The organism is Pseudocitrobacter vendiensis, assembly GCF_943590815.1.
Classification (GTDB): domain Bacteria; phylum Pseudomonadota; class Gammaproteobacteria; order Enterobacterales; family Enterobacteriaceae; genus Pseudocitrobacter; species Pseudocitrobacter vendiensis.
Genome location: NZ_CALSBS010000007.1, coordinates 57,672 through 173,014, shown reverse-complemented (window position 1 = coordinate 173,014; position 115,343 = coordinate 57,672). Strand labels below are relative to the sequence as shown.

The 115,343-nt window shown below is 53.2% G+C and carries 102 protein-coding genes, 1 tRNA gene and 1 other RNA gene (2 of these 104 cut by a window edge); 52 read left to right on the top strand and 52 right to left on the bottom strand.

Features of this window, described 5'->3' with window-relative positions; translation table 11 throughout:
* A protein-coding gene (tkt, locus tag NMC31_RS10250; protein ID WP_149463271.1) for a transketolase crosses the window boundary here: on the top strand, positions 1-1,493 show its 3' portion. It extends 499 nt beyond the left edge of the window; the window shows 1,493 of its 1,992 coding nt (coding positions 500-1,992); the start codon falls outside the window, past its left edge; its stop codon occupies positions 1,491-1,493.
* A 44-nt stretch (positions 1,494-1,537) separates the two neighbouring features.
* Here tkt and NMC31_RS10245 read toward each other — a convergent pair whose 3' ends face one another.
* The 5 genes from NMC31_RS10245 to NMC31_RS10225 form a co-directional block, all read right to left on the bottom strand.
* On the bottom strand, positions 1,538-2,413 hold the full coding sequence (locus NMC31_RS10245) for a prohibitin family protein (protein ID WP_253897850.1): 876 nt from the start codon (positions 2,411-2,413) through the stop codon (positions 1,538-1,540).
* 127 nt (positions 2,414-2,540) lie between these two features.
* Positions 2,541-5,114, bottom strand: a complete 2,574-nt coding sequence (locus NMC31_RS10240) for a glycoside hydrolase family 38 N-terminal domain-containing protein (RefSeq protein ID WP_253897849.1) — start codon at positions 5,112-5,114, stop codon at positions 2,541-2,543.
* Positions 5,111-7,099, bottom strand: a complete 1,989-nt coding sequence (locus NMC31_RS10235; RefSeq protein WP_253897848.1) for a DUF5054 domain-containing protein — start codon at positions 7,097-7,099, stop codon at positions 5,111-5,113. Before NMC31_RS10235 ends, NMC31_RS10240 begins: the two co-directional genes overlap by 4 nt.
* 3 nt (positions 7,100-7,102) lie before the next feature.
* A complete protein-coding gene (locus NMC31_RS10230; protein WP_253897847.1) occupies positions 7,103-8,311 on the bottom strand; it encodes a CehA/McbA family metallohydrolase in 1,209 nt (402 codons plus the stop codon).
* Positions 8,311-9,942, bottom strand: coding sequence for a PTS transporter subunit EIIC (locus NMC31_RS10225; protein ID WP_253897846.1), 1,632 nt, complete (start codon positions 9,940-9,942; stop codon positions 8,311-8,313). The genes NMC31_RS10230 and NMC31_RS10225 overlap by 1 nt, the downstream gene beginning before the upstream one ends.
* Positions 9,943-10,935: 993 nt before the next feature.
* Between NMC31_RS10225 and epd the strand changes: the two genes are divergently transcribed.
* The 3 genes from epd to fbaA all read left to right on the top strand — a co-directional run bounded on the left by epd (position 10,936) and on the right by fbaA (position 14,343).
* Entirely contained in the window at positions 10,936-11,955 is a 1,020-nt protein-coding gene (gene epd / locus NMC31_RS10220) for an erythrose-4-phosphate dehydrogenase (protein ID WP_253897845.1), read from the top strand.
* 48 nt (positions 11,956-12,003) lie between these two features.
* On the top strand, positions 12,004-13,167 hold the full coding sequence (gene pgk, locus NMC31_RS10215; RefSeq protein WP_149463277.1) for a phosphoglycerate kinase: 1,164 nt from the start codon (positions 12,004-12,006) through the stop codon (positions 13,165-13,167).
* A 96-nt stretch (positions 13,168-13,263) separates the two neighbouring features.
* Positions 13,264-14,343, top strand: a complete 1,080-nt coding sequence (fbaA, locus tag NMC31_RS10210; RefSeq protein ID WP_149463278.1) for a class II fructose-bisphosphate aldolase — start codon at positions 13,264-13,266, stop codon at positions 14,341-14,343.
* Between the two features lie 66 nt (positions 14,344-14,409).
* On the opposite strand, the gene NMC31_RS10205 is transcribed toward fbaA, so the two are convergent.
* On the bottom strand, positions 14,410-15,312 hold the full coding sequence (locus tag NMC31_RS10205; RefSeq protein ID WP_253897844.1) for a carbamate kinase: 903 nt from the start codon (positions 15,310-15,312) through the stop codon (positions 14,410-14,412).
* A 322-nt stretch (positions 15,313-15,634) separates the two neighbouring features.
* Between NMC31_RS10205 and NMC31_RS10200 the strand changes: the two genes are divergently transcribed.
* The 8 genes from NMC31_RS10200 (at position 15,635) to NMC31_RS10165 (ending at position 24,161) form a co-directional block, all read left to right on the top strand.
* Entirely contained in the window at positions 15,635-16,858 is a 1,224-nt protein-coding gene (locus tag NMC31_RS10200) for an MFS transporter (protein WP_149463280.1), read from the top strand.
* Positions 16,859-16,870: 12 nt separating this feature from the next.
* Positions 16,871-18,532, top strand: coding sequence for an acyl-CoA synthetase FdrA (locus NMC31_RS10195; protein ID WP_253897843.1), 1,662 nt, complete (start codon positions 16,871-16,873; stop codon positions 18,530-18,532).
* Between the two features lie 15 nt (positions 18,533-18,547).
* Complete coding sequence (locus NMC31_RS10190) at positions 18,548-19,810, top strand: YlbE family protein (protein ID WP_253897842.1); 1,263 nt, start codon at positions 18,548-18,550, stop codon at positions 19,808-19,810.
* A 39-nt stretch (positions 19,811-19,849) separates the two neighbouring features.
* Entirely contained in the window at positions 19,850-20,683 is an 834-nt protein-coding gene (locus NMC31_RS10185; RefSeq protein ID WP_253897841.1) for an oxamate carbamoyltransferase subunit AllH family protein, read from the top strand.
* Positions 20,640-21,572, top strand: a complete 933-nt coding sequence (gene allS / locus NMC31_RS10180) for an HTH-type transcriptional activator AllS (RefSeq protein WP_149463284.1) — start codon at positions 20,640-20,642, stop codon at positions 21,570-21,572. The genes NMC31_RS10185 and allS overlap by 44 nt, the downstream gene beginning before the upstream one ends.
* Positions 21,573-21,695: 123 nt before the next feature.
* Entirely contained in the window at positions 21,696-22,553 is an 858-nt protein-coding gene (locus NMC31_RS10175) for a small-conductance mechanosensitive channel MscS (protein ID WP_149463285.1), read from the top strand.
* Positions 22,554-22,687: 134 nt separating this feature from the next.
* Positions 22,688-23,323 carry an arginine exporter ArgO gene (gene argO / locus NMC31_RS10170; protein ID WP_015963107.1) on the top strand — a complete coding sequence of 212 codons (636 nt, stop codon included), beginning with the start codon at positions 22,688-22,690 and terminating at the stop codon, positions 23,321-23,323.
* Between the two features lie 91 nt (positions 23,324-23,414).
* The gene (locus NMC31_RS10165; RefSeq protein ID WP_113857766.1) at positions 23,415-24,161 is read left to right on the top strand and encodes an oxidative stress defense protein; all 747 of its coding nucleotides are present in this window, start codon (positions 23,415-23,417) and stop codon (positions 24,159-24,161) included.
* Between the two features lie 43 nt (positions 24,162-24,204).
* On the opposite strand, the gene argP is transcribed toward NMC31_RS10165, so the two are convergent.
* A complete protein-coding gene (gene argP / locus NMC31_RS10160; protein ID WP_015963109.1) occupies positions 24,205-25,098 on the bottom strand; it encodes a DNA-binding transcriptional regulator ArgP in 894 nt (297 codons plus the stop codon).
* Between the two features lie 148 nt (positions 25,099-25,246).
* Here argP and rpiA point away from each other — a divergent pair, with 148 nt between their 5' ends.
* The 3 genes from rpiA to NMC31_RS26175 all read left to right on the top strand — a co-directional run bounded on the left by rpiA (position 25,247) and on the right by NMC31_RS26175 (position 27,689).
* On the top strand, positions 25,247-25,906 hold the full coding sequence (gene rpiA, locus NMC31_RS10155; RefSeq protein ID WP_108475851.1) for a ribose-5-phosphate isomerase RpiA: 660 nt from the start codon (positions 25,247-25,249) through the stop codon (positions 25,904-25,906).
* A 262-nt stretch (positions 25,907-26,168) separates the two neighbouring features.
* Entirely contained in the window at positions 26,169-27,401 is a 1,233-nt protein-coding gene (gene serA / locus NMC31_RS10150) for a phosphoglycerate dehydrogenase (RefSeq protein ID WP_253897840.1), read from the top strand.
* Positions 27,402-27,629: 228 nt separating this feature from the next.
* Positions 27,630-27,689 carry a type I toxin-antitoxin system Ibs family toxin gene (locus NMC31_RS26175; protein WP_149463453.1) on the top strand — a complete coding sequence of 20 codons (60 nt, stop codon included), beginning with the start codon at positions 27,630-27,632 and terminating at the stop codon, positions 27,687-27,689.
* Positions 27,690-27,789: 100 nt separating this feature from the next.
* Here NMC31_RS26175 and NMC31_RS10145 read toward each other — a convergent pair whose 3' ends face one another.
* The 3 genes from NMC31_RS10145 to zapA form a co-directional block, all read right to left on the bottom strand.
* Positions 27,790-28,386, bottom strand: a complete 597-nt coding sequence (locus tag NMC31_RS10145) for a 5-formyltetrahydrofolate cyclo-ligase (protein ID WP_253897839.1) — start codon at positions 28,384-28,386, stop codon at positions 27,790-27,792.
* Between the two features lie 22 nt (positions 28,387-28,408).
* Positions 28,409-28,592, bottom strand: a non-coding RNA gene (ssrS, locus tag NMC31_RS10140) — 6S RNA.
* A gap of 41 nt (positions 28,593-28,633) precedes the next feature.
* Entirely contained in the window at positions 28,634-28,963 is a 330-nt protein-coding gene (gene zapA, locus NMC31_RS10135) for a cell division protein ZapA (RefSeq protein WP_015963113.1), read from the bottom strand.
* Positions 28,964-29,123: 160 nt separating this feature from the next.
* Here zapA and NMC31_RS10130 point away from each other — a divergent pair, with 160 nt between their 5' ends.
* The 8 genes from NMC31_RS10130 to NMC31_RS10095 all read left to right on the top strand — a co-directional run bounded on the left by NMC31_RS10130 (position 29,124) and on the right by NMC31_RS10095 (position 39,274).
* Positions 29,124-29,702 (top strand): YecA/YgfB family protein, encoded by a 579-nt coding sequence (locus NMC31_RS10130; protein ID WP_149463289.1) that lies wholly within the window; start codon positions 29,124-29,126, stop codon positions 29,700-29,702.
* 151 nt (positions 29,703-29,853) lie between these two features.
* Positions 29,854-31,170 carry a Xaa-Pro aminopeptidase gene (pepP, locus tag NMC31_RS10125; protein ID WP_253897838.1) on the top strand — a complete coding sequence of 439 codons (1,317 nt, stop codon included), beginning with the start codon at positions 29,854-29,856 and terminating at the stop codon, positions 31,168-31,170.
* Entirely contained in the window at positions 31,167-32,345 is a 1,179-nt protein-coding gene (gene ubiH, locus NMC31_RS10120; protein ID WP_253897837.1) for a 2-octaprenyl-6-methoxyphenyl hydroxylase, read from the top strand. The genes pepP and ubiH overlap by 4 nt, the downstream gene beginning before the upstream one ends.
* Positions 32,346-32,354: 9 nt before the next feature.
* The gene (gene ubiI / locus NMC31_RS10115) at positions 32,355-33,557 is read left to right on the top strand and encodes an FAD-dependent 2-octaprenylphenol hydroxylase (protein WP_253897836.1); all 1,203 of its coding nucleotides are present in this window, start codon (positions 32,355-32,357) and stop codon (positions 33,555-33,557) included.
* Between the two features lie 408 nt (positions 33,558-33,965).
* Positions 33,966-35,060 carry a glycine cleavage system aminomethyltransferase GcvT gene (gene gcvT, locus NMC31_RS10110; RefSeq protein WP_253897835.1) on the top strand — a complete coding sequence of 365 codons (1,095 nt, stop codon included), beginning with the start codon at positions 33,966-33,968 and terminating at the stop codon, positions 35,058-35,060.
* Positions 35,061-35,085: 25 nt separating this feature from the next.
* A complete protein-coding gene (gene gcvH / locus NMC31_RS10105; RefSeq protein ID WP_108475859.1) occupies positions 35,086-35,475 on the top strand; it encodes a glycine cleavage system protein GcvH in 390 nt (129 codons plus the stop codon).
* Between the two features lie 125 nt (positions 35,476-35,600).
* Positions 35,601-38,474, top strand: coding sequence for an aminomethyl-transferring glycine dehydrogenase (gene gcvP, locus NMC31_RS10100; RefSeq protein ID WP_253897834.1), 2,874 nt, complete (start codon positions 35,601-35,603; stop codon positions 38,472-38,474).
* Between the two features lie 56 nt (positions 38,475-38,530).
* A complete protein-coding gene (locus tag NMC31_RS10095) occupies positions 38,531-39,274 on the top strand; it encodes an SDR family oxidoreductase (protein ID WP_253897833.1) in 744 nt (247 codons plus the stop codon).
* Between the two features lie 184 nt (positions 39,275-39,458).
* On the opposite strand, the gene bglA is transcribed toward NMC31_RS10095, so the two are convergent.
* Both bglA and NMC31_RS10085 read right to left on the bottom strand, forming a co-directional pair.
* A complete protein-coding gene (gene bglA / locus NMC31_RS10090) occupies positions 39,459-40,892 on the bottom strand; it encodes a 6-phospho-beta-glucosidase BglA (RefSeq protein ID WP_253897832.1) in 1,434 nt (477 codons plus the stop codon).
* A 119-nt stretch (positions 40,893-41,011) separates the two neighbouring features.
* Entirely contained in the window at positions 41,012-41,740 is a 729-nt protein-coding gene (locus NMC31_RS10085) for a MurR/RpiR family transcriptional regulator (RefSeq protein WP_149463454.1), read from the bottom strand.
* 51 nt (positions 41,741-41,791) lie between these two features.
* On the opposite strand from NMC31_RS10085, the gene yqfB reads away from it, so the two are divergent.
* Together yqfB and trhA are read left to right on the top strand one after the other, a co-directional pair.
* Positions 41,792-42,124 carry a N(4)-acetylcytidine aminohydrolase gene (yqfB, locus tag NMC31_RS10080; protein WP_149463297.1) on the top strand — a complete coding sequence of 111 codons (333 nt, stop codon included), beginning with the start codon at positions 41,792-41,794 and terminating at the stop codon, positions 42,122-42,124.
* Between the two features lie 142 nt (positions 42,125-42,266).
* A complete protein-coding gene (trhA, locus tag NMC31_RS10075) occupies positions 42,267-42,926 on the top strand; it encodes a PAQR family membrane homeostasis protein TrhA (RefSeq protein WP_149463298.1) in 660 nt (219 codons plus the stop codon).
* A gap of 96 nt (positions 42,927-43,022) precedes the next feature.
* On the opposite strand, the gene ygfZ is transcribed toward trhA, so the two are convergent.
* Complete coding sequence (gene ygfZ, locus NMC31_RS10070) at positions 43,023-44,003, bottom strand: tRNA-modifying protein YgfZ (protein WP_253897831.1); 981 nt, start codon at positions 44,001-44,003, stop codon at positions 43,023-43,025.
* A gap of 247 nt (positions 44,004-44,250) precedes the next feature.
* On the opposite strand from ygfZ, the gene sdhE reads away from it, so the two are divergent.
* Together sdhE and NMC31_RS10060 are read left to right on the top strand one after the other, a co-directional pair.
* Positions 44,251-44,517, top strand: a complete 267-nt coding sequence (gene sdhE / locus NMC31_RS10065) for an FAD assembly factor SdhE (protein ID WP_149463300.1) — start codon at positions 44,251-44,253, stop codon at positions 44,515-44,517.
* A complete protein-coding gene (locus NMC31_RS10060; protein WP_149463301.1) occupies positions 44,498-44,914 on the top strand; it encodes a protein YgfX in 417 nt (138 codons plus the stop codon). The genes sdhE and NMC31_RS10060 overlap by 20 nt, the downstream gene beginning before the upstream one ends.
* Here the strand turns inward: NMC31_RS10060 and fldB are convergent.
* Positions 44,911-45,432: a flavodoxin FldB gene (gene fldB / locus NMC31_RS10055; protein ID WP_231826316.1), complete on the bottom strand. Its 522-nt coding sequence runs from the start codon at positions 45,430-45,432 to the stop codon at positions 44,911-44,913. The two genes, NMC31_RS10060 and fldB, sit on opposite strands and share 4 nt — an antisense overlap.
* Positions 45,433-45,534: 102 nt before the next feature.
* Between fldB and xerD the strand changes: the two genes are divergently transcribed.
* The 5 genes from xerD to lysS all read left to right on the top strand — a co-directional run bounded on the left by xerD (position 45,535) and on the right by lysS (position 51,624).
* A complete protein-coding gene (gene xerD, locus NMC31_RS10050) occupies positions 45,535-46,431 on the top strand; it encodes a site-specific tyrosine recombinase XerD (RefSeq protein WP_253897830.1) in 897 nt (298 codons plus the stop codon).
* A 23-nt stretch (positions 46,432-46,454) separates the two neighbouring features.
* Complete coding sequence (gene dsbC, locus NMC31_RS10045) at positions 46,455-47,168, top strand: bifunctional protein-disulfide isomerase/oxidoreductase DsbC (RefSeq protein WP_253897829.1); 714 nt, start codon at positions 46,455-46,457, stop codon at positions 47,166-47,168.
* A gap of 5 nt (positions 47,169-47,173) precedes the next feature.
* Positions 47,174-48,907: a single-stranded-DNA-specific exonuclease RecJ gene (recJ, locus tag NMC31_RS10040; protein WP_253897828.1), complete on the top strand. Its 1,734-nt coding sequence runs from the start codon at positions 47,174-47,176 to the stop codon at positions 48,905-48,907.
* 91 nt (positions 48,908-48,998) lie between these two features.
* Positions 48,999-50,097 (top strand): peptide chain release factor 2 gene (prfB, locus tag NMC31_RS10035; RefSeq protein ID WP_015963134.1). Its coding sequence is split into 2 segments (ribosomal slippage): positions 48,999-49,073 and positions 49,075-50,097, totalling 1,098 coding nucleotides; the frame shifts between segments, so codons are not numbered across the junction.
* 9 nt (positions 50,098-50,106) lie between these two features.
* Positions 50,107-51,624, top strand: a complete 1,518-nt coding sequence (gene lysS / locus NMC31_RS10030) for a lysine--tRNA ligase (RefSeq protein ID WP_253897827.1) — start codon at positions 50,107-50,109, stop codon at positions 51,622-51,624.
* Positions 51,625-51,771: 147 nt separating this feature from the next.
* Here lysS and idi read toward each other — a convergent pair whose 3' ends face one another.
* Entirely contained in the window at positions 51,772-52,323 is a 552-nt protein-coding gene (gene idi, locus NMC31_RS10025; protein ID WP_253897826.1) for an isopentenyl-diphosphate Delta-isomerase, read from the bottom strand.
* Between the two features lie 291 nt (positions 52,324-52,614).
* Between idi and actS the strand changes: the two genes are divergently transcribed.
* The 8 genes from actS to NMC31_RS09990 all read left to right on the top strand — a co-directional run bounded on the left by actS (position 52,615) and on the right by NMC31_RS09990 (position 61,295).
* Positions 52,615-53,319 (top strand): amidase activator ActS, encoded by a 705-nt coding sequence (actS, locus tag NMC31_RS10020; RefSeq protein WP_436650011.1) that lies wholly within the window; start codon positions 52,615-52,617, stop codon positions 53,317-53,319.
* A gap of 82 nt (positions 53,320-53,401) precedes the next feature.
* Positions 53,402-53,475, top strand: a tRNA-Gly gene (locus NMC31_RS10015).
* Positions 53,476-54,412: 937 nt separating this feature from the next.
* Positions 54,413-55,078, top strand: coding sequence for a helix-turn-helix transcriptional regulator (locus NMC31_RS26270; RefSeq protein ID WP_436650009.1), 666 nt, complete (start codon positions 54,413-54,415; stop codon positions 55,076-55,078).
* Positions 55,079-55,137: 59 nt separating this feature from the next.
* The gene (ecpA, locus tag NMC31_RS10010; RefSeq protein ID WP_149463310.1) at positions 55,138-55,716 is read left to right on the top strand and encodes a common pilus major fimbrillin subunit EcpA; all 579 of its coding nucleotides are present in this window, start codon (positions 55,138-55,140) and stop codon (positions 55,714-55,716) included.
* Between the two features lie 60 nt (positions 55,717-55,776).
* Complete coding sequence (locus NMC31_RS10005) at positions 55,777-56,454, top strand: EcpB family pilus assembly chaperone (RefSeq protein WP_253897824.1); 678 nt, start codon at positions 55,777-55,779, stop codon at positions 56,452-56,454.
* A gap of 8 nt (positions 56,455-56,462) precedes the next feature.
* Complete coding sequence (locus tag NMC31_RS10000; RefSeq protein ID WP_253897823.1) at positions 56,463-59,000, top strand: TcfC E-set like domain-containing protein; 2,538 nt, start codon at positions 56,463-56,465, stop codon at positions 58,998-59,000.
* On the top strand, positions 58,990-60,603 hold the full coding sequence (locus NMC31_RS09995) for a fimbrial adhesin EcpD family protein (protein WP_253897822.1): 1,614 nt from the start codon (positions 58,990-58,992) through the stop codon (positions 60,601-60,603). Before NMC31_RS10000 ends, NMC31_RS09995 begins: the two co-directional genes overlap by 11 nt.
* An 8-nt stretch (positions 60,604-60,611) precedes the next feature.
* Positions 60,612-61,295, top strand: a complete 684-nt coding sequence (locus NMC31_RS09990; protein ID WP_253897821.1) for a molecular chaperone — start codon at positions 60,612-60,614, stop codon at positions 61,293-61,295.
* Positions 61,296-61,298: 3 nt separating this feature from the next.
* Here NMC31_RS09990 and NMC31_RS09985 read toward each other — a convergent pair whose 3' ends face one another.
* The 4 genes from NMC31_RS09985 to NMC31_RS09970 all read right to left on the bottom strand — a co-directional run bounded on the left by NMC31_RS09985 (position 61,299) and on the right by NMC31_RS09970 (position 67,275).
* Positions 61,299-61,910, bottom strand: a complete 612-nt coding sequence (locus NMC31_RS09985) for a helix-turn-helix transcriptional regulator (RefSeq protein ID WP_253897820.1) — start codon at positions 61,908-61,910, stop codon at positions 61,299-61,301.
* Positions 61,911-62,299: 389 nt separating this feature from the next.
* A complete protein-coding gene (locus NMC31_RS09980) occupies positions 62,300-63,868 on the bottom strand; it encodes an FAD-NAD(P)-binding protein (RefSeq protein WP_253897819.1) in 1,569 nt (522 codons plus the stop codon).
* Between the two features lie 118 nt (positions 63,869-63,986).
* Positions 63,987-66,191 carry a ferric-rhodotorulic acid/ferric-coprogen receptor FhuE gene (gene fhuE, locus NMC31_RS09975; RefSeq protein ID WP_253897818.1) on the bottom strand — a complete coding sequence of 735 codons (2,205 nt, stop codon included), beginning with the start codon at positions 66,189-66,191 and terminating at the stop codon, positions 63,987-63,989.
* Positions 66,192-66,381: 190 nt separating this feature from the next.
* Positions 66,382-67,275, bottom strand: coding sequence for a LysR family transcriptional regulator (locus tag NMC31_RS09970; RefSeq protein ID WP_253897817.1), 894 nt, complete (start codon positions 67,273-67,275; stop codon positions 66,382-66,384).
* Between the two features lie 188 nt (positions 67,276-67,463).
* On the opposite strand from NMC31_RS09970, the gene NMC31_RS09965 reads away from it, so the two are divergent.
* Both NMC31_RS09965 and NMC31_RS09960 read left to right on the top strand, forming a co-directional pair.
* Positions 67,464-68,633: an MFS transporter gene (locus tag NMC31_RS09965; RefSeq protein ID WP_253897816.1), complete on the top strand. Its 1,170-nt coding sequence runs from the start codon at positions 67,464-67,466 to the stop codon at positions 68,631-68,633.
* A gap of 3 nt (positions 68,634-68,636) precedes the next feature.
* Positions 68,637-69,665, top strand: a complete 1,029-nt coding sequence (locus NMC31_RS09960; protein WP_253897815.1) for an alpha/beta hydrolase — start codon at positions 68,637-68,639, stop codon at positions 69,663-69,665.
* 257 nt (positions 69,666-69,922) lie between these two features.
* Here the strand turns inward: NMC31_RS09960 and NMC31_RS09955 are convergent, their stop codons facing one another.
* The 20 genes from NMC31_RS09955 to NMC31_RS09860 form a co-directional block, all read right to left on the bottom strand.
* Positions 69,923-70,390 (bottom strand): DUF1398 family protein, encoded by a 468-nt coding sequence (locus tag NMC31_RS09955; protein ID WP_253897814.1) that lies wholly within the window; start codon positions 70,388-70,390, stop codon positions 69,923-69,925.
* A gap of 263 nt (positions 70,391-70,653) precedes the next feature.
* Positions 70,654-71,178 carry a 4'-phosphopantetheinyl transferase AcpT gene (acpT, locus tag NMC31_RS09950; RefSeq protein WP_253897813.1) on the bottom strand — a complete coding sequence of 175 codons (525 nt, stop codon included), beginning with the start codon at positions 71,176-71,178 and terminating at the stop codon, positions 70,654-70,656.
* Positions 71,179-71,180: 2 nt separating this feature from the next.
* A complete protein-coding gene (locus NMC31_RS09945; RefSeq protein WP_253897812.1) occupies positions 71,181-72,410 on the bottom strand; it encodes a beta-ketoacyl-ACP synthase in 1,230 nt (409 codons plus the stop codon).
* Entirely contained in the window at positions 72,407-73,138 is a 732-nt protein-coding gene (locus NMC31_RS09940) for a 3-ketoacyl-ACP reductase FabG2 (RefSeq protein WP_253897811.1), read from the bottom strand. Before NMC31_RS09940 ends, NMC31_RS09945 begins: the two co-directional genes overlap by 4 nt.
* Positions 73,135-73,611, bottom strand: coding sequence for a hotdog family protein (locus NMC31_RS09935; RefSeq protein ID WP_253897810.1), 477 nt, complete (start codon positions 73,609-73,611; stop codon positions 73,135-73,137). The genes NMC31_RS09940 and NMC31_RS09935 overlap by 4 nt, the downstream gene beginning before the upstream one ends.
* The gene (locus NMC31_RS09930) at positions 73,608-74,762 is read right to left on the bottom strand and encodes a beta-ketoacyl-[acyl-carrier-protein] synthase family protein (protein WP_253897809.1); all 1,155 of its coding nucleotides are present in this window, start codon (positions 74,760-74,762) and stop codon (positions 73,608-73,610) included. The genes NMC31_RS09935 and NMC31_RS09930 overlap by 4 nt, the downstream gene beginning before the upstream one ends.
* 1 nt (position 74,763) lies before the next feature.
* Positions 74,764-75,339, bottom strand: a complete 576-nt coding sequence (locus tag NMC31_RS09925) for a DUF3261 domain-containing protein (RefSeq protein WP_253897876.1) — start codon at positions 75,337-75,339, stop codon at positions 74,764-74,766.
* A complete protein-coding gene (locus NMC31_RS09920) occupies positions 75,339-77,660 on the bottom strand; it encodes an MMPL family transporter (RefSeq protein WP_253897808.1) in 2,322 nt (773 codons plus the stop codon). The genes NMC31_RS09925 and NMC31_RS09920 overlap by 1 nt, the downstream gene beginning before the upstream one ends.
* The gene (locus NMC31_RS09915) at positions 77,629-78,234 is read right to left on the bottom strand and encodes an outer membrane lipoprotein carrier protein LolA (protein ID WP_253897807.1); all 606 of its coding nucleotides are present in this window, start codon (positions 78,232-78,234) and stop codon (positions 77,629-77,631) included. The genes NMC31_RS09920 and NMC31_RS09915 overlap by 32 nt, the downstream gene beginning before the upstream one ends.
* Complete coding sequence (locus tag NMC31_RS09910; RefSeq protein WP_253897806.1) at positions 78,231-78,653, bottom strand: acyl-CoA thioesterase; 423 nt, start codon at positions 78,651-78,653, stop codon at positions 78,231-78,233. Before NMC31_RS09910 ends, NMC31_RS09915 begins: the two co-directional genes overlap by 4 nt.
* Before the next feature lie 3 nt (positions 78,654-78,656).
* Positions 78,657-80,333, bottom strand: a complete 1,677-nt coding sequence (locus tag NMC31_RS09905; protein WP_253897805.1) for a glycosyltransferase family 2 protein — start codon at positions 80,331-80,333, stop codon at positions 78,657-78,659.
* Positions 80,324-80,677 (bottom strand): ApeI family dehydratase, encoded by a 354-nt coding sequence (locus NMC31_RS09900; protein ID WP_253897875.1) that lies wholly within the window; start codon positions 80,675-80,677, stop codon positions 80,324-80,326. The genes NMC31_RS09905 and NMC31_RS09900 overlap by 10 nt, the downstream gene beginning before the upstream one ends.
* Positions 80,664-82,022, bottom strand: coding sequence for an AMP-binding protein (locus NMC31_RS09895; RefSeq protein WP_253897874.1), 1,359 nt, complete (start codon positions 82,020-82,022; stop codon positions 80,664-80,666). Before NMC31_RS09895 ends, NMC31_RS09900 begins: the two co-directional genes overlap by 14 nt.
* Entirely contained in the window at positions 82,019-82,588 is a 570-nt protein-coding gene (locus tag NMC31_RS09890; protein WP_253897804.1) for a COG4648 family protein, read from the bottom strand. The genes NMC31_RS09895 and NMC31_RS09890 overlap by 4 nt, the downstream gene beginning before the upstream one ends.
* A gap of 6 nt (positions 82,589-82,594) precedes the next feature.
* Entirely contained in the window at positions 82,595-82,846 is a 252-nt protein-coding gene (locus NMC31_RS09885; protein WP_015963162.1) for an acyl carrier protein, read from the bottom strand.
* A 12-nt stretch (positions 82,847-82,858) separates the two neighbouring features.
* On the bottom strand, positions 82,859-83,116 hold the full coding sequence (locus NMC31_RS09880) for a phosphopantetheine-binding protein (protein WP_015963163.1): 258 nt from the start codon (positions 83,114-83,116) through the stop codon (positions 82,859-82,861).
* A 24-nt stretch (positions 83,117-83,140) separates the two neighbouring features.
* A complete protein-coding gene (locus tag NMC31_RS09875; protein ID WP_253897803.1) occupies positions 83,141-83,911 on the bottom strand; it encodes a lysophospholipid acyltransferase family protein in 771 nt (256 codons plus the stop codon).
* On the bottom strand, positions 83,908-84,630 hold the full coding sequence (locus tag NMC31_RS09870; RefSeq protein ID WP_253897802.1) for a beta-ketoacyl synthase chain length factor: 723 nt from the start codon (positions 84,628-84,630) through the stop codon (positions 83,908-83,910). Before NMC31_RS09870 ends, NMC31_RS09875 begins: the two co-directional genes overlap by 4 nt.
* 221 nt (positions 84,631-84,851) lie before the next feature.
* Positions 84,852-86,081, bottom strand: a complete 1,230-nt coding sequence (locus tag NMC31_RS09865) for an amino acid permease (RefSeq protein WP_253897801.1) — start codon at positions 86,079-86,081, stop codon at positions 84,852-84,854.
* Positions 86,082-86,270: 189 nt separating this feature from the next.
* Positions 86,271-86,735, bottom strand: a complete 465-nt coding sequence (locus NMC31_RS09860) for a multidrug/biocide efflux PACE transporter (protein ID WP_149463336.1) — start codon at positions 86,733-86,735, stop codon at positions 86,271-86,273.
* 95 nt (positions 86,736-86,830) lie between these two features.
* On the opposite strand from NMC31_RS09860, the gene NMC31_RS09855 reads away from it, so the two are divergent.
* The 3 genes from NMC31_RS09855 to NMC31_RS09845 all read left to right on the top strand — a co-directional run bounded on the left by NMC31_RS09855 (position 86,831) and on the right by NMC31_RS09845 (position 90,174).
* Positions 86,831-87,700: a LysR family transcriptional regulator gene (locus NMC31_RS09855; protein ID WP_149463337.1), complete on the top strand. Its 870-nt coding sequence runs from the start codon at positions 86,831-86,833 to the stop codon at positions 87,698-87,700.
* A 100-nt stretch (positions 87,701-87,800) separates the two neighbouring features.
* Positions 87,801-88,994, top strand: coding sequence for an acetyl-CoA C-acetyltransferase (locus tag NMC31_RS09850; RefSeq protein ID WP_149463338.1), 1,194 nt, complete (start codon positions 87,801-87,803; stop codon positions 88,992-88,994).
* Positions 88,995-89,478: 484 nt separating this feature from the next.
* Complete coding sequence (locus tag NMC31_RS09845) at positions 89,479-90,174, top strand: oligogalacturonate-specific porin KdgM family protein (RefSeq protein WP_253897800.1); 696 nt, start codon at positions 89,479-89,481, stop codon at positions 90,172-90,174.
* A gap of 168 nt (positions 90,175-90,342) precedes the next feature.
* Here the strand turns inward: NMC31_RS09845 and NMC31_RS09840 are convergent, their stop codons facing one another.
* The gene (locus NMC31_RS09840; RefSeq protein WP_253897799.1) at positions 90,343-91,518 is read right to left on the bottom strand and encodes an oligogalacturonate lyase family protein; all 1,176 of its coding nucleotides are present in this window, start codon (positions 91,516-91,518) and stop codon (positions 90,343-90,345) included.
* A 461-nt stretch (positions 91,519-91,979) separates the two neighbouring features.
* On the opposite strand from NMC31_RS09840, the gene kduI reads away from it, so the two are divergent.
* The 3 genes from kduI to araE all read left to right on the top strand — a co-directional run bounded on the left by kduI (position 91,980) and on the right by araE (position 95,371).
* Entirely contained in the window at positions 91,980-92,816 is an 837-nt protein-coding gene (kduI, locus tag NMC31_RS09835; protein WP_253897798.1) for a 5-dehydro-4-deoxy-D-glucuronate isomerase, read from the top strand.
* Positions 92,817-92,878: 62 nt separating this feature from the next.
* On the top strand, positions 92,879-93,640 hold the full coding sequence (kduD, locus tag NMC31_RS09830) for a 2-dehydro-3-deoxy-D-gluconate 5-dehydrogenase KduD (protein ID WP_253897797.1): 762 nt from the start codon (positions 92,879-92,881) through the stop codon (positions 93,638-93,640).
* A 312-nt stretch (positions 93,641-93,952) separates the two neighbouring features.
* Entirely contained in the window at positions 93,953-95,371 is a 1,419-nt protein-coding gene (gene araE, locus NMC31_RS09825) for an arabinose-proton symporter AraE (RefSeq protein WP_149463343.1), read from the top strand.
* Between the two features lie 291 nt (positions 95,372-95,662).
* On the opposite strand, the gene NMC31_RS09820 is transcribed toward araE, so the two are convergent.
* The 6 genes from NMC31_RS09820 to NMC31_RS09795 all read right to left on the bottom strand — a co-directional run bounded on the left by NMC31_RS09820 (position 95,663) and on the right by NMC31_RS09795 (position 101,872).
* Complete coding sequence (locus tag NMC31_RS09820; RefSeq protein ID WP_253897796.1) at positions 95,663-96,778, bottom strand: oligogalacturonate lyase family protein; 1,116 nt, start codon at positions 96,776-96,778, stop codon at positions 95,663-95,665.
* 67 nt (positions 96,779-96,845) lie between these two features.
* Entirely contained in the window at positions 96,846-98,132 is a 1,287-nt protein-coding gene (locus NMC31_RS09815) for an ABC transporter substrate-binding protein (RefSeq protein ID WP_149463345.1), read from the bottom strand.
* A gap of 12 nt (positions 98,133-98,144) precedes the next feature.
* Complete coding sequence (locus NMC31_RS09810) at positions 98,145-99,272, bottom strand: ABC transporter ATP-binding protein (protein ID WP_253897795.1); 1,128 nt, start codon at positions 99,270-99,272, stop codon at positions 98,145-98,147.
* A gap of 12 nt (positions 99,273-99,284) precedes the next feature.
* Positions 99,285-100,187 (bottom strand): carbohydrate ABC transporter permease, encoded by a 903-nt coding sequence (locus NMC31_RS09805; RefSeq protein WP_149463347.1) that lies wholly within the window; start codon positions 100,185-100,187, stop codon positions 99,285-99,287.
* A complete protein-coding gene (locus NMC31_RS09800; protein ID WP_108475941.1) occupies positions 100,180-101,070 on the bottom strand; it encodes a carbohydrate ABC transporter permease in 891 nt (296 codons plus the stop codon). The genes NMC31_RS09805 and NMC31_RS09800 overlap by 8 nt, the downstream gene beginning before the upstream one ends.
* A 475-nt stretch (positions 101,071-101,545) precedes the next feature.
* Positions 101,546-101,872: a cupin domain-containing protein gene (locus NMC31_RS09795; protein WP_253897794.1), complete on the bottom strand. Its 327-nt coding sequence runs from the start codon at positions 101,870-101,872 to the stop codon at positions 101,546-101,548.
* Between the two features lie 141 nt (positions 101,873-102,013).
* Here NMC31_RS09795 and NMC31_RS09790 point away from each other — a divergent pair, with 141 nt between their 5' ends.
* Positions 102,014-102,706 carry an aspartate/glutamate racemase gene (locus NMC31_RS09790; RefSeq protein WP_149463349.1) on the top strand — a complete coding sequence of 231 codons (693 nt, stop codon included), beginning with the start codon at positions 102,014-102,016 and terminating at the stop codon, positions 102,704-102,706.
* A 204-nt stretch (positions 102,707-102,910) separates the two neighbouring features.
* Here NMC31_RS09790 and NMC31_RS09785 read toward each other — a convergent pair whose 3' ends face one another.
* Positions 102,911-103,834 carry a LysR family transcriptional regulator gene (locus tag NMC31_RS09785; RefSeq protein WP_253897793.1) on the bottom strand — a complete coding sequence of 308 codons (924 nt, stop codon included), beginning with the start codon at positions 103,832-103,834 and terminating at the stop codon, positions 102,911-102,913.
* A gap of 245 nt (positions 103,835-104,079) precedes the next feature.
* On the opposite strand from NMC31_RS09785, the gene lysA reads away from it, so the two are divergent.
* Positions 104,080-105,342, top strand: coding sequence for a diaminopimelate decarboxylase (gene lysA / locus NMC31_RS09780; protein ID WP_253897792.1), 1,263 nt, complete (start codon positions 104,080-104,082; stop codon positions 105,340-105,342).
* On the opposite strand, the gene NMC31_RS09775 is transcribed toward lysA, so the two are convergent.
* From NMC31_RS09775 to galR, 3 genes are all read right to left on the bottom strand, one after another.
* Positions 105,312-106,343, bottom strand: a complete 1,032-nt coding sequence (locus NMC31_RS09775) for a LacI family DNA-binding transcriptional regulator (RefSeq protein ID WP_149463352.1) — start codon at positions 106,341-106,343, stop codon at positions 105,312-105,314. The genes lysA and NMC31_RS09775 overlap by 31 nt on opposite strands.
* A gap of 148 nt (positions 106,344-106,491) precedes the next feature.
* Complete coding sequence (locus tag NMC31_RS09770) at positions 106,492-106,908, bottom strand: DUF1240 domain-containing protein (RefSeq protein WP_253897791.1); 417 nt, start codon at positions 106,906-106,908, stop codon at positions 106,492-106,494.
* Between the two features lie 913 nt (positions 106,909-107,821).
* A complete protein-coding gene (gene galR / locus NMC31_RS09765) occupies positions 107,822-108,838 on the bottom strand; it encodes an HTH-type transcriptional regulator GalR (protein ID WP_253897790.1) in 1,017 nt (338 codons plus the stop codon).
* A 398-nt stretch (positions 108,839-109,236) separates the two neighbouring features.
* On the opposite strand from galR, the gene aas reads away from it, so the two are divergent.
* Positions 109,237-111,396, top strand: coding sequence for a bifunctional acyl-ACP--phospholipid O-acyltransferase/long-chain-fatty-acid--ACP ligase (gene aas, locus NMC31_RS09760; RefSeq protein ID WP_149463357.1), 2,160 nt, complete (start codon positions 109,237-109,239; stop codon positions 111,394-111,396).
* The gene (gene lplT / locus NMC31_RS09755) at positions 111,389-112,582 is read left to right on the top strand and encodes a lysophospholipid transporter LplT (RefSeq protein WP_253897789.1); all 1,194 of its coding nucleotides are present in this window, start codon (positions 111,389-111,391) and stop codon (positions 112,580-112,582) included. Before aas ends, lplT begins: the two co-directional genes overlap by 8 nt.
* A gap of 37 nt (positions 112,583-112,619) precedes the next feature.
* Here lplT and NMC31_RS09750 read toward each other — a convergent pair whose 3' ends face one another.
* On the bottom strand, positions 112,620-114,308 hold the full coding sequence (locus NMC31_RS09750; RefSeq protein WP_253897788.1) for a DUF4139 domain-containing protein: 1,689 nt from the start codon (positions 114,306-114,308) through the stop codon (positions 112,620-112,622).
* 144 nt (positions 114,309-114,452) lie between these two features.
* On the bottom strand, positions 114,453-115,343 hold the 3' portion of the coding sequence (locus tag NMC31_RS09745) for an NADP(H)-dependent aldo-keto reductase (RefSeq protein WP_253897787.1). It continues 150 nt past the right edge of the window; 891 of the gene's 1,041 nt are visible here — the last part of the coding sequence; its start codon lies off the right edge, out of view — the gene reads right to left on this strand; it ends in the stop codon at positions 114,453-114,455.

Sequence of the window (115,343 nt, the reverse complement as noted above, 5' to 3'; positions counted from 1 at the left end):
GTTCTCTGGCAGGTACCCTGAAACTGGGCAAACTGGTTGCGTTCTACGATGACAACGGTATCTCAATCGATGGTCACGTTGAAGGCTGGTTCACCGACGATACCGCAAAACGTTTTGAAGCTTACGGCTGGCACGTTGTTCGCGGTGTTGATGGCCACGATGCTGATTCCATCAAACGCGCAGTAGAAGAAGCGCGCGCAGTGACTGACAAACCGTCCCTGCTGATGTGCAAAACCATTATCGGTTTCGGTTCGCCGAACAAAGCCGGTACCCATGACTCCCATGGTGCGCCGCTGGGCGACGCTGAAATCGCGCTGACCCGCGAAAAACTGGGCTGGAAATACGCGCCGTTCGAAATCCCGTCTGAAATTTACGCGCAGTGGGATGCGAAAGAAGCAGGTCAGGCGAAAGAATCTGCCTGGAATGATAAATTCGCTGCCTACGCGAAAGCCTTCCCGCAGGAAGCTGCTGAATTCACCCGTCGTATGAAAGGCGAAATGCCGTCTGACTTCGATGCGAAAGCCAACGAATTCATCGCAAAACTGCAGGCTAACCCGGCGAAAATCGCCAGCCGTAAAGCGTCTCAGAATGCTATCGAAGCGTTCGGCCCGCTGCTGCCGGAATTCCTCGGCGGCTCCGCTGACCTGGCTCCGTCTAACCTGACCCTGTGGTCTGGTTCTAAGCCTATCAACGAAGATACTGCCGGTAACTACATCCATTACGGTGTACGTGAATTCGGTATGACCGCGATCGCCAACGGTATCTCCCTGCACGGTGGTTTCCTGCCGTACACCTCTACCTTCCTGATGTTCGTTGAATACGCGCGTAATGCCGTTCGTATGGCTGCGCTGATGAAACAGCGTCAGGTGATGGTTTATACCCACGACTCCATCGGTCTGGGCGAAGATGGCCCGACTCACCAGCCGGTTGAGCAGGTCGCTTCTCTGCGCGTGACCCCGAACATGTCCACATGGCGTCCATGTGACCAGGTTGAATCCGCGGTTGCGTGGAAATACGGTGTTGAGCGTCAGGACGGCCCGACTGCGCTGATCCTTTCCCGTCAGAACCTGGCGCAGCAGGAACGTACTGAAGAGCAACTGGCAAACATCGCGCGCGGCGGTTATGTGCTGAAAGACTGTGCCGGCCAGCCGGAACTGATCTTCATCGCAACCGGTTCTGAAGTTGAACTGGCCGTAGCGGCATACGAAAAACTGACTGCCGAAGGCGTGAAAGCGCGCGTGGTTTCCATGCCGTCTACTGACGCATTCGACAAGCAGGATGCGGCTTACCGTGAATCTGTACTGCCGAAAGCCGTTTCCGCACGCGTTGCTGTGGAAGCCGGTATCGCAGACTACTGGTTCAAATACGTTGGCCTGAACGGCGCGATCGTCGGCATGACCACCTTCGGTGAGTCTGCGCCGGCAGAGCTGCTGTTTGAAGAGTTCGGCTTCACCGTTGACAACGTTGTTGCGAAAGCAAAAGCGCTGCTGTAATCGGTTAGATACTTGTGAGAAGGGCCGCGAAAGCGGCCCTTTTTTTATTTCGTCGAAATAAACGGCACCGTTGCACCCGGAATCATGGTATCCGGCAGTTTACCGTTCCAGCGTTCAGCGGTCGTTAGCGCGATGAGATTCGGGTTATCGCGCAGCGCTTCTCCGCGCAGACGAATGGCTTCTGCTTCTGCCGCCCCTTTTAAACGAATGGTCTCTGCTTCGGCTTTGGCTGAGGCCAGCTTACTTTCGGCTTCTGCCTGCGCCTGGGTGATGGCTATCTGCGCCTGGATTTTTTCGGTCTCCAGATTTTGCTTACGGGTGGCAATGGCGACTTCCGCCTTCATCCTGTCTTCAATCGATTTTTCATAAGCGTCGGAAAAATCGATATTTTCAATTTGTACCCCATCGATAACGACCGGGCCAATGACGGCTTTACGCATCGCGTTTTGCAGATCCTGCACCAGCTTTGTACGATCCTGTACCGCGCTGATGGCGGTGTACTGACCAAATACGTTTTCCAGCTGTGTAGGAAGCTGGCGGACAATCAGCCTGTCTTTAAGTGCGTCAATGGTGTTGTAGGTGGTGTAGACCGCGCCAGCTTCTGAAGGCGGAATATGGAAGCTGACGGATACGGTCATTTGCGCGGGCTGTTGATCGCGACTGTAAGCCTGAAGCCCCTGATAAACCACGGCCTGATTACGAGTGGAGATCTTTTCCACGCTTTCGATAAACGGGATTTTAAACCCGAGACCCGGCTCAGCGACTTTCACAATTTTTCCATAACGCAAGAGAATACCGCGTTCACCTTCGTTGACGGTGTACCAGGAGAGAAGCATCAGGAAAAGAATAATGAGTCCAGAAAAGGTGATGAATACAATCTTTTGGGGCTGAAAAGGTAACTTTAGGGCAGGCGCTTTCATGACTTTCATCCGTGAGTTAAAAACCGGACGATGGCATAACAAGTGTGAAGATTGAAGCGCACCAATGCACTTTCAGAATTCATAAAGAGAAGCCCGGCCGGCGGTAAAACGACCGGGCACTCCCTTTTTACTCCACTTTAAGTGTTAAATGGTCATAACCCCGTAACCGGTTTTTTTCCTCCGGCTCGCCCATGGCGTTGCACAGATGCGGCAGCCACGGCGCGGGAATCGGTAATTCCTCTGCTGAAGGGTTGTAAAGCCGCACCAGCGTTTGCCCGTACAGCACGTCTACGCCGCTAACGATGAATCCTTCTGGTAGCGCGTCCAGAATTTTTAACCGTGCCATTTCCTGCTGCGGAATATGCAGATCAAAATTATCCAGTCGATGCAGACAGCTGCGATCGTGCTGCCATTGCCAGAGTACCGGCGAGAAGCTGTAGTGTTGCTGACGAATGGCAAGCTGGGCAGGCGAGAGCCCTGCCAGGCAGAGTGCAAATTCAAAATGCAGCTTACCAATGAGGTTGCCTTCGGGTGTTGCCATCCGCTGCCCGGAGGCACGACCCGGACGATAAAGCAGATCATCTTTGCCAAGATTGCCGGTGCCGCGAAACAGCGTCACCCGCAACTCCTGCCCGTGATATTCATACTCTTTCAGGCCACGTGCAAAAAAATGGAAATCAGGATGCGCGCTAAGCTGGTGCATAAACGGTTCGATATCGACAGGCATTTCGGCAAACCCCGCAGCGCTGTTGATGGCCTGGTTTTCGCGTGCGATTGAACCGAAAGGCACGTCGGCGTTTACCGCACTGATCACTTTTCCGCTGTTAAAACGCAGCTGCAGGCGATGCTCGCGTACCTGATTATCGACGCTCATGGCAAAACGGATGATGTCGTCTTCGAGCGTAACGATCAGTTCTACGGCGACAGATCGTGTGTTTTCACTACGCGTGCGGCGATCGTCGTTCAGCGCTTCCGGCAAAGTGAGCGTGGCGCGAAGGTGCATCTCCTGATGTGCCGGATGAAGGCGTATCGCCACGCGCTGAAATGCCGAAAAGAGCAGACCGTCGTCGCCGGGAAGAGGAGAGAAATCATAAAGATCGCCATCATCGCTAACATCGTGAAAGTGAAGAAGTGGTTCCAGTACGCGGCCCTGAATTTTGTCCTCCAGCCGCAATGCGTTGCGGTGCAGGCTCAGGCGATAGTACGCATTTTCAATCGCTGTCGCTTCCGGGATGCTGACGAGCAAAGGCTGTGGCGCAGAAGCTGGTGCTACGAAGAATAGCGCCAGACTCAGCGGCGGAACGGGCGCATTAAGGATATCCACCACATTTTCGTAGTACCACGCCTGCTGTTCAGTTTCGACTTCGCCATCCGGGGTGAGTAACACGTGACGCGGGCGCTGAATTTTCTGCTGCTGACGTAAGACAACCTGCAGCGGCTGACCTGTTTCATCCAGTACGCTGAAATTAGGTTGCGGCGTGATGAGCGTTTGCTGACGCACCGTGACGGTTGGGCTACTGGTGCCGTTGCTGAGCAGGAAGCGATAGTTTTTGTCTGGTGCGAGATTCGCCAGAATCTGACGCGCGTGGAGGCTGTAAATCGCTTCGCCAATCTGTTGCGCCTGGCGGCAGCGGTGAAGGATATCGCGGTTGGTTTCGTCACTGTTGCAGCCGCCCATGCTGTCGTGAGCGTGACTTTCCAGCAGCCAGCGCCACGCCTGTTCAAGAAGTGCGTCGCCGTGGGCTATGCCGTTCAAACGTGCGATTGCCAGCATCGGTTCCGCCAGACGGGTCAGGATCTCTTCGGCATCGAAATTGGCTTTTTTGATGTCGTAGCGTGACGAGCCAATGCTTTTGTGCACACGGGCAAGGCGCGGGATACGAAACTCTCCGCGCCAGTGCGCTAACGTTTTGCCTTCTAATGTGGCAAAGAAGCGTTCATAGCTGCTCACTTCCCAGCGATCGTGACTGTGATGGTTGATCTCCTCAATGAGCCTTTCGAAATCTGCGTCGCAACTGACCTGATCGCCGCCGATCGGGCAGAGAAGATCTTCCGATGTCGTTAAAGTTTTCATTCGCGCGATCAACGGGAAGGTCTCTTCATCCAGATGGTGACGAGAGAAATTTCGCCAGCGACCGCCGCGTTCCGGGTGCGCCAGTGAATAGCCGAACGGCGTGATGACGGTGGTTACGCTGTCGCCATTCAGCGCCTCCCAGTTGAGCTCTGTCGGGCCCATCACGTTGGGGTCATAACCGCGCCGCAGCAAAATGGCGGGCAGGCCAAATGCGCGGGCAATTTGAGGAAGCTGCGCGTGGCTGCCAAAGGTATCGGGCAAATAAAGCACCTGCATGCAATAACCCGCCTGATTCGCATGATGAATGCCGATGCGCAGATTACGGAACAGTGACTCGGTGCTGATGTTGAACAGGTCTGGTTGTGTGTACCACGGGCCAATCAACAACCGCTTTTGTGCCACCAATGCCTGAGCGCGATGAGCCATTTCGGGCCTGAGGCGAACGAAATCATCGAAAATGGAGCTTTGTCCATCAAGATGAAAAACGAAACGCGGGTTGTTCTCCAGCGCGTCGATTAACTCGCTGAATGCCTTAAGGGCAAACAGCTGCGTATCGAGCGTGGAGAAATACCATTCGCGGTCCCAGTGGGTGTGCGATACCGCGTGGATGGTGCGGGCGTCGCTCATGCGGTTTCTCCCAAGTGGAAATGCAATTGATATTCAGCGTGAATATCTTCCTCATACCACATCGGGAAATTGGTGCCCCAGATGTTGTTGTAAAGCTGGCCGTAGAGGCTGGCGCTGGTTTGCGGGTGATCGTTAAAGCAAAGTACGCGCGGTTCGAACAGTGCCAGCAGCGGGGCGTCAATGGGTTCCAGCGTCCAGTTCGGGGTGCTGGCTGACTCCACGGCGTGCAGGTTGCGGTTGCCATTTTTAATGATGTTATGCCAGTTCAGCGGGTAGCCCAGCTTGTCGCACTGGCTGTGTTGTGTCTCGGCAAGGCCGAGTTGCAGCCAGATCTCCTCCGGCAAGCGGTTAGCCTGTTTGCCAAAAATCGAAACGCGCAGGGTGACATCGTGGTGGCTTTTACTGAAACGGTATTCGGTCCGGATTTCCTCCGGCAGACGGATGATCATGCTGTTGTCCGCCATCGGGCGTGTTATCGCCAGTAAATACCAGGCCTCATCGTCTTCACGCCAGCGGGCCTGGTGTAGCGCAAAATCCGCCTGTTGTGTGGTGACAGGGTGCGAATAGAGCTCCATGCCTGGCTTGGTGAAATCGGAGAGCGACCAGACGGAGGTCACCTCCATGTTTTGCATATAGCGCGCGCGGAACTGGTCATACTCCTGATAACCCACCTGACGGTAAATCAGCCGTCCAAGGGGGGCCTGAAGCTGTTCAGCTTCGCGTATCTGCAGCGAGGTCAGGCTACCATCCTGCGCCAGAGAGAGGGTGTAATCACCAAAGCGGAACAGGCGAGAAGCCGTGACTTCACCCTCCACTGCAACGGGGATGGGCTGGCTTGCCTGCACCAGCGCGTCGGGAAGATGGGTAAATGCGCTTTCCAGATAGTTTCGCTGCTCCTGCCACGAACGGGCAAAATGGCGATAGCCTCGAATTTTACGGTGCGGAAGTTTATCGACAAACTGCTGAATGAATGCGTATTTCTCAGGCATCGGATCGGTAACGTTATCGGCTTTACGTGCGCAATCAAACTCCTCGGGCAGGTAGTGGCTGTAATCGCCAAGATGCAGTTTGAGATCCATGCCCCAGGTGTGTTCCGGGATCATCAGCAGCGCATCCAGCGCCTGCGGATTGGGCTGTGGCAGTTGTGCAAGCAGGGTTGTCACCCGACGGTAGCGGCTGACTTTTGCCGGGTCGGTGCCGATTCCGTGATTCCAGGTGTCACCCATTTCGGCCTCAATCACCGGTAGCATGTGACGCACGGTTTCCAGCCGCGCGGCGAAGTTATCGAGCGTGGAGGCGCTGACTTCCGCCTCCGGATAGCGCTCCCGGTAGCGGTCGATAAGCTGCAATACATGGCTTGCCGAGGGTGGCGAGCAGTTATCTTCTGCATGGCAGAAGACCAACAGCTCATCCAGCACTTCGCACCAGGTTTCATTGCCATAGCCGCCGAAGGAGTAGTTAACGATGAGACTCTTGTCGCCATATTTCCACAGGAACAGCGGCGGCACGTCGGGTGGGCAGGATGCCGGGTTAACGCCAAGATGCAGATAACGAACGCCCGCATCAGCAAGCCAGGGAATCAGCGTTTGAGGATGGCCAGGAACGTCGGTCATTTTCGCGGCGATGGTGTGACGTCCGAAACGCGCATCCAGCGCCTGACTGTATGAAAGACCGTGTTGTAACAGCTGCGGTGTCAGCAGTTCGCTGTGGGTGGTGAACGGCAGCGCATGCCAGACAATATCGCCCTGCTTAATTGCCTCGACAAGCCTCTCCTGAGACGCGCGATCTGCCTTCTGGAAATAGCGCTGAATGAGCCAGGAGCCGCAGCTCCAGATAAAGTTTTTTTGCCCGTCGCGGTTCACCTGCTGGGCAAGATTGATGACCGACGGAATAAACTCATTCAGGTATTTATCTTCAATCACCTGCGCAAAATCGGTGAAACCGATGTCCAGATGCGTTTTATAGATAATGTGTACGCGTTTCATTTTTCACTCCCTGAAAATGGGGTTGGTAATCAACTGGGCTGTCTGTTCGTGATTAACCCGTAAAAAAGCAAATGTGCTGTCGCTGCAATCGACGTCCTGATTGATATGGCCGTTACGGTTGTTGAGCAGATAGATTTTCTTCTGCGTGTAAAGCAGGACCTGGTTGTCGGGGCGGGTATCGAGATTGACCTGAAGCACATGGCGGTTCGTGGTTTCGCCAATACCATCGTCACCCATGACAAAACGGTTTAACCGGGTTTCACTGTCGCTATGCAGATAACTTTGCCCACGTTCAAGGCCACGCAAGATATCCTCGCGCTCGGCGCTTTGCGTCAGTACGCTGATGCGCGGCAGGATCTGATCTTTCTCTTTATGAAAATCGCTACCTGCGGTAACCGGTACTTTGATGCCGTCGTACAGCAACTGTAACCAGTACTGGAAGGTCATCTCATTGCCGGTGGCATCCCATGGGCCATTCCATAGCTCCAGCCAGTCGTGGCCGCGAAACGGCAGCATCCAGGGGCAGTAGTGGCAGAAAGGGTGATTGATGCCGATGCGTGCGCCGTTGCGGCGAGCCTCGTCCATTTTGGCCGTGATATCTTGCTCGCTAAAATGCGGAAGAAAGCGTTCCACGGGCTGGGTCAGACCAAGAAAGTTAACGTGCCCGCGATCGGTGGTGAGTTCCATGCCGGGAATGAGCGTCAGCGGCGCGTTCATTCCGGCAATCACCCGGTTCTGTGAGGTGGTGTTGTGATCGGTCAGACACAGGAAATCGAAGTTCAGTCCCATTGCGCGCTCAATTAATGCCTCCACAGAAAGCTTGCCATCACTGTGTTCCGAGTGGACATGCGTATCGCCCGTCAGCCATCGAGCCGTTTTGCGCTGCAAAGTGATATCGATATCGATGCGGCATTCGCCACGAATTTTGTACAGACCGAGCAGCACCGACCAGGTGCCTTTGCTGATGGGCGTTCGGAGGTAGCCCGGCGTGGCGAATGATTCGCTGATAACCAACTCCTTTCGCGCGCCGCCGCTCCAGCCAATGATCTCATCACCGCGTGCGAGGCCCAGATCCACCACATTTCCTTCGCTAAAACGGTAGCTGATAATCAGCTTATCGACCTCGCCGTCCACTTCGAAGGTAACGGGCCTGAGCTGTTTCTCATCGTAAGGATGGGAAACAACACTTTGGTGCAGAGTAGTGGATTCCATTACGCTTCCCCCAGCAGTTCTTTGCAGTCGCCGGCAATCATCACCACTTCCGCGCCGTAAATGACCTGCAGGCCTTTTTCACTGACGTGGACGACGCCTTTCGCACGCAGGCTTTTTTTCCAGACGTCGTCGCTGGCGACGCGAGCCGGGTCAATGACCTCGACGCGGAGTCGGGATATACAGTTATCGAACTGCGAAATATTTTGTGGGCCACCCAGGGCATCAATAATCTGTTGGGCAAAAAGGGTGCTTTGCGCCGCGCTGGCATTCGCTTTGTCTTTAAAGTCTTGCTTACTGAACAGCCTGACGCCTTCGTCTGCAGCGGTGTCCTCTTCGCGGCCTGGGGTCATCACGTTAAAGCGCGTAATCAGATAGCGGAATAAAAAATAGTAAACGGCGAAGAAGAGCGGGGTCAGCCACAGATAACCCCACATATCGAGTTTATCCGGCTGAAGCAGTACAGGAAGAATGTCTTTCAGACAGCCGCCATATACGGAAATATTCGCCATTTCTGACAAGACAAAAATCAGGCCAGTTAGCGGTACGTGCACAAAGTAGAACAGCCATGGCGCGACGAACAAAAAGGTGTATTCAATGGGCTCGGTAATGCCAAACAGCATCATGGTTGCGACGACGGGGAGCAGTAAGCCGGCGACCACTTTTTTATGACTTGAGCGTGAACAGTGGTACATCGCCAGGGCGGCACCCGGCAGTGCACCGAAGTGAATCACCACGCGGCCAGACTGAAAACCGCGTACCAGTAGCTCGTGCGACGATTCACAACCCAGCTGCGCCATATAAATATTGGTGGTACCGCTGACCAGGTTATCGCAAATTTCCATCGAGCCGCCGAGTTCGGTCAGGCGGATAGGTGTTGTGATAAGGTGGTGCAGCCCTACGGGGAGAAGCGATTTATCAGCAATCGCCCAGATAAAGGTGCCGAACAGACCGGAATCGCCGATCATTTTACTGAACTGCGCCAGCATCCAGCCAATGGGGGGCCAGATAAAATAGAGCGCCACGCCCATCAACGCCCCAACAACCAGCGTAACAATGGGTACCGTACGCGTACCGGCAAAGAATGAAAGCACCAGCGGTAGCTTCACATTATACAGACGATTGTGCAGCCAGGCGGTGGTCAGGCCAACCGCCATCCCGCCAAAAACGCTCATGCGATAGGTGAACATGCCCAGTTCGGTGGTATAGATTGAAGCTTTCTGTACGGCCGCTACCGGGTCCATGTGCTGCTGAGTGATAAACCAGTCTGCGGTGGTGGTTTGCGCGCTGATGCCCTGGGAATCCAACAGTGTGTTGAGGATATAGTGCATCGCCATAAAGCACACTGCGCCAGAAAACGCGGCCCAGGCTTTCTCTTTCTTTGCCAGCCCGAAAGCGACGCCGATGGAGAAAAAGAGCGGAAGATTGCGAAATACGACATCGCCAGTGGCTTTCATGACGCTAAAGGCGATGTATCCAGGCGAACCTTTGCTGATGAGCGAGGAGAGATGCAACGCTGCAAGGGTTTCTGTATTCGTGAAGGCGCTGCCAAAGCCCATAAACATGGAGCCAATGGTGATAATCGATATAGGGACCAGCATGGCCTGGCCAATCATTTGCATCTGCTGCTTCATAAATTATCCTTGTGAATATATCTTCCGATGATAAATCGGCTGAATTCCTCTGTTTTTATTTGCGGCCTTCTGGATTTTTATATTTATATTGCAAATGTAATTAGCGTATTTTTTATTGATGACGCTAATAATTATTAGTTACCACGCAGGCCGCATGGCTGCAGTGTTTATTTAAAAACGAACGGGAAGTTTATCACTGTAAAAATGGGATTGTGTGACAGGGGCGGCGATAAATAAATATTGAAGATATCTATGATTAGTGCGTATTTATTTATCGCAAAGAAAAGCCCCGCCGAAGCGGGGCTAGTCAAGGTACAACGTTAGCCAGTTTCAAATTAAGAATAGCGGTACGGAATTTCTCCTTCGCTTAGCGTATAAATAACGCGATGAACCGGAGAGGGGTGTAAATCATTATGTATCATTGACGATACTGTTATATGAAGTACAACCATCAACATAGCGAATTTCAGAATATCCATACCGCAAATCCTGCTTGAAGCGGCAAGCGTCAGCGGCTATCCTAGACCTGTTGAGAGTCATGGATCACCCCCGTAGTTTGCCTGTTTAATATCGCAACGACGGGGGTTTTCTTTTTCCAGTGCAAGGAGCCGCACGGAAAAAGTCCCCGCGCCGTTGCACCTGCCGATGACTTACGCATCGACGAGCAAATTTTACCCTTCATTTCGCCTCATCACTCATTCAAAGATAGTCTGAATCCGTACCCGGTCTTTATTCCATCGCCCGACACGTTCTGGCATAACGCTGCTAATTATTCCTGTAGAAATGTGATGTACGTCAGATTCCTGGTGCGTTTGTCTGGACAATCATTCCTTTTATTCCAGGTTTCGCTTATTCTGGCTGAAGCGTTTCAGTCGATGAAGTGTTCGACATTTGACCAATCAGTCACTGTTTGTGGCAGGTAAGGTTTCCCGGAATGATTTGCTGCATTACTCTGTCAGCCACATTGCTTTGGGATGACCTTGCAGGAGACCTATGACCGTACGCGTAGCGATTAATGGCTTCGGTCGCATTGGGCGTAACGTGGTTCGTGCTTTGTATGAATCCGGACGCCGTGCGGAAATCACCGTGGTGGCAATCAATGAACTGGCGGATGCTGCGGGCATCGCGCATTTGTTGAAATATGACACCAGCCATGGCCGTTTTGCCTGGGACGTTCGCCAGGAACGGGAACAGCTGTTTGTCGGCGACGACAGCATTCGTCTTCTGCACGAGCGCGAGATTAACGCGCTGCCCTGGCGTGAACTGTCGGTTGATGTGGTGCTTGATTGTACCGGTGTGTACGGTAGTCGAGCGGACGGCGAAGCGCATATCGCCGCAGGCGCGAAGAAGGTGCTCTTTTCACATCCCGGTAGCAACGACCTCGACGCCACGGTGGTTTATGGCGTGAACCATGACGCGTTACGCCCCGAACACCGAATTGTCTCCAATGCCTCCTGTACCACGAATTGCATAATCCCCATCATAAAACTGTTGGATGATGCCTGGGGCATTGAGTCGGGGACGGTGACGACGATTCACTCCGCGATGCACGATCAACAGGTGATTGACGCCTATCATCCGGACCTGCGCCGCACGCGTGCCGCGAGTCAGTCGATCATTCCCGTTGATACAAAGCTTGCCGCAGGAATTACGCGTATTTTCCCGCAGTTTAATGACCGATTCGAAGCGATTGCGGTGCGTGTACCAACCATTAACGTCACGGCAATCGACCTGAGCGTAACGGTGAAAAATCCGGTAAACGCTAATGAAGTCAACCAGTTGCTGCAAAAAGCAGCACGGGATGCATTTCATGGTATAGTTGACTATACGGAATTACCGTTGGTCTCAACAGATTTTAACCACGATCCGCACAGTGCCATTGTCGATGGCACCCAAACGCGGGTGAGTGGGGCGCATCTGATCAAAACACTGGTCTGGTGCGATAACGAATGGGGCTTTGCTAACCGAATGCTCGACACCACGTTAGCGATGGCCGCACAAGGTTTCAGGTAGGACGCGAATGCGTCTGCAAAACTTTATGAATCAACGAGAGGATTCACCATGTCTGTAATTAAGATGACCGATCTGGATCTTGCTGGTAAACGTGTTTTTATCCGTGCGGATCTGAACGTACCAGTTAAAGAAGGGAAAGTAACCAGCGACGCGCGTATCCGTGCTTCCCTGCCGACCATCGAACTGGCCCTGAAACAAGGCGCGAAAGTGATGGTAACCTCCCACCTGGGTCGTCCGACCGAAGGCGAGTACAACGAAGAATTCTCTCTGCTGCCGGTTGTTAATTACCTGAAAGATAAATTGTCTGCTCCGGTACGTCTGGTTAAAGATTACCTGGATGGCGTTGAAGTTGCTGCAGGTGAACTGGTTGTTCTGGAAAACGTTCGCTTCAACAAAGGCGAGAAAAAAGACGACGAAGCACTGTCCAAAAAATACGCTGCGCTGTGCGACGTATTCGTAATGGATGCTTTCGGTACTGCTCACCGTGCGCAGGCTTCTACTCACGGTATCGGCAAATTCGCTGACGTTGCGTGCGCAGGCCCGCTGCTGGCTGCTGAACTGGACGCGCTGGGTAAAGCACTGAAAGAACCGGCTCGCCCGATGGTGGCTATCGTGGGTGGTTCTAAAGTTTCCACCAAACTGACCGTTCTGGACTCTCTGTCTAAAATCGCTGACCAACTGATCGTTGGTGGTGGTATCGCGAACACCTTCGTTGCCGCTCAAGGCCACAACGTCGGTAAATCTCTGTATGAAGCTGACCTGGTTGATGAAGCCAAACGTCTGCTGACCACCTGTGACATTCCGGTTCCAACTGATGTACGCGTAGCAACCGAGTTCTCCGAAACTGCGGCAGCGACTCTGAAATCCGTATCTGACGTGAAAGAAGACGAGCAGATCCTGGATATCGGCGATGCATCTGCACAGCAGCTGGCTGAAATTCTGAAAAATGCGAAAACCATCCTGTGGAATGGTCCGGTTGGCGTGTTCGAATTCCCGAACTTCCGTAAAGGTACTGAAATCGTGGCGAACGCTATCGCAGACAGCGAAGCATTCTCCATCGCAGGCGGCGGCGACACTCTGGCTGCTATCGACCTGTTCGGTATCTCTGACAAAATCTCCTACATCTCCACTGGCGGCGGCGCATTCCTCGAATTCGTGGAAGGCAAAGTACTGCCAGCAGTTGCAATGCTCGAAGAGCGCGCTAAGAAGTAATGTTTGAGCAGGCGGGGAAACCCGCCTGTTTTTCGCGCGCTATATAGCTCGCACTTCTTTTTCTAACGGCCGAAGATACAGATAGGACTCGTAAACATGTCTAAAATTTTTGATTTCGTAAAACCTGGTGTTATCACTGGTGATGACGTTCAGAAAGTGTTCCAGGTAGCAAAAGAAAACAACTTTGCACTGCCAGCAGTAAACTGCGTGGGCACCGACTCCATCAACGCCGTTCTGGAAACCGCTGCAAAAGTTAAAGCACCGGTTATCGTTCAGTTCTCCAACGGTGGCGCAGCATTCATCGCGGGTAAAGGCGTGAAAACTGACGTTCCTCAGGGCGCAGCCATCATGGGCGCTATCTCTGGCGCGCATCACGTTCACCAGATGGCAGAGCACTACGGTGTGCCGGTTATTCTGCACACTGACCACTGCGCGAAAAAACTGCTGCCGTGGATCGACGGCCTGCTGGACGCGGGTGAAAAACACTTCGCTGCTACCGGCAAACCGCTGTTCTCTTCTCACATGATCGACCTGTCTGAAGAGTCTCTGCACGAGAACATCGAAATCTGCTCCAAATACCTGGCGCGTATGTCCAAAATGGGCATGACGCTGGAAATCGAACTGGGTTGCACCGGTGGTGAAGAAGACGGCGTGGACAACAGCCACATGGACGCTTCTGCACTGTACACTCAGCCGGAAGACGTTGATTACGCGTACACTGAACTGAGCAAAATCAGCCCGCGTTTCACCATCGCCGCTTCCTTCGGTAACGTACACGGCGTATACAAACCAGGTAACGTGGTTCTGACCCCGACTATCCTGCGTGATTCTCAGGACTATGTTTCTAAGAAACACAACCTGCCCCACAACAGCCTGAACTTCGTCTTCCACGGCGGTTCCGGTTCTTCTGCTCAGGAAATCAAAGATTCCGTAAGCTACGGCGTAGTGAAAATGAACATCGATACCGATACCCAATGGGCAACCTGGGAAGGTATTCTGAACTACTACAAAACCAACGAAGCTTACCTGCAGGGTCAGTTGGGCAACCCGAAAGGCGAAGACCAGCCGAACAAAAAATACTACGATCCGCGCGTATGGCTGCGCGCTGGCCAGACCAGCATGAGCGCGCGTCTGGAGCAGGCTTTCAAAGAACTGAACGCGGTTGACGTTCTGTAATTTGAGGCAACATGATTGATAAAAGGCTTCCTCCGGGAAGCCTTTTTTTGATTAAAGAACAGATCGTTAGACTGAAATGCAGGTGCCTTTTTTTCCTGCAAGTATTTGTGGCGCATCTTTCAGCGCACCAATAAACGCCGCATTTCCTGTTTGCTTTACAAACTGAATGACCGCAGCGGCTTTTGGCCCCATCGCCCCATCCGGTGCGGCGAACGGCGCCAGTTCCACAGGGGTAATGTGCCGTAAAGCGCGGGCCTTTGGCGTACCCCAATTTTCATACACCGCATCGGCATCGGTCAAAATGAGCAGATGATCGGCGCTGATTGCCTGGGCCAGCACGGCTGCCGTCAAATCTTTATCAATGACGGCTTCGATACCCTGATAGCCGCCCTCTTTTGCAATGACCGGAATCCCGCCGCCCCCGCAGCAAATCACCAGATGCCCGTCATCCATTAGCGTGCGGATCGCCTCGCTATCGATAATTTTTAACGGGGTGGGGGAAGCAACCACGCGGCGAATATACTGGCCATCTGCCTTCATTTGCCAGCCATAGCGCGCCTGCAGTTCGGCCTGCTGTTCTGGTGGATATACGGGCCCGATGTATTTGCCTGGCGATGCAAAGGCATCGTCATTCGGATCAACTTCTACGCGAGTCATCAGCGTGGTGATCGGTGCGCTGCTGTTGGCCGTGAGCTCCTGGGCAATCGCAAAGCCAATCATCCCCTGGCTCTCGGCAACCAGGATATCCAGCGGCCAGGCAGGCGCATCCTGATAGGCGGCATTCTGCAACGCCAGCAGACCAACCTGCGGGCCATTGCCGTGAACGATCACCAACTGATAATCACGCGCCAGCTGCGCCACCATTTGGGAAAAGAGTTGAATGCTTTTCTGCTGATTCTCAGCGCTGAGGATTTCACCACGCTGTAATAACGCATTACCGCCAAGGGCAATGACCAGTTTCTTTTTCATTATTGCCTCACAAAATAGATGATGTCGCGCTCAATATAGTTTCTTCATTTCTATTCACTGTGATGGCGATAATGATTTAATTATCGCGAAAAATAACTTGTTAATCCTCGCCATTTTAATTGTTTTTATATAACTAAATTTAAAAGTGATTATTAGACTTTTTTTAATAATTATGCAGTGAGTTACCAGGAATTTATAACAATAGTTTTAGTGTGACTTTGCTCAAATGAAAACTCACTTAACCCCGATATGGTTAGGTCAGTTTAAACCTCACGCCTCCTGACAGAGGCATTCAGCGGTAATGATTACCGGGAGTTCACTTATGTCTGATTCATGTGAAGTGACTGATGTCACAAAAAGAAAAGGAATACCGGCCTGGTGGGTCACCGTATTCCTGTTCTGGTTGGGCTGGATTTTTATGTATGCCGACCGTACCGTTCTTAATCCGGTAATGGGCGAGCTGGAAAAAGAGTTTGGTTTAACAGGGACACAATTAGGTATTCTTAATTCAGTATTCTATTTTTCTTACGCCTTATTACAGGTGCCAGCAGGGATCCTTGGCGATAAAATTGGCAAGAAAAAAGTGTTGGTGCCCGGATTTATTTTGTTTGGCGTTTTTACTGCGGTAACGGGCTGGGCAAAAAGCTGGTACACATTACTTTTTGCCCGCGTAGTCACAGGCGCGGGCGAGGGAACCTATTATGGCCCGCAGTACGGCTTGTCTTCAGAGCAGATCCCGAAAAAATTCCGCTCGCTGGGAAGTGCGATCATCAACAGTGGTATGGCGTTTGGTATTGCGCTGGGGCTGATGACCTCAAGCTGGCTGGTCTACGATCAGGGCCATTCATGGAGGATGCCGTTCTATGCTATGGCGGTGCCGTCGGTTCTTGTTGGTCTGGCTATTTGGTTCTTTGTCAAAGAGAAGAAACGCACAACAGAAGTTGACGGTAAGCCAATTAAAAAAGGGAAATTTAGCGACCTGCTGAAGAACCGTAATTTAATTCTTACCTACATCATGGTGTTTTGTAGCTTGTTTGGTTTCTTCGTTATCCTGACCTGGCTGCCTTACTATTTACAAAGTGAGCGTGGTATTGCCGGTAGTGAAACAGGATTTATTTCATCACTGGTGGCGTGGATCTCCATTCCAGGCGCACTGTTATTCTCCAGCCTGTCAGATAAATTAGGTAAACGGAAACCATTAATCATGTTCCTGGTGCCCGTTGCCATTCTCAGCATGCTTTCCATCGTTTGGATGCCGAATATGACTGGCGTCATTGTTGCCCTGTGTATTTATGGTTTGGTGGGCAAACTGGCGCTTGATCCGGTATTGGTTGCGCTGGTGGCTGACAGCGTGGATGAAAATAATTACAGCACCGCTTTTGGCTTATTTAATTTCATCGGCATGAGTTCATCTATTCTTGCGCCGATTATTGCCGGTGCGGCACGAGATATGACCGGAAGTCTGGCCTCCAGTTTTTATGTTTCAGCCGTTCTATTGGCTATTGGTCTGGTCGCCATGCTGTTTTTAAAAGAAAAACGTACATAAGAGGTAGCGGTAATGATTTACGCCTTTATTAAAAAGGGAAGTTTTCAGGACTCCGTCAGCCTGATGATTATTTCCCGCAAATTGAGTGAACGTCCGGAAGTGGATCAGGTATCGGTAATGATGGGTACGCCGGCGAATAAATCGATGCTTGAATCGACCGGTTTCTGGCATGACGACTTCGCTGAAGCCACACCTAACGACATCTGTGTGGCGGTACGTACTGAAACAGAACAACCGGCGATTATGGATTTAATCCGTGAGCAACTGGAGAAAGAACTCAGCGCTATTGCCAGCGCATCAGGCAGCTCACAACAACTGCTGAAAGCCCGCCGTTGGGAAAGCGCATGTCAGAAATTACCGCAGGCTAATCTGTTGCTGGTCTCGGTGGCAGGGGAGTACGCCGCCTCGGTGGCAAAAGAGGGGCTGCAGGCAGGTAAAAACGTGATGTTGTTTTCCGATAACGTCCCGCTGGCGCAAGAGTTGGAACTGAAAACGCTGGCGCGTGAACGCGGGCTTATCGTTATGGGGCCAGACTGCGGTACAGCGATGATTGCCGGGAGCCCGCTGGCGTTCGCTAACGTACTGCCGGAAGGGGGCATCGGTGTGATTGGCGCCTCGGGGACGGGCATTCAGGAGATCACCTCGCAGGTGGCCTTGCATCAACAGGGCATCAGTCATGCGATTGGGTTAGGTGGGCGAGATTTAAGTGCCGATATCGGCGGCATTAGCGCGCTAACTGCGCTTGAGATGCTGGCCTCTGATGAAGCGACTCAGGTGATTGCCTTTGTCTCGAAACCTCCGTCGCCACAGGTTCGCACGCGGATTATCGCCGCGATGCAGAACGTCGGGAAACCCGTTGTCGCACTCTTTCTTGGCAGTAAGCCGGAACAGCACCGTGAAGGAAACGTCTGGCTGGCGAACTCATTATCTGAAGCCGCGCGTCTGGCGGTGTTGCTGATGCGCGTCGCGCAACAACGACAGATTCAACCGGAAGTAGCGGGCAAAGGTATTTATGGGCTGTATGCCGGGGGAACCCTGGCGGCGGAAGCGGCGATGCTGCTCTCTGCGGGGTTAAATGTGCCGGTGAGTGAAAGCCATGCGCAAGGCGTGATGCTGGACGCAGGCGGTCACCGGATTGTTGACCTCGGGGATGACAGTTACACCCTCGGCAGGCCACATCCGATGATTGATCCGACCACCCGCAGTATTGAAATCGAAAAACTGGCCGCGATGCCGGAAGTCGGTGTGCTGCTGCTGGATGTGGTGCTCGGTTACGGTGCCTGTGAAGACCCTGCTGGCGCAGTGGTAGAAGCACTGGAACAGGTACGCGCACGCCGCGCCGTGCCGCTGGTCACTATCGCCACACTGACGGGAACCGAAGGCGATCCGCAGGGTCGCACCGCGCAAAGCGAAAAACTTCGTGAAGCGGGCGTTGCGGTCGTCGAGACCCTGGAAGAGGCGATTCTGCTCGCCATTAGCCTGACGCATCACCAGGAAAGCCATTCGGCAGAAAAACACTACCCGCTGCTGGACGGTGTGCAGGTCATCAACGCCGGTTTACGCAGTTTCGCGCTGGATCTGCAAAGCAGCGGCACACCTGTTGTGCACTATCAGTGGGCGCCTGTTGCCGGCGGCAACGCGCATCTGGCCAGTCTTCTCAAACAGTTACATTAAGTTAGAGGTACGGATATGTATTCATCAATTGCACAGGCTAACGAAGCCATCATTGAACGCATCAAAGCTGCCCGACCGCACTGGGTTGCCGTTCGACCCGCGAAAGAGGTGGTCGTCACGCTGGCATCAGGCCGCAAACTGCTTCACGCGGGGCCGCCCATTGCATGGGAAGAGATGACCGGGCCGATGCGTGGCGCATGTATTGGCGCGTCACTGTTTGAGGGCTGGGCTGCAACGGAAGAAGAGGCGGTCCGTTTGCTAGGACAGGGCGAGGTAGAATTCATCCCTTGTCATCATGTTGGCGCCGTGGGGCCGATGGGGGGAATCACCTCTGCGAATATGCCGGTTCTGGTAGTGAAAGATACGGTCCACGGTAACCATGCTTGCTGCAATCTGAACGAAGGCATTGGCAAGGTGATGCGCTTTGGTGCCTACGGCGACGACGTCCAGCAACGTTTGCGCTGGATGCGCGATACGCTGGCGCCGGTACTTCAGGATGCGATTAGCAAACTGGATAATGGCATCGATCTTACCGCGCTGATGGCGCAGGCCATCACCATGGGCGATGAATTCCATCAGCGTAATATCGCTGCCTCTTCACTCCTGCTGCGCACGTTATCTCCGGTGATCGCGGGCCTGGATCGCCCTAAAGCCGAAGTGATTGAGGTATTACAGTTCCTCAGCGTGACCGATCAGTTCTTCCTGAATCTGGCGATGGCCTACAGCAAGGCAGTGATGGACGCCGCGGCAGTGATTAAAGCGGGCTCGGTAGTCACCGCGATGACGCGCAATGGTCGCGAATTCGGTATTCGCGTGAGCGGCACGGGCGATCGCTGGTTTACCGCGCCGGTAAACACGCCGCAGGGGCTATTCTTCACCGGCTACAGCCAGGCGGACGCTAACCCGGATATTGGTGACAGCGCGATCACTGAAACACTCGGTATTGGTGGTGCGGCGATGATTGCTGCACCGGGCGTAACCCGCTTTGTTGGCGCTGGCGGAATGGGTGCTGCGCTGGAGACATCGGAAGAGATGGCGGAGATCTATCTCGATCACAACCCGCTGTTCCAGATCCCCTCCTGGGATTTTAAAGGCGCGTGCCTGGGGCTGGATATCCGTCGTGTCGTCGAAACGGGCATCACGCCGTTGATTAACACCGGTATTGCGCACCGCGAGGCAGGAATTGGCCAGGTTGGCGCGGGCACCGTACGTGCGCCGCTGCTTTGCTTCGAGAAAGCACTGGAAGCGCTGGCGGAGCTGCACCACATCACTGCGTAACAAGAGAAGGGGCGGCAGTGCCGCCCCGGAGTGCTGCTGATGAAAATCATGAATGCTCAGGCGTGCGCCGGGTTATCTCATTTACCCGATGGTGAATGGACGCTGCATAGCCGCTATTCACAGGCAATAAACTACTGTCGCCCGGATGGTACCCTGTTAACGCTTTTCCGCTTCGGCAAAGGTATGGGCCCGGCGGGCGTATTGCTTACCACCTATCACTTTGCAACGTGTTCTCACCTTACGCGCGTTATCAAGCAGGGCAATCTGCTTTGGGGGGCGGATATCTTGATTCGCCCGCGTCGCGTGCTTTCACTCACCCCGGAGGTTGCCGCATTCAGGCAGGATAACGTGCATGTCTCGCCTCAACTGAGTGGTTTGTGCGGCGCGCTGAATCAGCCGCTGACAGCAATGCCGATTTTTGACCGTTTCACGCAGCAACTGGAACGCTGGCTAAATGGTGATACGCCGGACTGGTCATGGCTGATTGGTTGCGGACCCGGCCTGACGCCGAGCGGTGATGATATGCTGATTGGGGCGCTTGCTATCTTGTATGCGACAGGTCTCGCTTCACCACAGCGTCCGTTTTTACCCCCGGCGGATCAACTCGCGCATCTCACGACTTCAGTAAGCTGTTGCTATCTTAACAGCGCACGTCACGGCACGTTCTCGACGCCAGTGTTAAGGTTGTTACGGCGCTGGCAATCCACGCGCTGCGCGCAGTCTGCGGTACGGCGTCTGTTGAATATTGGTCACACGTCCGGCGCTGACACATTGGTAGGAATGGCGATGACGCAACAGGGGTTGCGGCAAAGAGAATCAAGGAGAGTGCATGCTCGATCAGGAAACAATACGCACGTTTATTCGGGTTGCTGAAACGGAGAGTTTCTCTCGAGCCGCCAGCGCGTTGCATAAAACGCCAGCGGCGATCAGCTATCGCATTAAGACCCTGGAAGAGCAGGTCGGCACGCAACTCTTTTTACGCACAACCCGCTCTGTCAGCCTTACGCGCGCCGGGCAGCATCTGCTTGAACACTGCCGCCAGTGGCTCAACTGGCTGGACGCTATGCCGGATGAGCTACAGCAAATCAACGCGGGCGTTGAACGACAGGTGAATATTGTTATCAATAACCTGCTCTACCAACCGCAAACCACGGCAGACCTGCTAACCTGGCTGCATCAACAGTTCCCTTTTACCCGCTTTCAGATTTCGCGCCAGGTCTACATGGGCGTGTGGGACTCACTGCTTTACGATGATTTTCAACTGGCGATAGGCGTCACAGGTTCGGAGTCGCTTTCCAATAATATTTCATTGCTGCCGTTGGGCGATATCAGTTGGCAGTTTGTGGTGGCGGCCAATCATCCGCTTGCCACGCTTCCGGCTTCACCGCTTTCGGATGATATCCTGCGGCGTTATCCAGCCATTAATATCGAAGATACTTCAAGAACCCTGACGCGCCGCGTGGCATGGTTATTGAGTGGGCAAAAAGAGATCAAGGTGCCTGACCTCAGCACTAAACTGGCTTGTCATTTAAGCGGCCTTGGCGTCGGTTTTCTGCCGGAACGGATGTGTCGGCCCTATGTGGAATCGGGGGCGCTGGTGGCACGCGACGTTGTTCATCCGCGCCAGCCTTCACCGCTTTCTCTCGCCTGGAAGAATGCCGGCAGCGGCAAGGTGGTGAGCGAAATTGCAGAGATCTTTAAGCAGCGAAACGCCTTAGTAAGTGGTTTCCTGCGTATGGTCGATCGCCCGGCTGGCAACTGATCTCACGGCAATTCACTCTCTGAATCATATTGAAAAATGGAATATTTGACGCTTTTTGTTTACCTTTAAAGAGTCATTTTTCGTGAGAGCCAACTCACATTTTTTTATTTTCGGGGAGTTTGAATGGAAGATTTAAATGTAGTCGACAGCATTAATGGGGCGGGCACCTGGCTGGTGCGCAACCAGGCGCTGTTGCTCAGTTATGCCGTGAATATCGTCGCGGCCATCGCGATTATCATCGTCGGGATGATCATCGCCCGCCTGGTTTCTAACACCGTAAACCGTCTGATGCGCGCGCGTCACATTGACGCCACCGTGGCGGATTTTCTTTCTGCACTGGTTCGCTATGCGATTATCGCGTTTACGCTGATTGCCGCGCTGGGACGTGTAGGCGTTCAGACCGCGTCGGTGATTGCGGTGCTGGGTGCCGCGGGTTTAGCCGTTGGTCTGGCGTTGCAAGGCTCACTTTCCAACCTGGCGGCGGGCGTGCTGCTGGTGATGTTCCGTCCGTTCCGTGCGGGCGAGTATGTTGACCTGGGCGGCGTGGCCGGTACTGTGCTGAACGTGCAGATTTTCTCCACTACCATGCGTACCGTTGACGGTAAAATCGTGGTGATCCCGAACGGGAAAATCATTGCCGGTAATATCATTAACTTCTCGCGTGAGCCGGTGCGCCGTAATGAATTCATTATTGGCGTGGCGTATGATTCTGATATCGATCAGGTGAAATCCATTCTCACCAATATCATCCAGTCCGATGAGCGTATTCTAAAAGATCGCGAAATGACTGTGCGCCTGAATGAGCTTGGCGCCTCGTCGATTAACTTTGTGGTGCGTACCTGGAGTAACAGCGGCGACCTGCAAAATGTTTACTGGGACGTGCTGGAACGCATTAAACGTGAGTTTGACGCCGCCGGTATTAGCTTCCCGTATCCGCAAATGGACGTGAATTTCAAACGCGTGAAAGAAGACGCAGAATAATATTTCCTGCCAATGGCGGAGCGCCGCTCCGCCATTATTAGCCTGCCTTATAAGCGATTAAAATTATCAATTTCCGCTAATGATCATCCCGCGCTATAGTCTGCCGTAAACAGACACAGCTCAGGATAAATCTCGTGATATCTTACTACTTTCAAGGGCTTGCGCTTGGCGCTGCCATGATTCTTCCCCTCGGCCCCCAGAACGCGTTTGTGATGAACCAGGGCATTCGCCGTCAGTACCACATCATGATTGCACTGCTCTGCGCCGTCAGCGATCTGCTGCTGATTTGCGCCGGTATTTTTGGCGGCAGTGCGCTGCTGATGCAGTCGCCGTGGCTGCTGGCGCTCGTAACGTGGGGTGGCGTCGCCTTTTTGCTCTGGTATGGCTATGGCGCACTGAAAACGGCAATGAGCAGCAATCTGGAACTCGCCAGTGCCGAGGTACTCAAGCAGGGCCGCTGGAAGATTGTCGCCACTATGCTGGCGGTGACCTGGCTGAATCCGCACGTTTATCTCGATACGTTTGTAGTGCTGGGAAGCCTTGGCGGGCAGCTTGATGTGGAACCTAAGCGCTGGTTTGCGCTCGGCACCGTGAGCGCATCGTTCCTGTGGTTCTTTGGTCTGGCGCTGCTTGCTGCCTGGCTGGCGCCGCGCCTGCGCACCGCTAAAGCCCAGCGCATCATTAACACCCTGGTCGGTGTGGTGATGTGGTTTATCGCTTTCCAACTGGCGAAAGAGGGCATCGGGCATGTTCACGCCTTGTTCAACTAAGCGTTGTCCGATGGACTTTCGCTTATGAAGCGCTAAGCTTGGATGCGAGTACCTGTATTTTCGGGTGATAACGTAACATGGAGAGACGACAGTGAAGTTTAAAGTGATGGCGCTGACAGCATTAATGGGTTTGAGCGCGATGTCGGTACAGGCGAATGAATTACCTAACGGCCCGCATATTGTCACCTCCGGTACGGCCAGCGTTGATGCGACCCCGGATATTGCCACCCTGGCAATTGAAGTGAATATCGCGGCTAAAGATGCGGCGACGGCGAAGAAGCAGGCGGATCAGCGCGTGGCGCAGTACCTCTCCTTCCTTGAGCAGAACGGTGTGGCGAAGAAAGATATTAGCTCAGCCAACCTGCGTACCCAGCCTGATTATGACTATCAGAATGGCAAAAGCATTCTGAAGGGTTATCGCGCGGTGCGTACCGTTGAAGTGACGCTGCGTCAGTTGGATAAGCTTAATTCTCTGCTGGACGGCGCGTTGAAAGCCGGCCTGAACGAAATTCGCTCTGTGTCGCTGGGCGTGGCTCAGCCGGATGCTTACAAAGATAAAGCGCGTAAAGCGGCAATTGATGACGCAATTCATCAGGCTAAAGAACTGGCCGCGGGCTTTAACAGCAAACTGGGGCCGGTTTACAGCGTGCGTTACCACGTATCGAACTATCAGCCGAGCCCGATGGTTCGCATGATGAAAGCGGATGCCGCACCGGTATCAGCGGAAGAGACTTACGAACAGCCGACCATTCAGTTTGGTGATCAGGTAGACGTAGTGTTTGAGCTGCAACCTGCTCAGGCGCAGTCTCAGCCAGCCACCCCCGCGAAAGCGCAGTAATCGTCGATATGTCGGATGGCGCAGCGCCATCCGACGTTAACCTTTAATCCTGCCGTAACACCCGACGCCCATAGGCCAGCAGCGCATCCGTCACATTGCGCATCATGCGGCTTTCCGGCGCAAAGCGGTGCCAGTACAACATCCGACGCTGGAACAGTCCTGGGGTCAGGTCAATCAGCTCACCTGAAGCCAATTCTTTTTCAATCTGCAAATGCGGAATCATGCAGCAGGTCGTTCCCTGACGCGCCAGCTGAACGAAGGCTTCTGATGAATTCACGATATGACACGGCACGCTGCCCGGCGGCAAATCAAAGTTTTGCTGCAGGAAGGCCTGATGCATATCGTCGAGATGGTCGAACGCCACGGCAGGCGCTTTCAGCAGCGCTGAACGCGTCACGCCATTCGGGAAATAGCGCTCGGCAAACGCTTTTGAACCGACAAACAGATAGTCCAGCGCGCCTAACTGATCAACCAGGCAGCTTGGTAGGGCCTGCGGCTGGATACTCACCGCGCCAACCACTTCACCGCGACGCAAGCGTTCTTGTGTGCGAGTTTCATCCTCAACCTGCAAATTCAGACGGATAGGCGAGTTAACCAGCACATCGGCAAGCGCTGGCAGCAGCCAGGTTGCCAGACTGTCGGCGTTGACCGCCAGCGATAGCAGCAGCGGCGTCGAACCCGTTTGCTCATCGCCAAGCCACTCGTCTTCCAGCAGCTCAACCTGACGCAGTAGCGCCAACAGCTTTTGACCCTGCTCCGTAGGACGTGGCGGCACGGTTCGCACCAGCAACGGTTGCCCGAACATGTTTTCCAGTTGTTTGATTCTCTGCGATACGGCTGACTGGGTGATGCAAAGCTTTTGCGCTGCGCGCTCAAAGCCGCGTTCCCGAATAACCGCATCCAGCGCCTGTAATGTTCTGTAGTCAGGACGTTTCATTGCGTTGAGGGGCTCCTCTAAAATCGTTATCTCGCACTATGACATAAATTGCAGGCAGATACAGACGAAATTGGTGCCTGGCGCAATGCGCCATTGTGTCCATATGTTCTATAATGCGGCAAATATCATTACAGCACGGGCAATAATCATGACGCAGGATGAACTGAAAAAAGCAGTAGGCTGGGCGGCGCTTCAATATGTACAACCGGGCACCATTGTTGGAGTGGGCACAGGCTCTACCGCAGCACACTTTATTGATGCGCTGGGTACCATGAAAGGGCAGATTGAAGGCGCGGTATCCAGCTCTGATGCTTCCACCGAGAAACTGAAAAGCCTTGGGATCACGGTTTTTGACCTCAATGAAGTTGACCGTCTGGGGATCTACGTTGACGGTGCGGATGAAATCAACGGCCACATGCAGATGATCAAAGGTGGCGGGGCGGCGTTGACGCGTGAAAAGATTATTGCCTCTGTTGCGGACAAATTTATCTGTATCGCAGATGCCTCTAAGCAGGTCGATATCCTGGGCAATTTCCCGCTGCCGGTTGAAGTCATCCCGATGGCGCGCAGCTGCGTGGCACGCCAACTGGTGAAGCTGGGTGGTCGCCCGGAATACCGTCAGGGCGTCGTAACTGACAACGGCAACGTGATTCTGGACGTACATGGTCTGGAAATTCTTGATGCCATCGCGCTGGAAAACGCCATCAATGCTATTCCTGGTGTGGTGACCGTAGGATTATTCGCCAACCGTGGTGCTGATGTGGCACTCATTGGTACGGCTGATGGTGTGAAAACCATCACGAAATGATCTGACTGGGGGAAGCGCAATTCCCCCAAAATTTTTTATCTGCCTCATTTTGGTGACTTGTATCACATTTTATAAAACCACTTCATTAACATCCCATCTTATTTCTTATGTGTAGCATTTTATGCTGACATTCTGCACCGCGTGAAATTTCCGCATGACGTACACGCAAACGTTTAGATTGCCGCGATAGTTTTTTTTGATATGTTGCTTAGGTGAACTTTCGTTCATCACAACATCAGTAAAACAAAGACAGGGCGGGGAAATGGCTAAGGTATCACTGGAAAAAGAGAAGATTAAATTTCTGCTGGTAGAAGGCGTACATCAGAAGGCTGTGGACAGCCTTCGTGCAGCAGGTTACACCAACATCGAGTTTCACAAAGGCGCGCTGGACAGCGAGCAGCTGAAAGAGTCTATCCGTGATGCCCATTTCATTGGCCTGCGCTCCCGTACGCATCTGACCGAAGAAATTTTTGAGGCGGCGGAAAAACTGGTGGCTGTGGGTTGCTTCTGCATCGGCACCAACCAGGTTGACCTGAAAGCGGCTGCCAAACGCGGCGTACCGGTCTTTAACGCACCGTTCTCGAACACCCGTTCCGTGGCCGAGTTGGTGATTGGCGAACTGCTGCTGCTACTGCGCGGCGTGCCGGAAGCGAACGCCAAAGCACACCGTGGCGTGTGGAATAAACTGGCCGTGGGCTCTTTTGAAGCGCGCGGCAAAAAACTGGGCATTATCGGCTACGGTCATATTGGCACACAGCTGGGCATTCTGGCGGAATCACTGGGGATGCACGTTTTCTTCTACGACATCGAAAACAAACTGCCGCTGGGCAATGCGACGCAGGTTCAGCATCTCTCCGACCTGCTGAATATGAGCGATGTGGTCAGCCTGCACGTGCCGGAAAACGCCTCCACCAAAAACATGATGGGTGTGGAAGAGCTGGCGTTGATGAAGCCGGGCTCGCTGTTGATTAACGCCTCTCGCGGCACCGTTGTGGATATCCCGGCGTTGTGCGATGCGCTGGCGAGCAAACACCTGGCGGGCGCGGCGATCGACGTCTTCCCGACTGAACCGGCAACTAACAGTGACCCGTTCACCTCGCCGCTGTGCGAGTTTGATAACGTGATCCTGACGCCGCATATTGGCGGTTCAACGCAGGAAGCGCAGGAAAATATCGGCCTGGAAGTGGCGGGTAAACTGGCGAAATATTCCGACAACGGCTCAACCCTTTCTGCGGTGAACTTCCCGGAAGTCTCACTGCCGATTCACGGTGGCCGCCGCCTGCTGCACATCCATGAAAACCGTCCTGGTGTGTTAACTGCCATCAACCAGATTTTCGCTGAGCAGGGCGTCAACATTGCCGCACAGTACCTGCAAACCACGCCGCAGATGGGTTATGTGGTTATCGATATCGAAGCAGAAGAAGACGTGGCACAGAAAGCGCTGCAAAGCATGAAAGCGATTCCGGGCACGGTTCGCGCACGCATGCTGTTCTGATTCTTACGCCTTCACGGGCGGGCCGCTGGCCTGCCCGTCATTTCCCGCTCATCTGCCGCTGTTTTCCATCCTGAAACGAATGTAATCAACCATTGCGAAGCGAGTCGTAAAAGGCAACTAAAGCCGCGCGACGGCATCTTTACGTGTGCAGGAAAGATTAGGATAGGGGCAGCATGATGCTAAAACGGGAAAGCCCCTACCGAAGCAGGGGCTCAAAGGAGAAGGGTTATGATGAAGTTAGTCATCATCCTGGTTATTCTGTTGATGATAAGCACGCCAGCTTTCTAAACAGTGTTCCAGAGGGAGGAGCAATCCTCCCTTACCCTTACTCACTAAATTAGGTCAAAGAATCAGCAAAGTCAATCGGGGCGGAGTGGGAAACTTCGCCCTACCACTCCCAGGTTTTTGACGGTGTCACTACAGCTGGCAGCGGAATATCCCACTCTTCAACTGGCAGTCGTTCCACCAATTGACAATCGTGTGCGTAGCCTACCGGGCTGATGCCGTGTTGTTGCCAGTTTTGCAGCGTGCGATCGTAAAACCCGCCGCCCATCCCCAGCCGTTGCCCCTGTTCATCAAAGGCGACCAGTGGCGTGATTAGCACATCCAGTTTATCCAGCGGTAGCACATTGCGCACGTCCAGCTTCGGCTCGTGGATTTTTAGACGGTTTACCACCAGTTCGCTGTGTGGGTGATAGTGCAGAAACAGCAGGTTTCCAGGGCTGAAGGGATGAAGCACTGGCAGATAGACGCGTTTACCTGCGCGCCAGAGTTGTTCTATTAGCGGTTGAGTGTCGAGCTCGCCATCAAAGGACAAAAACAGCGCCACCGTATGCGCCATCACCATGGGCGGATACGCCATCATGCGGGTGGCGGCCTGTTCGCCGAAATCGATTTGCTGTTGTTCTGTGAGCGCGCGACGCCGTTGCCGAATCATCTTGCGGATGTCTTGTCGGGAGAGGGCGAGTTCAGGAAGTTGTGTCATAGGGGCTGGTAGTAAAAGAAGGGGAATCTCCGAGATGCCGCCGCAGGCTGTAACCCTTGAACCCTTGGTTCAAGGTGAATGTGTCGTCACAGTTTTAAGGCTTCTCGGACGGGCCGAGCATGCTCACCAACCATGGAGCGCCACATTCTTGTGGTATGAAATATCGGCTCAGGGGACTGGCCCGCTTGCGAACATCTCAGAGAAATTTTGTCTTCACAGTCACTCTACCACAGTAAACTGCAAAGTGTTATTCAAAGTTTTGCCCTGACTTTTCGGAGGTGCGACCCTGGTCAAGCAATGCTTGTTCAATGGTCTGCTGAAGCATCCGAATGCGCTGCTCCATACTGGAAGCGTAGTCGCGCGTCTTGGACTTTTCCTGAGTTAATTCATAGCTGATGTTCAACGCGGCGATGAAGACCAACTGCTCAGTATTTGTGACTCTAGTGCGTTCTTTCAGATCTTGCAACCGCTGATTCAGATCGTCCGCGGCCTGATTCAAAGCATCCCTTTGTTCAGGCGGGCAATTCACGCGAAGCGAACGGCCAAAAATGTGAATATCGACGGGTTCTGCAGACATGCCACCTTCCTGCTGATTGACTGCGCGGCCTTCACACCCAGGATGCGAAGGGGCGACACTATAGCTACCCTGGTATGAACATACAAGCCCTTTTCTGGTATCACCAGGGTCCAAAGTGGTAGCATACCATGAATATTCCTCCCAACGATGATGAATGCGCATGTCTATACAGAACGAAATGCCTGGTTACACCGACGTGAACCAGTTACTGAACCAACAAGGGGTTGGCCTGACGCCTGCAGAAATGCACGGCCTCATCAGCGGGATGCTCTGTGGCGGGAACAGCGACAGCTCATGGCAGCCGCTGCTTCACGACCTCACCAACGAAGGGCTCGCCTTTGGCCACGAGCTGGCTGAAGCGCTGCGTACCATGCATGCGGTGACCAGCGATTCGCTGGAAGACGACGGTTTTCTTTTTCAGCTTTATCTGCCTGAAGGCGACGATGTCAGCGTGTTTGAACGCGCTGATGCGCTCTCTGGCTGGGTGAATCACTACCTGCTGGGGCTGGGCGTGTCTCAGCCGAAGCTGGATAAAGTGAAAGGCGAAACCGGGGAAGCGATTGACGATCTGCGTAACATCGCACAACTGGGCTACGACGAAGACGAAGACCAGGAAGAGCTGGAGATGTCGCTGGAGGAGATTATCGAGTACGTGCGCGTTGCGGCGCTGCTGTGCCACGATACTTTCACGCGCCCGCAGCCAACTGCGCCGGAAGTGCAAAAGCCAACGTTACACTAAATATTCAGGGGGCTGGTAATGTGCGCTCTGCCGGCTTTGCCCGATGGCGCTGCGCTTATCGGGCCTACAAAGTGATGTAGTCGAACGTAGGTCGGACAGGCGTAGCCGCCATCCGACAAACCGTCCGCACTTTACGTATTAAGGAGATGTCATGACACAGCAAGAGTTTCTCCGTCGCCGTCAGGCACTGCTGGCGCAAATGCAGCCAGGCAGCGCGGCGCTGATTTTTGCCGCGCCGGAAGTGACTCGCAGCGCGGATTCCGAGTATCCCTATCGCCAGAGCAGCGATTTCTGGTACTTCACAGGCTTTAACGAGCCGGAAGCCTTGCTGGTGCTGATTAAAAGCGATGACACTCATAATCACAGCGTGCTGTTTAACCGTGTTCGCGACCTGACGGCGGAGATCTGGTTTGGCCGCCGCCTCGGGCAGGATGCGGCCCCGGCAAAACTGGGCGTTGACCGCGCGCTGGCTTTCAGCGAAATCAACCAGCAACTGTTCCAGTTGCTCAATGGGCTGGACACGATTTATCACGCGCAGGGTGAATACGCCTGGGCCGATGAAATCGTCTTCACCGCGATGGACAAACTGCGCAAAGGTTCGCGCCAGAATCTGGTGGCCCCGTCCACAGTGATTGACTGGCGTCCGCTGGTGCACGAAATGCGGCTGTTCAAATCGGAAGAAGAGATTGCCGTGATGCGCCGCGCCGGTGAAATTACTGCGCTTGCTCATACACGCGCGATGGAAAAATGCCAGCCGGGCATGTTCGAGTATCAACTTGAAGGGGAAATTCTGCACGAGTTTACCCGCCACGGCGCGCGTTATCCCTCTTACAACACCATTGTGGGTGGCGGCGAAAACGGCTGCATTCTGCACTACACCGAAAATGAATCTGAACTGCGCGATGGCGAACTGGTGCTGATTGACGCCGGTTGCGAATACAAAGGCTACGCCGGTGATATCACCCGTACCTTCCCGGTGAACGGCAAGTTTACCCCGGCGCAGCGCGCCATTTACGACATCGTGCTGGAATCGCTGGAAACCTCGCTCAAACTCTATCGTCCAGGCACCTCCATTCAGGAAGTGACCGGCGAAGTGGTGCGCATCATGATTACCGGCCTGCGCGATCTGGGGATTCTGCACGGTGAAGTCGATGAACTGATCGCGGAAAACGCCCATCGCCCGTACTTCATGCACGGCCTGAGCCACTGGCTGGGGCTGGATGTGCATGACGTCGGCGTTTACGGTGTGGATCGTTCGCGTGTGCTGGAACCGGGTATGGTGTTAACCGTCGAGCCGGGCCTGTACATCGCGCCGGATGCAGATGTGCCGGTCGAGTATCGCGGCATCGGTATTCGTATTGAAGATGACATTCTGATAACCGCAGACGGCAATGAAAACCTGACTGCCTCGGTAGTCAAACGCGCGGATGATATTGAAGCGCTGATGGCGGCGGCGCGTCGCCTATGAGCCTGATTATTGTCGGCGGTGGGATGACCGGCGCGACGCTTGCGCTGGCGGTGTCGCAGATGACCGGTGGGCGTTTACCTGTGCATCTGATTGAAGCGGCGGAAGTCGATTCCCTGCAACATCCGGGCTTTGATGCCCGGGCGATTGCGCTGGCGGCAGGCACGTGCCAGCAACTGGCGAAAGTCGGTATCTGGCAGGCGATATCGGGTTGTGCGACGGCGATTCATACCGTTCACGTGAGCGACCGCGGCCATGCCGGGTTTGTTACGCTGGAAGCGGAAGATTATCGTTTGCCAGCACTTGGCAACGTGGTGGAACTGCATGATGTCGGCCAACGTCTTTTCGCGCTGCTGCGCAAAGCGCCTGGCGTAACGTTGCATTGCCCCGCGCGCGTTGCCAGCGTCAATCGCACCCAGGATACCGTGAGCGTCACGCTTGAAAGTGGCGAGACGATCAACGGACAAATGCTCGTTGCAGCCGACGGTTCACGCTCGGCGCTGGGTGAACAGTGCGGTATTCGCTGGCAGCAAGAGCCGTATCAACAGCTTGCTGTTATTGCCAACGTTACCACCGCCGTTCCGCATCAGGGGCGCGCATTTGAACGCTTCACCGCGAATGGCCCGCTGGCGATGCTGCCAATGTCACAAGGTCGCTGTTCGTTGGTATGGTGCCATGCGCTGGAAAATCGAGATGAGGTGATGGGCTGGTCGGACGAACGTTTCTGCAATGAACTTCAACAGGCCTTTGGTTGGCGTTTAGGCCGCATCACGCACGCTGGCGCCCGCAATGCGTACCCGTTGTCTCTCACCACGGCGACACGTGCGGTATCGCACCGTCTGGCGCTGGTCGGTAACGCGGCGCAAACGCTGCATCCGATTGCCGGGCAGGGCTTTAACCTTGGCCTGCGTGACGTCATGTCGCTGGCAGAATTGCTCGCGCAGGCCCATGAGGCAGGCCAGGATATCGGCAGCTATGGGTTGCTGTGTCGTTATCAACGTCAGCGGGCGGACGATAAAGCCGCCACGATCGGTGTGACCGATGGTTTAGTGCATCTGTTTGCCAACCGTTGGGCCCCGCTGGTTGTCGGGCGCAATGTCGGTTTAATGGCGATGGAATTATTCACCCCGGCACGCGATGTGCTGGCGCAGCGTACGCTGGGCTGGGTAGCCCGTTAAGGAGTCAATGTGCAGAGTGTAGATGTCGCTATCGTTGGCGGTGGAATGGTGGGCCTGGCGGTTGCCTGTGGTTTACAGGGGAGCGGACTTCGCGTCGCGGTGCTGGAACAGGCACTGCCCCAGCCGCTGGCCGTGGACGCGCCCCCGGCGTTACGTGTATCGGCAATTAACGCCGGTAGCGAAAGATTACTCACAAAGCTGGATGTGTGGTCCGCCATTCTTGCTCATCGCGCCAGCCGCTATCACGGCATGGAAGTGTGGGATAAAGACAGCTTCGGACGTATCGCCTTTGATGATAAAAGCCTGGGCTACAGTCATCTCGGCCATATCGTTGAGAACGCAGTGATCCACAACGCGCTGTGGGAAAAAGCGCAGCGTTGCCAGGATATTAGCTTAATGGCTCCCGCTGAACTTCAGCAGGTTGCGTGGGGCGAGAACGACGCGTTTCTGACGCTGAAAGATGGCGCAATGCTGACGGCGCGTCTGGTTGTGGGGGCCGATGGCGCAAACTCCTGGCTGCGTAATAAAGCCGATATCCCCTTAACCTTCTGGGATTACAAACATCACGCGCTGGTGGCGACCATTCGCACCGCCGAACCGCATGATGCCATCGCCCGACAGGCATTCCATGGTGAAGGCATTCTGGCCTTCCTGCCGCTTTCTGACCCCCATCTTTGCTCAATCGTCTGGTCGCTGTCGCCGCAGGAGGCTGAGCGGATGCAGCAGGCAGATGAACACGCATTTAACAAAGCGCTGAACATCGCTTTTGATAATCGTCTTGGTTTATGCACGCTTGAAAGTGAGCGTCAGGTTTATCCGTTGACCGGGCGTTACGCGCGTCAGTTCGCCGCGCACCGTCTGGCGTTAGTCGGCGATGCGGCGCATACCATTCATCCGTTGGCGGGTCAGGGCGTTAACCTGGGCTTTATGGATGCGGCTGAACTGATTGATGAAGTTCGCCGTCTGCACGCGCAGGGCAAAGATATCGGTCAGCATTTCTATCTGCGCCGCTATGAGCGTAGTCGTAAACACAGTGCGGCGATGATGCTGGCCGGCATGCAGGGTTTCCGCGAACTCTTCGCGGGTGAAAATCCGGCGAAAAAGCTGCTGCGCGATATTGGCCTGAAACTCGCCGATACATTACCGGGTGTTAAACCACAGTTAATCCGCCAGGCAATGGGTCTGAATGACCTTCCAGAGTGGCTTCGTTAACTGCGTCACACTTCTTCTCCCGGCGCGCTGCCGGGAGAACCGCCCTCTCGTTTGAAATATTCTAATTTCACGCCTTTTTTCGCATTAGTTTTTCTAATTCAGTGTTTTTGAGGTAACGAAAAACACGCCTCGTTTTCCGCACTAAATATGGTTTTATGCTAAACGCTCATGCACGAATGTTAATTATATGTGGCTCTATTCGCATTTTTATAGCGAATAACTCTGTAAGCTTTTTGGCTGATTTTGACCATAAGCTAATCTGATGACCCGCTTTTGCTTATGGTTTACCGCCGATTTCGGTGGTAAGTTCAGGCAAAAGAGAACGTTTGCGTCGGAGCCTGTTCGCGCTGTCGACGCCAGATTTTTCTAATGGAATGTGGTTGGCTTTGCTTACTCAACGAGGACAAGATGGCACAACAAACGCCTTTGTATGATCAACACGTGCAGTGCGGCGCGCGAATGGTGGATTTCCACGGCTGGATGATGCCGCTACATTACGGCTCGCAAATTGATGAGCACCATGCGGTGCGCACCGACGCCGGGATGTTTGATGTGTCGCACATGACCATCGTCGACCTGCACGGCAGCCGCACCCGCGAGTTTCTGCGCTATCTGCTGGCAAACGACGTTGCCAAACTGACGAAACCCGGCAAAGCGCTTTACAGCGGCATGCTAAATGCCTCGGGCGGCGTGATTGACGACCTCATCGTCTACTACCTCACCGAAGATTATTTCCGCCTAGTCGTAAACTCCGCCACCCGCGAAAAAGACCTCTCCTGGATCACCCAACACGCTGAACCGTTTGCCATTGAAATCACCGTTCGTGACGACCTGTCGCTCATTGCAGTTCAGGGGCCAAATGCCAAAGCCAAAGCCGAAACCCTGTTTAGCGATGAACAGCGTCGGGCCGTTGAGGGCATGAAGCCGTTCTTTGGCGTACAGACGGGCGATTTGTTCGTGGCCACCACCGGCTATACCGGTGAAGCGGGATACGAAATTGCGATGCCGCGCGAGAAATCCGCCGATTTTTGGCGCGCGCTGGTTGAAGCGGGTGTAAAACCGTGTGGTCTGGGCGCGCGCGATACGCTGCGCCTGGAAGCCGGGATGAATTTATACGGTCAGGAGATGGATGAAGGTATCTCTCCGCTGGCGGCCAACATGGGCTGGACGATTGCCTGGGAACCTGCCGAGCGCGACTTTATCGGTCGCGAAGCGCTGGAGATGCAGCGTGAAAAAGGTACCGAGCAACTGGTTGGCCTGGTGATGACCGAAAAAGGTGTACTGCGCGGTGAACTGCCGGTGCGTTTCACCGACGCCCACGGCAATGCGCAGGAAGGCGTGATCACCAGCGGGACATTCTCCCCGACGCTCGGTCACAGTATTGCGCTGGCTCGCGTGCCAGCGGGCATTGGCGAAACCGCGATCGTCCAGATCCGCAACCGTGAAATGCCGGTAAAAGTAACGAAACCTGTTTTTGTGCGTAACGGTAAGGCCGTCGCGTAATTCCCCCTTTTCTGGAGACTTTTTGATGAGCAACGTACCCGCAGAACTGAAATACAGCAAAGAACACGAATGGCTGCGTAAAGAAGCCGATGGCTCTTACACCGTGGGCATCACCGAACACGCACAGGAATTACTGGGCGATATGGTGTTTGTTGACCTGCCTGACGTCGGCGCGACAGTTGCCGCAGGCGATGACTGCGCAGTCGCAGAATCCGTTAAAGCGGCGTCTGACATCTACGCGCCAATCAGTGGTGAAATTGTTGCGGTTAATGATGAACTGAGCGACTCGCCGGAGCTGGTCAACAGCGAACCGTACGCGGGCGGCTGGATCTTCAAAATCAAAGCCAGCGATGAAGCGGAAGTTGCCGCGCTGCTGGATGCGACAGCCTACGCAGCACTGCTAGAAGACGAGTAACCGTTTTTCTCCCTCTCCCTCAGGGAGAGGGCCGGGGTGAGGGTGCCAATGTGCTCCTTACCCTAACCCTCTCTCCAGGGGAGAGGGCATTCTAAAATCACCGCACGTTTCAGGAACCATCGCTCATGACACAGACTTTAAGCCAGCTTGAAAACCGTGATGCTTTTATCGAACGTCACATCGGGCCGGACGCTCAGCAACAGCAGGAAATGCTGAAAACGGTTGGCGCGGATTCATTAACTGCACTGATTTCTCAAATCGTGCCGAAAGATATCCAGCTTGCCACCCCACCGCAGGTGGGCGACGCGACGACAGAATTCGCCGCACTGGCGGAGCTGAAAGCGATTGCCGGACGTAACAAGCGCTTTAAGTCTTATATTGGCATGGGCTACACCGGCGTCCAGTTACCGCCGGTTATCCAGCGCAATATGCTGGAAAACCCGGGCTGGTACACCGCGTACACCCCTTATCAGCCGGAAGTTTCCCAGGGCCGTCTTGAGTCACTGCTGAACTTCCAGCAGGTGACGCTGGATCTGACCGGTCTCGATATCGCCTCCGCTTCTCTGCTGGACGAAGCCACTGCCGCCGCCGAAGCGATGGCGATGGCAAAACGCGTCAGCAAACTGAAAAACGCGAATCGTTTCTTTGTGGCGGCTGACGTTCACCCGCAGACGCTGGATGTGGTACGCACCCGTGCAGAAACCTTTGGTTTTGATGTCATTGTTGATGATGCCAGCAAAGCGCTGGATCACCAGGACGTTTTCGGTGTGCTGTTGCAGCAAGTGGGCACTACCGGTGAAGTCCACGATTACACGTCGCTGATCGCTGAACTGAAATCCCGCAAAGTTGTGGTAAGCGTTGCCGCTGATTTTATGGCGCTGGTGCTGTTAACCGCACCGGGTAAACAGGGCGCAGACATTGTTTTCGGCTCAGCCCAACGCTTCGGCGTTCCGATGGGCTACGGCGGCCCGCACGCGGCGTTCTTTGCCGCGAAAGATGAATTTAAACGCTCCATGCCGGGCCGTATTATTGGCGTATCGAAAGATGCGGCGGGTAATACCGCGCTGCGCATGGCGATGCAGACCCGCGAGCAGCATATTCGCCGCGAGAAAGCGAACTCCAATATTTGTACTTCTCAGGTTCTGCTGGCCAACATTGCCAGCCTGTATGCCGTTTTCCACGGCCCGGTTGGCCTGAAACGTATCGCCAATCGTATTCATCGCCTGACCGATATCCTGGCGATCGGCCTGCAGCAGAAAGGGCAGAAACTGCGCTTTACACACTTTTTCGACACCCTGTGTGTCGAAGTGGCGGACAAAGCCAGCGTGCTGGCGCGTGCCGAAGCGGCAGAAATCAACCTGCGCAGCGACATCCACAACGCGGTAGGTATTACGCTTGACGAAACCACCACGCGTGACGATGTACTGAAGTTGTTCAGTGTGATCCTCGGTGACAACCACGGCCTGAATATCGACACGCTGGATAAAGACGTGGCGCTCGATAGCCGTTCGATTCCGGCGGCGATGCTGCGTGATGACGCGATCCTGACGCATCCGGTCTTTAACCGCTATCACAGCGAAACCGAGATGATGCGCTATATGCACTCGCTGGAGCGTAAAGATCTGGCGCTGAATCAGGCGATGATCCCGCTGGGTTCCTGTACCATGAAACTGAATGCGGCCGCCGAGATGATCCCGATCACCTGGCCTGAATTTGCTGAACTGCACCCGTTCTGTCCGGCAGAACAGGCGGAAGGATATCATCAGATGATCGGTCAGCTTTCTGACTGGCTGGTGAAACTGACCGGTTACGATGCGGTTTGCATGCAGCCGAACTCCGGCGCGCAGGGCGAATACGCGGGCCTGCTGGCGATTCGCCATTATCACGAAAGCCGCAATGAAGGCCATCGCGATGTGTGTCTGATCCCGGCTTCCGCGCACGGTACTAACCCGGCTTCCGCACAGATGGCGGGAATGCAGGTTGTCGTGGTTGCCTGTGATAAACAGGGCAACATCGACCTGGCCGATCTGCGTGCGAAAGCCGAGCAGCACGGCGAGAGCCTCTCCTGCATCATGGTGACCTACCCGTCCACGCACGGCGTGTATGAAGAGACGATCCGCGAAGTATGTGAAATTGTGCATCAGTTCGGCGGTCAGGTTTACCTTGATGGCGCAAACATGAACGCACAGGTCGGGATAACCTCGCCGGGCTTTATCGGCGCGGATGTTTCGCACCTTAACCTGCACAAAACCTTCTGCATTCCGCACGGCGGCGGCGGCCCGGGTATGGGGCCGATCGGCGTGAAAGCGCATCTGGCGCCGTTCGTTCCAGGCCACAGCGTGGTGCAGATTGAAGGCATGCTGACCCGTCAGGGCGCGGTTTCAGCGGCACCCTTCGGCAGCGCTTCTATTCTGCCAATCAGCTGGATGTACATCCGCATGATGGGTGCGGAAGGGCTGAAGCAGGCAAGCCAGGTGGCAATCCTGAATGCGAACTATATCGCCAGCCGTCTGAAAGACGCTTTCCCGGTGCTGTATACCGGTCGTGAAGGTCATGTAGCGCACGAATGTATTCTTGATATTCGTCCGCTGAAAGAAGAAACCGGCATCAGCGAACTGGATATCGCCAAGCGTCTGATCGACTACGGTTTCCATGCGCCAACCATGTCCTTCCCGGTTGCGGGTACGCTGATGGTTGAACCGACGGAATCGGAAAGCAAAGTTGAGCTGGACCGCTTTATCGATGCGATGCTTGCCATTCGTGCGGAAATCGACCGTGTCAAAGCGGGTGAGTGGACGCTGGAAGATAACCCGCTGGTGAACGCCCCGCACACGCAGAACGAGCTGGTCTCTGAGTGGAACCACGGTTACAGCCGTGAAGTGGCGGTCTTCCCGGCAGGCGTGGAGAACAAATACTGGCCGACCGTGAAACGTCTGGATGACGTCTATGGCGACCGTAACCTGTTTTGCTCCTGCGTGCCGATGAGCGAATACCAGTAAGCTATTCAGCTATGCTGTTAAGGGCGCTTCGGCGCCCTTTTTTACAGGAGACAGTTATGGGCATTGCACTGGTAACCGGCGCGAGTCGGGGAATTGGCAGGGCTACTGCGTTGCAACTGGCGCAGGAAGGGTACAGCGTTGCCGTCAACTATCGGCATAACGTGCAGGCGGCAGCCGATGTGGTACGCGAGATAACCGAAGCCGGTGGCGAGGCTTTCGCCTTACGAGCTGACATCAGCGATGAATCGCAGGTAGTGGCGATGTTTGAGGCCATAGAAAAGCACAATCAGCCGCTGGTGGCGCTGGTGAATAACGCGGGTATTCTGTTTCAGCAAAGCCGCGTGGAGTCGCTCACGGCAGATCGCATCAACCGCGTGCTGGCGACCAACGTGACAGGATATTTCCTCTGCTGTCGCGAAGCGGTAAAACGGATGGCGCATCAGCACGGTGGTGTGGGTGGGGCAATTGTTAATGTCTCTTCTGCGGCAGCGCGATTGGGCGCACCGGGCGAGTATGTGGACTATGCGGCGTCGAAAGGGGCGGTGGATACCTTAACCACCGGGCTGGCGCTGGAAGTCGCCGCACAGGGGATTCGGGTAAACGGCGTGAGGCCTGGATTTATCTACACTGAAATGCACGCCGACGGCGGCGAGCCGGGACGGGTTGAGCGGGTGAAATCGGTGTTGCCGATGCAGCGTGGTGGTCAGCCGGAAGAGGTCGCGCAGGCGATTGTCTGGCTGTTGAGCGAGAAAGCGTCATATGTGACAGGGAGTTTTCTCGAGCTGGCGGGCGGGAAGTAGTTTGTTGTCGGGTGGCGGCTGCGCCTTACCCGACCTACAACGTGCGGGCGGGAAGTGAGGTTTTTTGTTTCCCCTCACCCTAACCCTCTCCCGCAGGGAGAGGGAATCGATCGCGCCGGGTTACCTATGTGCGCGGGTTTTTACCCTCTCCCTGCGGGAGAGGGCAGGGTGAGGGGGGCCGTATTTAAAGCGTCTCGCCGTTGCTGGCAATCACCGCTTTGTACCATGCAAAACTTTTCTTGCGTGAGCGCGACATATCACCGGTACCGTCGTCGTGTTTGTTGACGTAAATGAAACCGTAGCGCTTGCTGTACTGACCGGTGGTGAACGAAACACAATCGATGCAGCCCCACGGCGTGTAGCCCATTAAATCCACGCCATCGTAGGTCACCGCTTTCATCATCTCTTTGACGTGCGCGCGCAGGTAGTCGATGCGATAGTCATCGTTGATGCTGCCGTCTTCTTCCACTTTGTCGTACGCGCCGAAGCCGTTTTCGACAATAAATAACGGTTTCTGGTAACGCTCATACAGCTCACACAGCGAATAACGCAAGCCAACCGGGTCAATTTGCCAGCCCCAGTCGGAGGCCTTCACGTGCGGGTTTGGCACGCTGCCCTCGAAGCCGGAAATGGCATCGCCGCTGCCGCCTTCTGCTTTAACCGCGTTGGTCATGTAGTAGCTGAAGCCAAGATAATCACAGGTACCTTCGCGCAGAATCGCTTCGTCGCCGTCTTCCATCTTGATGTTAAAGCCACGCCGGTCCCACTCGTTCAGAACGTAGGATGGGTAATAACCGCGCAACTGGACGTCGGTAAAGACATAACGCTCGCGCATTGATTCCTGAGCGAACATCACGTCTTCCGGTTTGCAGGAGAACGGATAGAGCGCCACCATCGCCAGCATGCAGCCGACTTTCATTTCCGGGTTGATGCGACGTGCCGCTTTCACCGCCAATGCGCTGGCAACGAACTGATGATGCAGCACCTGATACATTGTCTCTTCCGGGTTTTCATGCTCGGTGTAAACCACGCCGGAGCAGCAGTAACCGAACAGCGGCGCGCGCCAGTTGCGCTGGTTGTTGATTTCGTTGAAGGTCATCCAGTATTTGACCTTGTGCTTGTAGCGCTCGAAAACAACCTCAGAGAAACGAACAAAGAAATCAACGACTTTGCGGTTGGTCCAGCCGCCATATTCCTGTACCAGATGCAGCGGCATTTCAAAGTGGGAGAGGGTGATAACCGGTTCGATGTTGTATTTCAGCAGTTCATCGAACATGTCATCGTAGAATTTTAAGCCTTCTTCATTCGGCTGCGTTTCGTCGCCTTTCGGGAAGATTCGTGTCCAGGCGATAGAAGTACGGAAACATTTGAAGCCCATCTCCGCAAACAGTTTAATGTCTTCTTTGTAATGACCGTGGAAGTCGATGGCTTCGTGGTTTGGGTAGTATTTCCCGGGTACCACTTCCTGAGTGATTTCGCGTGGTACGCCGTGTGCGCCGCCGGTCAGTACGTCGCAAATGCTAGGGCCTTTGCCGCCTTTATTCCAGCCGCCTTCAACCTGATGCGCCGCGACCGCGCCGCCCCATAAAAAATCTTTCGGTAAGGTCAGTTTTTTCATTGTTGCTCTACTCACTCGTTAATGCAATTAAAGTGAGTCTAACAAAGGGCTTCGAAAAGTCACGATATAACAAATGTTGCTCCGTGTTATATGTTACATCGAAAAAACACCCTGTATTTTTATGCTAATTTCTTCGCCAGTTTACGGCCCAACGATTCCAGAATATAAACTACCGGGATCTGCGTCGTAATATCATAAACGCCACCAATACGCGTTTGAGGGAAATGCCAGGAGAGATTAAAGTCGGCGAGCTTTGCCAGACGGGAGTGTTCGTGGCTGGTTATGGACATCACCTTGCAGCGATGCAAGCTGAACTGGCTGGCAAAGCGCAGGATCTCCTCTGTTTCTCCGGAAACAGATAACACAATTGCCAGCGCGTTTTTCGCCATGTCGTTGGTTACCGGGAAATAGGGGTCATCAATGTGATTACTGAATTTACCGATATTCGAGAAAAAGCGTGCGCCATATTTCGCCAGCGAGCCTGACGTGCCCGCGCCGACGAAAATAATTCGTTCCGAAGATAATATAATATCGACGGCATCATCGAGTAATTTATCAAACTCGTCATTGTTGACGCTTTTAAAAAAGCCAATTATTTCACTGGCACCGAAATTAGCCTGTTGCGGCTCGTTTTGTTCCAGATACAATTTAAAACGTACACGAAATTCAGAGTAGCCGTCGCAGTTGAGCTTGCGACAGAAACGCATCACGGTGGTGGTGGAGACGCCCGCCGCATCGGCCAGTTCGCGAATGGTCATGTACATCACTTTGTCGCGGTTTTTGATAACGTAGTGATAGACCATCATCTCAAGATTATTGAGGCTGGCAACGGCGGTGTGGGTAAACATGCTCACGGTGGCGATACTCGTATAATTCATAGACCTTAAAGGAATAGTACCATGCAGCCCAACGACATCACTTTTTTTCGCCGCTTTCAGGACGATATTCTGGCAGGGCGGAAAACGATTACCCTGCGTGACGATGCGGAGTCTCATTTTAAGGCCGGAGATATTTTACGCGTCGGGCGTTATGAAGATGATGGTTACTTCTGCACCATCGAAGTGCTGGCCACCTCGCGCATTACGCTTGATACGTTAACGGAGTGGCACGCGCAGCAGGAAAACATGACGCTTGCCGAACTGCGCCGGGTAATTACCGATATTTATCCCGGCCAAACGGTGTATCACGTGATTGAGTTCAAATGCCTGCACGAAAATAATGAACAAGTGTGAGGTGAATGATTTTTATAAATATATGATTTTTAGTTATTTATAATTATACATCTTTTTATTTTAGCGAACAGGTGTTCACTGGAATCATTCTCAGTTACGCTAGGGGCGTTTAACAGATTGTGTTGTTCACCCGGAGTACGTAATGGATCAGAAACCGCTCATTAAACAGGGTTACTCGTTGGCAGAGGAAGTTGCCAACAGCATCAGCCATGGAGTGGGTTTTGTATTTGGTATTGTGGGGCTGGTTCTGCTGCTGGTGCAGGCGGTGGATACCAACGCCAGCGCAATGGCCATCACCAGCTATAGCCTTTATGGCGGCAGCATGATTTTGCTGTTTCTCGCCTCGACGCTGTACCACGCGATCCCACATCAGCGGGCCAAAATCTGGCTGAAGAAATTTGACCACTGCGCTATCTATTTGCTGATTGCGGGGACCTATACGCCATTTTTGCTGGTGGGCCTCAATTCCCCGCTGGCGCGCGGGTTGATGATAGTTATCTGGAGCCTGGCGCTGCTGGGGATCTTGTTTAAGCTCACCATCGCGCACCGCTTCAAAGTGTTGTCGCTGGTCACCTATCTGACGATGGGCTGGTTGTCGCTGATCGTGGTGTATCAACTGGCGATTAAGCTGGCGATTGGCGGTGTGACGCTGCTGGCTGTGGGTGGGGTAGTGTATTCGCTGGGCGTCATTTTCTACGTCTGTAAGCGTATTCCCTATAATCACGCTATCTGGCACGGTTTTGTGCTGGGCGGCAGCGTTTGCCACTTCCTGGCGATTTATCTTTATGTTGGGCAGGCGTAATTGATTGCCGGATGGCGCTTCGCTTATCCGGCCTGCAAACTGCATCATGCCTGTCGTAGGCCGGATTTGGCGAAGCCGCATCCGGCACTGGCATCCTTACTCTTCCAGCGAATACGGCAGCGGCTCAATGCTTAAGGTATTGGCATCGTCACGCACGCGGAAGATGCTGTCCGGTTCCATATCGTTATTCATCACCGCCTGAACCAGCAGACGGCCATCATCAAGCTGTACTGCCGCTAAAACGGTACCGGTACGGCGCCAGTTCTCGCCCATCTTCAGTTCCAGGTCTTCCCCGGCATCAGGTACGCGGCTGGCCGTTCCCGCCAGTGACCACAACGCACGTTTGTTGGCCCCACGGAATTTGGCGCGTGCTACCATCTCTTGCCCGGTGTAACAGCCTTTCTTAAAGCTGATGCCGCCCAGTGCCTGAATGTTGGTAGCCTGCGGAATGAACTGCCCGCTGTTGGCTTCATCGATAACCGGCAAACCCGCTTCAATATTCAGCGCCAGCCACTGCTGGCTGTTGTTGAGCTGTGCTTCGCCACGCAGGGCGTCGGTGACGCGGGTGGCGGTGGCTTCGTCGGTGACAAGCAGGAAGCGCTCGTCCGGGTAGGCAAACCACAGCAGTGAGGTTTCGCCTTCCTGCACCAGCGGGTTTTCGGCATCCGGCAATGTGGTAAACAGATTTGCCAGCGCCGCACGCGCCTGGAAGCCCGCTACACCAAGCAGCACCAGCGTATCGTTCGGCTCGATAACCACTTTGGAGAACACCGCGTACTTTTTCAGTTGCGTTAACTGCGCGTCGCGCAGGCTGCGGCGTTCGATCCAGGCGAAACCCTCGTTACGGCGAAACAGGCGCAGGTTGCTCCACATCTTGCCTTTGGCATCGCAATGGGCCGCTAGCAGATGCTGATTGGCGCTCAGTTCCGCGACATCGGCGGTAACCTGGCCTTGCAGATACTTTTCACTGTCGGCACCGGTAAGGGTCGCCAGCGCCCAGTCATCAAGTGTCATAAGCGTCAGCGGTAAACGCGCAGAAGCGGAAGGCTGACGAGGAGGAAAAGGTGTAAAAGCCATAGTGATGTCCTGAATTGCTTAACGCACGGGTAGATAACTCATGGTAAAAGAGATGGTCATCAATGCAAGCGCTTTCAACAGCCGATTCGTGCCCTGACGCGCGGTTTGCGATAAGGTACGCAGACAATCTGGAAATCCATTTAGTTTGCGTGGTTTTTCTGAATGTTGCCCGCGATTAACGAGATTGCTGTAAAGTAAGTGCAAAAAACACGTTAAACTAATGACATCGTTATGCTGGAAGGAAATTATGGACATCAATAATAAAGCCCGTATCCACTGGGCATGCCGTCGCGGTATGCGTGAACTCGATATCTCCATCATGCCGTTTTTCGAGCATGAGTACGATTCACTGAGCGACGGCGACAAAGCGATTTTTATTCGTCTGCTGGAGTGCGACGATCCAGATTTATTCAACTGGCTGATGAATCACGGTAAGCCGGCGGATGCTGAACTTCAGCGCATGGTGCATTTAATTCAGACTCGGAATCGGGAACGTGGTCCTGTGGCAATCTGATTTACGCGTCTCCTGGCGCTCACAATGGCTCTCTTTACTGCTCCATGGCCTGGTGGCGGCATTCATCTTGCTGATGCCCTGGCCGTTAAGCTACACCCCGCTGTGGTTGTTGCTGCTGTCGCTGGTGGTTTTTGACTGCGTGCGCAGTCAGCGGCGGATCAACAGCCATCAGGGGGAAATTAAACTGTTGATGGACTCGCGCCTTCGCTGGCGCGATCAGGAGTGGGAGATCCTCGGGCAACCGTGGGTACTGAACTCAGGCATGATGCTGCGCTTACGCAGGCTGGCAAGCCGTCGTCGTCAGCATTTATGGATTGCAGCAGACAGTATGGATGCCGAAGAGTGGCGCGACCTGCGGCGTATCGTGATGCAGCAGCCCGCGCCGAGTAAGCATTAAGAGAACTGTTCGGCCATCTCGCCAAGAATTTGTTCACACCAGTTCTGAATGCGTTCATCGCTCAGGTCGTACTGGTTGGTTTCGTCGAGTGCGAGGCCGACAAACAGTTGACCGTCGGCGATGACCGGTTTCGGGCTGGTGAATTCATAGCCTTCGGTCGGCCAGTAGCCGACAAATTTCACGCCTTTGGTCGCCAGTTTATCGTGCAGCATGCCGAGCGCGTCCAGGAACCATTCGCCGTAACCTAACTGATCGCCCATGCCATAGAGCGCAACAATTTTGCCCTCAAGATTCAGCGTATCCAGCTGTTCCCAGATGGCTTCCCAGTCTTCCTGAATCTCACCGAAATCCCAGGTCGGGATACCGAGGATCAGCACATCGTACTGCTCCATTAAAGCCGGCGCGTCATCTTTCACATTGTGCAGCGTCACCAGTTCCGGGCCAATGATGTCGCGAATTTTCTCCGCTGCCATCTCGGTGTAGCAGGTACTGGAACCATAAAAAAGGCCGATGTTCATAACGTAAAGGTCTCGATTCTTGCAGTGACTATGCGGCCAGTGTACCAGAAGAGACATCAATTCAGGCATAATGGTGCCGATGAAACAGGCAAAGGGGAGAACGTGGAACAGGATCTCGCACGAATCGAACAATTTCTCGATGCGCTGTGGCTGGAGCGTAATCTTGCCGAAAACACGCTGAGCGCCTATCGTCGCGATCTCACCATGGTGGTTGAATGGCTGGCGCATCGTGGCCTGACGCTTGATACCGTGCAGCATGATGATTTGCAGAATTTGCTCGCGGAACGCCAGCAGGGTGGGTATAAAGCCACCAGTTCGGCGCGTCTGTTAAGCGCGATGCGTCGCTTCTTCCAGCATCTTTATCGCGAGAAAGTGCGTTCAGATGACCCCAGTGCTTTGCTGGCATCACCGAAGCTGCCGCAGCGTTTACCGAAGGATTTAAGTGAAGCGCAGGTTGACCGGCTGTTGCAGTCGCCAGTGACCGATATTCCGCTGGAACTGCGCGATAAAGCGATGCTTGAGGTACTCTATGCCACCGGCCTACGCGTCTCTGAGCTGGTCGGGCTGACGATGAGCGATATCAGCCTGCGTCAGGGCGTGGTGCGCGTCATTGGTAAAGGCAACAAAGAACGCCTCGTCCCGCTGGGGGAAGAAGCGGTATATTGGGTGGAAACGTATCTGGAACATGGTCGCCCGTGGCTGCTCAACGGGGTATCGATAGACGTTCTGTTCCCCAGCCAGCGCGCGCAACAAATGACGCGCCAGACGTTCTGGCATCGCATCAAACACTATGCTCAACTGGCGGGTATCGACAGTGAAAAGCTCTCCCCGCACGTGTTACGCCACGCATTTGCCACCCATTTGCTCAACCACGGCGCAGATTTGCGTGTGGTGCAGATGCTGTTAGGTCATAGTGATTTATCGACAACACAAATTTATACGCATGTGGCGACAGAGCGACTGCGACAACTACATCAACAGCACCACCCACGCGCGTGATGCTGACTACAAAGGACGAGTTCATGAAAAAAGGTTTAGTGATGTTTACCCTGCTGGCGGCGGCATTTTCCGCCACCACCCACGCGGATGATGCGGCGATTAAACAATCGCTGGCTAAACTGGGCGTTCAGAGTACGGATATCCAGAATGCGCCGGTGGCGGGCATGAAAACCGTGCTGACCAACAGCGGCGTGCTTTACGTGACTGAAGATGGCAAACACATTATTCAGGGACCGATGTATGACGTCAGCGGCGCGCAGCCGGTCAACGTGACCAACCAGTTGCTGATGACCCACCTGAACGCGCTGGAAAAAGAGATGATTGTCTACAAAGCGCCAAAAGAGCAGCACGTGATTACCGTCTTTACCGATATCACCTGCGGCTACTGCCACAAGCTGCATGAAGAAATGAGCGACTACAACGCGCTGGGTATCACCGTGCGCTACCTCGCTTTCCCGCGTCAGGGCATTCAGAGCCAGGCCGAGCAGGATATGAAAGCCATCTGGTGCGCGAAAGATCGCAACAAAGCGTTCGATGACGCAATGAACGGCAAAGGCGCACAGCCTGCCAGCTGCGATATCAATATCGCGGATCACTACGCGCTGGGTGTGCAGTTTGGCGTTAACGGTACGCCGGCGATTGTCCTGAACGATGGCTACGTTGTGCCGGGTTATCAGGGGCCGAAAGAGATGAAAGCCTTCCTCGACGAACATAAAAAACAGACCAGCGGTAAATAATTCGCGTGAAACCACAGATTCAACTTCGCCGCCGCGAGGCGGTTGATTCAGATTCGCTGCCCGCTGATTTACCGCCGCTGCTGCGCCGTTTGTACGCCAGCCGTGGCGTGAAGTCGGCGGACGATCTGGAGCGCGGCCTGAAAGGCATGCTGCACTGGCGCACATTAACGGGCGTCGAAAAAGCCGTTGAGATGCTGCACGATGCGTTCGAGAAAAATCTGCGCATTATGGTGGTAGGTGATTTTGATGCCGATGGCGCGACCAGCACCGCGTTGAGTGTGCTCTCGCTACGTGCAATGGGCTGCCACAACGTGGAGTATTTGGTGCCGAACCGTTTTGAAGACGGTTATGGTCTGAGCCCGGAAGTTGTCGATCAGGCACATGCGCGCGGCGCGCAGATGATCATGACGGTGGATAACGGGATCTCTTCCCATGCGGGCGTCGACCATGCACATGCGTTGGGAATCAGCGTGCTGGTGACCGATCACCACCTGCCAGGCGAGACGCTGCCGGATGCCGATGCGATGGTGAACCCAAACCTGTCTGACTGCCCGTTTCCGTCGAAATCGCTGGCGGGCGTAGGCGTGGCGTTCTACCTGATGCTGGTGCTGTGTAATCATCTGAAGGCCAAAGGCTGGTTTGAATCGCGCGGCATCGCGGTGCCGAAGATTGTCGAGTTCCTCGACCTGGTGGCGCTGGGCACCGTCGCCGACGTGGTGCCGCTGGACGCGAATAACCGTATTCTGACCTGGCAGGGCCTGAGCCGCATTCGCGCGGGTGTATGTCGTCCTGGCATCAAAGCCTTGCTGGAAATTGCCAATCGTGACCCGCAAAAGCTGGTGGCGAGCGATCTCGGTTTCGCCCTCGGCCCACGCCTGAATGCCGCCGGTCGTCTGGATGATATGTCTGTTGGTGTAGCGCTATTACTGAGCGAAAACCTCGGTGAAGCCCGTATGCTGGCAAATGAACTCGATGCGCTCAACCAGACGCGTAAAGAGATTGAGCAGGGCATGCAGGCAGAAGCACTGACGCTGTGCGAAAAGCTGGAACGCAGCAGCGAAACATTGCCCGGCGGGCTGGCGATGTATCATCCTGAATGGCATCAGGGCGTGGTCGGCATTCTTGCCTCGCGTATCAAAGAGCGTTTCCATCGCCCGGTGATTGCCTTTGCCCCTGCCGGAGACGGCATGCTGAAAGGGTCTGGCCGTTCGATCCAGGGCTTACATATGCGCGATGCGCTGGAACGCCTGGACACGCTTTATCCTGGCCTGATGGTGAAGTTTGGCGGCCACGCGATGGCGGCAGGTTTATCGCTGGAAGAAACGAAGTTTGATGAGTTCCAGCAGCGTTTTGGCGAACTGGTCACCGAATGGCTCGACCCGGCCCTGTTGCAGGGGGAAATTCTTTCAGATGGCGAACTTTCCCCGCAGGAGATGACGCTGGACGTGGCGCAGATGCTACGTGAAGCCGGACCGTGGGGGCAGATGTTCCCGGAACCGCTGTTTGACGGGCATTTTCGTCTGCTGCAACAGCGCATTGTCGGTGAACGTCACCTGAAAGTGATGGTGGAACCCGTGGGCGGCGGCCCGCTGCTGGACGGCATCGCGTTTAACGTTGATACCACCTGCTGGCCGGATAACGGCGTGCGCGAAGTTAAGCTTGCCTACAAGCTCGACATCAACGAGTTTCGCGGAAACCGCAGTGTGCAGTTAATCATCGACAATATCTGGCCAATTTAGCGCCAGTAATCGCTATAAATAAGGGCGCAGATCCGGTAAAATCTCGCCCTTATAACCGCATTTTGACTCGTCCATTAAAAGAAAACAGACCATGTTTGAAATTAACCCGGTAAATAACCGCATTCAGGACCTCACGGAGCGCTCTGACGTTCTTAGGGGGTATCTTTGACTATGATGCCAAGAAAGAGCGTCTTGAAGAAGTAAACGCCGAGCTGGAACAGCCGGACGTCTGGAACGAACCTGAGCGCGCACAGGCGCTGGGCAAAGAACGTTCCTCTCTGGAAGCCATCGTCGATACGCTGGATCAAATGTCTCAGGGCCTGGAAGATGTCTCCGGGCTGCTGGAGCTCGCTGTAGAAGCGGATGACGAAGAGACCTTCAACGAAGCCGTTGCGGAACTCGATACGCTGGAAGAGAAGCTGGAACAGCTGGAATTCCGCCGCATGTTCTCCGGTGAATACGATAGCGCCGACTGCTACCTGGATATCCAGGCAGGTTCCGGCGGCACCGAAGCGCAGGACTGGGCCAGCATGCTTGAGCGTATGTATCTGCGTTGGGCTGAAGCGCGCGGCTTCAAAACCGAAATCATCGAAGAATCTGAAGGTGAAGTTGCGGGTATCAAATCCGTTACCATCAAGATTTCCGGTGACTACGCGTACGGCTGGTTACGTACTGAAACCGGCGTTCACCGCCTGGTGCGTAAGAGCCCGTTCGATTCTGGTGGCCGTCGTCATACCTCTTTCAGCTCTGCGTTTGTTTATCCGGAAGTGGATGACGATATCGATATCGAAATCAACCCGGCTGACCTGCGTATTGACGTGTATCGCGCGTCAGGGGCGGGTGGTCAGCACGTTAACCGTACAGAATCTGCGGTACGTATTACCCACATTCCGACCAACACGGTTACCCAGTGCCAGAACGATCGTTCTCAGCACAAGAACAAAGACCAGGCCATGAAGCAGATGAAAGCGAAGCTTTATGAACTGGAAATGCAGAAGAAGAACGCGGAAAAACAGGCAATGGAAGACAACAAGTCCGACATTGGCTGGGGTAGCCAGATTCGTTCTTATGTCCTGGACGACTCCCGCATCAAAGACTTGCGTACCGGTGTAGAAACCCGTAACACGCAGGCGGTGCTGGACGGCAGTCTGGATCAATTTATCGAAGCAAGTTTGAAAGCAGGGTTATGAGGAACCAACATGTCTGAACAACACGCACAAGGTGCTGACGCGGTAGCTGACCTTAACAATGAACTGAAAGCGCGCCGCGAGAAGCTGGCAGCACTGCGCGAGCAGGGCCTCCCGTTCCCGAACGATTTCCGTCGCGACCACACCTCAGACCAACTGCACGCTGACTTCGACGCCAAAGAGAACGAAGAGCTGGAAGCGCTGAACATCGAAGTGTCCGTTGCTGGCCGCATGATGACCCGCCGTATTATGGGTAAAGCCTCTTTCGTGACCTTGCAGGACGTGGGTGGCCGCATTCAGCTGTACGTTGCCCGTGACGATCTGCCGGAAGGCGTTTATAACGAGCAGTTCAAAAAATGGGACCTCGGCGATATTCTCGGCGCGAAAGGTAAACTGTTCAAAACCAAAACCGGTGAACTGTCTATCCACTGCACCGAGCTGCGTCTGCTGACCAAAGCTTTGCGCCCGCTGCCGGACAAATTCCACGGCCTGCAGGATCAGGAAGCGCGTTATCGCCAGCGTTACCTGGATCTCATCTCTAACGATGAATCCCGCAAAACCTTTAAAATCCGCTCCCAGATTATGGCCGGTATCCGCCAGTTCATGGTTGCCCGCGACTTTATGGAAGTGGAAACTCCAATGATGCAGGTGATTCCTGGCGGCGCGTCTGCCCGTCCGTTTATCACCCACCACAACGCCCTGGACCTGGACATGTACCTGCGTATCGCGCCGGAACTGTACCTGAAACGTCTGGTTGTTGGCGGCTTCGAACGCGTCTTCGAAATCAACCGTAACTTCCGTAACGAAGGTATCTCCGTACGTCACAACCCAGAGTTCACCATGATGGAACTCTATATGGCTTATGCGGATTACAAGGATCTGATCGAACTGACCGAATCTCTGTTCCGCACCCTGGCGCAGAATATCCTCGGTACCACCGAAGTGCCTTATGGCGAAGAAACTTTCGACTTCGGTAAACCGTTCGAAAAACTGACCATGCGCGAAGCGATCAAGAAATACCGTCCGGAAACGGATATGGCCGATCTGGATAACTTCGACTCGGCAAAAGCGATTGCGGAAAGCATCGGTATTCATGTTGAGAAGAGCTGGGGTCTGGGCCGTATCGTGACCGAAATCTTTGAAGAAGTGGCCGAAGCGCACCTGATTCAGCCGACCTTCATCACTGAATACCCGGCTGAAGTGTCTCCGCTGGCGCGTCGTAATGACGTTAACCCGGAAATCACTGACCGCTTTGAATTCTTCATCGGTGGTCGTGAAATCGGTAACGGCTTTAGCGAGCTGAACGATGCAGAAGATCAGGCACAGCGTTTCCAGGATCAGGTTGATGCGAAAGCCGCAGGCGACGACGAAGCGATGTTCTTCGACGAAGACTACGTAACTGCACTGGAACACGGCCTGCCGCCGACTGCGGGTCTGGGTATCGGTATCGACCGTATGGTGATGCTGTTCACCAACAGCCACACCATCCGCGACGTGATTCTGTTCCCGGCGATGCGCCCGGTGAAATAAATCACTGAGATGTAAAAAAGCCCCGATGTGTGAGCATCGGGGCTTTTTTTTACCCCTCACCCCGGCCCTTTCCCCAAAGGAGAGGGAGAAAACCAGCGAAGATTTTAACCACTTGCACAATCTGTTCCCTCTCCCTGTGGGAGAGGGTTAGGGTGAGGGTACAAACCGCGCCAGCTTATCCCGCGCCTCTTGCGAACGATACTGCAATACCATCCACGGGCTAAATGCCCACGGTGTGGCAGCCAGCGCCTGAAAAAGCGCATCCAATGAAACCCAGTGACTATCCATCACTTCGTCCGGGTTCAATGCAATGGCATTGGTTAACCTTGCCGCATACACCGGGCAGACTTCGTTTTCCACAATGCCGCTGGCGTCTGTTTCGCAATAACGAAATTCAGGATACACCGGCGTAATGTCGGTGAGCGCCGCGCCGACTTCGAAACGGCAGCGACGGGTAATCGCCTGCTCGAACGATTCGCTCAGTTGCGGATGACCGCATACCGAATTGGTCCAGACGCCCGGCCAGGCTTTTTTGCTGAGCGAGCGTCGGGTAATCAGAACCTCGCCTTGGTTATTGAAAATCCAGCAGGAGAAGGCGAGATGGAGAGGCGTGTGGGCGGTATGTACGGCATATTTTTCCGCAGAGCCAATCTGTTCACCTTTTTCATTCAGCAAAATGACGTGTTCTTGCCCTTTCATCCTGGCTCCCGATAGCGAATTCAAAAACGCCAGATGGCGCTACACCACCGGGCAAAGCTATTATACCTCAGGCTTAAGGAAACAAACTGGCCCGCAGTGCGGAAATTGGCACAACCAGAATTAAACCCGACAGCATATTAGCGATGGATTTGGTGGCGGAAGGGTATTCCTTCAACACTCATCCTTCTGTCTGAGATATTGGCATCCGCCATCAGCCTGCTATCATAGGCGACCTGACTGAACTAACCTGAGGACGATGTTTTGCTAGCAGGATGCCTGAGTACCCAGCCAATGCGTTTTATACTGTGCCTGTTTCTCGGCGTGGTGCTGGTGGGCTGTTCCGGGAGCAAATCGGGCTCCGGCAGCTATGATGGTTCGGTCTATACCGTCAAACGCGGCGACACACTGTCGCGTATCTCTCGTGCAACCGGCACCAGCGTGGCCGAACTGGCGCGTCTGAACGGTATCAAGCCGCCCTATACCATTGAGGTCGGGCAGAAGATTAAAACCGGCGGTTCCTCAAAACTGTTAGGTAAAAAATCAAGCAGCACGGCGAAAGTGACACCATCCTCCGCCGTGCCGCAGGCATCATGGCCTCCGGTGGGGCAACGCTGCTGGCGCTGGCCCACCAGTGGGAAAGTGATCATGCCTTACTCCACTGCTGACGGCGGTAATAAGGGTATCGATATTTCCGGCAGTCGCGGTCAACCGGTGTATGCAGCAGGTGCCGGGAAAGTGGTCTACGTCGGCAACCAACTGCGCGGTTACGGTAATCTGATCATGATTAAACACAGTGAGGATTACATCACCGCCTACGCGCACAACGACACGCTATTGGTGAACAACGGGCAAAGTGTGAAGATTGGCCAGAAGATTGCCACCATGGGCAGCAGCGATGCAGATTCCGTGCGTCTGCACTTCCAGATTCGCTACCGCGCGACGGCGATTGACCCACTGCGCTACTTACCGCCGCAAGGCAGTAAGCCTAAGTGCTAAAAGACTATTTTATCGCCAGTCAGTGGCGATGAGGCTTGCCAGCGAGGGCATAAGGTTTATAATGCTCCTCGCACACGCCGAAGCGGGCGTAGTTCAATGGTAGAACGAGAGCTTCCCAAGCTCTATACGAGGGTTCGATTCCCTTCGCCCGCTCCAATCTCCTGATAAATCAGCAAGTTAATATCGTTCAGTTAATTACGTTGCCTCGTCTTAGCAGGTACAACTTAAACTCCCCTTTGTTCTACGCCCGCACCTGTCGCATGATTGGTCTGTGGTACAAGAAAGCATATCATCACGCTGGCGGTGGTTCCTGGTTCTTACCGCGACAGCGCAACAATGAATAAAATTCCGCATACCTGGCATAACTCCCGAAACAGATTGATCACACGCATTTAAGCCCGATGTGTGGCCCTATGAGCCACGTAAAGAGGTAATTGTGGTAATGCCCCGGTAGCTACAGATCCGGCTCTGCCAGCGCTTCGCTCACGCTCCTAACGGTACACGAGCACTCTGATAAGGTGTGATTTCTCTGAACATTGATGTAGTCGCCTAACTGCTTCGCTTGTTGCTTGTGTAAATAGACCCGTTTTAGTTCCATGCATTTTTTGAGAACCCGCCCAAGATGTTCCTGGCCCAAAATCAATGGGGCCATATCCCGTTAGCCCCTCTCGTAGAAGCTCTGTGAAAGTGCTCTATGACACGTCTACATCAAGTTTTCAGGATTTACGATTGGACCGACATTTGATTTATCTTCTTATACATGATTATTCAAAACAATAAAAATACTGATTGTTAATATTGTTGCAACAAATTGAAATCAAAAGAATAACACGCTTGCATTTTGGAGATTATTTTTTAACTATTTGTGCTGTTATTTTTTAACCGAATACATGCCTGAACACTGGAATATTCCTACATCCTTCCAGGATAATCTTAATGTTTTTTTCAGGAACTTAAATCTCACTAAGAAAAATCCTATCAAAAATAGATGGTTATAAAATAAATGTTATTTCATGCCCTTAAGAATTTCATGAGATTTTAAACACTTAACATTTGTGCGTTAAAGTTGTCACATTAGTTTACTGTACGTAATATGTACTCACCGCAGGACGTGAACATTAAACGGAGGCTTTTATCGAGAATGCCTTTGCAGAAATATGAGTTAGTACGTTGCATAAGTTGTCATTATCGGTGTGAACTAACAGCTCAGCCTACTGTGAAAATGATGAACTGCGTTGAGAACCAATATTGCATATGGCCCAATGACAATACGTATTTGCAAATTGGGATAAGAACGCTTCTTATCAATACATATTACACTCTTACGCATACGGGGCTGATTTTTGTTGATTTTTCCAGGTATAAAATAAATCTGTTCACCAACAGCAAGTGGATTGAACACCTGAAGAAGACAGGTCTGAGAATAATTCTTGTATCAGATAAACAGATGCAGCCATTAGCATCCTATTGGAAGAAGAACTATCAACAGATTGTTTCAATTATAGGCGCTACCGATAGCCATGAGGAGGTTAAGAGGAAGATCAGAACCTCGTTTTTGGGGCGCAGAGATATGTCTATATCAAGGAATCAACTAACGGATTTGGAAATACATGTCCTTGATCTTTTTATTAGTGAATACACGGTGCGGCAAATAGCAGCAATACTGAATATAACTAATAAAAAGGTCTATGCAACAAAGCAGAGTTTGAAAAATAAAATGGGAGGAAGGGGGATATTGAATAGCATCATCTCTGGATAGTACGAACACAGTTATTTGAAAATAATGGATATAAATTTACTCACTCAGGATTAATAAAAATGAAAAAAATTGTATTAGCTGGTTTAATTGCATTAGGTTGCGTCTCCTCCCAGGCTATGGCTGATGTTACTGCGTCTGCAACTGCCAGCTGGGATGCAAGTGCAACTAAAGATACAACCAGTGCTTTGGTTGTTACCCCATTAAAATCACTGACGTTCCAGTATGCTGAAGGTATTAAATCATTTAATACCCAGAAAGGCGCATTTGATATCACTATCGAAGGCCAATCCGGCGCAACTGATTTTATGTTGACCTCGCAGATTGTCAATAACACCCTGAGCCGCACGACTGACGCATCGACACTTGATGTGGGTGTTAACTGGAACGGTGCCGCACTGAGCAAAACAACCCCAGTAACGATGATTGATACTGCCAACAATATCTCAGCTGGCCTTGATGCTCTGGCCGTAAGTACCGCTTACGCAGGTACCGATCGTGTAAGTACTCAGGGTAACTTCGATTTCAATATTGAATCAGCGACTTCTGACGGTAGCACCGCAGCAGAATTCAGTGCACTGACTGACGGTTATTGGAGTGGAGATGTCCGCGTTCAATTTAATGCCGTTTGGACCATCTGATTTATAGCTCTCCTGCCCGGTGATTTAAAGGAGGCTTCGGCCTCCTTTTGAGGATATAAGATGAAATACTGCGCTGCTTTTGTTCTGGTCATGTCATCAGCCAGTCCATTCTATGCAAATGCGATAAATGTTGGTGAAGTTACTTCAATGATGAGTAGCGATGCATCGAGTCTGGCTAAGGAGATTAAAAACACAACGGATGTCGCCCGCTATGTGAGCGTGTCGTTAGAGCGTATCAGTTCTCCAATGGCAGGTGGGAAGGTTATTCCCATGGATTCTAAAGGCGAATTATTATCCACCCCTGCCAGTTTAATTTTACCCGGCAACTCAAGTGAAAACTTTAGGTTTTTTTATAAAGGACTCCAGGATAACAAAGAGCGTTACTACCGGCTTTCGTGGACAGACGAACCTGTTACTGAATTTGATAATGTGAAAAAAAAGAAACAGGGTGAAGCAACAACATCCGCAATTATTGGAACAATTTTGGTTGTAGCTCCACGCGATGAAAATTTTGATTATACCTGGCAAGGCGATACGGTTACAAATACAGGGAATGTCTCATTCCGTGTGATTTCGTACGGGCCATGCCGAGATAAGTCTAAAGATGCCGGTGAAGGGTGCAGAGAACGTTATTATCTGATGCCAGGAATAAGTGTGAAGGTAAAATATACCGACCTTACTAATAAAAAAACGCGAATCGGCATTTGGCATAATGAACAGTACATTAACGTAAACTGAGAATAGCTATGGATAATCTGGGGTATGTGAAAGGGACTCTACTTCTGGGGCTTATGATTTCTTTAAATCATAGCCTCTCGGCAGCCCCGATGACTCCTGTTAGAGTCAGTAATTACGTTATTCCTTCTGTATTTGCCAATGCGCTTTATCAGGGAATGACGGTTCCCGTTTTCATTCGATATGAGGGTGATGACAGTACTCAACGCAGCCAACAAAAAATTGCTGATGCGGTACTAACCATCAAAGATAACGAGTTTCGATTAAACCAACTGACGTTAAGTGAGTTACCTGACCGTACAGAGCTTTCCCCTAAAATAAAAACATTAATAGCAGAACTTCAGAATAAAAATATCGGAGATGGTAACCGGATTTGGCTCAGTAAAGATGCATCACTTACTCTGGATACGCGTTCTTTCTATATAGAGCTTACTGTCAACAAAGAAGCGATGCAGGCAGCGATATTGCCACGTTCGAACGTGCTCGGCGAGTCATCTTCTGAACATTTGTCCTCGGTATTAAATTACTCTGTGGGCAGCTATTACAATAAATATAAAGATAATGATAATGCCAGTAGCTATCTGACGCTTGATAATACGGTTTCTCTTCGCGAGCATCATGTTAACTTGAACGGGTCGGTATACGGTATAGGGACAAGTAACCAGCATAGTGATCTGTATCGAGCAATGTATGAACGGGATTATACCGGTCATCGCTTTGCAATGGGGATGGTTGATACCTGGAATTTACAATCAATTGCCAGTATGAGCGCCCTCAACTCCAGCCGGATTTATGGGGTAAGCTATGGGAACAAGAGTAGCTCTCAGATAGAAGATAATACATTAGCACTTATTCCCGTGACCGTTTTCCTGCCAGCCGCAGGTGAGGTTCATGTGTACCGTAATGGAAAGCTACTGAGTATCCAAAATTTCTCGATGGGGAGCTATGAGCTTGATACTTCTCGCTTGCCTTTTGGTATCTATGATGTTGATGTGCAGGTTGTTGTGAATGGTAGAGTAGTCAGCTCGCGCACGGCCAACATTAACAAAACGTTCGCAAGAAAGTCGAGCGTCACAGGAAACATTTCCTGGCAAATGTTTGGCGGTAGTCTTGAATATAATAAAACAGATTACCGACGTCATACCAATATCAACTACGGCAAAAAAGACACATGGATTGCTGGTATTGCTGCCGCCACTAGCCAACCCTGGTTATCTGGTGTAAATCTGAAGTCAACGCTCTACGGTTTTGATAACAATGGAATTAACGAAACAGAAGCTAATGTGATTTTCAATAATGCATTTAGCTATAATCAACAGATGTTGCTCGCAACAGATAGCAGTTGGCAAAGCATCTCGACTCTTAATTTAAGTGTCCCGGGCGGATATGGTAATGTTTGGGGTTCACGTCAATTTAGTAGAATTGGCGATCGCTTGCCTATGCAACAAAATGATTATGTCACTATTGGGGCAACTGCTAATTTGAGAAAAATTGTACCATTCCTTGGTACACTTACCGTTAGCCGCACTAATAACAAATACAATAAAAACACTTATACCAATATCGATTATGATCAGTCACTTTTCGCTAATCGTTATGCTACCGTCTCTTTACGAACCGGTATACAGAATTATCAATATGACGATCACGAGAACCTAAGAGAGAAATATATCAATATAGATGTGTCGATTCCTTTTGGCACATGGTTTAGTACCGGTATCTCTAGCCAGAACGGAAATATGCTGGCAAATGCTGCCGTACGGAAACGGTTCGAGAACAGTGCGATTACCCAGGTCGGGGCCTCGTTATCGAAACGTATCAAACAAAATAATGATGACAATGGTAACTATCGCTCAGATGATTTTGCCGCTAATGGGTATGTCACTTACGATACAAAATATAATGCAGGTACTGTTGCTGTTACCCGGTCGTCGGATCGCAGCGCAAACTACAGTTTGAGTTCACAAGGCAGTATCGCCTGGACGCAAAAATCAATTTACGCCGGGAAAGGTTCGCAAAGTGCTGGTCTGGTGATTAATACTAATTTCCGCGAGCAGGGGAAAATGATGGCGCAGGTTAACGGTCAAAATTATTCGCTTACGGGTAAAAGTAATTTTATTAGTCTGCCACCGTATGCTGAATACAAGGTAGAACTCATGAACGATAAAAATTCAGAGGATAGCGTAGATATTATTAGTGGGCGTCGGAATCGAGTTGTACTTTACCCTGGGAATATTGGCGTGATTACACCTGAAATAAAACAGCTTGTCACCGTTTTTGGTCGGATGAAAAATCCAGCTGGTCATTATTATGTCAATGCGGATATTCACAATCATATAGGTAAAACTAAAACCGATAATAACGGTGAATTTGCTATGGATGTTGATAAGCGATATCCAGTGATTACTGTACTTGAAGCGAATGGAAGCCTTTGTGAAGCCGATCTTGACCTTAAAGACTCTAAAGGGGCTGTATGGCTTGGTGATATTCAATGTGAAGGACAGCAACAAACAGCATCACGAAATGGAGAAGTAGAATATGTTTATTAAGCCCTCTACCATTTTACTTTTTTTTAGTGTGTTTGTGGCTAATCCAGCCATTGCATTAACATCAAGTAGCAGTGGGAGTGGTAGCAATACCTATCTCTTTATTGACAATACTATTGATAATGAGTATTTCATAACATCCGGCTCACTTTCTCCACGTTTTAGTGGCGCAAATGTATGGACTAAATATAAAACTAACCAGCGAAGTCTGGGATATATGGGCAACTCCGGATGGAGTTACAGTAATCGTTACTTTGACTTGTGGATTACGAACTCACCCATTACTCAGCCATTTCTTGGTATTCGCTGCATGACAACTGGTAGTGATTGTCCTGCATCGGGGTATATTTCTCCAGATGTCATGGATAATGAAGGATTTTTTCATGCAAAATCAGGTAGTAGTGCTGCAAACGGCAGTTATGGTGCGGGAACGTTAAGCCCGGTTGCCTATGAGTATTTCCGTAGCCAGTCGGTCGGTTCCAGTGATACTTTTGAACTTAATCTGTGCTACATGAATTCCAATACGGATTATGACTATGCTGCAGGTGAACGCTGTAAGGATCTGGCGAAGGGAGGTACATGGCGTTACTACACAATGACCCTGGAGAAAGTTGGTCATCTAACGCTTAATAGTACGGGTGCAATGGCAGAAATATGGGTTGCAAGTGATGGCACACCCAGTGTGAATGTCGGGTCTGATCTTTGCCAGGTGGGGGTTGTATCTGGTTCTACCGGGCTTATCTGTAAAATGGTCTCATATACACTCCAGCAAACCAAAAATGTGACTAACTCTCTGGATTTTCAGATGGTTATTGATACCGCCCTACTGGGTTTTTCACCTTCATCATCCGATGTAAAGTACAGTGGTGATGGTTCCAGTTGGAGCAACTATTCCTCGTCGAGTACTTACTCAAAAGTTTTCACGACCACTGGGGAGTATGTTTATGTTTTTTTATCAAACTCTTTCTTTAAAAAGGCACTCGCGGCCGGAACGAGTTTGTCTAATAAAGATTCATTATTTACTTTCTATTTTGATAACTCTGTTACCCCGCAATCAGGATACTATCAATTCACCCCCTCGACGCTTATCAACATTACCCCTAAAGAATATGGGATCAGTATCGTATCAACAGATGGAACGACAACACCTTCGGCATCAGGAAAGATTGGAGATGAAAACCCAATTACCTTTGAATATAAAGTAACGACATCGGCAATACGCCAGGCCGACAGCATCACTGCACAGGTAGTGGGGGATTCAACAACACTCAATGGTATTCCGTACTGTACTTTTACATCTTCAGATTCTTCAATGACTGTCCCCATCCCGGCTTATCTATCCTGGATATCGGCGTCTGGAGGTGAAGTTAAAGCCAGAAACAGTTGTAGCGAAGACCCTATTGATATGACCAATGCAAACTGGGTTCAAACCGCATGGAACGCGAATGTCGATGAAGGGTATTATTTCACGACGACATTAAAACTTCTCTTTCCAATGAATGATACCCGATCAAAACTGACTGTAGATGGAAGTGACTGGATGGGTACGGTAAATGCAAGTGGCGAAGTGAAGGTCACTGCGACGTGGGTCGGTGTTGATAAGTAGGAATACGGATGAGATTTTTATTTGCTTTTTTTCTTAGTTGTTCTGTTTTATTTGTTTCAACACAGGCTTTCGCGGTTTATTTTAATGCCATTATCTATGATATGGATTCGAGCAAGAGTTTTACGGCCAGGCCTATCTATAATGATACTCAAGCGACTAATTTTTATACGATCTCTGCCTATAAAATTGCTCGTCCAGGCGATGGTGATGAAGCCAGTGTCAAGGAAGAGAGTAAAGATCTTATCTGGTCACCACTAAAACTGACTGTGCAACCGAAAGGAAAAGAGTATTTTAAACTATACTACCGCGGTCCGTCTGACAGCACTGAAAGATATTATCGTGTTATATTCAAGGAGGCACCTGTTACCCTGTTTCCATTTCGAATGACTCAAAAGCATATGGACGTCGTTCCTGTTGTTTCGATGAGTACTATTCTTATCGTCCGGCCAAGAAATATTGATTTAAAGTATGATGTTGATGAGTTAAATGGGGTTATAAAAAATACCGGTAATACCTTTTTTAGAGTGATACTCCAGAAAGGGTGCGATGGAGATGATGAAAGCTCAAAACAATTCTATATGTTGCCTGGCGAAACCTGGCGTGGTAAGGAAGCAAAATCCAGTAATAGAAAGTTTATTGTTGCACAGGAACGCTATCATCATCTTGGGAAAGGATGTTTCGATACGGACTAGGTATTACTGTATGTTAATTATAGTGAAAAGGTCCTTGAAATTATTTAATCCACCTATTTTCCGGCGTAGTGAGTATCGAGAGTCATAAACGTTGCGGACAGTACAGCTCAACTTTTTTGCAATATCTCTGGTTGAGTAACCCTGAAGTAACAGTTTGAGTGTGGTCATTTCCTTTAGTGAAAATACAGGGTGTTTTCGTCCTGGTATCCAGCGTCCTTCTAATAACTTTCTGAATCTTAGGATGATGGTGTTAATACCATCATCAACCTCTATAATAGACAATATAGATTCAGAACGATTCAACCAGTAATTAGCGAGGGCAACCATTGAGGCCTCAGCTACAATGATGATCTTTAGGCCAATCTTTTCTAAATCGTTTATCCAGATTTCGTCCAGGTAATGTGTGATGTTGATACATGAGAAATCGACCACAATGACGCCATCAATGAAGCAACACGTGACTTTCTCTATAAAAATATTATGTATTGCTATCTTGAAATAATGATTTCTTTCTGGCCATATTACAAGTCGCTTAAAACTACATCGTAATTTATATTTACACATATCAGGTAAATGACTGCAGTTGATCCCACAGCCAATACAGGTCACTTCCATTTTTGTTCTCCTTGACAAGACGTCTTCCTTAAACTATGGCGTGCTATACGGCATCCGGTTCACGGCGAACCATTATAGTGAAAAATATCTTAACTCAGTTTATCGGTAACAGGGTATTTACGGTAAATATGAAAATAATAGAAATCTTTAAGCAAATGATTGTAATTGATTTGTTTTTCATCAAATCGAATGCTCTCTGATGTAAAGTAATGGTTAAAAATTATAATGAAAATTTGTTTCTACCGCGATCGGAAGTATAGTTTCCATTTCTGCATATAATCCTTTCGTCAAATCTACAATAGCTATTTGTTTTCGCTGTAAACGACTTCGCCTGCTTCAAAACCAGCACCTTGCTCGTCTCTTTATCATTTAATTCGTGCCCCGAATGCTTATTGAACTACCCCTTTCGCTATCGCCGCGCCAATTTCTGCGCACACTACCAGCCCCTGCACAAACGGTCTGTCATGCATCAGCCAGGGCAACGCGCCAAAGGCGATTCGCCCACGCACGTTCTCCGGCACCTGCAAGGTATAGTCGTCACCCACATCCGGGATATTATCGCCACACGCCAGCAGCTGTTTACGCAGTGTGGGGAAGGGGAGGTCTTTAGTTTTTAGCGCCTTCTGGCCACGGGCGTCGATAAACATGTCAAACTCATAACGCGCATCATCGGTGGTAATGATTGTCAGGCCGTCGTTGACCTGCATCTCATAGTCGTTACCCAGTGCCCGGATATGTATCAGCCCGGCTTCGCGAAGCGCCAGCAGACGGCGGATAGATTCAGACGGAATGGCGGCATAGTTGTCGATAAAGACGCGCGCTAACCCTTTTTTAAAACGCTGATGATCCTCTTCATTCAGATGCGGGACAATCTGCTCCACCACTTCATGCAGCCGCAGAACGGTATAGCGCCAGGATACTGTGTGTTTCTCGCGCTTATTGCGTTCCACTTCTTCAAGATTTTCCACTGCCCAGTGAAACGGGTCGTGTGCTTTACGCTCGGCAAACCAGGCGTCGGCAAGCGTGTCGGCATTCAGGGTTTTTAAGCCTATTTGCGTAGCCCATTGTGGGTCAGCCTGTTCCAGCTCAGCAATAATCAACTGAAATACTCTATTCAACAGGCCATCACTACCCTTCGCGATTTCAGCTTCAATGGCCTGCTCCGTCACTATCGCCAGCGGCTCGTAGGGCAGTGGACAGTAAAAATCAGCCTCCGGCAGAATGCCGCTGCGGGACATTAGCGTCAGCTGAAGCGTCTGGCTTTGCGCATTAAGTTGAAAAGAGGCGGTTTTGCCCTCTTCAACAATAAATTTGCCATGCTGGGAGACGACGGCCATTGCCGCATCCAGACCACTCAACGATGCGCCCATAATGCCCACCCGGCATGGTGCGATGCGCGCGTCCATCAGGCCAGTCCACGGGCTGGGGTAAAAGTCGCGCGGCGAGTCATCGTCTTCAGGCCACAGGTGTCCGGTGGCGATAACCGCATAATCAAAGGGTTCCGGGGTATTACGATTTTCGCTCCACAACAATACGCCATCCCCGGCGGCTTTCAGATCGGTGACTTTGCTTGCTTCACGCACTGAAACGCTAAATCCTGAACGCTCTGCTTTTTCGACCAGCGCCAGAAAGCGGTCACGGTAATAATCGCCGAGGATCACGCGCGGCAAAAATTGTCTTTCATGCAGTGATTCACGTTTAATCCCAAAGCGCGCCAGGTAGCTGTCGCTCTGTTGATGCAGCCATTCAAGATAAGTGATAAAAATTGGCGGGATCTCGATGCTGGCGATATTCGCCAGCATCAGCGTGGCAGTATTATCATCGTTATAGGGCATGCCGACGCCTGCTTCTTCAGCCTGCTCAAAGAGCGTAATTGCAAGCGGTTCGCCGCGCTCAATAAGCGCATAAAAGGTGTAAATCCCGGTCGGCCCGACGCCGACAATCGCTACGTTTTTCATGATTATCCTGAATGAGAAACACAGCGATAAGTCTGGTTGAAAAAGGTGATTGCGCCAGACCCGGCAGCATAAATTCGGAAAAGGGAAAAACGGCACCGGGCGGTGCCGTTAGTGGAAATCAGAAGCTATAGGTGCCGCTGACCGAGAAGTTACGCGGTGCGCCGTACACGCCGTAAGTGCCCAGGTAGTCGTAATACTCTTTGTCGAACAGGTTGTTCAGGTTGGCCTGGAGGGCAAAGTTTTTGCTGACCTGATAACGGCTGAAGAGATCGACCACCGCATAACCGCCTTGTTTAATACGCGTATCGCCGTTCGGCCCGGCAATATCCTGCCAGGTTTTATTCTGCCAGCGTACGCCGCCGCCGACTGCAAGTTCAGGCAACATCGGCAACTGATAGCGGGTAAACAGTTTCGCTGTAGTGCGCGGTTGCTCCGGGTTCACTGCCACGCCGTCACCGTCTTCTGCGATGTAGCGTGATGCGCCGAAGGTGAGCTGCCAGCGGTCGGTCAGTGCGCCGTTAATCTCAAATTCCACGCCTTTACTCAAGGTACCATCGACTGATTTATACGCCGTCTGGCCGCCGGAGCCAGGAATGGTCTGCCCGGTGCTGACGGCAACTTTATCCTGCTCGGTACGGAATACGGCAAGCGTCGCGGTCAGGCGGGTGTTAAACCAGTCACCTTTCACGCCCGCTTCATAGCTCTTCCCGGTGGTTGGATCGAGGAACTCGCTGTTAGCGTTACGCTTACTGGTTGGCTGGAAAATAGAGGTGTAGCTGGCATAGGCCGACCACTCATCATTGATGTCATATACCAGGCCCGCATACGGCGTAACGTCATCGAATTTGCTGTCGCGGGTTTCGTCCGGTTTGCGCTCCAGATTGTAATGCGCGCTCCATTCTGTCCAGCGCACGCCGAGGATCAGATTCAGCGGGTCGGCCAGCGAGAGACGCGTCGCGGTGTAGAGCGATTTCTGGCGGATGATATCGCGCTGATAGAGTGCCCAGTCAGACCACTCCGGATACGCCAGTTTGCCGTCATAATTGTGAATGTTGCCGACATCCATCAGCCCGTAGTTATCGGTGACCGGATACGAGTTGTCGTAGTTGTTGCGCTGACGGCTGTAGCTGCCGCCGAACATGATCTGATGCTGACGGCCAAACAGTTCATAACCTCCGCGCACAAAGGCGTCCACGGAGTCCTGTTTACGCTCGCCGCGGTTCCAGCCGCCCCACGCACCCTGGTACAGTGCGCCGTTATACAGGCCGGTATTTTTATCCGGGAAGCCGTCGATATACATCAGGCGGCTGTCAAAATTGGTTTCCGCGTGCATGGCGTTCACTTTCGCCTCCCAGCCGTTGTTGAAACGCTGGGTCAGGTTAGCGAAGACGCGCGAGGTATCCTGATTAGAGTAGGTCCAGTCGGCGGCGGTATTGAATTCGCGGCGGAAATCGGTGCGGCTGCCGTCGCTCCACAGGGAAGGGAAACCGCCCCAGGTTGGGCTGTCTTCTTCGCTCTCCTGGTAATCGTAGGCCAGCGAGAGGGTGGTGGAGTCAGTGATATCGGCATCCACGACGCCGGTGATGAATTTTTTGCGGTAGTGATTGCGCTCAAGCCAGCTGTCGTTGTCCTGATACCCGGCAATCACGCGGCCACGCACGTCGCCCGATTCGGTCAGCGGCGCTTGTAAATCCAGCACATAACGTTGTTTATTCCAGCTTCCGTAAGTGGCGGAAGCGGAACCTTTAAACTCGCGGCTATCGGCGTGCTTACGCACCATGTTGACATACGCCGATGGGTTACCCGTACCACTCATCAAACCGGCTGCGCCACGCACCACTTCGATGCTCTCAAAAATCGCCGTATCGCCCGCTGTGTCGCCAAAATTCCAGCGATCGTCAAGGAACGTCGGCATATCGTCGAAGGCAAAGTTACTGACGAAGAAACCGCGTGAGAAAATATTAGTACGGTGGCTGTCGATGCGGGAAATGCTGACGCCGGTGGTGTTATCCAGCACTTCCTCAATCGAGTTCAGCTCCTGATCTTTCATTCGCTGCTGGCTGATAACGCTGACCGACTGCGGGATATCGCGCTGCACCAGCAGCATTTTGGTGCCGGTGGTGGTGGTTTTAACACTGTAATCCTGGTCCTGACCTTCGTCACCCGGCGTGGTGCTCTCTTCCACCACAATGGTGTCATCGCCGTTCGCAGCGGCGGCAAATGATAGCGCAGGCATAAACGCCATCGCCACGGAGAGGGCGAGCAAAGAAGGAGAACATCCGAGCGGGCGGCGCGTTTCCCGGGTCTGATAAGTGAAAGACATGATAAACCCTTAAGTGTGTTTGCGGGACTGCCCGACAGCGGTACATCGCCGCGCCGGGTTTTGTATTTTTAATTAACCAATGAACATAAAAATGCGAATGAGAAATATACGCATTAGTGTTTTAGATGTAAATGGATGTAAGCGGATTTTATGGAACCGCTTTCACATAAGGGAAATTGCCCGCAGAACGTCAGGGATGTTTATGGCGTAGCGCGTCGACCACCAGGGAAAATGCCGGGGAAGGCTGTTTACGGCTGGGATAGTAAAGATAGTAACCGGGGAAAGGCATACACCAGGGGTCGAGTATGCGAATCAATCGACCTTCGGCAATGTGTGTTCCAAACTCTTCTTCAGGCAGGAAAGCGATACCAAAACCGGCCAGCGCCGCATCAACGATATGTTCTGAGGTGTTAAAGGTGAGTTGCCCGCTGACGCGCACATTTAAATCCCCGCCGTCCTGGTCGAAATCCCACACATACAGCCCGCCGGATTTAACCATGCGCTGATTAATACACTGATGCTGCGTTAACTCGTGGGGCGTGGTGGGCGCGGGATGACGGGCAAAGTAGTCCGGTGAGGCGACCGCCGCCATGCGCAGTTTCGGGCCAATCGGCACTGCAATCATATCCTGGTCGATGGTATCGCCCAGACGCACGCCTGCATCGAAGCGATCCGCCACGATGTCGCGAAAGCCGTGGTTGGCATCAAACTCAACGTGAATATCCGGATATTCGCGCAGCAGCGGCGTGAGCTTTGGTAAAAGCGTGGTACGCAGGACGTTGGGCCCGCAGGTAATGCGTACGGTGCCTGCCGGTTTGTCGCGCAGTTCGGTCAACATATCCAGTTCGGCTTCGATGTCATCGATGCGCGTACCGACTGATGCCATCAACCGCTCACCCGCCGCCGTGGGCGACACGCTGCGGGTGGTGCGGGTGAGCAGGCGAATCTGCATCCGCGCTTCCAGTGCAGAAATCGCCTGACTGATCGCTGGCTGCGTGACGCCCAACAGCGCCGCTGCGCGGGTGAAGCTTCCTTCGCGGGCAACGGTCACAAAATACAGCAGATCGTTCAGGTTACGTTTCATGGTCGGAATGCCCGATTAATAAGTATGGCTTATAAGCCTATTAAGTATTCATTAGCTAGTTATCCTACGCCTGCCGTGTAAAATTTTCAGCAACGAATATTCCCGCCAATTTAATGACGTTATTCCTGCGAATAACGTGCGGCCCCGGCTTGCCTGAAAACAGCCGGTAAAACAGGAGATAAAACATAATGGCTTTGCAGGCTGAAGTTCAACGCGCCCATTGGGGCGGCATTTATGCCATGACGCTGTGTGTTTTTGTATTAATTGCCTCCGAATTTATGCCGGTCAGTTTGTTATCGCCCATCGCGGCTGATTTAGGCGTGACGGAAGGCCTGGCGGGCCAGGGCATTGCCATTTCCGGGGCGCTGGCGGTCATCACCAGCCTGACGCTCTCGCGGCTCATCGCTGGGCTGGATCGCCGATATCTGCTGCTTGGCATGACTGCGCTGATGGCATTCTCAGGCGCGATGATCGCCATGGCCGCGAATTATGTTGTTTATATGGTGGGTCGTGCGCTGATTGGTATTGCCATTGGCGGCTTCTGGTCCATGTCGGCGGCGACGGCTATCCGTCTGGTTCCTGAATCGCAGGTGCCTCGCGCATTAGCCATTTTCAACGGGGGTAACGCGCTGGCGACGGTGATTGCCGCGCCGCTTGGGAGTTATCTCGGCGACGTGATGGGCTGGCGGGGCGCATTTTTCTGTCTGGTGCCTGTCGCGATTGCCGCTTTCATCTGGCAATGGTTTAGCCTGCCAGCTATGCAACACAGCCAACAGCGCAGCAGGGTGCTTCCTCTCTTCTCACGTCCTGTTGTGGCAGTGGGGCTTCTTGCTTGCGGCCTCTTTTTTATGGGCCAGTTCACGCTCTTCACCTACGTGCGTCCTTTTCTTGAAGGCATCACGCAGGTGAGGGGAACGGCCTTGTCTGCCGTTCTGCTGATCATCGGTGTGATGGGATTTATTGGCACGCTGATAGTGGGTCGCCTGCTGAAACAGGGTATTTATCGCACGCTAATTCTCATTCCGCTGTTGATGGCAGCGATGGCTATCGCACTGGTGATTTTTGGTCATCAGCTTTGGTTAGTCGCGCCCCTGTTGGGCGCCTGGGGGCTGGTCGCAACCGCAGCTCCGACAGGCTGGTGGACGTGGCTCGCGCGGACGCTACCCCATGACGCGGAAGCCGGCGGCGGCGTGATGGTCGCCATCATTCAGCTTTCTATTGCCCTGGGATCCACGCTGGGTGGCCTGATGTACGACCATCACGGCTGGCACAGCACCTTTGTACTGAGCGCTGGCGTTTTGCTCTGCGCGTCGGTCATCACTTTCACAACCTCACGTAAACATACACTCAGGAGTTAACCTATGAAAAACGTCACACTGGCGTTGGGCTTACTGATTAGCGCATTTGCCTCTTCCGCTGCGGATATGTCACGCGGAGCGGACAATTTCTACAAAAGCGACAGCGTGACCCAGCAGCGCGTCAGCTTTAAAAACCAGTATCAAATGAACGTGGTGGGCAATCTGTTTATGCCTGAGGGGCTGGATAAAAACACGAAGCATCCGGCGATTATCGTTGGGCATCCGATGGGCGCGGTAAAAGAACAGAGTTCAAACCTCTACGCGCAAAAACTGGCGGAGCAGGGCTTCGTCACGCTGGCCATTGATCTCTCTTTCTGGGGCGAGAGCGAGGGCAAACCGGGTCATATGATTTCGCCGGAAATCTACGCCGATGATTTCAGCGCGGCTGTTGATTACCTCAGCACGCAGCCGTGGGTGGACGCGGAAAATATTGGCGTACTGGGTATCTGCGGTAGCGGTAGCTTTGTGATCAGCGCAGCTAAAATCGACCCGCGTATGAAAGCGATAGCGACCGTCAGCATGTACGACATGGGCGCCGCGTTTCGTAATGGCCTGAAGCATTCGCAGACCGTTGAACAGCGCGAAGCGTTGATTAAGACGGCCATTGAGCAGCGCTTTGCCGAGTACAAAGGCGGTGATACTGCTTATATTCCTGGCACCGTGAACGAGCTGGATGACTCCACGCCGGAAATACAGCGCGAATTCTTTGATTTCTACCGTACGTCACGCGGCGGCTATACGCCGAAAGGCGAGAAAGAAGCGCTGACGACCAAACCCATGCTGAGCAGTATTGGTAAATTTATGAATTTTTATCCGTTCAATGATATCGAGACAATTTCGCCACGACCCATGCTGTTTATCGCCGGCGATCGCGCGCATTCTAAGGAGTTTAGCGAAGATGCCTATCAACGCGCCGGGCAGCCGAAAGAACTGTATATCGTGCCGAACGCCGGGCATGTTGATCTCTACGATCGTACCGATCTCATTCCCTTCAACAAACTGACGGCATTCTTTAAAACCAATCTGCAGTAAATCCTCAGCGTTATCCGTAATTATTATTACGTATATCCTGATGTGCATTATTTGTTATAGAATATCGCCTGATGACATTTTTATCAGGCGATTTTTATATTTATCCCTTATCGTCTGGCGCAAAAAAGGAAAGTTGCGATGGAAATGAGCCAGGGAGGTTCAATGAAAATGGTTTCGTTAATTACGTTATCGTGTGCGGGTATTTGGCTTATCTTGCATGGGCTCTGGATGTGGTTGCCCCTACGATAATCACGCGGTTAATTATAACGCCATACGCGTTCATTACTAATAACGGGCGTTATCTCTTCGCAGAAAATCACTTTGTCAGATAAGCCGACATATTTTCGCGTCATCTGTTTTATATCGACAATCCACTTATATACCCCGGCGCTGGCCACCAGAGAACAATACTCTTCATAGCCTATTTCACCTGCGAAATGGCGGCGTGACGCTGCGCGAATGAGGTCTTCATTGGCCCGCAGATTGACGCGTTTGAGGCTGTACTCGCCTTCTATAATACGAATACAACCGGCGTTATCGACCAGATTGACGTTTCCGGTAGAGACGAAATGAACGTAGAAAACGATGTTCTGTTTTTTGAGTTCTTTGATCAGTTCATGCAGCGTTATCTGCGTTCGAGCCTCAGAAAATAGAGTGCGTAAAATAATCAGTGCCTCAATAATAATGATTGCAATAGTTACAATAATGCTAATTAAAGTAAGCAAAGGTAACTATCTTCTAACAGAGAGCCACTATACGGGCAAAACGAATCCATAGACAATTGAAATTTGTGTTATCTCTATCACAAAAAATGACTATACCAAATTTCATGTTTCCGCTTTGTTTCTTTAATTCATATTTCTGATGGAATATATCAACATCATTAATACATATGATCGATTTTTGATCTAATTTAGGTATTATATATCATCGAATATTATGATAATACTTTAGTGGTGTATTATTTATCAGAGTGATATTCACGTTATTATTTAACAATGAAATCGTTTTCCTGCGCTGAAACGGGCGTCGGGGTACACAGCGTCACAATTCGATTTTCAGACCAACGGAGTTGGGCTAAAAACAGTGGTGTGGGCAAGCAACTGTCGAAATCGGCGATGCGCCAGATCTGGCTGCCGGCCTGTTTAAGCATTGCCTCTTTGCGCGTCCAGATTTGCCAGAACGCGACGAGCTTATCTTCCGCCGCTGCAATCTGCGCCTGTTCACCGGGGCTGAATACCGATTCAACAATACGCTGGCTATTTTTACGCGGGCGTATGACTTCAATATCGCAACCCACCTCGCCCTCGTCGCTCAGCAGCAGCACAATGTCATCGCCGCTGTGGCTGATGTTAAACCACAGCGGATACCCACGAGCAAAGCCGGGTTTGCCGTTAGGGTTGCGAATAATCTCTGGCAGCACGGCGGGGAAAATCGCCCGTTCAAGCAGAGCGCGTCCCGCAGCCTGAGCGTCGATGTAGTCCGATACCTTTGCGCGCAGCAGGCGATACATGCTTATGCCCAGCGCTTGATGACCAGCGAGGTGTTGATCCCGCCGAAAGCGAAGTTATTGCTTTGCAGATATTCGCAGTCAATGTGACGCGCTTCGCCCATGATGTAATCCAGCGCACCGCAGGCGTCATCGGGCTGTGTCAGATTAATAGTCGGTGCGAACCAGCCTTCGCGCATCATCTGTAAGCTCATCCACGCCTCCAGTGCGCCGCAGGCTCCCAGCGTATGGCCGAAATAACTTTTCAGCGAGGAGATCGGCGTGGTATCACCGAAGATCGCCGCCGTCGCCTGGCTTTCCGCCAGATCGCCGCGATCGGTGGCCGTACCGTGTGCGGAGATATAGCCAATCTGCTGAGCGCCAATACCCGCCATCTGCAACGCCTGCTCCATGCAAATTTGCATCGTATCGCGCTGCGGTTGGGTGATATGCGCGGCATCGCAGTTGGTGGCGAAGCCGACGATTTCGCCGTAGATGGTCGCGCCACGCGCCTTCGCGTGTTCCAGTTCTTCCAGAATCAGCGTACCGGCGCCTTCGCCAATCACCAGCCCGTCACGCGTCTGGTCGAACGGCGAGGGCGTGGTTTTCGGCTGATCGTTACGCTGGCTGGTGGCAAAGAGCGTATCGAAAACGGCGGCTTCCGAGGGGCAGAGTTCTTCTGCGCCGCCCGCGACCATCACGGTTTGATAGCCGTGGCGAATCGCTTCCCAGGCGTAGCCAATCGCCTGGCTACCGGAAGTGCAGGCGCTGGAGGTGGGAATGACCCGCCCGCGCAGGCCGAAAAACAGCCCGGTATTCACCGCCGTTGTGTGTGGCATCATCTGCACGTAGGTGGTGCCGGTAATATTATTGGTATGCTTTTCGGTCAGCATGGTGGCGAATTCGCTTACCGGTCCGGTGCTGCCGGTCGATGAACCATAGGCGATACCGGTCTGGCCATTGGTCAGAACCGGGTCGTCAATCAGCCCGGCCTGCTCCAGCGCACGTTCAGTGGCGCGGGTAGAAAGCAACGACACGCGTCCCATGGCGCGGATGCGCTTGCGGGTGTAGTGAGCGGGCAGCGTGAAGTCATCGATGGGCGCGCCCAGCAGAGTATGCAGGCCAGCGTAGATCTGCCACTCAGGCATATAACGCACGGCGTTTTCATAATTCAGCAGCCCGCGCGAGACGTCCTGCCAGTTTTCGCCGAAAGCGGTGACGCCGCCCATGCCCGTGATCACGACACGACGTGTCATAACATGCCTCCGTTGATCGAAATCACCTGCCGGGTGACGTAGCCCGCGATGTCCGACATTAAATAACTCGCCAGCCCGGCGACCTCTTCGGCCTGACCCATGCGTTTCATTGGGATCATCGCCATGGCATCTTTCAGGGCAGCCTCTTCCATTGCAATCATTCCGGTGTCAATCAACCCAGGGGCGATACAGTTGACGGTAATTTTGCGCTTTGCGAGTTCAATTGCCAACGCTTTGGTGGCCCCGATGATCCCCGCTTTGGCGGCGCTGTAGTTCACCTGCCCTCGGTTACCCATCACGCCGGAAACGGATGAAAGCGTAATGATTCTCCCGCCTTTGCGCGCGCTTATCATGGGCATGATGCAGGGGTGAATCACGTTGTAGAAGCTGTCGAGGTTAGTGTGAATGACCGAATCCCAGTCTTCTTCGCTCAGCGCCGGGAATGCGCCGTCACGGGTAATTCCGGCGTTGCTCACCACGCCGTACCACGCGCCGTTCTCGGCCATATCCTCTTCCAGCACCGCTAAGCACTGGGCGCGATCGCCCACATCAAAGCGTAGTAAACGTCCTTTGCCGCCAGCCTGCTCAATGGCGACCAGCGTTTCGCGCGCGCCGGGTTCATCCTGATGATAGTGAACACCAAGGGTAAAGCCATCAGCGGCCAGTCGAAGGGCAATAGCCCGGCCAATACCTTTGCTGGCGCCAGTAACCAGAACGGAACGACTCATACGTTTTCTCCCTGCTGAAACAGCGACGTTAACTCTTCGGTCGACGGCTGGAATGTGTTGACGCGGCCCGTGGCGACCACGGTGTTATTAATCATGATTGTGCATTCAAAACTGCCGAAACGGCTGTCGCGCATCAGCAGGTGGGCGTGAATATCCAGCGTGGCGTGTGCCGGAAAAGAACCCGCCGCGCACACCAGTTCACGTGCGCCGAGGACCATGCCCAGCGTCAGTTGTTGCTCGCCATCATCCTGACGGTGCCAGCCGGACCAGACGCCGACCGTCTGCGCCATCAGCTCCAGCGCGTACCAGCCGGGCAGATTGCCCGACGCATCAAGAAACGGCGCCAGCACGCCCGCAGAATTAACCGTCACCCGGCACTGCACATCGTTTTCGCCGACGGCGGAAACCTGCTCAAGCAGGAGCATCGGCGCGTCGTGCGGCAAATAGTCCGCTGGCGGTAAGTAGTGGCTCATGGGTGTCGTCCTAACAAAATACTGGTGTTGTTACCGCCAAAGGCGAAAGAGTTGGAAAGAATCACCGGGCGCGCCAGCGGCGCGGCATTGTGAAGCAGGCCGCAGGGCAGCAGCGTGTCATCGACGGGCATTTGGCTGAAGTCCTGCGGTGGCAGCGGCAGGTTATGTTGCAGAATCAACATGGCAATACCTGCTTCGGTGATACCCGCCGCGCCTAACGTATGCCCGGTAAGATGTTTTGTGGAGCTACAGGGAACGGTATCACCGAAGATATGATTCACCACCTGCGATTCAATTTTGTCATTCAGCGGCGTGGCGGTGCCGTGCATATTGATGTAGCCCACGTCCTGCGGTGCGAGCTCGGCCTCTTTAAGCGCCTGAAGAATTGCGCGAATTGCGCCTTCGCCTTCCGGGTGCGGAGCTGACATATGCCACGCATCGCTCGACTCGCCCACACCCAGTAGCGCAATTGGCTGCGGCTCGCGGGTCAGCAGCATCAGCCCCGCGCCTTCCCCGATGGTAATGCCGCTGCGATCGCGACCAAATGGCTGGCAGCGTGAGGGTGAGAGCGACTCCAGGCTGTTGAAGCCGTTGATAGGCATCCGGCTCAAGGTATCCGCACCGCCAACAATCGCCACATCCGCTAAATTCGCTTCAATCAGACGGCGACCGCTAATAATGGCGCGCGCGCTGGATGAACAGGCGGTGGAGAGGGTAAATGCCGGGCCGTCGAGCGCCAGCCAGTGGCTGAGAAATCGCGATGGGTCGCCCAGTTCCTGCTGTGCGTAGCGCCACCGGGGATGTTGCTGGCTGACATGTTGATCGCCTTCGTCCAGCCCGGAGGTGCTGGTGCCCATCACCACGGCAACGCGCTCGCGCCCATAGCGGGCAATCGCGTCATCCACCTGCGGCTGGATTTGCGCCAGCGCCGCCAGCAGGAGCTGATTATTGCGGCTGTGATGTTCGGTAAAGGTGTCCGGAATGACAGGCAGTTCCGCCTCCACAGCACCAAAAACGGCATCTGAATTGCCCTGCAACCAGCCTGCTCGGGCACGCATGCCCGGCGCGATGCCGAGCGTCAGGTTAGCGGCAACCTCACGCGCGTTGTTACCCAGCGCGTTAATCATGCCCACGGCAGAGATATAAATCATATCAGTCATCCAGGTATTGAATGGTGATGTGGTATTTGAAGGCGCGCTGCTCAATGCTGACCGGTTCGCGTTTGCCTTTGCGCGTCATATAGGTGATGTCAGTGACCACTTCACCGCGGGCGTTACGCAGCGCGCGTTTATCGCCCGCGTCGGTGAGCGTCCAGCCTTTCGGCAACTGCGGCTGCCACGCGCTAATCGGCAGATAGCTGAGCATCACATCAGCCAGTACCTGGCTTGCGGGCGGCAATTGCGGTACGACGATGTTTTGTTCCGTGCGCAGGCCTTTTTCATCATAGGTCAGCAGGAAAAGACGGATCCCCAGCGACGACAGCCCGGCGAGCGTGATTTTGTGTTCATCGGCATCCAGCATCACCATTAATGATTGGGTTTTGCCGTTGAAGGTGCCGGTCAAAAGCTGCTGCGACGTAAAGGCGGGCGTCATGCCCGCTTCAGGCAGCGTCACGCGCGCGCCCGGTTGTAGCCAGGCGGTGGGGCGGGAGCCATCATGATCGTGGCTACAGCCCGCAAGCAGCAGCGCGGTTGCCAGCGCAAGGGCGCGCCAGGCGTTGCGTATCATCATCGTTTTTCTCTTTTTTTCGTTGGCATCGCCAGTGGCGACAGTAGCCAGGCGGTGAAGATACCGCAGACCAGGACAATCCCAAAACTGCTTATGGCCTGGGTACTGCTGAAGACCAGCATGCCCAGCGTCAACAAGGTGGTCATCATTGCAAGCGTGATGGCGAGCAGCGACGTCAGCGGCGTGCCGCGCGGGTTGCTGAAGAACAGGGTATAGTTAATGCCGATACCCAATACCAGCACCAGCGCCAGCAGTGAGAAGAGGTTGACGCTGTGCCCGCTAAAGGAGAGCGCCGCCAGCCCGCAGCCCAGCGAGAGCAGAGACGGAATCAAACTGATTAACCCCTTTCGCCAGCCCATTCGTAAGACTGCGCCAATCGCGATAGCCGCCAGCGCCACGCCAAGCAGCACCGTTAATACAGTGCGGTACAGCGCGAACAGCGCATCGAAACTCTGTTTTCTGTCAACCCAGGCGACGCCGGTGTGGTGTTCCGCCAGCGCCTTTAACGCCGCGCTATCTTTCACGCCGTCCACGGGAATAAGCACGCCACTTATGCCGCGCGGCAGCGTCAACCACATCAACCGCCAGCCTTCGCTGACAGGGCTTGCCAGCCAGTCGGATACGTTCACCGGCATCGCGCGAAGGTCGGGTTTCACGTCATGCAGTCCCGCCTGTAAGAGTGCCTGGCCGATTGCCGGCGCAGCGTGGTTGAGCAGCGCCAGATCCTGCGCCTGACGCGCCTGTGAATTCAGCGGAATGGTGCGATAACGGGCGAATAAGCCTTGCTGGCGAGCGGTATCCAGATGCGCGGTAAACGCCTCCATGCGCGTCAGCGTCTGCTCTGGCGAGTCGCCGTAGACCACAAACCATTTCTGATCGACGTTCTGCCCGGTGAGCTGCGTGATCTGCTTTTCCTGTTTAAGCAGATGCGGCGGCAGCGCCTGCAACTGGGCGATATCATCGTTAACGTGAAGTGTGGAAAGGCCGATCAGCGAAACCACGGTCAGCGCGGCGGGCAGGCCGTAAATCAATGCGTTATTGCGTCGCCACAGGGCGAGCCAGCGCAGCAGCAGGCCGAGCATCGGCACCGGGCGCACCGGTAGCCCGAGACACAGCCACGGATGCCAGAACACCACCGTCAGGCAGGACGCGCTCAGCCCCACGGCGGCAAAGATTGCCATCTGGCGAATGCCGGGGAAGGGGGCCAGCATCATAATCAGATAGGCGACAACCGTGGTCAGCAGCGCCAGCAGCAGCGCGTTTCGCACTTTGGCAAGGCTTTGCCACGGCGAGTTTTCCGCGCCGTGCACCATCCGTTCGGTCAGATAATAGAGCGTGTAGTCGGCAGAGATGCCGATGATGCTCATGCTCATCACCAGCGTCATCAGATGCAGTTCGCCAAACAACAGTAGCGTCACCGTTGTGCCTGCCAGCGCGCCAATGCCGATGGAGAGCAGGCTCAACAGCAGCGGACGCAGCGAGCGAAACACCAGCACAATCAGCAGTAGCACGCCGAATACCGTTGCCGCGCCGAGCGTGGAGATATCGTGTTTCGCCTGCTGGCTGGCGTAATCGCTGTACAGCACCGTGCCGCGTGATAACACCTGCGCCTGCGGGAAGCGCGTTTTAAGCCGGGCTTCGGCGGCGGTCAGTTCCTGCACCAGTTGGTGGGTTTGCTGCATATCAAACGCGTCGCTTTGCAGCTCCCCGTGTAACAGATACCAGTAGTTACCGTCTTGATCCTGCGTGGCCAGCCAGCCGTCCATCAGGCGTAAGCGCTGGCTGTTTTGCATTAACGCCAGTTGGGAACCGCGCGTCAGCATGAAGGGATCGTTTTGCAGTTCTTTGCCGCTGACGCCGGAAAAGGCGGAGTAGAGCTGTGAGAGGACCCACTGCGCTTGCGCCTCGCCGCCGTTTTGCAGGCGAGCGCGGGTGGCGCTGTCTATCATGCCGTTGCGGTGCTGCCAGTAAAATGTGCCCCAATCCTGCTGGTTTTTGGCATCCATCGGCCCTTTTACCTGCGCCAGCGCCGGGGTGCTTTTCAGTTGATCAAACCACGCCTGCGCGACGTGGGGATCGGGCGTTTTACCCGGGCTAACCAGCCACATCATTTGCTTATCAAGGCGTGAGATAAAACCATCATTCAGTGCGGGCGGAATATCACCTAACGCCTGCTTTGGCAGCATCGCCAGCACGCTGCTATTCATCCTCGCGCCGGGTAACAGTGCCAGCAGCGTGCCCAGCAATATCAGGCAAAAAACAGCCCAGATCAGCGCCGGACGGCGGGCGTTATTGGGCGCTAAAACGTTGTTGTTCGTCATGGGTCAGGGTGGCTGGCGTCAGGCTGTGTTGTGAGAGGGCGATATCGGTGCGGTCACCCTGTTGATCATTCAACTGGATAGTGTCGAGAAACTGCTGCCCGCTCAGGTCGATAGAGGCAAAAATCTTATCCAGCGGCGAGGTGATGGGCGTCAGGCGCAACGCCCAGCGGTTATCGCCTTTGTCCTGAAGGTTGATGCGGAAGTTTTGTTCCAGCACGCGGCGATCGGCCTGGAATAAGGCGCGCAGCAGATGATTAAGCTGAAACATCTGCGGGTTATTGTCGGCGGTGATCACCTGCGGCGGCTGGCCGTTAACCTGCTGTACCATGCGGGTGTCGGTAAGCATCAGCTGCATCGGGAACGGCGTTTTCTGATCCCACAGTAAGCCGTTGTCACGCGCAATCAGCATCTCGCCCTGAGAACGCAGCGGCTGCGGCATCGTTTTAATGGTGCGGGTTTGCTCGAAGTGGGCGCGCACAATCGGCTGTTCGGTAAAACGCTGTTGCAGGTCGTCCAGCGTTACGGCGTGTACCCACGGCGTAATCAACAGGAAAATAAGCGGCAGGAGTTTCATGGCTCGACTCCCATTCGTTCAAAAAGAACCGCCGGGCTGACGAAGCACATTGCTTTGCTGGCTTCCTCAACCGCCACCTGAATGGTGTAGCCGGTCGTGGTGCGCTTGCCGCTTTCGGCGTCGAAAATCTGGTAGGCAATGCGCAGTCGGTTTTCGTACTCTTCCAGATGCGCCCGCACGCGGATACGTTGCTCGAAGGTCAGGGCATCGCGATATTTAACGCGCGTATCCACCACAGGCCAGACATAGCCTGACGCTTTCATCTGGCGATAGCCGTAGTCGAACTGGTTGAGTAGCGCTTCGCGGGCGATTTCGAAATAACGGAAATAGTTGCCGTGCCACACTACGCCCATCGCATCGACGTCATGAAACGGGATGGTGAGTTCAACCTCAGTGGTAAAGCGGGGATCGTTAAGCACCCTTTACTCCTTATTGGCCGCGTCGGGCAGCCGCCAGAAATCAAAAAAGTTAAACCAGTCCAGCGGCGCCAGAAGCGCGTAATGCTCCAGCCGTTGTGCATAGCGGTCTACCGCCTGCTGAAGCGCCGCCTGGCGCTCTGCGCGCGGCAGCAGCAACGGGTCGGCGAACGGTTCGCAATGAATGTGTAATTGGCCCTGCTGTTTCAGGGCGAAAATCAGTAAGGTCGGGCAGCGCAGCAGCGCGGCGAGAATAAACGGACCCTGCGGGAACGGTGCGGGCTGGCCCATAAAGCGGCTCCATATAACGCGCCAGTCGCCGCCGCGCTGACGATTAACGGCGATACGATCGCCAACGATCGCCACCCATTCGCCGCGATCCAGTTTCTCTTTCAGCAGCATGGCGGTATCCGGGCCGATGTCGGTGACCGGCATCAGGTTCAGCCCGGCCTGTGGCGCCATTTCCTGCATGATCTGTTTGAATCGCTGGGCATTTTCACTGAATACCAGCGCGTTGATCACCCGGCCTTCTTCACGCTGTGCCAGCGCGCGACAGGCTTCCACATCGCCAAGATGCGATGCCAGTAGCAATTTGCCGCGCGGTTCATGCATTGCCAGCGCCGCTTCCGCGCCGGGGGCAAACACCACCTCGTGGCCAAAACGCAGCTCCCCGCGCCAGCTGGCGACTTTATCGAGCATCGCCTCGCCAAAGCGCAGAAAGTGGCGATAGCTGCTCAGTGGCTTCGCGTTCGGCTGCTGTTGATGTACGCGCGAGAGCCATTGCTGCGAGGCGCGTCGTTCAGCCCCTGCAATCAGCCAGTACACGGCCACCACCGGTTTCAGCAGCAGCGAAAATGCGCCACGCCCCAACCGTTGCCACACACGCAGCATCAGGCGCATGCCCCATAATCCCTTTACCTCTTTTTGCTCTGCCCAGTGCACATTGCGACGGCGAAACAGCAGCGACGGAATACGCGGCAGCATGCCGAAGAAAAGTCGGGTGTGCATCCAGGAGATGCGCACGTTGTCTTTCAACGCATCGAAATGGGAAAGCCCATCCTGCGGGTAGGTGACGCGCGTTGGCAGAAAATAGCTGCGATGACCTTTCCAGTAGAGACGCACCATCACTTCGGTGTCGAAATCCATTCGCTTGCCGAGCGGCACACGCTGTGCCAGTTGCAGCGTCGGCGTAATCGGATAAACGCGAAAACCGCACATGCTGTCTTTAAGCTGCAACGACAGCGTTTCAATCCACACCCAGACGTGGGTTATCCAGCGGCCATACAAGCGTGAGCGGGGGATGGAGTCATCGTAAATCGGCTGCCCGGAAATCAGCGCCTCGGGATGTTGCTGCGAAAGCGCAAGCAGCGCCGGAATATCTTCAATCGCGTGCTGCCCGTCGGCATCGACCTGAACCGCATGGCTGAAACCTGCGCGCGCCGCCTCTTCCAGCCCACGGATCACCGCCGCACCTTTGCCCGCATTGTGCGGCTGGCGAATGAGCGTGACGCTGGGGTGATTCTCGGCAAGCGTGTGTAATTCGCACCGGGTCGCGTCGTCGCTGCCATCGTCGACGAGGATAATGGGCAGGGCAAACGGCGCAAGACGCGTCAGTACCCGCGCCATCATCGCGCCGTGGTTGTAGCAGGGGATCACCACGCAGGGCGTGAAGGTTAACGGCATAAACGGATTTTCCCGCTGCTGGTGGTGTGGCGCGCGTCGCCGTCGTGGCGCTGGTAGCAGAAGGCGAGTATCTGGCGCGATGCCTGCCAGGTCAGCGTTAAGGTGATGCGGTTTTCCGGCAGTAGCGGCGCCTGGAACTTCACATTTTGAATACTGTGAAAGCGATAGTCAGGCGTCAGTAAACGGCTGGCATAGTGCATGACCCACTCCAGCTGTGCGACGCCCGGCAGCAGTGGCTGGACGGCAAAGTGCCCCTTAAACCAGAACAGCGTGGCGGGCAGGTGCAGGACAATCTCCGCCTCGTCCTCGCCCGTATGCTGGCAGGAAATTTCATCGGGCGACATGGTCATGAAAGCACTCCTGTAATTGCGCATCGATGCGCTTATTCATTGTGTTTGTCGGAATCGCATCCACCACGCGCCAGTAACGGGGAAGTGCGACGGACTCCAGCCAGGGGCGCAGCGCCTGACGCCACGCCAGCTCCTGTTTGCGGCTCGCGCGCTGCCAGGCCTGGCGCATAGCATCATCAAGCACCAGCAGTACACCAATGCTCTGGCGCGTGCCGCGCGTAATCAGTATGGCTGCAGCATCGCGCACGCCCGCCAGCGATAATACGCGCTGCTCAACTTCGGCCAGCGAAATCCGTTTGTCGGCGATTTTCACTATACGCCCGCGCCGCCCAAGCAGATGAAAGTGGTTATTCGCCGTGAAGCGCAGCGCGTCTTCCAGCACCAGACCACCAGGCTCGGCAATCAGCGGTGATGTCACACGCCAATTATCATTCTCTGCCGTGAACGTCACGCCGGGGAAGGGCTGCCAGGGGGTATCGTCCATGCTGCGTTGCCGCCATGCGAGGACACCCGTCTCGCTGCTGCCATAGATTTCGTCGGGCCAGATGTGCAGCCAGAGGTGCGCGTGTTGCGCGTCGCGCCAGTGCAGCATGCCGCCCGCGGTTAACACCATGGCGACGTCAGGGGCCGTCAGCCGCGTATCCAGATGCTTCAGAAACGCCGGGCTGCTGATAAACAGGTAACGCGAACGCGTGTCGAGCGCAGCCAGCTGTTCAGGCCAGGCGAGGGTGTCGGCATGCAGCGGCAGGCCCAATGACATCGGCAGAAAAATACGGAAGGTCAGGCCATAGAGATGCTGCGGCGAGACGGATGAGACCACCCGGCAATCGGCCAGCCGCCCGGTAAAGCGTGCGGCCAGCAGAGCGGATTCCGCATCCAGCGCCACCAGGCTTTTGTAAATGCGCTTGGGCTGCCCGGTGGAGCCGGAGGTAAAAAGTTCCAGCCCCGCGTCTTCAGGTACCGCGGGAAGCGGTTGAGCATCTTCACGGTCGTGGCTGTTGATGATGCGTAAGGGGCCATTCCAGTTCAGAGGACCATCGCTTAAGACGCCGTCGAATAACGCACGTTGTTCCTCAAGCTGCAAAGGGCGAGCGTGACCTGGCAATACTGGCGTTTTTCCGGCATGCAGCGTCGCCAGCAGGGCAACAAGAAACAGATAGCTCTCTTCCAGACACAGCGCCCAGCGCTGCCCCTTCTGCGTTTGCAGCCACGCGCAGTGCGTGGCCACGTCGTTACGCAGTTGGCCCAGCCTCCAGAGGCGCTCGCCTGACCAGGCGACGGGCGTGGTATCGGGACGTTCGGTACTCAGCCAGCAGGATAACGGGCGCGGCGCGTTCATGCGGTTTCTCGCTTCATCACCCGGCGGCGCACCAGCCATTCACCAGCCATGAGCGCACCCATCAGCAGGTAGGCGATCATCCCGTTCCACGCGCTCCATAGCGCCATATCGCCGATCCGCGCGGTGATCAGGGCAACGCTGCCATTGAGAATAAAAAAGCCGCACCAGATTTGCGTCACGCGTCGCGTGTAGCGCACACCCTGCGCGGAGAGTTGCGGATATTGTAGGCGCGCCAGCCGTTCAACCAGCGGCATCGCGCCAAACAGCGAACTGCCAAACAATGCGAGCATGATGCCATTGACCGCCACAGGCCAGTAGAGCAACAACTGATGCGTTCCCAGCAGCGCGCTGGCAAGGCAGAGCGCCAGCCCGGCTAGCGCGACGCTTTGCATCACCCGGCGCATCGGCCCGGCGTTGTCCTGCGCCTGACGCAGACGAAGTAGCAGAACGACCGCCAGCGTGGGCAGCAGCCATTGCAGGCCGTTATGCGCCAGGCCAAACCAGACCAAAAATGGCCAGGCCAGCAGCACACACGCGGTGATTATCTTGAGGAGCGGTAAACGCACGAAAAATCAGGCTTCCCGCAGCAGGCGCTCGACGGCGTCAACCACATCCTGCACGGTGCGCACGGCTTTGAACTCTTCCGGCTTAATTTTTTTGCCGGTCTTCTTCTGCAACTGGACGATCATATCAACAGCATCAATGCTATCGAGTTCAAGATCTTCATACAGACGTGCCTCGGGGGTGATTGCCGCCGGGTCGACTTCGAACAGTTTTACCAGCAGGGAAGTGACTTCCTGATAGACAGCAGTTTGGTCGGTCATGATGGCATCTCCTCAGGCGCGTTGAGATTGAATAAAAGCAGCGAGCGTCGCCACCGAATAGAAATGCTGGCGCATCGCTTCATTTTCAGCAGAAAGCACAATGCCATACTGGTTTTTTACCGCCAGCCCCAGCTCCAGCGCATCAATAGAATCCAGGCCTAAGCCGTCGCCGAACAGGGCCGCATCGGTATCAATGTCGTCCACGCTCAGTTCATCCAGATTCAATGTGTTAATGATGAGATGTTTAATCTCAGAATAGAGCTCTTGCATCGTTAATTCCTGCACAATGATGTTTTAACAAAATAATTGTAATTGCTGTAAAAGATGCCGGTTTAGCGCACGCGCGGCCAGCGCCGGTTCTTGCTTATTCACGGTAATAAAGTCGTTAATACAGATTTTCTCCCGGACGATAACCTCAAACTGCGGCGTCGTCTCCGGGACGTGATACCAAGGACGCTGCTTATCCAGCAGGTGCTCGCTACAGCGTATGCTCACCAAACGTAAATCGCGTTCGCAGCGCACCGCGATATTGGCGGCACCGCGCTGGAGAGTCATGGTTTCGCCGTGACGGGTACGCGTACCTTCCGGAAAGATAATCAGCGTGTCGCCGCGCTGCAAACGGGCCTGGCTTTCTGCGAGCAAACGTTCAGCTTCGCTGTTGACCAGATAATCTGCCGCGCGGATCACGCCGCTGACAAACGGGTTCTTTAATAGCGCGCTCTTAACCAGACAGTCTGTTTCCGGCATCACCGAGGCCAGCAGTACATAATCAATCAGTGTGGGATGATTCGCTACCACCAGGCAACCGCGCGCCTGACGTAAAATATCGGCGCCCTGCACGCGATAGCGCAGCACGCCCGTCATGCTGGCAAATCTTAAAAAGGCGCGGAAGCTGGACGAAATGCTGCGGCGCGCCAGGCGGCGGCGTTTATCGTCATCGCGCATGACCAACAGCAGCAGGTTAAACCAGAAAAGCGACAACAGCAGGCCGCCCAGACCAAACAGCGCAAAGCACAGTACGGTCATCAGTAATCGCCAAAGGTGATTGATGCGCCTGGCGATCATGTTCGGCTCCAGCACCAGCGTAACCGTTCGCCTTCAAGGACGAAATGGGCGTTGCGGCCCAGGTAATTCTGTAAAAATTGCAGGCTTTGCGGCAGCGCAGGCTCTTCTTTCGTTCCACCCGACTCGGTGACGCACTGAACCTGGTGGCCTGCTTCAATCACCAGCGCTGTTGCAAAGGCCCAGGTGGGCATCTGGGCGGGTAGTGAGGCTCGGTAAAAATCTGGCAGCGTACCGTCAAAATCGACCATTAAAATACGCTGGTGGCCCGCCTGTAGCAGGCACATCACCTCACATAAACCTTGCAGGAACGTATCGCGCCCGGCGCTGAGCGATGACGAGACAATCGCCTGCTTTGCGGCAATGGTGAGATTCCCGACCGCCGCGTTATGCACTGACATCGCGAAATCGGTCGGTGAAATGGTCTGTTCGCTCGCCAGCGCGCTAAGGATACGGTAATTACGCTCCAGCTCGCCGTGGCGACTGGTGTAGAGCACGGCATCAATAGCATGGCGACGCAGCAGAGTAAGGCCACACTCTACGGCCAGCTTACTGCCTGAACTCAGACGGCGCGCGGTCATCATTGGCAATTCAACCAGTTTCGCCTGCGGGCTGGCAGGGTCAATGGTATAAGGCGATTGCGCCCACGAAAGCCACTGGTCAGCCTCGCCCAGTCCAGGCGCTCGGGCGATCCAGTCGATGATATTGAATGCTAATTTCATTAACGCGCGTCCGCGGGGAAAGAAACGTACTTAAAATACGCCGGGCGTAATGCCGCGATCGCGTTATTTTAACGTCCAGGGTATTTCTTATCTATCTTCTACAAAATAGTGGGGACTTTACAAAAAAAAACCATTTTAGTCATGCGGAACAAACTGATTTTTGCTCATCGAATGAATTCAGGAAAGATAACAGGGCAGACAGAACTGCCCTGTTATCGGCGTTAGCCGAGGAACATCACGGAGACGCAGAGCAGACCCACAATCAGCGTAATCAGGCTGCCGATAGAGCGGTACGGCTTCAGCGACGGGATGAGATACGTAGAAAGCGTTGGCATGATAAACAGAATCATGGCAATCAGCGGGCCGCTTATCGCGTAGATCATCGAAATGGCGTTCGGGTTGATGCAGCACACGATGAAGGTCAGCGTCGAGACCAGCAGAATCGACATCATGCGGTTAAACGAACGGCTTTTGCGCACGCCAACCTGATTCAGCGACGCCTTAACCATCTCGCTCGCGCCTTCAATCACGCCAAAGTAAGTGCCAAGGAACGATTTCGACATCGCCACAATCGCCACAATAATACCGGATACGGACAGCCAGTTTGGCGAATTAGGCATCATTGACAGTGCTGACAGAATCGTCACGCCCTGATCTTTGGCGGTATTGATGTAATCAACCGGAATAGAGAGCAGGCAACTGAAGACAAAGAACAGCACGCTCAGGCAGATAATAAGATACGCGACCTTCATGATTTTTTTGCATTTACCCATCGCAAGCTCGCCATATTTCTCTCTGCGATCAATGGCAAAGGTAGAGATAATCGGCGTATGGCTAAAAGCAAAAACCATCACAGGAATGGATAACCACACCTGATGCAGCGTGTGCGGCGTCACTTCCATTTGCCCGGTGAGTAGTGCGGGCTGCCAGCTGCCTGTCAGGTAGATTGATAAAAACAGGAAGTAGGCGATCAGCGGGAACACCAGGAAGCCCATCACTTTGATGGTGGCCTGGCGACCGGCAAGGAAAATCACGTTCAACAGCAATACCACGCCGAAACTCACCAGCACGCGTAGCGTAAGATCGACCGGCATATGCTTGGCTATCTGTTCGGTGATGGAGTTGGTGATGGCAACGGCGTAAATCAGAATCACCACAAAGAACGCCAGGAAATAGAGCGCGGTGATGAGGTTGCCAATTTTCCTGCCGTAGTAGTGGGTGACTGCGCCGGTTATCCCGACACCCGCTGGGGTGTTGGAGGAGAGGATAAACTGACACAGGGCGCGATGGGGCCAGTACGTCAACGGCCATGCGACCAGCGCGGTAACAAACAGTACCACTGCCCCTGCGGACCCTAACTGGATCGGCAGGAACAGCGTACCGGCGCCTACAGCCGTGCCGTACAGGGCAAAGCTCCAGAGCGTCTCTTCTTTTGACCAAATTTTAGACATTATGCGAATTTAATAACCATGGAACATACAAAATGGAGCGTAATTTACCATAATTATGATTCGTGGTGGTTATGAATACTATTGAGTGTTTTTATCCCTCACCCTAACCCTCTCCCAGAGGGAGAGGGGACAGATTGTGCACATACGTAACTCACCCTCTCCCTGTGGGAGAGGGCCGGGGTGAGGGCATCAGCGCGCACAATCCAACGCCCGTTGCACACGGCGCTTCATTACGCGCTCGCGCAGCATGTCGTACACCCAGTTATAGAGCATGGTGTACGGCAGGAAGAACAGGAAGAAACCAATCTCCAGCGTGAGTGCCTGCATCAGCGTCACGCCCAGCACCGCCGCCACAATGCTCACGCCAATCACAATAAAGCCACACTCAAATCCCAGCGCGTGGAAGGCGCGGATTTTTGCCGTACGGGTAACGCGCGTCACCGGCCACAGGCGGTCAAAAATGGCGTTATAAATGATGTTCCACACCATCGCCGTGGTGGCGAGAATGATGGTTAACCCACCCATTTCAAGCACCGAACGTTGCATCAGGTACGCGGCGGTTGGGGCGAGGATCGCCGTGGCGATGCCCTCAAAGCACACGGCGTGGAAAATGCGTTCCGGCAGCTTTCTGCGGTGAAGGTTGTCGTGTTGCATGGTATATGACCTCAATTTGTGACCTGTATTGCTGGGCATTTTATGGATTAATATGATAAGTAAAAGATAGATTCCATCGATAAAGTAGATAGGTTATGCGCTATTCTCCCGAAGCTCTTACCGCATTTGTTGAAACCGTGGACAGCGGTTCGTTCTCTGCGGCCGCGCGGCGCTTACGAAAAAGCCAGTCCACCATCAGTACCGCCATTGCCAATCTTGAGGCCGATCTCGGTGTGACGCTGTTCGATCGCACATCACGCCAGCCGGTGCTGACGGCTGAAGGCCAGCGTGTGCTGAGTTACGTACAGGCGATTCTGGCCGCCAGCGAGCGACTGGATGAGCTGGCGGTGGCCCTGAGCAGCGAAACGGAAGCGCGGCTGGCATTTGTGTTGTCTGATACGCTCCATCCGGATGTGCTGGAGGATTTAATGGTGCAGTTCGATCGTCGTTTCCCGCACACGGAGTTCGAATGTCTGGTGGGCGAAAATGACGATGTTATCGATTTGCTGCAAAAAGGGCGTGCGCAGGTGGGGCTGATTGAGGCGCGCGAAAGTTATCCTACCGATATTGGTCACACGCGCCTGCCGATGCAGACACATATGGCGATTTACGTTTCACTCGATCATCCGTTAACCGCACAGCCCAGCGTCGAGTGGGATCAACTGCATACCTGGCGCGAACTGCGGCTGAATACCTATCTTGAAAATCGCCCCACGCCTGCGCGTGGGCCGGTTTGGTCTGCACCTAACTATCTGATGTTAATGAGTATGGCCGCACAGGGATTCGGCTGGTGCGTGCTGCCCTGCGCGCTGGTGGAGGAGTTTTCCTGCTCCGCACCGTTAACGATGCTGACACTTCCTGGCTGGCCGATTGCTGTCTCCATCGATTTGCTGTGGAACAAGAGCGCCCCGCCGGGCGCGGCCGGAAGCTGGGTCAAAGCGTATCTGCAACAGGTGTCAGCCTGATGGAAAACCTTTGTGATAAATCTCACTTTTTTTAAACAATTACGATAAATGTTGATAACAATAATCTACTATAGCCGGGTTATTTTGCGCTGAGGTAGAGATGAAAGATGTCGTTATCGTAGGTGCAGTCCGTACACCCATCGGCTGCTTTCAGGGGGCGCTCTCCCGCCATTCGGCTGTCGAACTGGGCAGCCTGGTGATCAACGCGCTGGTCGAACGCAGCGGGATTGAGCCTCATGTTATTGATGAAGTGATTATTGGTCAGGTGCTGACGGCGGGCACCGGGCAAAACCCTGCCCGGCAATCGGCGATCAAAGGCGGCCTGCCCAATACCGTTTCAGCCATCACCATCAATGACGTCTGCGGCTCGGGTCTGAAAGCGCTGCATCTGGCGACGCAGGCCATCCAGTGCGGTGAGGCGGATGTGGTGATTGCGGGCGGACAGGAGAACATGAGCCGTGCGCCACACGTTTTGACCGACAGCCGCACCGGCGCGCAACTGGGTAACAGCCAGTTGATTGATAGCCTGGTGCACGACGGATTGTGGGACGCGTTTAACGATTATCATATGGGCGTGACGGCGGAGAATCTGGCGCGCGAATATGGCATCAGCCGTGAACAACAGGATGCCTGGGCGCTGAGTTCCCAGCATAAGGCACGCAAGGCGATTGATTCCGGGCGCTTTCGTGCTGAAATCGTCCCGGTAGTGAATGCGCAGCCTAACGGTGAAACCCTGCGCGTCGAAACCGATGAACAGCCGCAAACCGATCCCAGTGCGGAAGGTCTGGCGCGGCTTTCACCGGCATTCGATCAACTGGGTTCCGTCACCGCCGGGAATGCGTCGTCGATCAACGATGGCGCTGCGGCGGTGTTAATGATGAGCGAAAGCAAAGCGCTGGAGCTGAATTTACCGATCCTGGCGCGCATCCGCGCGTTTGCAAGCGTCGGTGTCGATCCCGCGCTGATGGGGATTGCTCCGGTGTACGCCACACGCCGTTGCCTGGAGCGTGCGGGCTGGCAACTGAACGATGTTGATCTTATCGAAGCCAATGAAGCGTTTGCCGCGCAGGCGATTTCTGTCGGCAAGATGCTGGAGTGGGATGAGCAAAAAGTGAATGTAAATGGCGGCGCTATCGCCCTGGGTCATCCTATTGGCGCTTCCGGCTGCCGTATTCTGGTTTCTCTGGTTCACGAAATGATAAAACGCGATGCCCGCAAAGGCCTGGCGACGCTGTGTATTGGCGGCGGTCAGGGCGTGGCGCTGGCTGTAGAACGCGATTTGCCTGCTGCATAATCTCTTTCAACGCTACTAAAATCCCCGGTAGCGTTCAGAACAACCTGAGTTAGTTCCTCTCTATCATCCTTATTAACGCTAATGCGAATGACGTAACGAAAAGCGTTTTGTTTACACTTTTGTCGTCGTTGGTAATGTTGTGCGATGAGTTAATTCTATATAAAGTACATTAATAAAATACTTATCATTTGATTGGATAAAATAACGCTGGTTATTTTATTTTGCGTTGTAATTATAACCTGTTGATTTTTATTGTTTATTTAAAAGCGTTGTTTAAGCGGATTATGTTTAAAAAATTAATTATATGTGACTTATATCGCATATTTATCGTGGTTTGATATTTTTTTATTGAAGCCGATCACGCCATTTTGTGCCGTATTTTTTGAAACAAATAATTACGATCCTGATCACTAAAACACAGAGATTAAAAAAATAAAATGCAATTCCATAAAAGCGAAACATGATTTCAATTGAGGGATAGCAAATGTTTAAAAAAACTCTGGCCCTGGCTGTATTGTGTGGAGCATCTTTTGCTGCATCAGCGGTAACTGTCGATTTACGTCATGAATTCATTGATGGTGGTAAAACAGATAAATCTAACGCTGACCGCGTTTCTGTTTCTCATCGATTTGCAAATGGCTTTGGTTTCTCTGTTGAAGCAAAGTGGAAGTCGGGTGGTGATAATACCGATAAGCCGTATGCAGATTTTATTGGTAATGGTCATGAAGAATCGATTAGCTGGCAGTGGAAAGCCAATAAGAATTTCTCGGTAACGCCGGGGTTCAATATTGAGAGTAATGATAGCCGCTCAATTTATAAACCGAACCTGCGTGTTCAGTACAGCTTCGACAGCGGTTTTTATGTCGCCGCACGTTATCGTTATGATTACACACGCTATCCTTCAAATGCCGGTAAAGACGATGACAAAGTTAACCGTGGCGATGCCTGGGCGGGTTATGTGTTCGGCGACTGGCGTACCGAGCTGAACTATGTTTATGCGCGCAGCAGCGAAGGTACCGCGCGTAATAATAACAAACCATATTCTCAGGAATATAACGTTAAGCTGGCTTATCGTTGGGATAAAAACTGGGCACCGTATGGCGAAGTGGGTAACGTGGGTGTGAATGACCGTAACGATCGCCAGACGCGTTTCCGTGTCGGTGTGGCGTACACCTTCTAATTAATTCTTCCACCTCGTTATTAACCCGGCGTAGTTAGCCGGGTTTTTCTGTTTTCTTTTTTCTAATATAAATGGCAGACAAAAAAAGGCCCTCCATAAAGGAGGGCAAGGCCAGTTACAGAAACACTACATCAAACACTCAGTCACTCATACTTTATATTCAGCCATTCAGGCCTGAATGAAATCACGCTGCGCCGGGAGTTTGGCGATATAAAGCGCCGGTTTCCCGTCTTTGTCGGAGCTGAACAGCACCGCGCCATCGTGTGGCAGGAAAGAAGGGTGTGGATGCGTGACCTGGCGACTGTTTTGTACCGTCGCCCAGGAGGTGTCGTGACGCGCGATGCGGAAGTACGCTTTTTTCGCGACGTCGAAACCGTATAAATAGGGATCGTTGTCGATGGTGTAGCCGCTGGTGTCTTTCACATCGACCGGCGTACCGGAACCATCACCGACCAGCAGCGTACCGTCAAAGTTGCTCATCAGATGCGAACAGGCTGGCATCTGCATCAGCGCTTCGTTAACCCCGGTGTCCGGGTTGTAACGATAAATCGTTCGACCCTGCTTGCCCTTCAGATAAGAGACATACACCAGCGCTGAGCCGTTTGGTACCCAGAATTCATGGGTGCAGCTTTCGCCTTCCGCATGCTCTTTGACTTTGCGCACGTTGCTGCCGTCTTCGTTAACCAGCCACATACGGGCATCGACTAAATCGTGCGGGCCTTCATGGCAGAACGCGACGGTATTATCGTCAAATGGACGGTAAATGGGGTGGCCGAGCCAGTTCTTCTCTTCGTGAATTACCGAGCTTTCACCGGTTTGCAGGTCAACGCGCAGCAGGCGGCAGTGTGGCCCTTTATGGAAGAAGTCGTGGAACAGTTGCCAGCTGTTGAGCGGCGTCCAGTCACTTTTGGCAATCTCAATGCCCACCAGTTTGGTGCAGTCGCTGTTGGAAACCCAGGTACCGTAGCCGACCCATTCGTCCGGCACGCGATACACTTCCCGTTCCACCAACGTTTTCAGGTTCACTTCCAGCAGGGTGCGATCGTTTTTAACGTAGTAGAGCGATTTGTCATCCGGCGAGAGAAAGCCGCCGAAGGTGTTATCGCCTTCGCCTTCCGTTAATTGCACCGCTTCTGCACTGGCGACATCCAGCAGGTAGTAGTTCCAGTGGCCGTGGAATTCACCCGCGAAAAGAAGATGGCTGCCATCATTGAAAAAGCACTTCTGATAGAAGTAGTTACGATGACAGGTGACGTCTGGTGGGGTTAAGCGGGTGACTTCCGCGCCTGTGTCTGGATCGCGGCTGACCTCATAGTTCAGTTTTACCCGCATACCTTTAGCCATGTTGCACTCCTTTTTCTCAAGCAATGGTGGCGTAACGCTCACCGGCCGATGTGGATGTCGTTTTAAAAATGTAGTGATAATTTATCAAAACATCGTTTCATTGTTTGTGATGATGAGCGCATTTTGTACGAAAAGGCAGTAAATTCAATCCAGAGGACGTTGCCCAACACGATGTCTCCATAAATGAACTTTGTTTTCTGACGGATATTTCTCACATTTCAGCTAATTCTCAATGTTTCTATTCTACTGAATTGTAAAGACTTTATTTTATCTCGGGCGATAAGAGCAGGCATATTCGTGATCCCTTTTGCATTTTTAGTAATATTATGCAGAAAAAGTGAAACGATGTTTTGATTGTAATTGAAAACCCATTTCATCAGCGATAAGATGGCCTCATTGACAAAGCGGAACCCTGTTTCAGGTCCCTTAATAAAGAACAACAGATTTTCTGGAGGCATTCGGTGGACGTAAGACAAAGCATTCATAGTGAACATGCAAAAACGCTGGATACGCAGGGCCTGCGCAACGAATTTCTCGTTGAGCACGTCTTTGTCGCGGATGAGTACACCATGGTGTACAGCCACATCGACCGCATCATTGTCGGCGGCATTATGCCGGTGGCGAAAACCGTTTCTGTGGGCGGTGAAGTGGGCAAACAACTGGGCGTAAGCTATTTCCTGGAACGTCGCGAGCTCGGCGTAATTAATATCGGCGGCGCAGGCACCATTACCGTTGACGGTCAATGTTATGAAATCGGTCACCGCGACGCGCTATATGTCGGGAAAGGGGCAAAAGAAGTGGTATTCGCCAGCGTCGATACGACGAAACCGGCGAAGTTCTACTATAACTGCGCACCGGCCCACACCACTTATCCGACCAAAAAAGTCACGCCGGATGACGTTTCACCGGTTACGCTGGGCGATAACCTCACCAGCAACCGTCGCACCATCAATAAATACTTTGTGCCTGATGTGCTGGAAACCTGCCAGCTTAGCATGGGGCTGACTGAACTCGCGCCGGGAAATCTGTGGAACACCATGCCGTGCCACACTCACGAGCGCCGTATGGAAGTGTACTTCTACTTCAATATGGATGAAGACGCCTGCGTGTTCCACATGATGGGGCAGCCGCAGGAAACGCGTCACATCGTGATGCATAACGAACAGGCAGTGATTTCGCCGAGCTGGTCTATTCACTCTGGTGTGGGCACCAAAGCGTATACCTTCATCTGGGGAATGGTTGGCGAGAACCAGGTCTTCGATGACATGGATCACGTAGCGGTTAAGGATCTGCGCTAAGTCGCGGGCAGCAAAAGAAACAATGCCTGTCGCGAACAGGGGCAATCAATAAGGAATTTAACATGATTTTAGATGCATTCTCTTTACAGGGTAAAGTAGCGGTCGTCACCGGTTGTGATACTGGCCTGGGCCAGGGGATGGCTGTTGGCCTGGCGGAAGCGGGCTGCGACATCGTGGGTATCAACATTGTTGAGCCGGCTGAGACCATCGAGCGCGTCACCGCGCTGGGTCGTCGCTTCCTGAGCCTGACTGCCGATCTGCGTTCTATTGACGGCATTCCTGCGCTGCTTGATCGTGCCGTTGCGGAATTCGGTCATATCGATATCCTCGTAAACAACGCCGGTCTGATTCGCCGTGAAGACGCTATCGACTTCAGCGAAAAAGACTGGGACGACGTGATGAACCTGAACATTAAGAGCGTGTTCTTTATGTCTCAGGCGGCGGCGAAACACTTCATCGCGCAGGGCAAAGGCGGCAAAATTATCAATATCGCGTCTATGCTCTCCTTCCAGGGCGGGATCCGCGTGCCGTCTTACACCGCATCGAAAAGCGGCGTGATGGGCGTCACTCGCCTGATGGCTAACGAGTGGGCGAAACACGGTATTAACGTGAACGCCATTGCTCCGGGCTACATGGCGACCAACAATACCCAGCAACTGCGTGCAGATGAAGAGCGTAGCGCGGCGATCCTCGACCGTATCCCGGCGGGTCGTTGGGGTCTGCCGAGCGATCTGATGGGGCCGGTCGTGTTCCTGGCTTCTCCGGCGTCTGACTACATCAACGGCTACACCGTTGCGGTAGATGGCGGCTGGCTGGCTCGCTAATTTCGGGCTGGTGGTAAGAACCCTGCTTCGCGGCAGGGTTTTTTTTGCCTGTTAATGGCATAGATCCATATCGTATAAATTGATTTATCCATGTGATTATTGCTGTAATGAAATTAATAATAATAAATTTGTTCAAAAACAGTTAATTAAAAATAATTGATTCAATGTGTCTCATTTATAAAATTGTAATGTCCATCACATAACCGATATGCGCAGCTATTTAGTCCATATCTACGCGATGAACCGCCTGACGTATTTCCATAGAAATCCCGTATGTTCAGGGAATGTTTTATACAGTGCAGGCAGGAAAAGATGGTTACCTTAAATAGTGATTCAGTTGTGTCTCCACGCTCGCTGCGCGATACGCGGCGAATGAATCTGTTTGTCTCCGTTTCTGCGGCGGTTGCCGGTCTGTTGTTTGGTTTAGATATTGGGGTGATTGCCGGGGCGCTACCCTTTATCACCGACCATTTTGCCCTGAGCAGCCGTTTGCAGGAGTGGGTGGTCAGCAGCATGATGCTCGGCGCGGCGCTGGGTGCGCTGTTTAACGGTTGGCTCTCTTTCCGCCTGGGGCGTAAATACAGCCTGATGGCCGCGGCGGTGCTGTTCGTGCTGGGCTCGCTGGGTTCTGCGCTGGCCAGCAGCGTGGAAATTCTGATTGCGGCGCGTGTGCTGTTGGGGGTCGCGGTGGGGATTGCGTCTTACACTGCACCGCTTTATCTCTCTGAAATGGCGAGCGAAAACGTGCGCGGTAAGATGATTAGCATGTATCAGTTGATGGTTACGCTGGGCATTGTGCTGGCGTTCCTCTCGGATACCGCATTCAGCTACACCGGTAACTGGCGCGCGATGCTTGGCGTGCTGGCGTTGCCAGCGGTGATCCTGATTGTGCTGGTGGTCTTCCTGCCGAACAGCCCGCGCTGGCTGGCGGAGAAAGGGCGGCATATCGAAGCAGAAGAAGTGTTGCGGATGCTGCGCGATACCTCTGAAAAAGCGCGCGAAGAGCTGAATGAAATTCGCGAAAGCCTGAAGCTGAAGCAGGGCGGCTGGAAGCTGTTTAAAGCTAACCGCAACGTACGCCGCGCGGTGTTTCTCGGTATGCTATTGCAGGCGATGCAGCAGTTTACCGGGATGAACATCATCATGTACTACGCGCCGCGCATCTTCAAAATGGCGGGTTTCACCACCACGGAACAGCAGATGCTGGCGACGCTGGTCGTTGGGTTGACCTTTATGTTCGCGACCTTTATCGCCATCTTTATGGTGGATAAAGCCGGGCGTAAACCGGCGCTGAAGATTGGTTTTAGCGTGATGGCGCTGGGTACGCTGGTGCTGGGCTACTGCCTGATGCAGTTCGATAACGGCACGGCGGGAAGCGGGCTTTCATGGCTGTCGGTTGGCATGACCATGATGTGCATCGCGGGCTATGCGATGAGTGCCGCGCCGGTGGTGTGGATCCTGTGTTCTGAAATTCAACCGCTGAAATGCCGCGACTTTGGTATCACCTGTTCCACTACCACCAACTGGGTTTCCAATATGATTATCGGCGCGACCTTCCTGACGCTGCTCGATAGCATTGGCGCGGCAGGCACGTTCTGGCTCTATACCGGGTTGAATATTGCGTTTATCGGCATTACGTTCTGGCTGATACCGGAAACTAAAAATGTCACGCTGGAACATATCGAACGCAAACTGATGGCAGGAGAGAAGCTGCGAAATATTGGGGTGTGAAGGACAGTTGGGGTGAGTGCGCGCTGATGCCCTCACCCCGGCCCTCTCCCACAGGGAGAGGGAGAAGTAACAATTGTGCACCGTCAGTCCCCTCTCCCTGAGGGAGAAGTAACAATTGTGCACCGTCAGTCCCCTCTCCCTGAGGGAGAAGTAACAATTGTGCACCGTCGGTCCCCTCTCCCTGAGGGAGAAGTAACAATTGTGCACCGTCAGTCCCCTCTCCCTGAGGGAGAAGTAACAATTGTGCACCGTCGGTCCCCTCTCCCTGAGGGAGAGGGTTAGGGTGAGGGTTTACACCTTTGCCAAATACAGCGCCGGCATCCCCTCAACATCCGACGTATACAGCACCCATTGATTATCCGGTGAAAACGAAGGATGCGGATGTGTCACCTGGCGGTCACCGTCCAGCACCTTCCAGCTACTGTTATGCTGACACACCGCTTTCTGCTCCCCGCTGTGAATATCAAATACCCAGATAAACGGATCGTTACTACCATTATGCGGTGCACCGTCACCCACAATGAGCGATCCGTCATGATTACTCATCAGGTGAGAGCAGGGCGGTATCGCCATCAGTAGCGTATTCTCAAGCGTTATCGGGTCGGCGCGATATAAATAGCGCTGCGGAGAATTGTCCTGATGCGCCACGTAATAAAGCGCAGTTCCATTTGGCACCCAGAATTCATGGGTAAAACTTTCACCAGTCTGATGCTGGCGAACCTTGCGCAGGTTACTGCCGTCGGCATTGATTAGCCACATACGTGCATCGATTGCATCGCGCGGGCCTTCGTGGCAGAACGCCACCGTATTATCATCAAACGGGCGGTAAATCGGATGCCCCAGCCAGCGCTTCTCCTGCAAAATAGTGCGCTGTGCGCCCGTTTTCAGGTCGATGTTTATCAGACGGCACTCCGGCTGCGTAAAGTAGAAATCGCGAAATTTGCTCCAGTCGGTCAGCGGCTGCCAGTCGCTTTTTTTGATTTCGATGCCGACCAACTGGGTACAGTCGCTGTTGGCGACCCAGGTGCCATAGGCCACCCATGCGTCATCCACTTCGTAAATCACGTGCTCTTCCCGCGAATCGAGATCCACACGCCTTAACTGGCGATTGTTTTTCACATACCACAGCGATTGATCGTCTGCGGAGAGGAACCCCCCAAACGTGTTATCGCCTTCGCCATCCGTCAATTGCGTAGCGTACTGCGCTTCAAGATCCAACAGGTAGTAATTCCAGTGCCCTTCAAACGCGCCGCCAAAAATGAGTTTTTTGCCATCGCGCGTAAAACACTTCTGATAGAAGTAGTTACGGTGACAAATAATATGCGGTGGCGTCAGGCGAATAACCTCATGCCCCGTTTCGGGGTCCGGCTGTGAACGGAAATTTAGCGGGATAATTTTACCTTTCATTAATCAGCTCCTGATAAAAAAATACCCCGCCGCCGAAGCGCCAGGGTATTGAGAGATAAGGTCGGGATTAACGCATGGCGCGACGCAGAATACGTTCCGCCTGGCGCTGGAAGTCTGTGGCAGCATCTTCCACAGATTTCTGACCGTAATCGATGTATTGCAGCGTGGTGCCGAACTGAGCGACGATCTGCGGGTCATCAAAGTACGGAGACACGCTCAGTTTGGTCGGCAGAGACTGTGCCAGACGCAGGCCGGAGACCGCCGGGTCATCCTCTTTGATGATGCCGTCTTCGGTCAGGAATTTCACCGCGGCCTTGCTCAGCGGCACGCCGCGCTCCAGGCCCAGCGTATCAACCGCTTCTTTATTGTTAAGCAGGAAATTGATCAACTTCGCTGCCGCTTCCGGGTTTTTCGTCGACTTACCGATAGAGAGCATTTGCGCCGGTTTGAAGAACAGGCCCGCGTCGGTTGCGCCTTCCAGCATCGGATAGTTACCCAGCTCCAGTTTTGCTGGCGGCTTCAGGTTGTCGGAATATTTATTGATGGTGGAGTTCCACATGTAGGTTCCCCCCCATTCACCCTGGATCCACGGCTTCATTTCGTACATGTTGCTCTTACCGAAAGAAGCGTAGTACTTGGTATCCGGCATCACGTGACTGTCGACGAGCTTTTTGTACATCTGGAAAAACTCATTCCACTGATCTTTGCTCCAGGCCAGCTTTTTGGTCTTCTCATCAATGGCGGCCGTGTTGTACTTCTGCACCATATACGAGTTCAGCAGCGCCAGGGTATCCTGATGCTCAAGCACCACCGGGTAGTACTGTTTACCCAGTTTGCTTTCGAAGGTTTTCCCCGCTTCCATCAGCGCGTCCCAGGTTTTCGGGTACTCCACGCCAGCTTTTTTCCAGGTTTCATCGTTGAAGTAGAACACGCGCGCCGTGACGGAAATTGGAATACCGTTCAGCTTGCCGTTCACCGTGGTTGTTTGCAGCTCTTTGGCATCGAACTGGCTCAGGTCGATGACATCTTTCATTTTATTCAGGTCATAGAAGCCATCACCCGTTTTGGAGAAAATCGGCAACCAGTTCCAGTTGGTTTGCATCACATCCGGCTCGGTACCGCCCGCAATTTGGGTGGTCAGACGGGAGAGGTGACCATCCCAGCCGGTATATTCCGCTTTAACGTTGATGTCAGGGTTCTGTTTATGGAACTCTTCCAGCGCCTTCAGAGTGACCTGGTGACGGCCATTACCGCCCCACCAGGACATACGTAAATCCACATCTTTTGCCATTGAGGGTAAAGCAGTCAGTCCCAAAATGGTGGAGATTGCTGCGCTTAAAAGCACTTTTTTCATTTTAATACTCCATTAAAGAGAGAGGTTCTGTTCTGTTTTTGCGTCAAAGATATGACACTTATTCATATCAAACTTAAAGTACACTTTACGGTTAAGCCCTTTATCAATCATTGGCTTAGCTTCATCCGATGGAATGCGCGCCGTCAGCTCGTAGTTGGCGACTTTCAGGTAAACGAAGAACTCATGGCCCATGTTTTCAACGCGAACCATCTCGCCGGTGCAACCGCCTTCGGCATAAGGCTCATCTGATACGGAAACGAATTCCGGGCGAATGCCGTAGAACACGTCTTCATTTTTATGGCCCGCCAGTTTCTGCTCTAACACGTTGCTCAGCGGCAGGAACTCGTCGCCGATGGTCAGAGAGAGGTGTCCTTCTTTCTCCACCAGTTTGCTGGCGCGAATGTTCATTTCCGGTGCGCCGATAAAGCCCGCGACGAACATGTTTTTCGGCTTGTGGTAAAGGTTATCCGGCGTATCGACCTGCATGATGTGACCCAGCTTCATGACGCAGATACGGTCGCCCATGGTCATCGCTTCGGTCTGATCGTGGGTGACGTAAACGGTGGTCGCCGGTTTGCCCGATTTCTTCAACTGCTTATGCAGGTCAGAAATACGGATGCGCATCGATGCACGCAGTTTGGCGTCAAGGTTGGAGAGCGGTTCATCGAACAGGAACACGTCTGGCTTTTTCACAATCGCGCGGCCTACGGCCACACGCTGTGCCTGGCCGCCGGAGAGCTGGCGCGGCAGTCTGTCCAGCAGTTCATCCAGCTCAAGAATTTTCGCCGCTTCATCGACCTGCCTGTCGATTTGATCTTTTGGCATTTTGCTCAGCTTCAGGCCGAACGCCAGGTTCTCGCGCACGGTCATGTGCGGATAAAGCGCGTAGTTCTGGAACACCATCGCAATGCCACGCTCTTTCGGCGCGAGGTTATTCACCACTTTCTCGCCGATGCGCACTTCGCCACCGCTGATGGTTTCCAGCCCGGCCAGCATGCGCAGGGTGGTGGATTTGGCGCAGCCCGATGGGCCAACGATCACCATAAATTCGCCTTCAGCAATTTTAAGGTCGATACCATGTACCGCTTTGAAGCCGTTGGAGTACACTTTTTCCAGTTTGTTGAAAATCACTTCAGCCATGATATATCCCTCTTAACCTTTAATTCCGCTGCTGGTCACGCCCTGTACGAAGTAGCGTTGAGCCAGGAAGAACACAATGATGGACGGCAGAATGGAGATGCTCGCCATTGCCAGAATTTCGTTCCACGGCGCACCTTCGGTGACGTCGATGGACATTTTCAGTGCCAGTGCAATCGGGTACTTATCGACGCTGTAGACGTAGATCAGCGGGCCGATAAAGTCGTTCATGGACCACATAAACTGGAACAGTGCGACGGAGATAATGGCCGGTTTGAGAATCGGCACCACCACGTACCACAGCACCTGAATAGAGTTACAGCCGTCAATTTGCGCCGCTTCTTCCATGTCACGCGGTACACCGCGTAGGAACTGAATCAGCATGAAGACGAAGAATCCCTGCGTGGCGAACGCCAGCGGCAGATACAGCGGCATGTAGCTGTTCAACATGCCCATTTCGCGGAACATCAGGTACTGAGGAATCAGCAGTACGGTGCTCGGCAGCAGCATGGTGGTGATGAGCGTGGCAAACCAGAATTTCTTCCACGGAATCTCGAAGCGGGCAAAGCCGTAAGCCACGATAGTGGAAGAGATAATGGTCAGAATCACTTTCGGGATCACATACTTGAAGGTGTTCAGCATGTAATGGCCGAAGTTGTATTCGGTACCGGTTTTCCAGCCGTTGATAAACCCTTCCCAGGTGGCATTTGCTGGCCACAGGCCCAGGGTGGTGAAGATCTCGTGGTTCGGTTTGAACGACGCCGAGAACATCCACGCCAGCGGGTAAAGCATCAGCAGGCCGACAAACAGCAGGATGGTGTAGCGAACCCAGGCGTTAATCTTCTCGCGTCTCAGGGTGCGGGCAACCTCACGTTCAGCGATGCTTCTTGCTTCGTCGATTTGTTGAATATCAGCCATTTTTGCCTCCCTTATCGGCGGAGTAGAACACCCAGTATTTTGAAGACTTAAAGGCGATGGCGGCGAAGACCGCGACGACCAGGAACAGAACCCACGCCAGCGCTGCGCCATAACCCATATCGAAATATTTAAACGCGGTGTCGTAGATGTAGAGCGAGAACAGGTACGTGGAGTAAGTTGGGCCGCCGCCGGTAATCACATACGGGCCGGTAAACTCCTGGAACGCCTGAGTGGTTTGCATGATGAAGTTGAAGAAAATAACCGGCGTGATCAGCGGCACGGTGACCTTCATAAACATCTGCCATTTGGATGCGCCATCGATCATCGCGGCTTCGTACTGCGATTGCGGCACGTTTTGCAGTGCGGCCAGGAAGATAACCATCGCGGAACCGAACTGCCAGACACGCAGCAGCGTAACGGACATCAGCGCCAGAGACGGCTCGCCCAGCCAGTTAATAGCATCAAAACCAAACACGCCGAGGAAGCTGTTCAGCAGGCCGTCGATGGCAAACAGGGCGCGCCATAACACGGCAATGGCTACAGAACTGCCAAGAATAGACGGAATATAATAGGCGGTACGGAAGAACCCGATGCCGCGTAATTTAAAGTTAAGAACAAACGCAATGCCAAGGGCGAAAGCGAGCTTTAGCGGAATGGTCAAAAATACATACGCGAACGTTACGCCCATAGATTTCCAGAAGAGCGTATCTTCGGTAAACATATAGCGATAGTTCTCAATGCCGTTAAATACCGGCGGACTCATCAAGTCGTACTCAGTAAAACTGAGAAAGAAAGATGACACAAACGGGAAGGCCGTAAAGATTATCAACCCAATGATATAGGGCGAAATCCAGGCCAAACCCAGCATTCTGTTTTCATTCATAGATACCTACCTGGCAAACAAGTTTGTAAAACGGATTGAGGTTCGGTCATCGCTCCACACGAGGGGCACGGGGCGCGGAATTCACGGTGTTAGCTTGGTGTCGGTCATACGATCCTTCCCTGTAAATAAATGTTGTGTAAGACTTTTTTACTACTCATTCCATTGGTGGCGTTTTGCTGTTTCAACTCTGACGTTTTGTAATGCGCGATTAGTAAAACACCGTTTTAATTTTATTTTATTGCTATTTGTTTCCGCGTCATGCGTTTAATGATGGAAATGTGATCGAAGTCGAAACGATGTTTCAATTAAGTGAGGTGGGTGGTGTTTCTACTAAGGTGGTATGGAAGTAGATAAGAGAAAACACGCATTAACCGGCTGAAATTAGTGGTTCCGTTAATGGTTAACAGGCTAATGCTTAATTATTTGAAGTAAAAAAAACCTTCGCTAAACGAAGGCTTTTGGCGGTGTGAAAATATTAGCCCTTGAGGAAATCCTGGCGCATTGGGGTAAAGGTATCCAGCAGCGTACCGGCTTGCAGGCAAACACAACCGTGCATAATTTCCGGTTTTTTATACAGCGTGTCGCCTGCGCGCACGACGTGTTTTTCGTCGCCGATCGTGAACTCAAATTCACCGGAAAGCACGTAGGTCAACTGCTCGTGCGGGTGGTTATGCAGCGGGCCAACGGCGCCTTGCTCAAAGTTGACCTCTACCGCCATCATCTTGCCATCATGGGCGAGGATACGACGGGTGACGCCGTTACCCAGGTCTTCAAGGGTGGTCTCTTTATGAAAAATAAACATCAGGCAGTCCTGTAGTAAGTTGAAACAATGTTTCATTTAACTTATCTCAGAATGCGTGAAAAAGAAATCGGCTGCTGGAGAAGTGGAAAGTTGATCACAAGTTTGCTTCACTGGAGGCACGCGAAAAACCGAGGCATAAAAATGAAAACGATTGGGCTGTTAGGTGGCATGAGCTGGGAATCGACAATCCCCTATTATCGGCTGATTAATGAAGGCGTAAAGCAGCGCCTGGGTGGGCTGCATTCGGCGCAAATACTGCTGCATAGCGTTGATTTTCAGGAGATTGAAGCCTGTCAGTCGAGCGGTGACTGGCAGCGCGCGGGCGACATTCTGGCGCAGGCGGCAAAAGGGCTGGAGCAGGCCGGTGCACAAGGGATTGTGCTGTGTACCAACACCATGCACAAAGTGGCGGATCACATCGAGAACGCTGTGACTGTGCCGTTCCTGCACATTGCCGATGCGACCGGACGCGCCATCCAGAAAACGGGAATGCGTAACGTTGCGCTGTTGGGCACACGCTACACCATGGAACAGGATTTCTATCGCGGCCGTCTGCAACAGGAATTTGCCATCAGCACGCTGATTCCGGACAGCGACGACCGCGCGCGTATCAACCAGATAATCTTTGATGAGCTGTGCCTTGGCACCTTCAGCGAGGCGTCACGTGACTATTACCTCGAGGTGATTTCGGCACTTAAAGCGCAGGGTGCGCAGGGCGTGATTTTTGGCTGCACCGAAATTGGCCTGCTGGTGCCTGCGGAACTTAGCCCGCTGCCGGTGTTCGATACGGCGGCGATCCACGCCGCTGATGCGGTGGATTTCATGCTCTCCTGAGCCTTAATGCCCGGTGACGCTTCGCTTACCGGGCCTACAAGACTGCCGCCATCCGGCAAACACGCACGATTAGTAGGCCGGATAAGGCGCAGCCGCCATCCGGCAAACACGCACGATTAGTAGGCCGGATAAGGCGCAGCCGCCATCCGGCAAACACGCACGATTCGTAGGCCGGATAAGGCGTAGCCGCCATCCGGCATCCCTTTACGGCGCTAGAACCTTGTTCAACGTATCGGTAATCACACCCAGATTCACCTGCATATGCTGCGTAAATGCCTCAACCAGCGCCGAACCGGGCCGGTGGAGCGGGCGAATCAGACTCACGGTAAACGGCACATCTTTACTGAAACGGCGGATCACCACCCCGCTATTAACGTAATCCAGCGCGGTGAATGGGTTAACCACTGAAATTCCCGCGCCTGCCCGCACCATCGCACAAATTGACGCCGCGCTGTGGGTTTCTACCACCATTCTCCGTTTCACCTGATGCTCGGTGAATAATGCATCCAGCAGTTGGCGATAGCTGTCGGTACGCGACAGGCTGATGTAATTTTCGCCCTGAAAATCTTCCGGCGTCAGTACGCTTTTTGCCGTCAGTGGATGATCCTGCGGCAGCACGCAGACTTCGTTGAGCGTCAGTAGCGGCGTGCGTTCAGTCCCTGCGGGCGTGTGCAGCGTTTCCGTCAGCCCTAAATCATGGCGCTGTGCCGAGAGCCACTCCTCCAGCAACGGCGACTCCTGCGGCACGATTTGCAGGCTGACATCCGGGTAGCGCGCCAGAAAAGGCTGGATCAACAACGGTAAAAAGGATTGTGAAAACACCGGCAGGCACACAATCGACAGCTCGCCCTGGCGGAACTCGCGCAGGCTTTCCGCCGCGCTAACGATACGATCGAGCCCGTACCAGGAGCGTTGCACCTCTTCAAACAGTCTTAATCCTTGAACGGTAGGATGTAAGCGGCCACGGCTGCGTTCAAAGAGCTTCAATCCGAGCACTTTTTCAAAGCGCGCCAGTTCGCGGCTGACCGTGGGCTGCGAGGTGTGCAGCAGGCGCGCGGCTTCCGTCAGGTTACCGGCGGTCATAACCGCATGGAAGATTTCAATGTGGCGCAGGTTGACGGCGGGCATTGTGGGCTCCTGGTTTGTGGGTTTTTTCCCCCTCACCTTAACCCTCTCCCCAAAGGGGCGAGGGGACTGACCGTGCGCGTGTTTCGCCCTCGCCCCTTTGGGGAAGAGGGCCGGGGTGAGGGGTATACCGCGCACAAATCCAAACCATATCATTTTTGCATAGACTCGCCATAAAACGATATTTTTTATTCCCTTCATCCTGTGGCGTAATCGGTAAAAAGCAACATCTGACACCGGAGCCTTTTATGCCACGCCCGCTTAACAGTACCGACACCGACCTGACTGCAGAAAATCTGCTGCGCCTGCCCGCTGAATTTGGCTGCCCGGTCTGGGTGTATGACGCGCAAATTATTCGCCAGCAGATTGCCAAATTGAGCCAGTTTGATGTCGTGCGTTTTGCCCAAAAAGCATGCTCGAACATCCATATTCTGCGTCTGATGCGCGAGCAGGGTGTGAAGGTAGATTCAGTGTCATTGGGTGAGATTGAGCGCGCGCTGGTGGCGGGCTATCAGCCAGGGGCAGGTTCTGATGATATCGTTTTTACCGCTGACACCATCGACGAGGCGACGCTTTCACGCGTGCATGAGTTGCAGATCCCGGTAAACGCCGGTTCCGTCGATATGCTGGCACAACTGGGTGAGGTGTCTCCAGGACATCGCGTGTGGCTGCGCGTGAATCCAGGCTTTGGTCACGGTCACAGCCAGAAAACCAACACCGGCGGCGAAAACAGCAAACACGGTATCTGGTATAGCGATCTTCCGGCCGCGCTGGACGTGATTCAGCGTTATCAGCTAAAGCTGGTGGGCATTCACATGCACATCGGTTCCGGCGTGGATTATGGGCATCTGGAACAGGTTTGCGGTGCAATGGTGCGTCAGGTTATTGAATTTGGTCAGGATCTGGAAGCGATCTCTGCGGGGGGCGGGCTGTCTATCCCCTATCGTGAAGGCGAAGAAGCGATCAACACCGATCACTACTACGGCCTGTGGAACGGTGCGCGTGAACAGATTGCCAAACATCTGGGGCATCCGGTCAAGCTTGAACTTGAGCCGGGGCGCTTCCTGGTGGCGGAGTCTGGCGTGCTGGTGGCGCAGGTGCGTAGCGTGAAAGCGATGGGGAGCCGCCACTTTGTGCTGATCGATGCCGGATTTAACGATCTGATGCGTCCGGCCATGTACGGTAGCTATCACCACATTTCAGCGCTCGCCGCTAACGGGCGCGACCTCTCCCAGGCACCGCTGATTGAAACGGTGGTTGCCGGCCCGCTGTGCGAGTCGGGCGATGTCTTTACACAGCAGGAAGGTGGAAAAGTGGAAACGCGCGCCTTGCCTGCGGTGAAGCCGGGCGATTATCTGGTACTGCACGACACCGGTGCGTACGGTGCGTCGATGTCATCGAACTACAACAGTCGCCCGCTACTGCCGGAAGTGCTGTTTGATAATGGCGCGGCGCGTTTGATTCGCCGCCGTCAGACAATTCAGGAACTGCTGGCGCTGGAACTGGCGTAAAACGGTCCCGTCGTCACCGTATCACGTAGAACCAGCGTGCCGGTAAACGGCGGGATGGTTTCAATAGGCTCGTCATTGGCGAGCTTAATGGCTTGATCGATAGCGGTCACGATCATGTTATCGATCGGCAGATAAACCGTCGACAGCCCCGGCTCCAGCCATTTCGCGCTCGGCGCGTCATCGAACCCGAACAGTGAAATATCCTGCGGAATGCGTAGCCCTGCCTGATGCAGCGCTTTTGATGCGCCCAGCGCCATATCATCGTTACAGGCAAACAGCGCGCTAAATGGCACCTTTTCGCTCAGCAGTTCATTGCACTTCTCAAAGCCGCAGGTCATACCCGCATCGCCATATTTTACCTTCGCCGGATCCCATGCAATACCATGTTTTTCCAGCGCATTTTTATACCCTTCTAAACGCGCTTTCCCGGTCGGCGTGTGGATGGGTACCGTGAGGCAGGCGATGTCGCGATGGCCCTGAGAAATCAGGTACTCCACTGCCTGAAAGGCGGCATCCTGCTGTTCGAAGAAGACGCAGCGCTCGCGCGCCTGGCTGACGTCGCGGTTGATCACCACCAGCGGCATGGGAATGGAATCGATGAGCGACATGATGGTTTCTTCGCTCATAAAACGGGTGTAGAGCACAATCGCATCGCACTGGCGATCGGCCAGCATCTGCACTGCCTGCTTTTCTCGCTCTGGCTCGTCGTGCCCGTCGGCGACAATCAACTGCTTGCCCCAGACTTCCGTCTGACGCGATGCCTGTTGTAACAGGCGGCCAAAATAGAAGCCGTCAAAGGTTGAGACAATCAGCCCAATGCTATTGCTGGTGCGGTTTGCCAGTGAGCGCGCCAGAAAATTTGGCCGGTAGCCCAACTCTTCCATTGCTTTGAACACCTGCTGACGGGTGCTCTCTTTTACCTGACCTGTGCCGTTCAAGACGCGGGAAACCGTTGCTTTCGAAACGCCTGCGCGAATTGAGACATCCAGCATTGTTGTCATTGTCTGTTCCTGATGCCACGTGATTTCCGCAGTTTATCACAGACATTCAGGGGCATATGCGTTGAGAACGCGGCAAATAACTATCGGGATCACGGTTTTGAAGGGAAGTGGGTGTGCAGCGAGACCAGGGAGCACACGCAGGGCCTTCTTACTCTTTACGCGTTTCTTCCCCTATTAAACGTTGGCAATCTCCGATATCCCGAACGTAGTAATACCTGAAGCCTTCTGGTTCGCATGTTTTGTAGGGGGAGAATACTCCCAACCAGATGGTGACGAGAAAACCGACGACCTGTGTCATAACTAAAAGTGGGATCATTATGCAAGCGGCGATGCACATCGTAAACTCAACATTTTTGGGGCGTTTAACGCCAAAGATAATAGTGAGTACGCCAAAAATAAACCCGCAACAAAATCCTGGTACCGTCATTAATAATGAAAAATCGATACTATTAAAATAAATGATATCGCCGTAATGAAAAATTGATGTTAGTTTGTATGCTGTCAGCGTGGTGGAATAGTCATACAGGATGAGTATGGAGACAGTGCTGATAATAACACCACTCATAAATGATTTTGTTCTATTCCAATATGTTGAATTATTATTATGTTTTTTTGTAATGGGTTTGCGTTCCGTTTTCAATCTTAATTTTATCTCTAATGGTTGGCTGCCAGGTACTATTGTGAAAGAGCGAGTTTACGTGCGTATTACCTTCTCACTCTATGTGTGTATCTTCCCACATCAGGCGTTGACAGTCTCCGAGATCTCGAACATAAAAATACCTCAGAGCTTCTGTTTCGCATGCCTTGTAGGGGGAGAATACACCCAGCCATATGGTGACGAGCAGACAAAGGAGTTGAGTAAGAAAGATTAGCATGATTAAGATTAACGTAATGAGGTTCATGGTGAAGTCTATTTTTCTTGGTACCTTTCCTAAAAAATGAAAATACTATGGTTGCCATTGCAAAGAAAAAAATTGGAATACCTAGAGGAAGAACTATCTGATAGCCGTTGAAGTAAATAATCTCTCCATAGTGAAAGAGAGATGTAAACTGATACATGGCCATATCTTCTATTGTCGATTTTATGAACCATATCGAAAATGCAATTACAAAAACTCCAGAAAATGGGGTTTTTATTTTACCCCTGAATATAAAAAAGATATCTTTTATTTTGTTTTTTATTTTTTGTGGCATTTTTCAGTTCCTGAGTTGCAATGTAGTATGTTGAGTTATTATGTTTTTATGTTAAAACCTTTGTAGTTATGATTATTGAAAACCCATATGTTATAGAACCCGAGCTTGTCAGAAACTGAAGGTCCAGGTGTTGGAGATATTTTGGCCCCAGATATTATTTATACAAAGACCAAAACGAAATGAGAGGTAATACGTAAACAGAGGGTTTTAGGAAAAGTGCTCGCGATAGCCGTTGAATATTATAGGGATATGGCGGGTGTGCGTAGCGCTACCCGCCTGAAGCATTAAGCCTTATCACTCTCCGCCGGCACCGACACCGAATGACGGCGCACAAGCGTCGGGCTGAAGAGATGCGTGACATCTGGCACCGGGCGTTTTTCCGACAGTGCCAGCGCCAGTTCTGCTGCCTGCGTTGCCATGGTGACAATCGGATAACGAATGGTTGTCAGACGTGGGCGCACATAGCGTGATACCAGTACATCATCGAAACCAATCAGCGAAATCTCCTGCGGCACGTCGATGCCGTTATCATTGAGCACGCCCATTGCGCCTGCTGCCATCGAGTCGTTATAGCAGGCCACGGCGGTAAACTGTTTTCCGCGCCCCAGTAGCTCGGTCATTGCCTGCTCGCCGCCGCTTTCGTCGGGTTCCGCGAAGGTCACCAGCCGATCGTTACACGGCAGCCCGTTCTCTTTTAGCGCGTCGTAATATCCCTGCAAGCGGTCTTCCGCATCGGAAATCGCGTGGTTTGAGCAGATGTAGCCAATCCGGGTATGCCCCTGCTGAATCAAATGACGTGTCGCGAGCCACGCGCCATAGCGGTCGTCCAGCGCCACGCAGCGTTTTTCAAAGCCGGGCAATATGCGGTTAATCAGCACCATGCCGGGTATTTGCTTCATCAACCCGACCAGTTCCGCATCAGGAATCATTTTGGTGTGTACTACCAGCGCCGCACAGCGATGGCGGATTAACTGCTCAATGGCCTGACGCTCTTTTAATTCATTGTGATAGCCGTTACCGATCAGCAAAAAGTTGCCTGTGTGATATGCCACCTGCTCTACAGCTTTGACCATGGCGCCAAAGAAGGGATCAGACACATCGCCCACCACCAGCCCCACGGTTTCCGTTGACTGCTGCGCCAGGGCGCGCGCGTTAGCGTTAGGGTGGTAGTTGAGTGTTTCCATGGCCGAAGACACCGACTGACGCGAAGCATCGCTGGCTTTCGGGGAATTATTGATTACGCGGGAGACGGTGGCGACAGAGACGCCAGCCAGTCGAGCCACATCTTTGATAGTCGCCATACACTGCCTTTTCGATGGGTAAACGGTTACACCACTGTAGTGTTACGGAAATTTCGCGCAGGTTCAAGGGCGAGAGGCGCGTGAAGGAAAGATCTTTGATAGTCCCCTGTTGACACGAAAAAGCACTAAGTGATTCTAAAAAAACGAATACAAACTTTTGCTTACACTTTGCGAAGGGCTGTTGCGGTTCTGTACTGGAGAAAACAGCGGCGGGATTGCTACTCTGATTATCCCAGAGGTATTGATAGGTGAAGTCATCCGTAAGGTTGACTGACTTGAATTACACCAACCTGCGCAGATGCGCAGGTTTTTTTTGTCAAGAATTGGGGGTTTACTGCTTTTACGCTGTTTTCTCATGTACCCTTCATGCAGAGAAAACTTTGGCAAAAGGAGTTGGTATGGTTATTGGCTTTTTTCGGCAGCTTTTTAAAGTTCTGTTTCGGGTAAGGATGACCGGCGACACAGCGGCTTTAACACAATCAAAGGTGCTGATTACCCCGAACCATGTCTCATTTATTGATGGTATTTTGCTGGCGCTATTTCTGCCAGTACGTCCGGTATTTGCAGTTTACTCCTCGATTTCGCAAAAATGGTTTATGCGCTGGCTCACGCCACTGATCGACTTTGTACCGCTCGACCCGACTAAACCAATGTCTATCAAACACCTGGTGCGCCTGATTGAACAGGGTAGACCGGTGGTGATTTTTCCCGAAGGGCGTATTTCGGTTTCTGGTTCGCTGATGAAAATCTACGACGGCGCGGCCTTTGTGGCGGCAAAATCGGGCGCGACCATTATCCCGGTACGTATTGAAGGGGCAGAACTGACCTACTTCAGCCGCCTGAAAGGGCTGGTGAAGCAGCGTCTCTTCCCGCAAATTCGGCTGCATCTGTTGCCGCCAACCCGTATTGAGATGCCGGATGCGCCGCGTGCGCGCGATCGCCGCAAAATTGCGGGCGAAATGCTGCATCAAATTATGATGGAAGCGCGGATGGCGGTGCGTCCGCGTGAAACGCTTTTTGAATCGCTGATTAACGCCCAGTATCGTTATGGCGCAAAAAAACCATGCGTGGAAGACATTAACTTCCAGCCCGACAGTTACCACAAACTGATGACCAAAACGCTGTTTGTGGCGCGGATCCTCGACAAATACACCCGGAAAGGCGAACGCATCGGCCTGATGCTGCCGAACGCAGGGATCAGCGCGGCGGTGATTTTCGGGGCGATTGCGCGCGGGCGTATTCCGGCGATGATGAACTACACGGCGGGCGTGAAGGGGCTTTCCAGCGCGATTACCGCGGCGGAACTGAAGACGATATTTACGTCACGTACCTTCCTTGATAAAGGCAAACTCTGGCACCTGACCGAACAGCTGACTCAGGTACGTTGGGTGTTCCTCGAAGATTTAAAAGGTGATATCACTCCCCAGGACAAACTGTGGATTTTCTCGCGCCTGCTGGTGCCGCGTCTGGCGCAGGTCGAACAGAAACCGGAAGACCCGGCGATTATCCTCTTCACTTCCGGTTCCGAAGGCAACCCGAAAGGTGTGGTGCACAGCCATAAAAGCATTCTGGCGAACGTCGAGCAGATTAAAACCATCGCCGACTTTACCGCTAACGATCGCTTTATGTCCGCGCTGCCGCTGTTTCACTCCTTCGGTCTGACGGTCGGGCTGTTTACGCCGCTGCTGACCGGCGCGCAGGTATTCCTTTATCCGAGCCCATTGCATTATCGCATCGTGCCGGAGCTGGTTTATGACCGTAACTGTACCGTACTGTTTGGTACCTCCACCTTCCTTGGTCACTACGCGCGCTTCGCGAATCCGTATGATTTTTATCGTCTTCGCTACGTGGTCGCGGGGGCGGAAAAACTGCAGCAAAGTACCAAAGAACTCTGGCAGGACAAGTTCGGCCTGCGCATTCTGGAAGGCTACGGCGTGACGGAATGCGCGCCAGTGGTTTCCATTAACGTGCCGATGGCGGCGAAGCCGGGTACTGTGGGGCGCATTTTACCCGGAATGGATGCGCGTTTGCTGGCGATCCCTGGTATTGATAAAGGCGGACGATTGCAGTTGAAAGGGCCGAATATCATGACCGGCTATTTGCGCGTCGAGAACCCTGGCGTGCTGGAAAAACCGAGCGCCGAGAACCAACACGGCGAGCTGGAAGAGGGCTGGTACGACACGGGCGATATCGTCGCCTTTGACGAACAGGGATTTGTGCAAATTCAGGGCCGCGCCAAACGCTTCGCGAAAATTGCCGGGGAAATGGTATCCCTGGAAATGGTCGAGCAGGTGGCGCTGGCGGTATCCCCAGAGAAAATGCACGCCACAGCTGTGAAAACAGATGCCAGCAAAGGGGAGGCGCTGGTGCTGTTTACCACCGATAATGAGCTGACCCGCGACAAACTGTTGCAGTACGCGCGGGCACATGGCGTACCGGAACTGGCCGTGCCGCGCGATATCCGCTGGCTGAAACAACTCCCGCTATTGGGCAGCGGCAAGCCGGACTTCGTGACGCTCAAAGGTATGGTTGAAGAGGCAGAACAGCACAATGAGTGAGTCAGTACACACTAACACCTCTATCTGGTCGAAGGGCATGATGGCGGTGATTGCCGCTCAGTTTCTCTCCGCGTTCGGTGATAACGCCCTGCTGTTTGCCACGCTGGCATTGATGAAACAGCAGTTTTATCCCGAATGGAGTCAACCGGTTTTACAGATGGTGTTTGTGGGCGCTTACATTCTTTTCGCACCGTTCGTAGGGCAGATAGCAGACAGCTTTGCCAAAGGTCGCGTCATGATGATGACCAACGGCCTGAAACTGATTGGTGCAGCGAGCATCTGCTTCGGTGTAAACCCGTTCATCGGTTATTTGCTGGTGGGCATTGGGGCGGCGGGTTACTCACCGGCCAAGTATGGCATTCTGGGCGAGCTGACAACCGGCGATAAGCTGGTGAAAGCCAACGGGTTGATGGAAGCATCGACCATTGCCGCCATACTGCTGGGCTCGGTGGCGGGCGGAGTGCTGGCCGACTGGCACGTGATTGCGGCGCTGGTAGCCTGCGCTATCGCTTACGGCGGCGCAGTGGTCGCTAACCTTTTTATTCCCAGGCTTGCGGCGGCGCGCCCAGGGCAATCCTGGCGATTTCGCCCGATGACCAACAGTTTCTTCAGCGCTTGCAAAACCCTGTGGCACAACGGCGAAGCGCGTTTCTCGCTGTTGGGGACCAGTCTGTTCTGGGGCGCCGGCGTGACGCTGCGATTCCTGCTGGTGCTGTGGGTACCGGTGGCGCTCGGCATTACCGATAACGCCACGCCCACGTATCTTAACGCCATGGTCGCCGTAGGGATTGTGGTCGGTGCAGGCGCAGCGGCCAAACTGGTGACGCTGCAAACCGTCGCCCGGTGCATGCCAGCAGGCGTGTTAATTGGTGTGGTAGTGGCGATTTTCGCCCTGCAACACGCGATTCTGCCAGCCTATGCACTGCTGTTTGTCATCGGGATTTGCGGGGGGTTCTTTGTCGTGCCGCTTAACGCGCTGCTTCAGGATATCGGCAAACACTCGGTGGGCGCAGGAAACGCTATCGCCGTGCAGAACCTGGGCGAAAACAGCGCGATGCTGATTATGCTGGGGATTTACTCGTTGGCGGTGATGGTGGGAATTCCGGTGGTTGGCGTAGGTATTGGCTTTGGCGCGCTGTTTGCGCTGGCGATTATCGGCCTGTGGCTGTGGGGGCACAGGCGATAAGCGAGCAGCGGGTGGCGTTAAACGCCACCCGCTGAATTTATAATCCTGAAGGCGTGATTTTTTTCGGATACTTCACCGCATAAGAAAACGGCAAACTGACGTTCTCTTTCCCCGCCAGATGCAGTTCCCAGCTCAGTTCGCCGGTTCTGGCGTTGTACTGCGCCTGCCCATACTGCACTTTTTCCACCGTAATATCGCTGTTGGCGCTGACCGGGATTTGATCGAGAAGGGTTAAATCCACGGCTTCGGCATAACTGTTTTTCACGTTCAGGGAATAGCTGAAGTTGCGTACCGCATCGTCGTTAAAGATTGAGACCGCATTCTCTTTCTTCTGCACCGTTTTACGCTGGATGATCAGCTTCGGGTCACGATTAAGCTGAATGTTCAGTGATTTACCATCTTCCGGTGGCTGTAAATAGCCGACCCCTGTGCGGTTGGTGCCAAAGAAAATCTGGCTTTCACCGGGGATCAAGTTCAGATCTTCCCATGCGTTAATTTGCACCTGCAAATAGGCGTCATTGCTGATTTTCGGGATCGCAAAGAAGCGATAGTTGCCGGAGACGGACTCTTCTTTAATCACCACCGTACGCGCGTTGTTATCGCTGTCGATTTGCCAGGGAAGGGTGAGCGCATAACGGACGTTTAATGCGGTGAAGTTTTCTGCGGGCCTTGGGGATGGTGCTTTTACCGGGGCGGCATAACGACGACCGGCTTCTGCTGCTTTTTTATCAGCGGCGGCTTTTGTCGCCGCTGCCGCGTCCTCGGCGGCATAAGCGTCCTTACGAGCCGTCGCTTTCTCTTGTGCCTGGAAGGCCGCATCAAGTGAACCGCTGCCAGATCCGTATGCATAGCCCGACATCTTTATACTCTCATCGCGTACATCCACATACTGCGTCTCCATGCGCGGCAACGTCAGATGCGTATTCGGCTCGCTGGTAGAGAGCACCAGCTTAACGTTCTTCCACGCCAGCCCCGTATACTGGCGAATACTGGCCTTATAGACCAGCCGCAGCGGTTGATTAATGGCGCTGGCGTGAATATCGTAGAGCGGCGACCATGAGGCGGCTCGGGTCATATAACGCACCACTGCCCGGGAGCTGACGGCTTTGGGGGCATACACTCTGGCGATAATCACCTGCGGTTCGTTTTCGCCGCCCAACTCACCTTTGCTCATACTTTCGCGCAGCTCCAGCTTATCGATATCCCGCTGCTTGTCGCTGATTTTCTGCGTCAATTGACCGGCGGCTAACAGCAGTTCACCGTTCTTTTCTTTGACCATTTGCAGATATTTTCCCACCTCCGCCGCGCTCTTGGTGGTTAACGAACGGTTAGCCTCCAGCACCTTAATTTGCGCGTTGATATTGTTTTTCTCGGCGGTCAGTTTCTCTTTTTCTTGTCTGGCGGCGTTAAGCTGCTGCTGGATGTCGGACAGGTCCGCGCCGGATTGTGTTTCCTGCAGCGCGACGCGCGAGGAAAGTACGGTGACGCCGTTATCCATGGCAATGGCGATGCTGTCAGGAAGCACGGAATCTGCAACCTGCGTAAAGGTAATTTCGCTCTCTCCGGCAGGGAGATTAAGCGTTTCTTCACTTTGCAGACTCGCACCGCGCAGATAAACGGTGACCTCTTTAAGCGAAAGCGGCTGCGTAAGCTGTGCAGACCAGGCCGATGAAACAGACATGCCTGCCAGAAACAGGGCAAGGGGAAGCGGTTTTAAAATAAACATGGTTGTCCTTAACGAAGAAAAACGCCTGCGTGGCGTCGGCGTAAGTCTATGGCGCATCGTTAAGAAAAACGTGACTAAAACGTGTGAATGAATTCTGAAAAAGGGGAAAACGAGAGGCCTGACGCAAAACGTCAGGCCGGGGAATTACGGTGCCGGATAGGTATAAACCTGATGCACCGCTTCAATCTCTGCCAGCACCTCTTCACTCAGTTCAAGGTGATAGCTCTCGACGTTGGTTTTCAGCTGTTCAAGCGTGGTCGCCCCAAGCAGCGTGCTGGCGACAAATGGCTGACGGCGCACAAAGGCCAGCGCCATCTGTGCCGGGTCGAGCCCGTGGCGTTTGGCGATATCGACATACGCTGCCACCGCTTTCTGCGCCTGCTCACCGCTGTAGCGGGTGAAGCGGCTGAACAGGGTATTGCGCGCCCCTGCGGGTTTTGCACCATTAAGGTATTTGCCGGTTAATGTGCCAAAGGCCAGGCAGGAGTAGGCCAGCAGTTCAACGCCTTCAAACTGACTCACTTCCGCCAGACCCACTTCATAGCTGCGGTTCAGCAGGCTGTATGGATTCTGGATGGTGACGATCCGCGGCAGATCGTGTTTATCCGCCAGATGCAGGTAGCGCATTACGCCAAATGCTGTTTCGTTCGAGACCCCGATGTAACGAATCTTCCCGGCGCGCTGGAATTCGCTCAGCGCGTCCAGCGTATCGAGTAATGAGACTACCGGCGCAGAATCGGCCCAGGTGTAGCCCAGTTTGCCAAAGCAGTTGGTTGGGCGCTGCGGCCAGTGTACCTGGTATAAATCGAGATAATCCGTTTGCAGGCGGGTCAGGCTGTCATGCAGGGCTTCACGAATGTTTTTGCGGTCCAGCGCCTGATTCGGGCGGATACCGCTGTCGTTATTGCGTGAAGGGCCGCTGACTTTTGAGGCCAGGACCAGTTTTTCGCGGTTGCCACGTTTGGCAATCCAGTTACCGACGTAGGTCTCGGTCAAACCCTGTGTTTCCGGGCGAGGAGGCACCGGATACATTTC

Bases quoted from the DNA above. Each gene is read 5' to 3' on its own strand.
- NMC31_RS10245 (WP_253897850.1), bottom strand. From the start codon at position 2,413: ATGAAAGCGCCTGCCCTAAAGTTACCTTTTCAGCCCCAAAAGATTGTA.
- NMC31_RS10240 (WP_253897849.1), bottom strand. From the start codon at position 5,114: ATGAGCGACGCCCGCACCATCCACGCGGTATCGCACACCCACTGGGAC.
- NMC31_RS10235 (WP_253897848.1), bottom strand. From the start codon at position 7,099: ATGAAACGCGTACACATTATCTATAAAACGCATCTGGACATCGGTTTC.
- NMC31_RS10230 (WP_253897847.1), bottom strand. From the start codon at position 8,311: ATGGAATCCACTACTCTGCACCAAAGTGTTGTTTCCCATCCTTACGAT.
- NMC31_RS10225 (WP_253897846.1), bottom strand. From the start codon at position 9,942: ATGAAGCAGCAGATGCAAATGATTGGCCAGGCCATGCTGGTCCCTATA.
- epd (WP_253897845.1), top strand. From the start codon at position 10,936: ATGACCGTACGCGTAGCGATTAATGGCTTCGGTCGCATTGGGCGTAAC.
- pgk (WP_149463277.1), top strand. From the start codon at position 12,004: ATGTCTGTAATTAAGATGACCGATCTGGATCTTGCTGGTAAACGTGTT.
- fbaA (WP_149463278.1), top strand. From the start codon at position 13,264: ATGTCTAAAATTTTTGATTTCGTAAAACCTGGTGTTATCACTGGTGAT.
- NMC31_RS10205 (WP_253897844.1), bottom strand. From the start codon at position 15,312: ATGAAAAAGAAACTGGTCATTGCCCTTGGCGGTAATGCGTTATTACAG.
- NMC31_RS10200 (WP_149463280.1), top strand. From the start codon at position 15,635: ATGTCTGATTCATGTGAAGTGACTGATGTCACAAAAAGAAAAGGAATA.
- NMC31_RS10195 (WP_253897843.1), top strand. From the start codon at position 16,871: ATGATTTACGCCTTTATTAAAAAGGGAAGTTTTCAGGACTCCGTCAGC.
- NMC31_RS10190 (WP_253897842.1), top strand. From the start codon at position 18,548: ATGTATTCATCAATTGCACAGGCTAACGAAGCCATCATTGAACGCATC.
- NMC31_RS10185 (WP_253897841.1), top strand. From the start codon at position 19,850: ATGAAAATCATGAATGCTCAGGCGTGCGCCGGGTTATCTCATTTACCC.
- allS (WP_149463284.1), top strand. From the start codon at position 20,640: ATGCTCGATCAGGAAACAATACGCACGTTTATTCGGGTTGCTGAAACG.
- NMC31_RS10175 (WP_149463285.1), top strand. From the start codon at position 21,696: ATGGAAGATTTAAATGTAGTCGACAGCATTAATGGGGCGGGCACCTGG.
- argP (WP_015963109.1), bottom strand. From the start codon at position 25,098: ATGAAACGTCCTGACTACAGAACATTACAGGCGCTGGATGCGGTTATT.
- rpiA (WP_108475851.1), top strand. From the start codon at position 25,247: ATGACGCAGGATGAACTGAAAAAAGCAGTAGGCTGGGCGGCGCTTCAA.
- serA (WP_253897840.1), top strand. From the start codon at position 26,169: ATGGCTAAGGTATCACTGGAAAAAGAGAAGATTAAATTTCTGCTGGTA.
- NMC31_RS10145 (WP_253897839.1), bottom strand. From the start codon at position 28,386: ATGACACAACTTCCTGAACTCGCCCTCTCCCGACAAGACATCCGCAAG.
- zapA (WP_015963113.1), bottom strand. From the start codon at position 28,963: ATGTCTGCAGAACCCGTCGATATTCACATTTTTGGCCGTTCGCTTCGC.
- NMC31_RS10130 (WP_149463289.1), top strand. From the start codon at position 29,124: ATGTCTATACAGAACGAAATGCCTGGTTACACCGACGTGAACCAGTTA.
- pepP (WP_253897838.1), top strand. From the start codon at position 29,854: ATGACACAGCAAGAGTTTCTCCGTCGCCGTCAGGCACTGCTGGCGCAA.
- ubiH (WP_253897837.1), top strand. From the start codon at position 31,167: ATGAGCCTGATTATTGTCGGCGGTGGGATGACCGGCGCGACGCTTGCG.
- gcvT (WP_253897835.1), top strand. From the start codon at position 33,966: ATGGCACAACAAACGCCTTTGTATGATCAACACGTGCAGTGCGGCGCG.
- gcvH (WP_108475859.1), top strand. From the start codon at position 35,086: ATGAGCAACGTACCCGCAGAACTGAAATACAGCAAAGAACACGAATGG.
- gcvP (WP_253897834.1), top strand. From the start codon at position 35,601: ATGACACAGACTTTAAGCCAGCTTGAAAACCGTGATGCTTTTATCGAA.
- NMC31_RS10095 (WP_253897833.1), top strand. From the start codon at position 38,531: ATGGGCATTGCACTGGTAACCGGCGCGAGTCGGGGAATTGGCAGGGCT.
- bglA (WP_253897832.1), bottom strand. From the start codon at position 40,892: ATGAAAAAACTGACCTTACCGAAAGATTTTTTATGGGGCGGCGCGGTC.
- NMC31_RS10085 (WP_149463454.1), bottom strand. From the start codon at position 41,740: ATGTTTACCCACACCGCCGTTGCCAGCCTCAATAATCTTGAGATGATG.
- yqfB (WP_149463297.1), top strand. From the start codon at position 41,792: ATGCAGCCCAACGACATCACTTTTTTTCGCCGCTTTCAGGACGATATT.
- trhA (WP_149463298.1), top strand. From the start codon at position 42,267: ATGGATCAGAAACCGCTCATTAAACAGGGTTACTCGTTGGCAGAGGAA.
- ygfZ (WP_253897831.1), bottom strand. From the start codon at position 44,003: ATGGCTTTTACACCTTTTCCTCCTCGTCAGCCTTCCGCTTCTGCGCGT.
- sdhE (WP_149463300.1), top strand. From the start codon at position 44,251: ATGGACATCAATAATAAAGCCCGTATCCACTGGGCATGCCGTCGCGGT.
- fldB (WP_231826316.1), bottom strand. From the start codon at position 45,432: ATGAACATCGGCCTTTTTTATGGTTCCAGTACCTGCTACACCGAGATG.
- dsbC (WP_253897829.1), top strand. From the start codon at position 46,455: ATGAAAAAAGGTTTAGTGATGTTTACCCTGCTGGCGGCGGCATTTTCC.
- lysS (WP_253897827.1), top strand. From the start codon at position 50,107: ATGTCTGAACAACACGCACAAGGTGCTGACGCGGTAGCTGACCTTAAC.
- idi (WP_253897826.1), bottom strand. From the start codon at position 52,323: ATGAAAGGGCAAGAACACGTCATTTTGCTGAATGAAAAAGGTGAACAG.
- actS (WP_436650011.1), top strand. From the start codon at position 52,615: ATGCGTTTTATACTGTGCCTGTTTCTCGGCGTGGTGCTGGTGGGCTGT.
- NMC31_RS26270 (WP_436650009.1), top strand. From the start codon at position 54,413: ATGTACTCACCGCAGGACGTGAACATTAAACGGAGGCTTTTATCGAGA.
- ecpA (WP_149463310.1), top strand. From the start codon at position 55,138: ATGAAAAAAATTGTATTAGCTGGTTTAATTGCATTAGGTTGCGTCTCC.
- NMC31_RS10005 (WP_253897824.1), top strand. From the start codon at position 55,777: ATGAAATACTGCGCTGCTTTTGTTCTGGTCATGTCATCAGCCAGTCCA.
- NMC31_RS10000 (WP_253897823.1), top strand. From the start codon at position 56,463: ATGGATAATCTGGGGTATGTGAAAGGGACTCTACTTCTGGGGCTTATG.
- NMC31_RS09995 (WP_253897822.1), top strand. From the start codon at position 58,990: ATGTTTATTAAGCCCTCTACCATTTTACTTTTTTTTAGTGTGTTTGTG.
- NMC31_RS09990 (WP_253897821.1), top strand. From the start codon at position 60,612: ATGAGATTTTTATTTGCTTTTTTTCTTAGTTGTTCTGTTTTATTTGTT.
- NMC31_RS09985 (WP_253897820.1), bottom strand. From the start codon at position 61,910: ATGGAAGTGACCTGTATTGGCTGTGGGATCAACTGCAGTCATTTACCT.
- NMC31_RS09980 (WP_253897819.1), bottom strand. From the start codon at position 63,868: ATGAAAAACGTAGCGATTGTCGGCGTCGGGCCGACCGGGATTTACACC.
- fhuE (WP_253897818.1), bottom strand. From the start codon at position 66,191: ATGTCTTTCACTTATCAGACCCGGGAAACGCGCCGCCCGCTCGGATGT.
- NMC31_RS09970 (WP_253897817.1), bottom strand. From the start codon at position 67,275: ATGAAACGTAACCTGAACGATCTGCTGTATTTTGTGACCGTTGCCCGC.
- NMC31_RS09965 (WP_253897816.1), top strand. From the start codon at position 67,464: ATGGCTTTGCAGGCTGAAGTTCAACGCGCCCATTGGGGCGGCATTTAT.
- NMC31_RS09960 (WP_253897815.1), top strand. From the start codon at position 68,637: ATGAAAAACGTCACACTGGCGTTGGGCTTACTGATTAGCGCATTTGCC.
- acpT (WP_253897813.1), bottom strand. From the start codon at position 71,178: ATGTATCGCCTGCTGCGCGCAAAGGTATCGGACTACATCGACGCTCAG.
- NMC31_RS09945 (WP_253897812.1), bottom strand. From the start codon at position 72,410: ATGACACGTCGTGTCGTGATCACGGGCATGGGCGGCGTCACCGCTTTC.
- NMC31_RS09940 (WP_253897811.1), bottom strand. From the start codon at position 73,138: ATGAGTCGTTCCGTTCTGGTTACTGGCGCCAGCAAAGGTATTGGCCGG.
- NMC31_RS09935 (WP_253897810.1), bottom strand. From the start codon at position 73,611: ATGAGCCACTACTTACCGCCAGCGGACTATTTGCCGCACGACGCGCCG.
- NMC31_RS09930 (WP_253897809.1), bottom strand. From the start codon at position 74,762: ATGATTTATATCTCTGCCGTGGGCATGATTAACGCGCTGGGTAACAAC.
- NMC31_RS09925 (WP_253897876.1), bottom strand. From the start codon at position 75,339: ATGATACGCAACGCCTGGCGCGCCCTTGCGCTGGCAACCGCGCTGCTG.
- NMC31_RS09920 (WP_253897808.1), bottom strand. From the start codon at position 77,660: ATGACGAACAACAACGTTTTAGCGCCCAATAACGCCCGCCGTCCGGCG.
- NMC31_RS09915 (WP_253897807.1), bottom strand. From the start codon at position 78,234: ATGAAACTCCTGCCGCTTATTTTCCTGTTGATTACGCCGTGGGTACAC.
- NMC31_RS09905 (WP_253897805.1), bottom strand. From the start codon at position 80,333: ATGCCGTTAACCTTCACGCCCTGCGTGGTGATCCCCTGCTACAACCAC.
- NMC31_RS09900 (WP_253897875.1), bottom strand. From the start codon at position 80,677: ATGTCGCCCGATGAAATTTCCTGCCAGCATACGGGCGAGGACGAGGCG.
- NMC31_RS09895 (WP_253897874.1), bottom strand. From the start codon at position 82,022: ATGAACGCGCCGCGCCCGTTATCCTGCTGGCTGAGTACCGAACGTCCC.
- NMC31_RS09885 (WP_015963162.1), bottom strand. From the start codon at position 82,846: ATGACCGACCAAACTGCTGTCTATCAGGAAGTCACTTCCCTGCTGGTA.
- NMC31_RS09880 (WP_015963163.1), bottom strand. From the start codon at position 83,116: ATGCAAGAGCTCTATTCTGAGATTAAACATCTCATCATTAACACATTG.
- NMC31_RS09875 (WP_253897803.1), bottom strand. From the start codon at position 83,911: ATGATCGCCAGGCGCATCAATCACCTTTGGCGATTACTGATGACCGTA.
- NMC31_RS09870 (WP_253897802.1), bottom strand. From the start codon at position 84,630: ATGAAATTAGCATTCAATATCATCGACTGGATCGCCCGAGCGCCTGGA.
- NMC31_RS09865 (WP_253897801.1), bottom strand. From the start codon at position 86,081: ATGTCTAAAATTTGGTCAAAAGAAGAGACGCTCTGGAGCTTTGCCCTG.
- NMC31_RS09860 (WP_149463336.1), bottom strand. From the start codon at position 86,735: ATGCAACACGACAACCTTCACCGCAGAAAGCTGCCGGAACGCATTTTC.
- NMC31_RS09855 (WP_149463337.1), top strand. From the start codon at position 86,831: ATGCGCTATTCTCCCGAAGCTCTTACCGCATTTGTTGAAACCGTGGAC.
- NMC31_RS09850 (WP_149463338.1), top strand. From the start codon at position 87,801: ATGAAAGATGTCGTTATCGTAGGTGCAGTCCGTACACCCATCGGCTGC.
- NMC31_RS09845 (WP_253897800.1), top strand. From the start codon at position 89,479: ATGTTTAAAAAAACTCTGGCCCTGGCTGTATTGTGTGGAGCATCTTTT.
- NMC31_RS09840 (WP_253897799.1), bottom strand. From the start codon at position 91,518: ATGGCTAAAGGTATGCGGGTAAAACTGAACTATGAGGTCAGCCGCGAT.
- kduD (WP_253897797.1), top strand. From the start codon at position 92,879: ATGATTTTAGATGCATTCTCTTTACAGGGTAAAGTAGCGGTCGTCACC.
- araE (WP_149463343.1), top strand. From the start codon at position 93,953: ATGGTTACCTTAAATAGTGATTCAGTTGTGTCTCCACGCTCGCTGCGC.
- NMC31_RS09820 (WP_253897796.1), bottom strand. From the start codon at position 96,778: ATGAAAGGTAAAATTATCCCGCTAAATTTCCGTTCACAGCCGGACCCC.
- NMC31_RS09815 (WP_149463345.1), bottom strand. From the start codon at position 98,132: ATGAAAAAAGTGCTTTTAAGCGCAGCAATCTCCACCATTTTGGGACTG.
- NMC31_RS09810 (WP_253897795.1), bottom strand. From the start codon at position 99,272: ATGGCTGAAGTGATTTTCAACAAACTGGAAAAAGTGTACTCCAACGGC.
- NMC31_RS09805 (WP_149463347.1), bottom strand. From the start codon at position 100,187: ATGGCTGATATTCAACAAATCGACGAAGCAAGAAGCATCGCTGAACGT.
- NMC31_RS09800 (WP_108475941.1), bottom strand. From the start codon at position 101,070: ATGAATGAAAACAGAATGCTGGGTTTGGCCTGGATTTCGCCCTATATC.
- NMC31_RS09795 (WP_253897794.1), bottom strand. From the start codon at position 101,872: ATGTTTATTTTTCATAAAGAGACCACCCTTGAAGACCTGGGTAACGGC.
- NMC31_RS09790 (WP_149463349.1), top strand. From the start codon at position 102,014: ATGAAAACGATTGGGCTGTTAGGTGGCATGAGCTGGGAATCGACAATC.
- NMC31_RS09785 (WP_253897793.1), bottom strand. From the start codon at position 103,834: ATGCCCGCCGTCAACCTGCGCCACATTGAAATCTTCCATGCGGTTATG.
- lysA (WP_253897792.1), top strand. From the start codon at position 104,080: ATGCCACGCCCGCTTAACAGTACCGACACCGACCTGACTGCAGAAAAT.
- NMC31_RS09775 (WP_149463352.1), bottom strand. From the start codon at position 106,343: ATGACAACAATGCTGGATGTCTCAATTCGCGCAGGCGTTTCGAAAGCA.
- NMC31_RS09770 (WP_253897791.1), bottom strand. From the start codon at position 106,908: ATGAGTGGTGTTATTATCAGCACTGTCTCCATACTCATCCTGTATGAC.
- galR (WP_253897790.1), bottom strand. From the start codon at position 108,838: ATGGCGACTATCAAAGATGTGGCTCGACTGGCTGGCGTCTCTGTCGCC.
- aas (WP_149463357.1), top strand. From the start codon at position 109,237: ATGGTTATTGGCTTTTTTCGGCAGCTTTTTAAAGTTCTGTTTCGGGTA.
- lplT (WP_253897789.1), top strand. From the start codon at position 111,389: ATGAGTGAGTCAGTACACACTAACACCTCTATCTGGTCGAAGGGCATG.
- NMC31_RS09750 (WP_253897788.1), bottom strand. From the start codon at position 114,308: ATGTTTATTTTAAAACCGCTTCCCCTTGCCCTGTTTCTGGCAGGCATG.